Origin of the sequence: Actinospineispora acaciae DSM 45401 (assembly GCF_000620785.1) — a bacterium.
In the GTDB taxonomy this organism is placed as follows: Bacteria; Actinomycetota; Actinomycetes; order Mycobacteriales; family Pseudonocardiaceae; genus Pseudonocardia; species Pseudonocardia acaciae.
In genome coordinates this window covers 170,100-282,837 of record NZ_JIAI01000005.1, presented here as the reverse complement: position 1 = coordinate 282,837, position 112,738 = coordinate 170,100, and the positions used below count along the sequence as shown (strand labels likewise).

The window sequence follows — 112,738 nt, the reverse complement described above, 5'->3', positions numbered from 1 at the left end:
GAGCCCGGCCCCGGCGAGGTCCTGATCGAGGTCGCCGCGTCCGCGGTGAACCGCGCCGACCTGCTGCAACGGCAGGGCTTCTACCCGCCGCCGAAGGGGGCGTCGGAGATCCTCGGGCTGGAGTGCTCGGGGCGGATCGTGGACGTGGGCGCCGGCGTGTCGAACTGGCACCAGGGCGACGAGGTGTGCGCGCTGCTCTCCGGCGGCGGGTACGCGCAGCGGGTCGCGGTGCCGGCCGGGCAGCTGCTGCCGCTGCCGGTGGGCGTGAGCATGCTGGAGGCCGGCGGGCTGCCCGAGGTGGCCGCCACCGTGTGGTCCAACCTGGTCGGAGTCGCCGGGCTGCGGGCCGGCGAGCTGGCGCTGATCCAGGGCGGCAGCGGCGGCATCGGCACGCACGCGATCCAGGTGGCCGCCGCGCTCGGCGCCAGGGTGGCGGCCACCGCCGGCTCGCCGGAGCGGCTGGAACGCTGCCGCGAGCTGGGCGCCGAGATCGCGCTGAACTACCGGGACGACTCGGTCGCGGCCACGCTGCGGGAGGCCACCGGCGGGCGGGGCGCGGACGTCATCCTGGACAACATGGGCGCCGCCGCGCTGGCCGCCAACCTGGACCGGCTGGCCCCCGGCGGCCGGCTGGTGATCATCGGCCTGCAGGGCGGCACCCGGGCGGAGATCGACCTGAACGCGATGCTGCGCAAGCGCGCGGTGGTGGCGGCGACCAACCTGCGAGGTAGACCGACCGACGGTCTAGACGGCAAGGCGGCCATCATCGCGGAGGTCAGGGCCGGGCTGTGGCCGCTGATCGAGGACGGCCGGGTGAAGCCGGTGGTGCACGCCGAGATCCCCATGGACCGGGCGGGCGAGGCGCACCGGATGCTGGGTGAGGGCGGCGTGATCGGCAAGCTGCTGCTGGTCAACCCTGGGTACGGCGGCTGACGAAATTCGCGACTCACCCTGACAAAATCCCCGACTCGCGGGAGCGGTGTGCGGGCGGGCGCCTAGACCATCTCGTTCAGGGCGCGCGCTAGCTGGTCGATCTCGGACGTCGTCGTGTAGTGGGCCAGGCCTACGCGGATTACGCCGCCTACTTCGCCGCAGCCTAGGTGTTCCAGGACGCCGGACTCGCCCATGTCGGCCATGGCGCAGACGCCTCGGTCGGCGAGGTAGGCGGCTACGTCCTGGGCTTTGCGGCCGTCGTGGGTGAAGGCGAGGGCGGGGACGCCGCCGGTGGGGTCGCCGACGATGGACAGGCGGGGGATGAACTTCAGCTCGTAGATGAGCTTGCCGAGCAGCTCGGTCATGTACTCCTCGGCCGAGCGCATCGAGACCGCGAGCCGCTCGGGGCGCTCGCCGGTGGCCTCGTCGTCCAGGGTGGACAGGTAGTCGATGGACGCCACCAGGCCGGCCAGCAGCGGGTAGGAGTGCGGGCCGACCTCCAGGCGCTCCGGGCCCTCGGCCAGCGGGTCGAGCGAGCAGGACGGCAGCCGCTCCAGCAGGCCGGGGTCGGCGAACACCAGCGCGGCGCACTGCGGACCGCCCCACGCTCGCGGCGAGAGCACCAGCACGTCCGCGCCAAGGTCCTCCATCCGCAGCGGGCCGCAGGCCGCCGCCGCGAAGCCGTCCACCACGGTCAGGGCGCCGGCGCGGCGGGCCCGCTCGGCGATCCGGGCCACCGGCGGGCGGGTGCCCACGTGCTCCGAGCCGGCGGTCACCGCGACCACCCTGACCTGCCCGCGCAGCAGCTCCTCGTACTGCCACTCCGGCAGCTCGCAGGTCTCGATCTCGATCTCCGCCCAGCGCACGCCGATGCCGCGGGCCCCGGCCGCGCGCTGCCACGGCGCCAGGTTTGCCACGTCGTCGAGCCGGGAAAGCACGATCTGGTCGCCGAGCTGCCAGCCCTGTGCGAGCGCGTCGGCCAACCGCCCGAGCAGCACCTCACGCCCGGGCCCGAGCACCACCCCGCGCGGGTCGGCGCCGACCAGGTCGGCCACCGCCTGCCGGGCGGCGTCCTCGATGACCTCGGCGCGCTGGGACGCGGGGAACGCCTCGCCCGGCTGGGAGATGGGCGCGCGCACCGCCGTTCCCATGGTCAGCGCGACCTGCTCGGGAGCCTGGGCGCCGGCCGGGGCGTCGAGGTGGACCCAACCGTCACCGATCGCCGGGGTCAGTCCACGGATACGGGCCACATCGAAGGGCATTGATATACGGTAACGGCTCCGACAAGTTGATCGTCGGCCTATTTGCCGAGGCCCGGATTCGACCCGGCGGCGCGAACCCATCAGGATGGAGTCATGAGCGAGGCTAGCGCGAACCCGGAACGTCCGGAGAACGGCGAACAGCAGGTCGTGGTGATCGGCCCGGACGGCTCGCCGGTCGGGGTCGCCAAGGTGCCGAACGGCTCCGACGACGACCAGCAGGCCGGCGGCCTGAGCGACATGGTCGAGCAGCCCGCGAAGGTCATGCGGATCGGCACCATGATCAAGCAGTTGCTGGAGGAGGTCCGCGCCGCGCCGCTGGACGAGGCCTCCCGCAACCGGCTGCGCGAGATCCACGAGAACTCGATAAAGGAACTCGAACAGGGCCTCGCCCCCGAGCTGCGCGACGAGCTGCACCGCCTCAGCCTGCCGTTCACCGATGAGAACACCCCGTCCGACGCGGAGCTGCGGATCGCGCAGGCGCAGCTGGTCGGCTGGTTGGAGGGGTTGTTCCATGGCATCCAGACCGCGTTGTTCGCCCAACAGATGGCCGCCCGCCAGCAGTTGGAGCAGATGCGCCGGGGCCTGCCGCCCGGCATCGGCGGCCAGCAGCCGACGGAGGGCACCGGCCGGGGCACCGGTCAGTACCTGTAGCCCGCCGGGTCCGCATCCGGCTACTGATCGGCGCCGCTCGTCGCGTCCGCGAAACGCCTGACGTGCTGATCTTCCGGTCCGCCACTGGGGGGAACGGCGGCGACCAGGCCACCAAGTACGCTTTTTACCCGTGTCCACCACCGTGAGCGCCGACGCGGCGATCCCGCCCGCCCCGTCGCGGAGCTGGCAGCGCGCCGTCGACGACCTGCGCCAGGGCTGGCGCCAGCGCTCGCTGTGGGGCTACCTCGGTTGGCAGGACATCAAGCAGCGGTACCGCCGTTCGGTGCTGGGGCCGCTGTGGATCAGCATCAGCATGGGCGTGATCGCCACCGGGCTGGGCTTCCTGTACGCCGCGCTGTTCCAGATGCAGCTCGAGCAGTTCCTGCCCTACGTGGCCACCGGGCTGCTGATCTGGAACTTCGTCTCCGGCTGCATCCTGGAGGGCAGCGAGGTCTTCATCTCCAACGAAGGCCTGATCAAGTTCCTGCCCGCGCCGCTGAGCCTGCACGTCTACCGGCTGGTCTGGCGGCAGACGCTGTTCCTGCTGCACAACCTGGTGATCTGGCTGGTGCTGATCATCATCTTCCCGCAGCCGCTGAGCATGTCGCTGGTCCTGGCGCTGCCGGCGCTCGCGCTGCTGCTGGTCAACGGCGGCTGGATCGCCATCGTGGCCGGCATCATCGCCACCCGGTTCCGGGACATCCCGCCGATCATCAACAGCATGACCCAGCTGCTGTTCTACGTCACGCCGATCGTGTGGGACTACGGCCGGATGGCGCAGAACCCGGCCATCCGGGAGCGGATCCAGCTGGCCGAGCTCAACCCGATCATGCATTTCGTGGAGATCCTGCGCGAGCCGATGCTGGGCGAACAGATCGTGTGGCGGCACTGGTACGTGGCCGGCGCGATCACCGTCCTCGGCTGGGCCGCGGCCATGGTGATCCTGCGCAACTACCGTTCCCGCGTCTCGTACTGGGTGTGAAGCAGAAGTGGTCTCCATAGATATCCAGGACGCGTTCGTCGACTTCCCGATCTTCGACGCGAAGACCAGGTCGCTGAAGAAGGCGGTGCTCGGCAAGGCGGGCGGGCGGATCGGCACCGAGAGCAAGGTGCCGGTCATCGAGGCGCTGCGCGGGATCAACCTGAGCCTGCGCCAGGGCGCCAGGGTCGGGCTGGTCGGGCACAACGGCGCCGGCAAGTCCACGCTGCTGCGGCTGATGTCCGGGATCTACGAGCCGACCAGGGGGCACGCGCGGATCCAGGGCAAGGTGGCGCCGGTCTTCGACCTCGGCGTCGGGATGGACCCGGAGATCTCCGGCTACGAGAACATCATGGTGCGCGGGCTGTTCCTGGGCATGACCCGCAAGCAGATGCAGGCCCGGGTGGACGACATCGCCGAGTTCTCCGAGCTGGGCGACTACCTGTCGATGCCGCTGCGCACCTACTCCACCGGCATGCGGGTGCGGCTCGCGCTCGGCGTGGTGACCAGCATCGACCCGGAGATCCTGCTGCTCGACGAGGGCCTCGGCGCGGTGGACGCGGAGTTCCTGGCCAAGGCCCGCGACCGGCTCAACGCGCTGGTCAAGCGGTCCGGGATGCTGGTGTTCGCCAGCCACTCCGACGAGTTCCTGGTCGAGCTGTGCGACACCGCGATCTGGATGGACCACGGCGAGGTCCGCGACCAGGGGCCGCTGCGCGACGTGCTCAACCACTACAAGGGCCGTGACGTCGTCGCCGAGCTCGGCGAGCGCCTGTGAGCGCGCCACTCCCCAAGGACTCGGTGGTCGCCGTGGTGGTCACCCGGCACCGCCGCGAGCTGCTGGCCGAGTCGCTGGCCGCGCTGGCCGGGCAGACCCACCCGCTGGCCCACCTGGTGGTGGTGGACAACGGCCCCGACCAGCCCGCGCGCGAGGTCGTCGAGTCCGTGACCGCCGAGCACGGGCTGCCCACCACGTACCTGCCGTCCTGGCACAACCTGGGCGGCGCCGGCGGCTTCGCGCTGGGCATGCTGCACGCGCTGGCGCTGGGCGCGGACTGGGTCTGGCTGGCCGACGACGACGGCAGGGCCGCCGACGAGACGGTGCTGGCCACCTTGATCGACGTCGCCCGCCGCCGTGGCCTCGCGGCGGTCTCCCCCGTGGTGGCCGACCAGGCCGACCCGGACACGCTGGCGTTCCCGCTGCGGCGGGGGCTGCGCTGGCACCGGGGCAGGGACGCCCTGGGCGGCGGTACGAACGGCGCGGCGGAGCTGCTGCCCGGCATCGCCTCGTTCTTCAACGGTGCACTCTTTCGCGCCGAGACGCTGGACGTGGTGGGCGTGCCGGACCTTCGCCTGTTCGTGCGAGGCGACGAGGTGGAGATGCACCGTCGGGTGGTGCGCTCCGGCCTGAAGTTCGGCACCTGCCTCACCGCGGCGTACGTACACCCCAACGGCTCCGGCGAGTTCAAGCCGATGCTCGGCGGCCGGCTGCACGCGCAGGATCCGGAAGACCCCGTCAAGCGTTATTACACATATCGCAATCGCGGCTATCTGTTCGGCCAGCGTGGGATGCGTCTGATCGGGGCGCTGGAGCTGGTCCGCTTCGGCTGGTACTTCCTGATCGACAAGCGGGATCCTGGCGGGTTTTTCGAGTGGATCCGGCTGGTTCGATTGGGTCGTCGTGAGCGATTCTTCCGCGCGCCGGACCTTACGTCTGGTAAACACGGCCGGCGCAGCCCATGACCGAGAATCCACCACACGGGTGAGGTGCCGATGACCCGTAGCGACGTATTTGGACCGTCAGGGTGGACGGTTGCATCGGCCAAACAGGGTGCTACTTTCGAGCAGCCCGGCAGGGCCGCTTTCGTCACACGAACCCAGGCCAGCCAGTGACGGCGGACTGACCACGGACTGAAGCCTGACAACCGCAGCCGACCACGATTGGGCAGCAGTGAACGAGCCTCGTGTCACAGCCGGCACAGCGCGGCCGACCGGCCACCCTCGGGGCGTGCGATGAACGCCATCATCGACACGATCTCGGACCGTTGGGACATGTTCATCCCGGTCGGGATCATCGGAGCCCTCTCCTGGGGCATCTGGGTGTTCCGGAAGTTGATGTCGCTGTTCTACCGGCCGATCATCAACGACTACCGCACCACCACCTCGCTGGTGGTGCCCTCTTTTCGTGAGGACCCCGACATCCTGCTCGAGTGCCTGCAGACCTGGCTGGCACAGAACCCTACCGAGATCATCATCGTCCTCGACCTGGAGGACACCGAGGCCCAGCGCCGGCTGCTCGCGCTGAACAACCCCCGGCTCAACGTGATCATGTTCGCGCACGAGGGCAAGCGCTCCGCGCTGGGCGTGGGCATCAAGCAGGCGAAGCACAACATCCTGGTGCTCACCGACTCCGACACCCGCTGGCAGCCCGGGCTGCTCGCCGCCGTGCAGATGCCCTTCGTGGACCCCACGGTCGGCGGGGTGGGGACCCGGCAGAACGTCTACCTGCCGTACTCCAGCGTGTGGCGCCGGGTGGCGGACTGGATCATCGACCTGCGGTACATGGACTACGTGCCGGCCACCAGCCGCAAGGGCGGCGTGGTCTGCCTGTCCGGCCGGACCGCCGCGTACCGCCGCGCGGCGGTGATCCCGGTACTGGAGAACCTGGAGTACGAGTACTTCTTCAACAAGAAGTGCATCGCAGGCGACGACGGCAGGCTGACCTGGCTGGTGCTGGCCCAGGGCTACAAGACCGTGCACCAGGACACCGCGCGGGCGCTGTCGATGTTCCCGACCAACTTCAAGTCGTTCGTCAAGCAGCGGATCCGGTGGAGCCGCAACTCCTACCGCTGCTACCTGACCTGCATCTACAAGGGCTGGCTCTGGCGAGTGCCCTTCATCTCCCAGCTCACCGTCTTCCAGATCCTGTTCACCCCGGTGACCATGTTCGCGGCCGTCTACTACGTGGCCAGCTCGTGGTTCAGCCCGCAGCGCTACGTGGCGCTGACGCTCGGCCTGAGCTGGATGTTCCTCGGCCGCGCCATCCGCAGCATCTCGCACCTGCGCTCGCGCCCGGCGGACCTGCTGCTGCTGCCGCTGGTCACGCTGGTGATCGCGTTCGTGGCGCTGCCGATCAAGACGATCGCCTTCTTCACCATGAACAAGCAGGGATGGATGACCAGGCGCAAGGACATCATCGGCGGAGAAGGTCAAGACAATGCCAGCCTGAAATCGGGAGCTAGCGGTGGCGCAGCGGCTTAGGCAACCGGGAGGCCGATGGTGACCCAGCGCGAGTCGCACGGCCTGAGCTACGCACTGGCCGCCCTCGGCATCCTGACCAGCCTCAGCCTGGGCATCGCCACCCTGATGTACGGGGTCAGCGCGCCCTCGGACCCCGATGTCCAGGGGCCGTCGGTGAGCCTGGAGGAGGCCGAGCCCACCAAGGGCTCCGACACCCCCAACGACGCCCAGCAGCCGTTCGACCCCCGACAGGCCCAACTGGTGTCCGCGCTGGACGAGCGACTGTACGCCACGGTGGGGCAGATCGAGCCGGGCACCTCCCCGCACGACGTGACGGTCCCCGGCGGCTTCCCCACGGTGGTGCTGCCCGCGCGTCCGTCGCCCTACGACCTGTCCACGCTGACCAGCACCGGCGCGGTCACCAAGCAGTCGGACGGCACCCTGCTGATGCAGAAGAGCGTGCTGGTCGGCGCCGGTGCCCAGCTGCAGCTGTCCGCTCCGGGCAGCACGCTGCGGATGACCAGCGGGCCGCAGGGCTTCGCCACCCTGATCGCCTTCAAGGGCTCGATGGTGCTGCAGGGCAACGAGGGCTCGCCGCTGTCGATCACGAGCTGGGACCCGACCAAGAGCGCCGCGGACGCCGAGCCCTCGGACGGCCGGGCGTTCATCCGCACGGTCGGCGGTCGGATGGACCTGCGCGCGGTGAACGCCACCAACCTGGGGTTCTGGAGCGGCCGGACCGGCGGGATCGCCTGGACCGGCAGCGCCGCCGAGGCGGCCACCGGCTCCGCCAGGGGGGTCAACGTCACCGGCAACCACTACGGGTTCTTCTCCGACCGCACCAAGGGCCTGCTGATCAACGGCGGGGACGTCAAGCAGTCCGTGATGGACGGCATCGCGGTGAACCGGGACTCGACGGGCACCGAGCTGTGGAAGGTGAGCAGCTCGCAGAACGGCCGCAACGGGATCGCGGTGGCCAGGGGTGCGCACAGCATCTCGATCCGCGAGGTCGTCACCAGCGGAAACTCCCGCAACGGCGTCTTCCTGGACGGCACCCCGCCGGCCCAGGGCCCGAACGCGGGCGGCGGCACCACCGCGCACGCGGCCGGCTTCACGGTGGACAGCAGCAAGGTGCAGGGCAACGCCGAGCACGGCATCCTGATCAACGGCGCGGACAAGGCCGAGCTGATCCGCAACATCGTGTCGGCGAACAAGGACGGCGTGATCGTGCGCGGCGTCACCCAGGGCACCTCGCTGCGGGAGAACCGGATCAGCTCGCCCGGCGGGTTCGCGGTGGCGATCAGGGAAGGCTCCAAGGACGCCCTGGTCGACAAGAACATCATCTCCGACGCGCTGACCGCCGTGCAGGTGGAGAACGCGATAACCAAGATCTCCGGCAACGAGATCAGCGGCATGACCATGCACGCGGTGTCCATCATCGGCAACTGCAACGGGTCGTCGGTGGTGGACAACCGCTGGGTCGGCCGGGGCCCGAGCGATATCGACATGACCCGCATCGGCGGCGGCTCGCTGGTGGAGGACGCCGGCAACGACAAGGCCGGCTGGGTGGTCGACAAGGACAACGCCAAGTACCTGGCCAGCTTCATCCGCAACCACCCGCTGGTGCTGCTGTGGTTCCTCATCCTGGTGCTCCCGCTGGCCGGTCGGCTCTACATCAAGCGCGGCCGCCCCGGGGTCGGCCAGCACCCGTACCGGCCGGTCGCGGCCGTGGCGGCCGCCGGAGGGGCGTCCTCGGCGCCGGCCTCGGCGTCCGCGACGCCCCGCACGCCCGGCGGCGGGGTCCGGCCGGCGCGCTCGGCGGCCAGGCCCCCGACGAGCGGGTCGAGCGGCCCGGCCCGCCGCGCCACTCCGGGGACGGCGCCGTCGCGCGACGGCCGGCCCGGTAGGGACGCGATGCCGGTGCGCCAGCCCCAGCGTTCGCGCCCCGGTGGGAAGCCGACCGTGCCGCCGGCCTCGCGCAACGGCGCCGCCGGGCGGTCCGGGTCCGAACCGCCGGCCGGCAAGAAGCCGGGGCCGCCGGTCAAGCCCGTCTCCTGGTCGGGGCAGGGCCCCCGGCAGCCCGGCGAGCCGTCCCGCCCGGCCCAACGCGGCGGCGCTGCGCCCCGGCAGTCCAGGCCGTCGTCCACGCCCGGCGCTCCCGGCAAGTCCGGCACTCCCGGGAAACCCGCCGGCCCCGGCAAGCCCGCCGGCCCCGCCAAACCCGGCACGCCGGCCAAGCCCGGCGCGGCCCCCGGCGGCCAGGCCCCGCAGCGCTCCGGCAAGCCGCAACGGCCCGGCAACCCGGAGCCGCCCGGGAAGCAGGGCGGCCCCGGCCCGCGCCAGCCCAACGGCCAACAGGGCGGTCCGGCCAACCCGAGCGGGCGCGGCAAGCCGGGCGGCCCGGGCCAGCAGCAGCCGGGCTCCGGGCAGCCCGGTTCCGGCCAGCAGCCCGGGCCAGGTCAACGTCCGGGCGGGCAGAATCAACAGGGTCCGAACAACAAGCGCCCGCCGCAGGGCGGAGCCCGAACGACGGTGGTGTCACCCAAATGACCACGCGGACTAACCCCAGGTTCCGGCGGACCGCGTTGGCGGCGCCGGTCGTCGGCGTGCTCGCCGCGCTGCTCGCGCTGAGCGGCTGCGGCGGTGGGGAGCCCTCCGGCCAGGGTGGCGGCCCCCAGGCGGCGCCCCCGGCGGAGGGGACCCCGCTGGGCCCCGGCTGCCCCAAGCCCGGCACCGTCCAGGTACGCAACTCCGAAGAGCTGAGCTCCGCGCTGGCCAACCCCAAGCCGGGGGCGGTCATCCAGATGGCGTCCGGCACGTACAAGGGCGACTTCGCCGCCAGGACCTCGGGCAGCCAGGCGCAGCCGATCACCCTCTGCGGTGACCACAACGCGGTGATCGAGGGCGGCAACAAGAACTACGCCATGTACCTGGAGAACGCCTCGTACTGGCAGCTCGTCGGCTTCACCGTGCGCGGCGGCCAGAAGGGCGTGATGGTCGACAACGGCCAGCACAACCTGATCGACAGCCTGGTCGTCGAGAACATCCAGGACGAGGGCCTGCACCTGCGCAAGAACTCCAGCGACAACATCGTGCGCGGCAACACCGTCCGCAACACCGGCCAGAAGCAGGCCAAGTTCGGCGAGGGCATCTACGTCGGCAGCGCCGAGAGCAACTGGAAGAAGTACACCGGCGGCGAGCCCGACCGCAGCGATCGCAACATCATCGAGGGCAACACCGTCTCGGCGACCACCTCGGAGTCGGTGGACATCAAGGAAGGCACCACCGGCGGGGTGCTGCGCAACAACAAGTTCACCGGCCCCAGCGAGGAAGCCGAGTCCTGGGTGAATGTCAAGGGCAACGGCTGGCAGATCATCGGCAACACCGGCCACGGCTCCTCGAAGGACGGCTTCTCGGTGCACCAGATCCTGGACGGCTGGGGCATCAACAACACCTTCGACAACAACACAGCGGTCGTGGACGGCCCCGGCTACGGGATCAACGTCACGAAGAACAAGGAAAGCAACCGCGTGACCTGCGGCAACAAGGCCGAAGGCGCCGGCAAGGGTCTCACCAACATCGACTGCAGCTGACGCCGCGACTCCCCGGCCGGCGCTCCCCACAGCTCCACCTCGCGCGGCCAGCGGCTCCCAGTGAGCGCCCCCCATCCCCCCTAAGGAGAACGATGTTCGTTCGTCGGATCGCCGTTATCGGCACCGGTTATGTGGGTCTCACCACCGGTGCGTGTTTGGCTTCCCTCGGTCACGACGTGGTCTGCGCCGACGTGGACGAGCAGAAGATCGCCAAGTTGCGCCGGGGGGAGGTGCCGATCCTGGAGCCCGGGCTGGCCGAACTGGTCACCGAGGGCATGGCCGCCGGCCGGCTGAAGTTCGTGGTCGGGGCGCGCAACGCGATTGCCCCGCAGGGCGACTCCGACGACCCGATCGAGGTCGTGTTCCTCTGCGTGCCGACCCCGATGGGCGAGGGCGGCGCCGCCGACCTCGCCGCGGTGGAGGCCGTCGCGCACGAGGTCCGCGACCTGCTCCCGCGCGGCTGCGTGGTGGTGAACAAGTCCACCGTGCCGGTGGGCACCGCCGCGCGCACCAAGCAGCTGCTGGGCCGCCGCGACGTCGCGGTGGTGAGCAACCCGGAGTTCCTGCGCGAGGGCTCCGCCGTGCACGACTTCCTCAACCCGGACCGGATCGTGGTCGGCTGCGACCAGCAGGACGCCGCCGAGCGGGTGGCCGCGCTGTACTCCCGGCTCGGCGCGCCGACGCTGCTCACCGACGCGGCCAGCTCCGAGATGGTCAAGTACGCCGCGAACTGCTTCCTGGCCATGAAGCTGTCCTACGTCAACGCCATGGCCGAGCTGTGCGAGCGCCTCGGCGCGGACGTCCACGAGGTCACCGAGGGCATGGGCTACGACCGGCGGATCGGCCAGGCCTTCCTCAAGCCAGGCCCGGGCTGGGGCGGCTCCTGCCTGCCGAAGGACACCCACGCGCTGATGCAGATCTCGGAGGCGGCCGGGTTCGACTTCGCGCTGCTCACCGCCTCGCTGGAGACCAACGAGCGGCAGAGCGGGCGGATGGTGGACAAGGTCCGCGCGGCCGTCGGTGGCTCGCTGGCCAACAAGCGCATCGGGCTGCTCGGCCTGACGTTCAAGGCCGGCACCGACGACCTGCGCGACTCGCCCGCGCTGACCGTCGCCGCCGCCCTGCGCGCCGAGGGCGCCGAGCTGTCCGCCTACGACCCCGGCTGTTCGGGCGAGGTCCCCGGCATGACCGACGGCATCACCGTCGCCGACGAGGTCACCGCCATCGCCAAGGACGCCGACGCCATCGTCGTCCTCACCGAATGGCCCGAGTTCCGCGCCCTGGACTGGCCAGCCCTCGCCAAGGTCGCCGCCAACCGCACGGTCGTCGACACCCGCAACCTGCTCGACCCCGACGTCCTGCGCCGCGCCGGCTTCTCCTGGGTAGGCGTCGGCTGCCGCTGACCCCCACCTTTCCGCGAGTCGGGCGTCTGAGCACACCGAGTCGCGCGTTTCAGCACATACGTCGATGTGCTGAGGCGCGCGACTCACTGTGCTGAGGTGCCCGACTCGCGGAAACTTCGGCGGGAGCGTCAGCGGCGGAAGACGACCGTGCGCAGGACCAGGAAGTTGATGGTGGTCGCGGTGCCCTGGGCGAGCAGCCAGCAGATCGTGACCCGCATCGGCGTGCCCTCGGCTATGATCTTGAGGGCGAGGCCGTTCACGCCGACGTTGACGAAGAACGTGAGGCCGTAGAGGAGCAGGAAGCCGGTGAAACGGCCGGCGCCGCCGGTGTCGCCGGTGAAGGTGAAGCGGCGGTTGAGCAGGTACGCGGTGGTGGTGCCGCAGATGAAGCTGATCGCCTTGGCGCCGTGCACCCACACGTCCAGGTGCAGTAACGCCTGGTACAGCCCGTAGTCGACCAGCGCGGATAATCCGCCGACCAGCACGAACCTACTGAGCTGGCCGAGCAGACCGGCGCGCGGCTCCGGGCGAGCGGCTGTCATCGGGGCTCCTGCCACGCCGAACAGGGTAGCGAGCCGGATTCGCCTGCCGCCCCCGGCCCGTTACCAGGCTATCCCGCCGAGCTGAGTAGCCTGGTTGCGATGTCCTCGCCCCGCAGCGCGCCAGCCCGGCAGCAGACCCTGACCGGGTTCGGCCGGACCGCCCCGAGCACCGCCTGGGTGGCGCCGATCGACACCGACGCCGACGTCCTCGCCGCCCTGCGCGACGCGGGCCCCCGGGGGGTCACCGCGCGCGGCCTCGGCAGCTCCTACGGCGACCCGGCGCAGAACGCGGGCGGGCTGGTGCTGGACATGACCGGGCTGAACCGGATCCACAGCATCGACGCGGAGTCAGGGCTGGCCACGGTGGACGCGGGCGTCAGCCTGGACGCGCTGATGCGCGCCGCGCTGCCGTTCGGGCTGTGGGTGCCGGTGCTGCCGGGCACCCGCCAGGTCACCGTCGGCGGCGCGATCGCGGCCGACGTGCACGGCAAGAACCACCACAGCGCCGGCAGCTTCGGCAATCACGTGCGCTCGATGGACCTCGCGCTGGCCGACGGCTCGGTGCGCACGCTCACCCCCGACGGCCCGGAGGCCGAGCTGTTCTGGGCCACCCTGGGCGGCATGGGGCTGACCGGCGTGGTCCTGCGGGCGACCATCGCGTTGCACCCCTGCGAGTCCGCCTACTTCGTGGTGGACACCGACCGCACGGACAACCTCGACGAGCTGATGGCGCTGCTCACCGACGGGTCGGACGACAACTACGACTACTCGGCGGCCTGGTTCGACACCGCGTCCACCGGCGCGTCGCTCGGGCGGGCGGTGCTCACCAGGGGCTCACTGGCCCGCCGCGACGAGCTGCCCGCCAGGCTGCGCCGCAACCCGCTGCGCTTCGACGCCCCGCAGCTGCTGCGCTTCCCCGACGTGTTCCCCAGCGGCCTGGCGAACCCGAGGACGCTGCGCGCGTTCAGCGAGCTGTGGTGGCGCAAGGCGCCCCGCCGGCAGCGCGACGCCGTGCAGAACCTCACCGGCTTCTACCAGACGCTCGACGTGTTCGCGGACTGGAACCGGGTGTACGGCAAGCGCGGTTTCCTGCAGTACCAGTTCGTGGTGCCGATGGGCGCGGAGGACGCGTTCCGCCGGATCGTGGAGGAGATCGCCGCGTCCGGCCACGTGTCGGGGCTGAACGTGCTCAAGCGCTTCGGGGCCGGCAACGCGGCGCCGCTGTCGTTCCCGACGGCGGGCTGGACGATCACCGTGGACTTCCCGATCGCGGCCGGGCTGCACGAGCTGTGCGAGAGGCTCGACGAGCTGGTGCTCGACGCCGGCGGGCGGCACTACCTGGCCAAGGAGTCGCGCACGTCGCCGGCGGCGATCCGGCGCGGCTACCCCCGTCTCGACGAGTGGCGCAAGACGCGCGCCGCCGTGGATCCGGACGGGGTCTTCACATCCGACCTGGCACGACGGCTGGAGCTGGTCTGAAATGATCGACGCGGTGGGAGTTCCGAACTCCATCCTGCTGCTCGGCGGCACGTCCGAGATCGGGCTGGCCATCGTGCGGCGGCTGGCCGGCGGTAGGTCCGTGCGGGTAGTGCTCGCCGCGAGACAGACCGACCGTCGGTCTAGAGCCGCCGAGGAGCTCACGGCCGCCGGCTGCACGGTGGAGACGCTGGACTTCGACGCCCACGACACCGACGGCCACGCCGAGCTGATGCACAAGGCGTTCGCGGGCGGCGACATCGACGTGGCGGTCGTGGCGTTCGGCATCCTCGGCGACGCGGAGACCGCGTGGCAGTGCCTGGACGCCGCCGTCGAGATGGCCACCGTGAACTACACGGCCGCCGTGTCCACCGGCGTCGCGCTCGCGCAGCGGTTCCGCCAGCAGGGGCACGGGGCGATCGTGGCGCTGTCCTCGGTGGCCGCCGAGCGGGTGCGGCGGTCCAACTTCATGTACGGCTCCAGCAAGGCCGGCATGGACGCGTTCTACACCGGGCTGACCGAGGCGCTGCGCCCGTCCGGCGTGCGGGTCACGGTGGTCCGCCCGGGCTTCGTCAAGACCAAGATGACCGACGGCATGGCGCCCACGCCGCTGTCCTCGACCGCCGAGCAGGTGGCCGACGTGGTCGCCGACGCGGTCCGCAACCGCCGCGAACTGGTCTGGGTGCCGGCACCGTGGCGGATCGTGATGTCCGTACTCCGCCACCTCCCCCGCCCGATCTTCCGCCGCCTGCCGATCTAGCCCTTAACAGGCAAGATCAGGGGCATGACGACTCTCCCCTTGAGCCCTGACGAACTGCTCACCACCACGCGCTCGGTACGCAAGCGGCTGGACCTGGACCGGCCGGTGCCGCTGGAGCTGGTCAGGGAGTGCCTACAGCTCGCGCTGCAGGCACCGAGCGGCTCCAACCGGCAGAACTGGCACTTCGTGGTGGTCACCGACGCCGAGCAGCGGGCGACGATCGGCGAGTACTACCTCCGCTCGTACACCGACTACTCCGCCGCCCGCCCGTCCGCCGCCGACGAGTACCCGGACGACGGCCGCCGCGCCGCCACCCAGGTGCGGGTCATCGACAGCGCCACCTACCTGGCCGAGCGGATGGGCCAGGTCCCGGTGCTCGTGATCGCCTGCATCGACGCCGGCACCGCCGACCTGCCGGCCTCGAACCAGGCCGGCCTGTGGGGCTCGCTGCTGCCGGCGGCCTGGAACTACATGCTGGCCGCCCGCGCCCGAGGCCTTGGCACCGCCTGGACCACCCTGCACCTCGCCTACGAGCGCCAGATCGCCGAGCTGTTGGGCATCCCGGACACCGTGCACCAGGGCGTCCTGCTGCCCACCGCCTACTACACCGGCGAGACGTTCAAGCCCGCGCACCGCCAGCCGCTGCACGAGATCGTGCACATCAACGGTTGGTGACCGCGCCGGTGTGCTCAAACCCCCGACTCACTGTGCCAGAATCCCCGACTCGCGCGCTTATCTGCGGCGGAGCGCTCGGCGGGCGGGCTCCTCGACGAGCTTGTAGAGGGCGTGAGCCAGCGCGAACGTTGCTATGAACGCGACAGGGGTGAGGACTGTCGCCAGCGGGGTGTCCGGCTGGAGCACCTCGGTGCGGTGCATGAACGTCCAGAGCACCTCGAACAGCGGGACGTGAACCAGGTACAGGCTGTAGGAGATCCGGCCGCCGTGCACCGACCACCGGGTGGACAGCACCCGCGCCGGGCCGCGGTCGGCCAGTGCGAGGGCGCCGACCAGCAGCGGGAACAGCAGCAACACGATGCCGCCGCGCTCGGTGCCGGCCGGGCCGGGGTTCACCGAGTCGCCCCACCACAGGCCGGCGAGCACGGCGGCCAACACCAGCCAGCTCACCCAGCTCGCCACGCGCCGGACCCGGGCCGTGCGCGGGATCTCCCGCACCACCAGGTACACCAGCACGCCGGCGGCGAACCCGGCGAGCACCCTGGCCATCCAGCTGAACGGGAAGTACGGGCTGCCGCTCACCAGGCACAGCGTCGCGACGGGCGCCATCAGCAGCACGGCGGCCGGCCCGAGCAGCCAGCGCGGTGCCTTGCGCAACCGGTAGAACAGCAGCGCCGTCACCGGGAACAGCACGTACGCCAGCCACTCCGCGCTGATCGACCACGCCGGGCCGACCCAGGACATCCCGTCGTGCCACGGGTGCGGCCACATCTGCACCATCGCCAGCTGGTTCAGCCAGGAGCCGACGGTCAATGCGGGCTGCACGTCCTGGTAGGCCGGCGCGGTGTCGCCCAGGCGGATCAGCTTGAACAGCAGGAACGCCCCGAACGCCGTGGTGACCAGGGCGTACACCGGCCAGATCCGGCACACCCTGGCCCACAGGAACCGGCCGGCGGTCCGTACCCGCAGCCGAGGCCCGAGCTTGCCCAGGTAGGTGAACGCGATGACGAACCCGCTCAGCACGTAGAACAGGTCGACACCCATCGCCCCGGTGTTGACCAGCGGGAACACCGGGTCGAGCACCCGTGCGAGCAGCTCGCCCCCGGTGAACTGGAAGTGGAACACCACCACCCAGGCGGCGGCGAACAGGCGCAGTCCGGTCAGCGGCCGGACTTCGCGCGGGTCCGAGGCAAGGGTGGTCGCGGGCGCGAACTCCGGCTGCGAGCCGTTGCGGGAACCGTCCGCCTCAGAAGTAGACCGACGGTCGGTCTGTTGTGAGGCGGACGGTTCTGCCACGGACGTTGCGGGTGGTTCGGTCACGGACCGCTGCGCTCCCCCAGCCGGCGGTTCGGAAACGGGCGGCACTCAGCTGTGGTAGATCCGGGTCCAGTTCTCCGGACCGGTGAGCTCGGACATCGCCTTGCGGTACGTGCGCCGCAGCCGGGGGAACTCCCTGGCCAGCCGCACGTGGTTGGCCACCGCCGTGCTCAGCAGCGTCCAGAACACCCTCGGGTCACGCTTGCGGTACGCCACGCCGCGCCCGTCCGCCGTGCCCACGGTGGCCCCGTCCAACCGGGCCAGCAGGAACCAGCGGGCGTCCTGCGCGGCCACGTTGAGCTGCGGGCGCTCGTGGTGGCGCGGCTGCGCCGGCATGATGTTGCGGATCAGGCCGCTGACCAGCGTGGCGCCGATGGTGATCGGGTTCGTCGGCGGCTTGAGGAACCGCGATGCCCGCACCCGGTCCATGGACGGCAGCGGCAGCTCCTTGGCCGAGGCGAGCACCCGGCCGTCGTCGAACTCCCCTCGCCGCTTCCGCACCGAGCCCAGCGCCGCCGGCAGCAGGTCGAACAGTCCGTGCGGGCCGTTCGCGAAGTCGTGCATGGCCAGCTCCTGCAGCGCCACCGTGGAGTACTCCAGCGACATCAGGTGCTTGAGCGTGTTCTTCATGCTGTCCCGGAACAGCGCGCCGCCGTAGCGGTACGGGCTGTGCAGCGCGGCCACGATGAGCCGGTTGCGCAGGTGGAAGTAGGCCTGCCAGTCGGTCGCGTCGTCCTTGTCCGACCAGGGCATGTGCCAGATCGCCACGCCGGGCAGCGTCGCGGTCGGGAACCCGTTGCGCTGGGCGCGCAGCCCGTACTCGGTGTCGTCCCACTTGATGAACAGCGGCAGCGGCAGGCCCAGCTTCTCCGCGACCGGGCGCGGGATCAGGCACATCCACCAGCCGTTGTAGTCCACGTCGATGCGCCGGTGCAGGTCGCGGGACTCGTCCGGGTCGCGCAGCGGGTACTTGGCGAAGTCGTGGTCGTGCTCGACGTGCGGAGCCGGCCCCCACTTGAACTTGTGCCGGTCCACCACCTCGCCCATGGTGTGCAGGTGGCTGCGGGCCTGCAGGTTGAGCATCTGGCCGCCCACGAGCATCGGCTTCTCGGCGAACCGGGAGAACGCCAACGCGCGCAGGATCGAGTCCGGCTCGATCACGATGTCGTCGTCCATGAGCAGGATCTGGTCGCAGTCCGTGGTGGTCAGCGCCTCGTGCATGCCTCGCGAGAAGCCACCGGAGCCGCCCAGGTTGGGCTGGTCGTGGATGTGCAGCCGGTCACCGAGCACCTCGGCGGCCTCGGCGAACCCGTCCGCGTCCTTGACCTTGTTGTTGCCCTGGTCGGCGACGAACACCGCGCCGATCGCGTCGAGCACCAGCGGGTCCTCGCCGATCGCGGCCAGCGCGCCCGCGCAGTCGGTCGGCCGGTTGAACGTGGTCATGCCGATCGCCACGTTCGCCCGCCCCGGCGCGTCCAGCGGCGAGTACCAGCTGGCTTCCAGCATGGTGACCGGGTCGTCGGCGGTGGTCAGGTCGAACCAGTACCAGCCGCCGTCCTCGAACGGCTGCAGGTCGAGCAGGAACCTGGCCTGCTGCACGCCCGGCTCGTCCAGCACGGTGCCGCGCACGTGGATCTGGGTGCCGTCCGCCTTGGACCGGTAGACGTCGACGCGGCACTCGCCCTCCACGGCCAGCCGCAGCTCGACGCTCTCCAGCGTGGTCCAGCGGCGCCAGTAGCTGGCCGGGAAGGCGTTGAAGTAGGTGGCGAAGCTGGTCTCGGAGTGCGCCGGCAGCCGCAGCCTGGTGCGGGTGTCGACGGAGACGCGCTTGCGGTTGGTCTCGTCCTCGTCCAGGTACAGCGCGCGGACGTCCAGCGGGTCGCCGGCGCGCGGCAGGATGACCCGCTGCAGCAGGCTGCCCGGTCCGTCCCAGCTGACCTCGCCGGTGGCCGGCGTGGGCTCGCTCTTGGTGGGGGTACGCCGCTTGCGACTGGTGCCGTTACCGGGTGCGGTGTGCTCGGCCAGGTCGGTCATCTCGGTATTCAGTCCTTCAGCGAGTGTGCCGGCTTCATGATGAACGCAAGGTCAAAGGGCGCAAGGTCAACGGTTGACGCGCACGCCTGGCCAGGGTAGTGGCCGGCTCCGTACCGTCGGCCGCCGCCCCCATCCGCGACATGCCGGTCGCCGAGTTCATCACCAGTCGCTCTCATCGCATGATCAAGAACGACTAGCGATGAATTCGACAGAACGGACGCTAGGCCTGGTCGGGGTCCTCGGCGAACGGGACGCCGTCGGTGAAGTAGGGCGCGAGCCGGTTGTCGAACATGGTCAGCGCCGACCCGATCGCCATGTGCATGTCCAGGTACTTGTACGTGCCGAGCCGGCCGCCGAAGAGCACCTTGCGGTTGGCCGTCTCCTTGCGGGCCAGCTCGCGGTAGCGCTCGAGCTTGGTGCGGTTCTCCGGGGTGTTGATCGGGTAGTACGGCTCGTCGCCGGACTCCGCGAACCGGGAGAACTCGCGCACGATGACCGTCTTGTCGCTCGGGTAGTCCCGCTCCGGGTGGAAGTGCCGGAACTCGTGGATGCGGGTGAACGGCACGTCCGCGTCGTTGTAGTTCATCACCGAGGTGCCCTGGAAGTCCCCGGTGCCGTGCAGGACCTCCTGCTCGAAGTCCAGGGTGCGCCAGCCCAGCTCGCCCTCGGAGTAGTCGAAGTACCTGTCCAGCGGGCCGGTGTAGACCACGGGGACGTCCGGCAGCTCGTCGCGGACCTCGAAGTAGTCGGTGTCGGCGTGCACGACGATGCCCGGGGTGGCCGCCATCCGCTCCAGCCACGCGGTGTAGCCGTCCACCGGCAGGCCCTCGAACGAGTCGTTGAAGTACCTGTTGTTGAACGTGTAGCGGACCGGCAGGCGGGTGATGATCGACGGGTCCAGCTCGGCCGGGTCGGTCTGCCACTGCTTGGCGGTGTAGCCCTTGATGAACGCCTCGTACAGCGGGCGCCCGATCAGCGAGATCGCCTTCTCCTCGAGGTTGCGCGCGGCGGCGGTGTCGACCTCGCTGGCCTGCTCGGCGATCAGCGCGCGGGCCTCGTCGGGGGTGTACGAACGGCCGAAGAACTGGTTGATCAGCGCCAGGTTCATCGGGAACGCGTAGACCTGGTCGCTGTGCCGGGCGAACACCCGGTGCTGGTAGTTGGTGAACGAGGTGAACCTGTTGACGTAGTCCCAGACCCGCTTGTTGGAGGTGTGGAACAGGTGCGCGCCGTAGCGGTGCACCTCGATGCCGGTCTCCGGTTCGGGCTCGGAGTAGGCGTTGCCACCGATGTGGTTGCGCCGCTCCACCACCAGCACGCGCTTGCCCAGCTCGGAGGCGGCGCGTTCGGCCACCGTCAGCCCGAAGAACCCGGAGCCGACAACAACAAGATCAAAGTCAGAGGCGCCCACACGCGCGAGGGTAGTGGCGCGGTGTCAGGCGTTGTCGTCCAGGTGGCGGATCTCGTCGAGGTCCACCTTGTAGATGTGCACCGGGCCGCTGACGTGGGCGAGGATCAGCCCGGGGGTGTCGTCGAGACCGTCCAGCCCGGGCACCGTGGTCATCAGGCCGCCGCCGGTCCAGTCGTCGGGCGCGCCGTCCGCGCCGATGATCGGCGCCCTCGGGTCGACGTACACCCAGGCGATGTTCAGGTCCAGGACCAGGCGACGGATGTCCGGGTCGATGTCCAGGTACCTGAAGCCCTTCATCAGCTTGTAGGTGTACGGGAAGTTGGGCACGCCGAGCGTGCTGACCTCCACGATCGGCAGGCCGTGCGCCACGTAGAGGAAGGTGGAGCCGTCGTTCGGGTTGTTCATGATCCGCTGGCCGGGCTTGACCCTGGCCTTGAGCCACTCCGCCGCCGCCACGTCGGCCGCGTCCACCCGGTACAGCTGCGGGTGCGACCAGCGTTGGGACAGCGCCTCGCTGGTCGTCGCCAGGTACCCGACGCTGGGGCCGGCCACGTAGCCGTACCCGAACGCCACCAGCGCGAACACGCCGAACGCGGCGACCAGCCGGGGCCGCAGCCTGGCCAGCGGTTCCCAGCGGCCCGCCTTCGGGTTCGCCCCATCGCCGGAGCCGGTCGAGACGGACATCGACCCGATCCGGTACGGGGCGGCACGGGTGCCGGGGCCGGCCAGCGCGCCCTGGTCATCGAACCAACGCCGCCGCCATGCCGCCTGCCAGTCGCCCATCCAGGGCGGCAACCGGATCCCGCCCACGGCCGCCAACAGCGCGCTGAGCAGCCCGAACGTGCCCAGCGCCGCCAGCGCGGGCGCGAACAGGGCGGTGTGGCTGCGGACCCGGCCGGCGCTGTTGTAGAAGAAGCCGAGGATGGGCTCGGTGATCCCGGTGGGGTTGCGGTAGGCCAGCAGGACGATGACCACCCAGACCACCCAGGCCACCACCAGCGGCACCGCGCGGCGCATCACCAGCGCGGTGATCAGGCCGGCGATGAGCAGCACCGTCGGCCAGGTCTGGACCAGGGCCTTGTCGTCGAACATCCCGCCGTACATCAGCGGCACGACCTGGCCCAGCGAGCGGGTGAGCGGCATGTTCGCCGTGTCCGGCGGGAACGCGCCGATCCGCTCGCTGACCGCCAGCGCGCCGCGCAGCACCGGCGCGCCCGCCGCGGCCGCCACCACCACCGTCAGCACCAGCACCGACCACTGGGCGCGCAGCATGGCCCTGCCGTCGCGGGCGAACAGCAGCGCGATCCAGAACAGGAGCACGGTCAGCCCGACCGACAGCCCGGAGCTGGGGTGCACGGCCACGATCCCGGCGCAGGCCACCCCGATGCCGACGGCGGTGGCCCACGCCCTGGGCCTGATCAGCAGGATGGCGGCCACCACGCCGGGCACCAGCACCAGCGCGGCGGCGTTCGGCAGCAGCCCGTTGTCCCTGGCCAACTGCACGCCGGGGCGGTAGAGCCCGGCCGCGACCAGCGACGCCACGCCGCCGGCCAGCGTCATCCAGCCGGCGTCGTCGCGCAGCCAGCGCACCGCCAGCGCGGCCAGCGCCGCCGCCGACGTGCACCAGGCTGCGCCAATGATCATCGCGGCGGCGGCGTTCATGCCCACGACCGGGTCGCCGAACACCGCGCCGATGGTGGCCGCGATCAGGTGGAAGCCGTCCGGGTAGTACACCGTCGGGGTGCCGACCACCACGTCCGCCGGCATGATCTCCCACGGCGCGCCCCGGCCGCTGCGCTGGATGAACGTGGTGAGCACGGCGTGCAGGATCGGGTCGTGGTCCTGGTTGTAGGTGCCCAGCCCGTCGTCCCAGCCGCCGAACCCGTCGATCCAGGACCGCAGCGCCAGCCCGGCGCCGGTGAACAGGAACACCAGCCCGGCGAGCTGGGCGAGCAGCGCGGGCATCCCGGACAGCCGGGGCAGCAGCGGCTTGGCCGCGGGCGGTGGCAGCGCGGCCGGTGGACCCAGGAACCGGCGCAGCCCCCGGCCAAGGCCGATGCCGGCCCCGGCCAGCAGCACCGAGCCGACCACCAGCGTCCACGGCCCGTACCGGACGCCGAGCAGCGCGGCGCCGCTGGCGGTGAGTATCGCGACGCCGACCGAGGCCGCCGGCGCGGCGCCGAGCAGCAACACCCGCTGCCGCACCCCGAGCGCGACCAGCAACGCCAGCCCGGGCCCGAACACCGTGGCGGCGGCGACGGTTAGTACCCCTAGGCCGCTGACGTCCCTCGCCTCCTGTTAGTCGAGACCCGTCAGTCCTCGCCGATGCGGGTCAGGCTGAGGGTGAAGCTGACGATGATCATCTGGAAGCCGGTCACGATGAGCACCATGCCGATGATCGGTACCCGCATGGTGTCGGCAACGTTCAGCGCACCGAAGCCTTTTTCGCCCCACGAGGTGACGGCCGCGACGAAACAGCCCACGCCGACCAGCGAGAGCAGCCCGCCCAGCACCAGCCCGCGCTCCAGCGAGAACCGCTCCAGCAGCCGGATCAACCGGGGCGACGGCGACAACAGCCCGAGATGGCCGGCGTACGAGCGGGCCACCAGCGCCAGCCCGAGCCCCTGCACGCCGAGCACGAACATGGTGGCGCAGGCCAGCATGCTCTGCAGGCCGAACCCGATCCGGCCGATCACGTGCGGCCCGACCGCCAGCCAGGCCAGCCCGGCCAGCCCGATCACCTGCAGCGCCAGCGACGGGTAGTAGAGCAGCCAGCGCGGGCTGAACGCGAGCAGGAACCGCAGGTGGCGCCAGCCGTCGCGCCAGGTGCGCAGGTGCGGCGAGCGGCTGCGGCCGTCCGGGCGCAGGGTGGTCGGCACCTCCCGGATGCGCAGCCGAGCGAGCGACGCCCGCACCACCATCTCGCTGGCGAACTCCATGCCGGAGGTGCGCAGGCCCAGTTCGAGGACCCGGTCGCGGCGGAACGCCCGGATCCCGCAGTGGAAGTCGCGCACCGGGATGCGGAAGAACAGCCGGCCCAGCCGGGACAGCACCGGGTTGCCCAGGTAGCGGTGCAGGAACGGCATGGCGCCGGCCTGGATGCCACCGTCGAACCTGTTGCCCATCACCAGGTCCGCGCCGCCGCGCAGCTCGGAGACGAAGCCGTCGAGGGCGTCCAGGGCGTAGCTGTCGTCGGCGTCGGCCATGAGTACGAACTCGCCCCTGGCCGCCGTGATCCCGGCCATCAGGGCGGCGCCGTAGCCACGCCTGGGCACGTCCACCACCCTGGCGCCGTTCGCGCGGGCGATCTCCTGGGAGCCGTCGACCGAGCCGTTGTCGGCCACCACCACCTCGCCCTTGACGTCCAGGCGGCGCAGCGACTCGCGCGCCTTGCGCACGCAGGTGGCCAGCGTCTCCGCCTCGTTCAGGCAGGGCAGCACGATGGACAGCTCGAGCGTGTCGGTGCCGGCGGTGTCCTCGGGCGCCGGTGCCTCCCCAGCGACGGGGGCGGTGCTCGCGGGCGAGGTCATCGACGGGCTCCTTCGCGTTCGCGCGGGCGGGCTCGCGGCGCCGTGAGCTTGGTCAGCGCGTGCAGCCGGGAGGTCAGGTGCCAGCGCGCCGCCCTGGCCGCGCGCGGCCACCCCTCGGCGGCGAGCTCGGCGGCCACCTCGTCGAAGAACGCGCGCTCCTCGGCGAACCGCGAGCCGTCGGTGGCTCCGGTCGACGACAGGCTGCCCGGGTGCCTGCGGTACTCGATGCCCGGCTCGCGCAGCAGCACGGCGTGCCCGCCCGCGCGCAGTATCCGCAGGTAGAGGTCCAGGTCGAGGACGATGTCGTAGCCGGCGCGGAAACCGTGCGCGACCAGCGGATCCCGGCGGAACGCCACGCTCGGGAAGTACATCCAGTTGCCCCGCAGCAGCGACGCGGCCAGCCGCTCGCCGCCGACGGCCTCGCTGGTACCGGCCGGCCGGATCGAGGTGGCCCGCTTGACCCGGTCCACCAGCGGCATGATCGCCCGCCCGGCGCCGTCGATGATCCGCGCGCCGGTGTGCAGGAACGCCGCGTCCGGGTGCCGCTCGGCCTCCCGGCGCACCCGGCCGACGAAGTCCGGCAGCAGCCTGTCGTCCGCGCCGAGCAGCACCACCAGCTCGGCCTCGCTGAGGTCCACGCAGCGCTGGAAGTTGCGGTTGATGCCCAGCCGTACCGGGTTGGCGTGGTAGCTGACCCGTTCGTCGCCCAGCCCGCGCACCCAGTCGCCGAGCCCGGTGCCGTCGTCGACGACCGTCAGTCGCCAGCCCGGGTCGTGCTGACCGAGCACGCTCGCCACCGTCTCGCGTACCAGCGCGTCATCGCCGTACGCGGGAATCATGACGTCGACCAGCACGCCCGCAGACTAGTCACCCGTCCCGTCCCCACCATCCACACCCCTACGAGCCGGCACACCCGCCACCGCGAGTCCCGCGTACCGGCACACCGAGTCCCGCGTTCTGGCACACCCGGGGCGGATTCCCGTCCGTCCCTCGTCCAAACGGCGGGCGTACTGTCTGATCGCGTGGTGACCAGCGCGCTGACCCGGACGGCCGTCCTTCGCGGCCGGCTGGCGGCCATGACCACGGCGGCCGCCCCGGTCGGCGGCGGGCTGGCGCTGGTCGGACTGTCCGCGTACGCCGTGCTCGGGCTGGCCGGCCACACCCTGGCGCCCCGCGACTACGCCGCGCTGGGCTCGCTGTACCTGCTCACCACGATCCTGGGCCCCGGCGTGTTCGTGGCCGTCGAGCAGCAGGCCAACCGCGAGGTCAGCGGCCGGCTGGCGGCGGGGGTCGGTACGGCGGGCACGGTGCGCGCGGCGGCCATGGTGTCCGGCGGGCTGGCGGTCGCCGTGTCGGTGCTGGTGCTGGCCTGCGGCGGGCTGCTGGTGCCCGAGGTGTTCGCGGACTCCTGGGCGCTGCTGGCCGCGACGGTGCTGGCGGTGCTTGGCGCGGCGGCGGTGTACCTGCTGCGCGGGGTGTTCGCCGGGCAGCGCCGCTACGGCTGGTACGGCGCGAGCCTGGCCGCCGAGGGGCTGGCCCGGCTGCTGCCGTGCGTGGCGCTGGTGCTGCTCGGCGCGGCGAACCTGACCAGGTTCGGGTTCGCGTTCGCGGCCGGCTGCGGGCTGGCCGCGGCGCTCACCCTGTACGGGCTGCGCCGCTCGCCGACCGGTGACCGCCCGGACCGCCGCCCGACGGGGGTGGCCGGGATGGCCGGCGCTGTGGTGCTGCTGGCGTTCGCGTCCGGGCTGTCGCTGCTGGTGGCCAACCTGGGCCCGGTGGTGCTGACCTCCCGCGTCGGCCCGCACCCGGAGGACGCCGAGCTGGCGGCCAGCTTCGTCTCACTGTTCGTGCTGGTCAGGATCCCGGTGTTCCTGTTCGCGCCGGTGCAGGCGTTCCTGCTGCCCGGGCTCACGGCGGCCGCGGAGCGCGGCGACGCCCCCTCGGTGCGGACCCGGGTGCGCGCGGCGCTGCTCGCGGTCGCGGCGGTGGGCGGCGCCGGGGTGGTCGGCGCCTGGCTGCTCGGGCCGTGGGCGGCGCGGGTGTTCTTCGGCGCGCCGCTGCCGCTGCCCCGGCTGGTCGCGGCGCTGCTCGGGGTGAGCACGGTGGCCATGATGGCCGCGCAGATCCTGCAGCCCGCGCTGGTCGCGCTCGGCCGGCACCGGGCTGCCACCGGGGCCTGGCTGGTGTCCGCCGCGCTGTTCGTGGGGCTGCTGTTCGCCCCGGTCGACCCGCTGGCGGCGGCGGTGGCCGCGCAGTTGGTGGCGCCGGTGCTGGTCACCGTGCTGATGGGGCTGTCGCTGCGGGCCGGCATCCGCCGGCTGCCCACGCGCGGTTAGGAGAACGACGCGACGGTGACGAACTCGTTGTAGGTGAACGCCTTCCCGGCCCACCGGCCGAACGGGAACGACGCCCGCGAGCGGACGGTCAGGCCCAACGCGCCGCACAGCTCGGCGACCTCGTCGAACCCGCAGAACCGCACGTGCGTCTCGTCGCTGTCGTAGCCGCGCTCCTGCGGCGTGATCACCACGACCACGGCGCCCGGCCGCAGGCTCGGCAGGTACGAGCCGAGGACCTCCAGCGCGGCCGCCCGATCCATGTGCTCGACCAGGTGCGCGGCCAGCAGCCCGTCGAACGAGCCGGGCGCGCCGTGCTCCGAGGCGAAGAACTCGTCAACGGTGTACGCCGTCAGCCCGCGCTCGCGGCAATGTGACACCGAGTGCTCGTTGTGGTCCACGCCGACGCTGCCCGGCCCCAGGTTCGCCAGGTTGCGCCCGATGCCGCAGCCCACGTCCAGCACGGCCCGGTCGCCGACCAGCCTCCGCAGGTTCCACCGGTAGGGCGCCTGCACGTCCAGCAGCCGCTTCCAGCGCGCGCCCTCCAGTCGGGCCAGCCGTTCGGTGTAGGAGTCGTCGGCCGTGCTCATGGCACGTACACGGCCACGACCAGCGCGCACAGCCAGGCCGCCGCGAGCACCTGCAGCACCCGGTCGCCGAGCGCGATCTCCTCGGGCTCGCCGCCGTTGCCGCCGTCCACGTCCACCGCGTAGCGCAGCACGGCCACCACGAACGGAATGATCGAGATCGCGGTCCACACCGAGTTGTGGTGCGCGGCGCGGATCTCGAACGCCCACAGCCCGTACGTCATGATCAACACAGTGGCCGAGGTGGTCCAGACGAACCGCAGGTAGGACCCGGAGTACCGCTCCAGCGACTTGCGGATCTTGGCGCCGGTGCGCTCGGCCAGCACGAACTCGGCGTAGCGCTTGCCGGCCACCATGAACAGCGAGCCGAACCCGGTGCAGAGCAGGAACCACTGCGAGGGCGGGATGTTCGCCGCCGCCCCGCCGGCCACCGCGCGGATCAGGAACCCGGACGCCACGATGCAGATGTCGATCACGGGCTGGTGCTTGAGCCCGAAGCAGTAGCCGAGCTGGACCGCGAGGTACACCGCGATCACGATGACCAGCTGCGGCGAGGCCAGCGCGGCCACCGCCAGCGAGGCCAGCGACAGCGCCACGGCCACGCCCACCGCGAGCGGGACCGGCACCAGGCCGGCCGCGATCGGGCGGTTGCGCTTGACCGGGTGCGCGCGGTCCTCCGCCACGTCCACCACGTCGTTGACCAGGTAGACCGCCGAGGCGACCAGGCAGAACGCCGCGAACGCCAGCCCGATCTTGGTCCAGATCTCGCTGTAGACCAGGTCGGCGCTGGCCAGCGGCACGGCCAGCACAAGCGAGTTCTTCACCCACTGCCGGGGCCGGACCGCCCTGAGCAGGCCGACCAGGGCGGACCCGGGGCGGGCGGGCGGCGCGGGTGCCACCGGCGAGGTGGTCGTCACCGCTGCTCCAACCGTCGCTTGGAGACCCGCCGTGACACCAGGGCCACCGCCGCGCCCAGTGCGGAGCCGGCCAGCACGTCGCTCGGGAAGTGCACGCCCAGCACCAGCCGGGACAGCAGCATCGGCGGCACCAGCACCCCGACCAGCCGCTTGCGCGTCAGCTTCGGCCCGAGCAGGCCGCCGAACAGCACCGCCGCCGCCGTGGTGGAGCTGGCGTGCGAGGACGGGAAGCTCAGCCGGCTCGGCGTGGTGGCCAGCACCTCCACCGACGGGTCGTCCGGGCGCGGCCGGCGGACCACGCGCTTGACCGCGATCGATGCCCCGTGCGCCACGGCCACCCCACCCGCCGCGTACAGCCACTCGCGCCTTCGTGACCGATTCAGCGCCGCGCCCAGCACCCCCACGGCGAGCCAGCCGGCGGCGTGCTCGCCGAAGTGGGACAGCCCTCGGGCCGCCTTCACCACCGTGGGTTGCCGCAGGTTGCGCTGCACCGCGCCGAGCATCCTGGTCTCGGTGGCGCGCTGCGCCCGGAACGGGTCGCGTTCGGACCCGGAATCGAGCAGAGTGGTCGCCGCCAGTGGATCAGCCACTGAAGGACGCCTCCAGGGGGTGTCGTAGAGACAAAACGGGCGGTGCCTGATGGTACGCCTGAGCACGGATCGGCCTCACACCGGTAACGTTTCGGCTCGCTAACTAGCCGGAGAACCAGCGCTCCAGCACCAGCGCCACGCCGTCGGCCAGGTTCGTGGCCGTGACCTCGTCGGCGACCGCCAGCACCTCGGGGTGCCCGTTGGCCATCGCGACCCCGTGCCCGACCCAGGACAGCATCGGGATGTCGTTGGGCATGTCCCCGAACGCGATCGCGTCGCCCGCCGCGAGCCCCGCCTCGGCGGCCACGGTGGCCAGGCCGGTCGCCTTCGACACCCCGGCCGGCGCGATCTCGACCAGGCCGGCCGGGTTGGAGAACGTCAGCTCGACGCCGCTGTCGCCGCCGAGCACCGGGGCCAGAGCGGCCGCCATGGCGTCGCTGGACATCTCCGGGTGCCGGGCCAGCAGCTTGATCGCGGGCCTGGTGAACACCTCGTCGCGGGGCACTATGCGGTGGTCGTTGCTGGGCCAGGCGTGCCGGTAGCCCGGCTCGCACACGAACGACGGCGCGTCGCCGTCGAACGCGCTGCGCCCGACCCGCTCCACCGCGATCCGCACCCCCGGCAGCGCGCGGGCGCACGCCTCGGCCACCGTCGCCAGCCGCTCGGGCGCCAGCGTCACCGCGCTGAGCACCCGGTCGGCCGCGATGTCGTACAACACCGCCCCGTTCGCGCACACCGCCACCGCGACGCCGGGCAGGTGCTCGGCCACCCTCGGGATCCACCTCGGCGGCCGGCCGGTGACCAGCACGAACGGCGTGCCGCTCGCCAGCACGTTGGCCACCGAGGCGCGGGTGCGCGCGCTGGGCAGCTCATCGGGCCCGAGCAGCGTGCCGTCCACATCGGAGGCGACGAGTCGGGGCTGCTGCACGTTTCCAGCCTACGGACCCGGCCCGGCCCCGCCGCTGAGTTACTCGTCTCAGCCGGTCAGCCGGTCAGCCGGTCAGCCCGCCGCCGCCTCGCCGAGCCGGATGTCCTCCAGCCGCGTCTTGTGCTCCCGGCCCCAGGCGCCGAGCGGTGCGAGCGCGGTGTTGAGCTGCCGTCCGATCTCGGTCAGCGAGTACTCCACCTTGGGCGGCACCGCGTGATGCACCTCCCGATGCACCACGCCGTCGCGCTCCAGCTCGCGCAGGTGCTGGATGAGCATCTTCTCGCTCACGCCGGGCAGTCCGCGCTTCAGCTCGCCGAACCGCCGCGCGCCGTGGTCCAGCTCCCAGAGGATGAGCACCTTCCACTTGCCGCCGACCACGTCGATCGCCGCGTCGATGCCGCACACGTACGGCGCGCACTTCTGTACCTTCATCTACTCACCTTTCGGTAAGTACCCCACTAATTAGTCAGTACTTGTCCGACAGTAGTGCACGGCCGCACGATCGCACCCATGGCGAACGACAAGATTTCGGTGAGCGTGCTCGGACTGGGCGTCATGGGCGCGGCGCTGGCCCGCGCGTTCCTGGCCAACGGCCACCCCACCACGGTGTGGAACCGCACGAGCTCGCGGGCGGACGAGCTGGTCGCGGCCGGCGCGGCCCGCGCGGAGACCGCCGCCTCGGCGGTTGCCGGGGGCGACCTGGTCATCCTCTGCGTGGTGAACAACGCGGCGGTCCGCGACGTCCTCGAACCAGTGGCCGGTGAGCTGTCCGGCCGGACCCTGGTGAACCTGACCAACGGCAGCCCTAGGCAGGCCCGCGAGCTGGCGGAATGGACGGCAGGGCACGGTGCGCGCTACCTGGACGGCGGGATCATGGCCATCCCACCGATGATCGGCCAGCCCGGGTCGACGGTGTTCTACAGCGGCGACGCCGCGACCTTCGAGGAGCACCGGGCCACCCTGGAGGTGCTCGGCGAGGCGCGCTTCCTCGGCACCGACGCCGGCAGGGCCGCGCTGTACGACATCGCGCTGCTGACCGGCATGTACGGGGTGTTCTCCGGGTTCCTGCAGGCGGTCAGCATGGTCCGCGCCGACGGCATCCCGGCCGCCGAGCTGTTGCCGCTGCTGATGCCGTGGCTCCGCGAGATGCTGCCGGCGCTGGAGCACGCCGCCGGGCAGATCGACAGCGGCGACTACGGCGGCGACGTGACCTCCCCGCTGGCGATGCAGGCGGCGGCCTTCGAGAACTTCATCGAGACCTCCCGCGACCAGGGCGTCAAGCCCGACCTGCTGGTCCCGCTGCGGCGGTTCATGGACGCCGCGGTCGCGGCCGGCCACGGCGAGCACGACATCGCCAGCCTGGTGGAGGTGATGAAGCTTTAGCGGAGGTCAAGTCCGCGGCAACGGCCGTCACGAATGCCTAAGCTGGTCAAAGTGATCGATGACGTCGCCGCCACGGGTGCCACCACCGCCGAGCTGATCGTCGCCTGCCTGGAGGCCGAAGGCGTGGAGTACGTCTTCGGCATCCCCGGCGAGGAGAACATCCAGCTGGTCGACGCGCTGAACCGGTCGAAGATCCGATATCTGCTCACCCGGCACGAGCAGGCCGCCTCGTTCATGGCCGAGATCTACGGGCGGCTCACCGGCCGGGCCGGGGTGTGCTCGGCCACCCTGGGCCCCGGCGCGATCAACCTGCAGCTCGGCGTGGCCGACGCCACCACCAACTCCACACCGCTGGTGGCGCTGTCCGCGCAGGTCGGGCTGGACCGGATCTACAAGGAGTCGCACCAGGTGGTGGACCTGGTCGGACTGTTCCGCCCGATCACCAAGTGGTCCGAACTGGTCCCGACCCCCGCCGCCGTGCCGGAGATGGTCCGCCGCGCCTTCAAGACCGCCCAGACCGAGCGCCCCGGCGCCACCTACCTCGCGGTGCCGCAGGACGTAGAGAGCGCAGTGGCCGCGCCCGACAGCGCGCCGCTGCCCATCAACAGGGTCCGTCCCGAGGAGCCGTCCCCTGCCCAGCTGCGCCGGGCGGCCGAGATTCTCGCGGCCGCGCGCTCGCCGATCGTGCTGGCCGGCCACGGCGCGGCCCGTGACGACGCGGGCGCCGCGCTGGTCGCGCTCGCCGAGCGGTGGGACGTGCCGGTGGCCACCACGTTCCACGGCAAGGGCGTGTTCCCCGACGACCACGCCAACGCGCTCGGCGCCGTCGGCTTCATGCGCCACGACTACGCCAACTTCGGCTTCGACGCGGCCGACGTGATCGTGGCGGTGGGCTACGAGCTGCAGGAGTTCGACCCCGAGAAGATCAACCCCAAGCGGGACAAGAAGATCATCCACGTGCACCGGTTCGCCGCCGAGGTGGACGACCACTACCCGGTGGCGGTGGGCATCGAGGGCGACATCTCCCGTTCGCTGGCCGCGCTGGGCGAGGCCGCGCCCGGTCCGTTCCATGTCGGCACCGGGGTGAGCAAGATCCGCGCGCTGCTCGCCGACGAGCTGGCCCGGGGCGCCGGCGACGACTCGTTCCCGCTGGTCCCGCAGCGGGTGGTGGCGGACACCCGCGCCGCGCTGGGCCGCGAGGACATCGTGCTGGCCGACACCGGCGCGGTGAAGATGTGGATGGCCCGGCTGTACCCGACCTACGCGGCGAACACCTGCCTGCTCTCCAACGGGCTGTCCACCATGGGCTTCGCGCTGCCCGGCGCGCTGGCCGCGTCGCTGGTGTACCCGGACCGCCGCGTGCTGGCGTCGGTCGGTGACGGCGCGTTCCTGATGCACTCCCAGGAGATCGAGACCGCCGTGCGGGAGAACATCCCGCTCACCGTGCTGGTCTGGGTGGACGACTCGTACGGACTGATCGAGTGGAAGATGAACCTGGAGATGGGCCGGCACAGCCACGTCCGCTTCTCCAACCCGGACCTGGTGCGTTACGCGGAGAGCTTCGGCGCGCGCGGGTACGCGGTGCGGGCCGCCGGCGACCTCGCCCCCGCGCTGGCCGAGGCGCTGTCCTCGGACGGCGTGTCCGTGATCGCCTGCCCGGTGGACTACTCGGAGAACCTGCGGCTGACCGACCGCCTCGGCGAGCTGACCGGCCCGTTCTGATTGGGCGGGCGCGCACCGGGTAGTCGGGGCGCATGTCCGAACGCGACACGATGAAGACGCTGCTGGCCGAGGCCGGCCGTACCTACGCCGCCCAGGCCGGCATCAAGCTCGACGACAAGCCGGCGCCGCTGTACCGGCTGCTGGTGTTGTCCATCCTGCTGTCCACCCGGATCAAGGCGGACATCGCGGTGGACGCCGCCCGCGAGCTGGCATCGGCCGGGATGGGCACGCCGAAGGGGATGACCGACGCGTCCTGGCAGGACCGGGTGGACGCGCTGGGCCGCGCGCACTACAAGCGCTACGACGAGCAGACCGCCACCGCGCTCGGCGACGGCGCCCGGCTGCTGCTCGACGAGTACGGCGGTGACCTGCGCAAGCTCCGCGCGAAAGCGGACGGCTCGGCTCGCAAGGTCCGCGAGCTGCTGACCGCGTTCCCCCGCCTCGGCCCGACCGGCGCGAACATCTTCGCCCGCGAGGCCCAGGCGGTGTGGCCCGAGCTGCGCCCCGCCCTGGACGGCAAGGCCCTCGACGGCGCCCGCCGGGTCGGCCTGCCCACGTCCGCGCCCAAGCTCGCCGCCCTGACCACCGACGACCACCTGGCCGAGCTGGCCGCCGCCCTGGTCCGCGTAGCCCTCGACAGGTCCGTGGCCGACAAGGTGACCCAACCCGTGAGTGGTTAGCGTTGCTATGACAACGCTAACCACTCACGGGGTCAGCACGTCACGACCGAGCAGCGGGCGGAGCTGTTCGGGGACGGTCACCGAGCCGTCGGCGCGCTGGTGGTTCTCCAGGATGGCGACGATCCAGCGGGTGGTGGCCAGGGTGCCGTTCAGGGTGGCGGCGACCTGGGTGCGGCCGTCGTCGTCCCGGTAGCGGACGTTGAGCCGGCGGGCCTGGAACGTGGTGCAGTTCGACGTCGAGGTCAGCTCGCGGTACCTGTTCTGCGACGGCAGCCAGCCCTCGCAGTCGTACTTGCGCGCGGCGCTGGAGCCCAGGTCGCCGGCGGCCACGTCGATCACCCGGTACGGCACCTCGATGGCGGCCAGCATGTCCCGCTCCCAGCCGAGCAGCCGCTGGTGCTCGGCCTGCGAGTCCTCCGGGCGGCAGTAGCTGAACATCTCGATCTTGTCGAACTGGTGCACCCGGATGATCCCCCGGGTGTCCTTGCCGTAGCTGCCGGCCTCCCTGCGGAAACACGACGACCAACCGGCGTACCTGCGCGCGCCGCTGGACAGGTCGATGATCTCCCCGGCGTGGTAGCCGGCCAGCGGCACCTCGCTGGTGCCGACCAGGTAGAGGTCGTCGTCGCGCAGCCGGTACACCTCGGCGGCGTGCGCGCCGAGGAACCCGGTGCCCTCCATGATCTCCGGCTTGACCAGCACCGGCGGGACCACCATGGTGAACCCGTTCGCGATGGCGCGCTGCATGGCCAGGTTGAGCAGCGCGAGCTGGAGCTGCGCGCCGACCCCGGTGAGGAAGAAGAACCGCGCGCCGGACACCTTGGCCCCGCGCTCCATGTCCACAGCGCCGAGGCCCTCGGCCAGCTCCAGGTGGTCGCGCACGTCGAAGTCGAACTCGCGCGGCGTGCCGACGTGCTCGAGCACGACGTAGTCGTCCTCGCCGCCCTCCGGCACCCCGTCGATGACCAGGTTGGACAGGGACCGCTGGGCGTCGACGAGCGCCTGGTCGGCCTCGGTCTGGGCGGACTCGGCGTCCTTGACCTCGGCGGCCAGCTCCTTGCCCCGCTCCAGCAGCGCCGCGCGCTCGTCACCGCTGGCGCGGCCGATCTTCTTGCCCAGCTGGCGCTGCTCGGCGCGCAGCGTGTCGGCCCGCCCGACGGCCTCCCGCCGGCGCTCGTCCGCGACCAGCAGGGCATCCACCGCCGCCGGGTCTTCCCCGCGAGCCCGCTGCGAGCGGCGCAGCGCCTCCGGGTCGTCCCGCAGCAACTTGAGGTCAATCACCCGTAGCAGCCTATCGACGCCGCTTCGGCGCCCGCACTCGCGTTACCCACGCCCAGGGCCGCGCTGCAGCAGGACGGGGAGCAACGAGTCGCGCAGCTCGGCGGTGGTCCTGCTGATCCGGTCGTGAAGAACGATCTTCGCGTCCAAGGATCCGAGAACCTCGGCCATGGCTTTCTGTATCTCTCGCGACGGTAACACGACCGGCAGCGCGGACAACGTCTTCATATTCATGCTCGGGATGGCCGACCCGGTGGCATTACGGACGACCCAGTCCCGGACGGCGGGGTGACCGAGATAGTAGGTGAGGAACGCTGCATCGACCGAACCGTGCACTCGCAGCCGAAAGCACGCCGAACCGATCAGCCAGCCTTCCTCTTTCTCGCCAACGAGCGCCTGGCGGCCCAGATCCCCGGTGCGCGAACACACGATGTCGCCCGGACGCAGCCGATATCCCGCCAGCTCGTCCGCCACCTCCCGAGGCACCGCGGACCCATCGTCCTCGTCGATCCGGTTATGCCGTAGCTCCCGTGGGGCGACAACCGGAACGTTCGATGCGGTACGCGGTTCGAGGGGCAGTCGCGCACCGGCGGGCCCGGCCAGAAGGTCGCCAACGTCGCCGAGTCCGCAGGCGGTCCAGCCGTCCGGGACGTCGCCGATCAAGGAATCCATTCCCGGACCCTCGCCAACTGGCTCGCCGCATGCGCGTCCACGTCGACCGCTCGACGGCCCAAGGCATCAAGCTCGTCGTTGAGTCGATGAATCTTGGCGACCGAGTCGTCGTCGCTGAACGTCTTGGCAACGTAGACGCTCGCGGAGAGACGGAAGTCGTGCGCCCGCATGTCGTCGAGACCCGCGACCGCGACGAGATCACCGTTCGACGACAACACTTCGTCACCAAGCTCGCCGGCGTGCCAAATCCGCAGGATCTCAATGATCCGGTCGACCTCAGCGGACGAAAGTTCCCGCTTTCGGCCGGCCACGTGGCCAAAATGGCGAGCGTCCACGAACAGAACCCGATCGTCGTCGGTGACGCCTGCCGGAGCTCTCAAGATCCATACCGCCACCGGGATAGAGGTCGCGTCGAAAAGTCCGAGTGGCAACCCAATAATGGCATCGACGACCCCGTCCTCCACCATGCGTTGCCGAATGGCCCGCTCACTGGGATGCACCGAACTTGATGCACCGTTTGGCATCAGGACCGCCGCCCGACCCCTGTCCGACAAGACATTGATGACATGCTGGAGCCACGCGAAGTTGGCGTTCGTCCTCGGCGGTGCGCCGTAACGCCAAGGACGATCGAACCGGTAGTCGCCTTCCCTCAACTTCATGTTGAAGGGCGGGTTGGTCAGTACAATATCGAACCGTCGGCCTCGGTGCGGGTCATCGACCAGTGTCATCGCCGGACGCACACCTACATCCGCGGCGACACCGTGGAGCTCGCAGTTCATCCTGGTCAGCCACCAGGATCGCTGGTTGGGCGTCGCCCCCGCGACGGTCATGGCAGACGCGTCGTGGCCGAGCCGCTTCACATGGTCCACCAGGCCCACCAACAGGCCACCCGCGCCGCACCAGGGGTCCAGCACGCTGTCTCCTGGGCTCGGCGCGAGCGCTTCCACCACGAGCCGCACGACTTCGGGTGGTACCAGGTACTCGGCCCCTCGACGGCCTTCCGACACGGCGAAGCGCGCGAGCAGCTGGTCGAAGATCCAGCCCTCGGAGGCGCCCGAAGCCTCGACATCTCGCCACGCCAGATCTATCGCCTGCACCAAGGCATGGAGCTGAGACGTACCGTGGGCATCCCAGCGGGGCAACAAGACGGCACGGCTCAGGTAATCCATCGGAAGATTCCGCTCACCTACGAAGCGAACGGCGGCGTACTTGATCTCTGAGCCTACTCTCGATGGCTCAGAACTTGTGATACGAGCCCAGGTTTCTGGATCCCGGAACCGCAGGTAATGAAGACCAAGAACAAGGTCAGCCTGCACGGCGGGGCTCAGTGTTCCCTGATTGCGCTCGATCTGACGCCAGAGGCCCCGCATCGTGGTTTCAGGCAGTTGCATCGGAAGCCGGAGGTTCCTTCGAAACCTGATGCCGTACGTCGTGTCGGGCAGCTCGCCGGGCGCGAGATCGTTCCTGGCTATCTTGCGTCCGTCCAGCCATTGGGCTATGTCTTCACCCCTGAACAGATCCTGGCCTTGGCGGCGGCTCGACTCGGGAAACGAGTCCTTGTGCCGCCGCCTCCAGTTGCTGACCGCTGGGAGCTTGACCTGAGCCAGGCGAGCGATGTCAGCCATCGTCAGCAGCTCATCAGCCACCTTGCCTCACCTCAACTCCAATGCTTTGGCCTGTGGAGGACGGCCCCCGTACCGCCACGGACCTCGTTCGGAAGCTGAGATCGACGAATCTTGTCCGCGCCGATATGGAGGTAGCCGTCGACGAGACGCTTCAGATCGGCCGAGTGCCGCCGTGGCGGGAATGCAACGATCACCCTTCGGGCCGGGTCAATACGCTTCATGGCCGCAATGGCCGGGCAGAGGTCGCTGTCCGCCGAGATGAGCAAGGCCATATCGCAACGATCCGCCACCGCGTCCTCCAGCAGCGTGACGGCGATGTTGACGTCCGTTTCCTTCTCCTCGTATGCGGTCCACGTCGCCGCACAGCCTCGGCAGCTTCTCGGCTTCTCCTGGAATCGTCCGTTGACAAGCGTGACCAACGGGCGGTGACTGGTCAGTGCGTCGAGGTAATCGGACTGACGTCGCTCACCGGCTGGATCGTTCCGAACGCGCGCCGTGAAATAGGTGAGCTTCTGCAGCCGCTGACCCGGGCGTAAGAGCCGGGTGGACAGGCTCTGCAGGTCAAGCCAGAGATACCGTCGGCCGTAGCCGGCTTTCAGCCCGTAGTACAGGTTGAAGCCGTCGACGTACACCGCGACCCGAACCACGGGACACCTCACCTGCGATCGCCATGAAACCTGGGTATACTCAAGTTGCACCACGCCAAGGTGAGCAGCCTTGGCCCGACGGCCCCGGCGACGGGGCCGTCTCTTTTTTGGTGCCTACTTCCGGCAGCCCACGCTTTCGAGCCGAGCTCGAGAGTAGCGCGGACCACACCAGATCTCAAGCGCATTCCAGTGCGCCTCAATCTGTTAACCGCAGCCGTCTCCGCCGTCGCCCGCCGGGCCGCTGCTACAGGATGGCGACCGCGACGACCAGGCCGAGCGCGACGTGCGCGGCGCTGACCACGTACGCCTGCGGGCGCGGCTCCTCGGCGGCCAGCAGCTCGCCGATGTCGATCCTGGTCACCCACTCCAGGATGCGCACCGCCACGGCCTGCGCCACGATCCCGACCACGCCGAAGATCAGCGACGCGAGCAGCCCCTCGGCCAGCCGCCCCGACGAGCCGTACACCGCGACCACCACGATGAACGCCATGCTGACCATGCCGGCGCCGGTCACCCGGACCGCGTTCGGCCGGCCTTCGCGCACGAGCTGGTTCAGCTTCCCCGGCGTGGTCAGGTCGATCGCGTAGAAGCCGATCAGCATCAGCAGCAGCCCGACCAGCGCGTACAGCACGATGGCGCCGATGCCACCGCCGATCACACCGAAGAACCCCGGCTCCAACGCCAGCACCGTCGTGGTCACCCGTGCCCCCTTTTCCGGAACTGAGCGGCCACCCTACTGGAGCAACGCCTCAGACGCCGATGACCTCCAGGCCACCAATCCCCTCGACGGCGGCGAAGTCATCGTCCTGGGTGACCACCGGCGGTGGCCAGTACTCCGGCATGAAGCTCAGCGAGCGTGACCACCGAGATGATGCCGATGTCCAGCGAAACCCGGGCGAAGTCGACGGAACGGCGGCTCACGATCCCGACAAGACGCGCTCGCGTCCATCACCGCGGACGGCTCACCGGATCGAGATGTCGTCGGTGGTGTCACCGGCCAATGACTCGAGATCCTTGCGCAAGCCAGGATCGGCCTGAGAATGCCGGAGTATCTCGGCAAGTTCGTCCAGCTTGACGGGGCGACGCTCGGTCCGTTGCAGCGGGACGAGCCGGGCGACCGGCCTGCCGTTCACGGTGATGGTGACGGGCTCGCCGTGTTGCACACGCCGGAGCACGCCAGCGGTGTCGTTGCTCAGCTCGCGCGATGCCACCTCGGACATGCGACGACTGTGGCGCCCCTGTAGGCCACAACGTTGGCGTTCAGGTTTGCGGGATCCGGTGTGGGACGAAGGCGGCGCCGTCGTCGGTGACCAGGCCGGCGGTCTCCCTGATGCCCAGCCCGGCGGAGGTGTCGCCGACGATCCAGGCGCCCAGCGCGGGCCGGAACCCGTCGAACTCGGGCAGCGGGTCGAACAGCTGGTAGACGAAGCCCTCCTCGCCGTACACGCCGCCGGTCTCTACCTCGTGGCCGGGCGCCACGATGGAGATGTTGGCGCCCTCGCGGCCCAGGCGGGGCTTGCGGACGTACTCGGTGAGGATCCCGGGCTGGTCCAGGTACGCCGGCAGCAGGTTGGGGTGCCCGGGGTACATCTCCCAGAGCACCGCCAGCAGCGCCTTGTTGGACAGCACCGACTTCCACAGCGGCTCGATCCACAGCGTCTCGGGCAGGCTGCGCAGCGCGTGCTTGCCGAACTCGTCGGTGAGCACCCACTCCCAGGGGTAGAGCTTCACCAGCGCGGCGATCGACGACTCCTCCAGGTCCACGAACCTGTCCAGCGCCACGTCCCAGCCGATGTCCTCGATGGCCAGCCCGACGGTGTCCAGGCCGGCCTCGGCGGCGGTCTCCTGCAGGTAGGCGGTGGTCACGTGGTCCTCGCCGGTGGCGTCACCGCCGGACCAGGAGAAGTGCACCTCGGCGCCGGGCAGCTTGGACTTGATCTCCTCCCAGCGGGCGACCAGCTGCTCGTGCAGCGAGTTCCACTGGTCGTCGTCGGGGTGGGTGTCCTTGAGCCAGTGCCACTGCAGGATGGACGCCTCCAGCAGCGTGGTCGGGGTGTCCGCGTTGTACTCCAGCAGCTTGGCCGGGCCGGAGCCGTCGTAGCGCAGGTCGAAGCGGCCGTAGACGTGCGGGTCGGAGCGCTTCCAGGACGCGGCCACCGCCTCCCAGGACCACTCCGGCAGCGCGAAGTCCTTGAACCGCTCGGTGGTCACCACGTGGTCGACGGCCTTCAGGCACATCGAGTGCAGCAGCTCGACGTCCGCCTCCAGGGACAGCACCTCGTCCATGTCGAAGACGTAGTGCACCGACTCGTCCCAGTAGGGCCGCTGCGCCCCGCCGTGTCCCCGGCCGGGCGTGTCGAAGCACATGCCCTGCTCGGCGATCTTCTGTTGCCAGTCCGGCCGCACCGGACCCGTTTCCCTGCGCATCGATCCTCAGTCAGCTACCGCCGGACCCGCCGGCCTTGCCGCCCGAGCCACCGCCCGAGCCGCCCGATTTGCTCACTCCGAACCCGCCGCGCTGGATGGTCCGCCCGGACTGGGTCTTCACGGTGGCGTCCTTCGGGGCCGCCGTGGTGCCGCCGGTGGCGACCTGGCCGATGTTGCCCGAACCGCCGTAGTTGTAGTGGTACTGACGGCCACCGCCGCCGATGAAGATGGGGAACGGCACGAACCCGCCGCCGTGGTACCCGCCGGTGGCGGTGGTCGACGAGGCGGCCGGCTGCACGCAGTTGTTGTCGTCCACCACCACGTTGTTGTCGTCCACGCAGCGGGCCTCGACCTCGTCCGGCTGGGACGCGGAGTAGCCGATCGCCACCAGCGCCGCCACGCCGACGGTGACCCCGCCGCCGATCAGCACCCGCTTGCGGATCTTCTTGCGGCGGGCCTCGTCGGCGAGCCGGGCCTCCTCTTCCTCCTGCTCGCGCCGGGCCGCCTGCTCGCGGGCGCGCCGCTCGGCCAGGGTGGGCTCGCGCGGGACCGTCGTCTCCGGGTCCTGTGAGCGGATCCGGCCCTTGGGGCGGGTCTCGGCGTCCTCCGCGGCCGCCTCCTCCGCCGGCGCCTTGGACTCGGCCTTGGGCTCATCGGGGGTCGGCGGGTCCGCGTACGGCGCCGGCTCGGGGGGATCGGCGGGGATGTTGATCGGTTCGGGCGCGGTCGGCTCGCTCCGCGCTCCGCTCGACTCCGGGCGTGGCTTCTCGCCGTCCGTGCTCATTTCCTCTCACCCCCTGCTCGCGGCACCGTACCGGCCGCTCGTCCATGCAACCACGTCTGGCCTACTCCGGGCATCCGCAAGCGCGTTTCGCAGCACATCAGTGACCGTTGGCCGCCCCGAAACGGGTTTTCCGGGATCGGAAACGGCATGATGGCCTCCGAGATGGAGTCCACCACGACCACCACACGCGTCACTCATGACACAGGCGCGCCCGCCGAGCCGCCGTCGGACCAGACCCCCGGCGGCCCGCTCGCGCGCGTCGGCGGCCTGCGCCCGCACCATGTGGTCGCCGTCGTCGGGCTGCTGGCGGGCGCGGCGGCCATGCTGCTGGTGGCCGCGCTGAACGACGTGGCGGGCACCAAGGTGCCGGTGCTGAGCACGCTGGCCTCCGCGCCGGTCCCCGACAACCAGCGCCCGCTGGCCGACCGGACCCCGCCGCCCGCGACCCCCGGCACCTGCCTGACCTGGAAGCGGGCCGACGCCGCCGACGCCTTCGCCGTGGACTGCGGCCGCCAGCACCTGTTCGAGCAGGCCGGCCCCGCCCAACTGGCCGACTTCGCGCCCGGCTCGGCGATGCCGAACAACCAGCGCTTCCGCGCGCTGGTCAACGAGCGCTGCACGCCGATGGTGATCAAGTACCTGGACGGCAAGTACGACCCGGACGGCGCGTTCCGGGCCGGCGCGCTCAAGCCGTCCCAGAAGAGCTGGAACGACGGCGACCGGACGCTGCGCTGCGGGATCCAGCGGTTCTCCCGGTCCGGCGCGCTGTACCCGATCCTCGGCAAGGTGGGCGCCCAGGACCAGGCGGACATCCGGCCGGCCGGTACCTGCCTGGGCATCGACGGCCGGTTCATCGGCGACCCGGTGGACTGCGCGCTGCCGCACTCCATCGAGTCGGTCGGCTCGGTCGACCTCGGCCAGAAGTTCTCCGGCAAGTACCCCTCGGTCGGCGACCAGGACGGGTTCCTCCAGCCGGCGTGCAGCAAGCTGGCCTCGGGCTACGCCGGCGGGGACAACGTGCTCAGCACCAAGAAGCTGGCCGTGATGTGGGACAACCTGACCGCCGAGTCGTGGGCGGCCGGGACCAGGAAGGTGGCCTGCAACCTGGCCGCGCAGCTGCCCGACCGCAGCGGCTTCGCGCCGATCACCGGCAGCGTCAAGGGTCCGGTACAGGTCGGCAACCAGCCGGCCGCGCCGGTCGAGGCCCCGGTGCCGCCGGGCGCGCCCGCGCCGGGCAGCGGCCCGGAGGAGTCGGACGAGGACGACTCCTCGGCCGCCGCGAAGAAGAAGGACGACGACCTCCCGGAGATCCTCAAGGACGCCCCGGAGCTGCCCAAGCCGTCGCCGGTGCCGCTGCCCGGCGGCGACGAGCTGTCCAAGGACCACGACTTCCCGCGCAACCCGCTCGGCGAGCTGACCAAGCCGGGCAACGGCGGGCCGCAGCTGCCCAAGCCGCCAGGGAGCTCCGACGGAGGGTGACGCCAGCCCCGACCGGCCGCTCCAGCTGACCCGGCAACGGTTCGAGGAGTTGGTCTCCGACGCGCTGGACCAGATCCCGGACGGGCTGGCCAGGCAGATGCGCAACGTGGCGGTGCTTGCCGCCGACCGGCACCCGGACGAGCCCGACCTGCTCGGGCTCTACGAGGGCATCGCGCTCACCGAGCGGGACAGCACGTACTCGTTCGTGCTCCCGGACCGGATCACCATCTACCGGGACGCCATCCTGGACGTGTGCGCCGACGAGGACGAGGTGGTGCACGAGGTGCTGGTCACCGTGGTGCACGAGGTCGCCCACCACTTCGGTCTGGACGACCAGGAACTGCACGAGCTGGGCTGGGGCTGACCGGCTGACGGCAGGGTCAGTCGTCGGCGCCGCCGGTGGCGTCACCGGGCGAGGGCTCGCCCTCCTCCCAGAACTTGAGCAGCCAGCCGCCCTCGCCGGGGGCCGACCCGGGCACCGGCGCGAGCATCACCCGCCCGGCGTTGGGCACGTACCGGGTATCGGCGTTCTCCCCGATCAGCGCGCCGGCCGCGAGCCGGATCGCGGCGCCGTGGCTGACCACCACGATCATGCCGGCATGCCGGCGCCACAGCCGGGCCACCACCGGCAGGAACCGCTCGCGCAGCTGGCGCGCGGACTCGCCGCCGGGCAGGTGCCGGTCCAGCTCGCCGTCCACCCAGGAGGCGTAGACGTCGTCGAACGCGTCGCGGGCGGCCGGGTCGGAGCGGCCCTCCAGGTCACCGCAGAACACCTCGTGCACGCCCTCGACCACGGCGACGTCCAGGCCGTGGCGGGCGGCGATGGGGGCGGCGGTCTGCTGGGCGCGGACCGCCGTGGACGCGTACACCGCCGTGATCGGCTCGGCGGCGAGCACGCCCGCGGTCGACTCGGCCTGCGCGCGGCCCTCGGTGTTGAGCGGCGGGCCGGGCGGACGGCTGTCCAGCGCCTTGATCACGTTCGAGTCGGTCTGGCCGTGCCGTACCAGGACCAGCATCGGCCCCGTCACGCCAGCGTCCCGGCGCGCACGCCGTCCAGCCAGGCGGCCGCCGCCGCGAACCGGTCCTCGCCGTTGCCGTTCACCGGCTCCGCGCCGCCGGACGCGCCCGCTACGACGCCTCCACCCTCCGGGTCGCGCCCGTAGGAGCCGAGGTAGCGGACCCGCAGGCAGCGCCGGTGCAGCGCGGCCAGCGCCTCGCCCATGGCCGGCTGCGCCACGTGCCCCCGGCAGTCCAGGTGGAACCAGTACTCGTCGCGCTGGTCCTTGATCGGCCGCGACTCGATCCGGGTCAGGTCGATGCCGCGCACGGCCAGCTCGGTGAGCACGCCGAGCAGCGCGCCGGGGCGGTTCTCCGTGGTCGCGGCCAGCGTGGTGCGGTCCGCCCCGGTCGGTGGCGGCGGCGGGCACGGCGGGCGGACCAGCACGAACCGGGTGACCGCGGCGGCGGTGTCGGCGATGTCGTCGGACAGGATCTCCAGCCCGTGGGTGGCGGCCGCGATCGGCGCGGCCACCGCCGCGTCCACCTCGCCCCTGGCCACCTGGGCTGCCGCCTCGGCGGTGGAGCTGGACATCAGCACGGCGGCCTTGGGCAGGTTCGCGGCCAGCCAGTGCCGGGTCTGCGCCTCGCCGTGCGGGTGCGAGGCCACCGTGCGGATCTCGTCCGCCGCCGCGCCCGGCCGGGCCATCAGCGCGAACCGCACCGCCAGCAGCACCTCGCGCACGATGACCAGCGGCGGGTCGGCGACCAGCGCGTCCAGCACGGCGGGCACGCCGCCCTCCACGCTGTTCTCGAACGGCACGCAGGCCGCGTCCGCCTCGCCGGCGCGCACGGCGGCCAGCGCGGCGGTGGTGGTCGTGCTGGGCACCAGCTCGGCGCCTTCGGACTCCGGCAGGCGGCGCACGGCCTGCTCGGTGAACGTGGCACGGGGGCCGAGGAACGCCAGACGAGACATCACCGGCGAGCCTAGCCGGCCGCCTACCCTGGCCGGATGCGCGAGGTACCCGAACTGGTGCTGGTGGCGGTGGACGAGCCGATGGCCTCGGCCTGGGACACGGTCGCGGCGGAGCGGCCCTGGGTGCGGGTGCACCGGGGCTCGGTGACCGATCTCGAGGTGGACGCGGTGGTCAGCCCGGCGAACTCGTACGGCTACATGCGCGGCGGGATCGACGGGGTGTACGCGCGCTGGCTGCCCGGGATCGAGCAGCGGGTGCGCGCGGCGATCGCGGCCGAGCACGGCGGCGAGCTGCCGGTGGGTGCCGCGATGGTCGTGCCCACCGGCGCGCCGCCGCCGCTGCCGGCCTGGCTCATCAGCGCGCCGACCATGCGCCGGCCCGGCGAGCGGCTCGGCCCGGACGGGGACGCGGCCGGGCGGGCGGCGCGGGCCGTCGTGAGCGTCTGGCGGGACGGCGTCCTCCCGGACGGACGCGCGGCGCGGGACGTGATCGGCTCGCTGGCGCTGCCCGGGCTCGGCACCGGCGTCGGCGGGCTGGCGCCGCACGTCTGCGCCGCCCGCGTCTCCGAGGCCATCACAGCCCTCGACTAGGCGGTCAGAGCAGGCCGAGGCCGGTCAGCTCGTCGGCGCGGGCCGAGGCGGGTCCGTTGCCGCAGCGGGCCAGCAGGCCGCGCACGGCGGTGCCGGCCGCCTCGGACAGCCGGCCGACCTCCTGGGCCAGCGCGGCGGCGTCGGTCTCCTTCAGCGCGCTGCGCACGTCGCCGTTGACCAGCGCCCTGGCCACCGCCACGATCACGTTCAGCAGGCCGTGCTCGATCCGGCCGGTCGCCTCGTCGAGCTGGCGCACGGCGTGCGGCAACCCGAGGCTGGTGGTGAACCCGGCGGGCGCGCCGTCGGCGGCGGCCACGAAGTCGGCCACCTGGTCCACCGTCGGCACGTCGGACGCGCGCTGGCCGCCCAGGCGCAGCTTCGGGGTGCAGCCGTGCTCGGCGACCCGGCGCACGGCGGCCAGCCACTGCGCGGTGTCGCCCTCCAGCGGCCGGCGCGGCTCGACCACCGAGCGCACGTCCTCCGGCACGAACTCCGACACCCGCTCCAGCCACGTCGAGTCCAGGTCCGGCGGGGCGGCGGTCTCCACGGTGCGCGGCGTGAGCAGCGTCTCCCTGGACATCACCAGCGACAGCGCCTTGGGCACCGCGCCCAACCCGGTGTCCACCACCAGCGAGACGTCCACCGGCTCCGCCGGTCCTCGCTTGGCCAGCTCGCTGACCAGCTCAGGCAGCCGCGACACCGGGCACACAAGCTGCCCGGACAGCCCGCCGTAGCGGCCTTCCCGGGAGGTCAGGTACCGCGCGACCACATCGGCCATCGGCGGAACCTGCTGCTTGGGCGCCAACAACGTGGTGTCGTCGACAAGATGGGCGAACAACGCCGGAATCGGGGTGGGAGGTTCGCCGGGCTCACCCTCGCGCACGGTCGACACGGCCCGAACCTAACCGCTCGGTGCGGGGATATCCAAAACGGGCTGCCTGTGGCGGGTCGCGGCCCGCCCTCCCATCGGGGGTCTCGCCAGTCAGGCGACCCTAAGTTAGGCTCCCCTAAGAACCTGGAGGTGAGCCCGTGGGCAGTACCCGACTCCGCCGGCCGCACGCGCCGTCCAACGCCGAGCGCGCCCGGAGCATCGCGAGCCGAGGCGGCCAGGCCGCCGTGGTCGGCCTGGACCAGAACCAGCGCGTGGTGCCACAGCTGCACCACGTGGACCCGGACGGCGCCGTGACCCTGCTGCTCCCCAGCGACCACGACCTGCTCGACTGCGTGCGCGAGGGCCCGCGCAGCGGCCTGCCCGCCATGCTGGAGATCGCCGACACCGCCCCGGTGGTGCTGCGCGAGCCGGTGCGCGGACTGCTCTGGATCAGCGGCTGGCTGGTCGCCCCCGGGCCGAGCTACGCGCGCCGGCTGGCGCTGGACGTCGCCGAGCAGCGCCCGCACCCCGGCCTGCTCGACCTGGGGCACGGCGCGAGCCTGCTGCGGCTGCGGCCCGGTTCCGCCGTGATCGCCGACGCCGAGGGCACCGGCCCGCTGGCGCCCGCCGAGCTGGCCGCCGCCGCGCCGGACCCGTTCTGCATGCTGGAGAACGGCTGGCTGCGGCACCTAGAGGACGCGCACCCCGACGTGTTCACCTCGCTGGCCCGCCACCTGCCCGACCCGCTGCGGCACAAGCCCGGCTTCCGGATCCGCCCGCTCGGCGTGGACCGGCTGGGTATCCGGCTGCGCGTCGAGGCGGACGACGGCGACCACGACGTGCGGCTGGCCTTCGAGTCGTCGGCGTGGACCGCCGAGCAGCTACGCGTGCAGGTCGGGCTGCTCGTCGGATGCCCGTTTCGCGCCTCCGGCCGTGCGGCTGACTGAACCACGAACCAGCTGGGTGACCTTGCGCTCGGCGACGAAGGACAGGAACGGGATGGTGCCGGCCAGCGCGACCAGCACGGCGCGCACCGGCCGCCACCGGCACCGCTCGGCCAGCACCAGGGAGCAGACCACGTACGCCATGTAGAAGAACCCGTGCAGCGCCCCGACCACCGCGACCGGCTGGCGGATGTCGGCGAAGTACTTCAACGGCATCGCGACGAACACCAGGATGATCAAGCCCGTGCCGGTGATGTACGCCATCACGCGGTATATGTTCAGCACAATTGTGCGACTGTCCATTTCCGTCTCCGCTTCAACGACCCGGGCCTCGTCGACGAGTCTACGCGGACGAATTACGGTGCAGTGGCAACGCCCGTACGCAGCCACGTCCACCGTTCGGACTCACATCGAATTTACGCCTCGGCACAATTTCCGAGTTATTCGACTCGCGCTTCCAGTTCGTCGATATAAGCGGTCCAGTCCGGATCGGAGAGCCCGAGCGTGGCGCCCTCGTCGGCGATGACCCCGGCCGCCATGGTGGCCAGCCACGCGGCGGTCCGGAGCAGTGACGCGGCGTAGCGGCGCTGGGAACGGACGGCGGCGGGGGTGAACTCCAGCTTCGACAGCGCCGCCGCCGAGGTGTCCAGCAGCCTGGCCGCGACGTCGTGGGCGTGCGCGGCGGCGGTGGTCCGGGTCAGCGCGGCGAACCGGGGCCGCGCGGCGTCGACCAGCTCGGGCTCCAGCAGCGCCCGCTCGCGCGCCCAGCCGGCGTCCATCTTCTCGGCCAGCCAGCCGGCGCTGCGCGCCCAGCCCCGGGACAGGTCGGTGAACCGCCGCCGGATGTGCGCCAGCTCGGGCGGCTCCCCCTCACCCTCCATGAACAGGATGCCCACGGAGGTGACGGCGGAGGCGTCGCTGAGATCGGTGCAGCCCATGGCCGCGAAGCCGGCACCACCCGGCGGCGTCGTCGTTGGCGGCGCGTCGTCTCGCAGCCGGTCCGCGACCGCCTGCAGGGAGTTCGCGTCCCGACGCAGCGCCACCGCGTCCTCCAGGCTGAGCAGGGAGTGATAGCGCTCGTGCGCGCGGTGGTACCGGGCCACGTTCAGCATCGCGGGCAGGCGATCGTCGGCTCCCATGTTCAGAATATAATCATAACTACGAATTAACGCCACGCCGTCGGCGCGAGAGGCCCGTACGCTGCGCTGCGTGCCAGCCCTCACCCGCCGCGAACAGCGCGACAGGACCCGCCAGCACCTGCTCGAGACCACCGTGACCTGCCTGGTCGAGCACGGGTACGCGGGCACCACCACCCAGCGCATCCAACGGCTCGCCGGGGTGTCACGGGGCGCGCTGCTGCACCACTTCCGGTCCAAGGCCGACCTGCTCGCGGCGGCGGTCGGTCACATCGCCGAGCTCCAGCTGGCCGACATCCGGGCCGCCACGCCGAACACCCGGCAGGCCCGGCTGGCCGCGGTCCGCTCGGCCATGTCCGGGCCGGTGTTCCAGGCCGGCCTCGAGCTGTGGATGGCCGCGCGCACGGACGAGGCACTGCGCACGGCGTTGCTGCCGTCCCAGCGGGAGATCGGCCGCGCGGTCCGCGAGCTGCTCGCCGCCGAGTTCGCCGGCCACGACCCCCGTACCGCGCGGACCGCCCACGAGTCGCTGCTGATGCTCCTGCGCGGCCTGGCGCTCACGTCCGTACTCCGCGACGAGCCCGAGCTCGCCGACGCCGTCCTCGCGCTCTGGCTGGACCGCGTTCTGCCCCCACCCTGAGGTCAGACGGGGCCGCCACCGTCCGGGATCCACCGCCCGGAGTCGCGCCAGTGCACCGCCTCGGCGAAGCCGCGCTCGGCGGCGAGCCGCTGGAACCAGCGGCCCTCCGGGGAGTGCCGTGCGATGCCGTCGAACAGGGTGGCCAGCAGTTGGGTGCCCTGCAGGCCCATGTTGTCGTAGGCCTGGTTGATCATCAGCTTCTGCATGGCCAGCTGGTTGACCGGCACCCCGGCGATCCGGTCGGCCAGGCCCTCGACGGCGGCCTCCAACTCGTCGGCCGGCACGGACTGGAGCACCAGGCCCCAGTCCGCGGCGGTGGTGCCGTCGATGGTGTCGCCGGTGAAGAGCATCCGCTTGGCCCGCTCGGCGCCGATCCGGTACACCCACATCGCGGTGGTCGGGCAGCCCCAGACCCGTCCCGGCGGGTAGCCGATCCGGGCGTCCTCGGCCATCACGACCAGGTCGCAGCACAGCGCGATGTCGCTGCCGCCGGCGACCGCGTGGCCGTGCACCGAGGCGATGGTCGGCTTGAGCGAGCGCCACAGGCTCACGAAGTCGTCGGTGCCGCGCCGCATCGCCTGGTAGTCCTTGATCGGGTCCCAGACCGGCGGCTGCACCTGCTCGCCGCGCTCGGCGTAGCGCTTCAGGTCGTAGCCGGCGCAGAACGCCCGCCCCTCGCCGCGCAGGATGATCACGTGCACGGCCGGGTCCTGGTTGGCCAGGTCCACGGCGGCGGCCAGCTCGCGAGCCATCTCGGAGGTGATGGCGTTGAGCCGCTCGGGCCGGTTCAACGTCAGGTACGCCTTGCGGTCCGCGACCCGGTAGCGCAGCGTCTCGAAGTCCTCGTCGCCCATGTCTCATGGTTTCACAGTCAGGTCGGACTGTGAAACGGGCGCCGGGAGATCAGGCGCGGTGCGCTCCGCCCTTCCGCCCGGACGGCTTGCTCGACTCCGAGGAACCGGACGTGGCCGCCTCGGCCTCCGAGGACGTCGAGGACGCCGACACCTCCGAAGACTCCGGGGACTCCGAAGACTCCGGAGCCTCTTCGGCCTCGTCCGGTTCGGGCGAACCCGAGGACTCCGACGGCTCGGACGACGACCTGGACGAACCCGACGACCGAGAGGACCCCGACGACGAACCGGACGAGGCGGTCGCGAACGTCATCGCCAGCCCGAGCACGCCGAGGGCGGTCAGCCCCCACGCGGCGTACCGGCGCGGCCCGACGGCCTCGCCACAGTGCGTGTCGTAGGCGGCCTTGGGCAGGTAGACGGCGTGTTCGCCCGGGATCTCGACCAGGTCACCGGGATGCACCGGCAGGCTGGAGCCCAGGTAGCCGTTGCCGCAGGACACCGACATCTGGCGCAGGACGGGACTGATCTGCGTCATGGTGGCCTTGACCGGCAGCAGCCCCAGCCACCCGCCCGCCAGCAGCGCGAGGACGGACACGGCAATGACCGCGACGCGGGAGAGCTTCATGCCAGAACTATCGCGCGAGCCCCTCCGATAGGTACCGGCACCCCCCAATAGAGTGAACGTCGGAGATGGCCGGGGCCGGGTGTCGAACCCCGGCACGCCTGTTCGACGCGTCCGTGCGAGGGCGGATCAAGACCCACGAAGGAGAGAACACATGCGGTTCATTGCGATGGTCAAGGGGAACGACCAGACCGAGGGCGGCGTGATGCCGACCGAGCAGGAACTGGCCGAGATGGGCGCGTTCAACGAGGAGCTGGTCAAGGCCGGCATCCTGCTCGCCGGCGAGGGCCTGCACCCCAGCTCGCACAACGCCGCCCGGGTGGTGCACACCGCCGAGGGCACCTCGGTCATCGACGGCCCGTTCGCCGAGACCAAGGAGCTCGTCGCCGGCTTCTGGCTGCTGCAGGCCAAGTCGTACGAGGAGGCCCTGGAGTGGCTCAAGCGGGCGCCGAGGCCGAAGGAGGGCGAGTTCGTCATCGAGCTGCGCCAGGTGTTCGAGGCCGAGGACTTCGGCGAGGCGTTCACCCCCGAGCTGCGCGAGCAGGAGGACCGGATCCGGGCCCAGGCGGAGAAGAACGCCTGACGAACAACTTGCCAGCACGGGTGATGACCTGCTGTCATCCACCCCGTGACCCGGGCGCCAACAGAAGCTGCATCTTCGCCTCACTCGCCGGCGGGGCTTGATGAGCGCTCTTCACCGGCTCGCTCTGGCGACGGTGCGGGTCGCGCTGCACACCGCGCCATAGAAGCGGTGTGGCGCATCGAGGCGGCCAGGCTGATCGCCGGGCTGGCCAGGATGATGCGCGACGTCGGCGTGGCCGAGGAGCTGGCGCAGGACGCCCTGGTCGCGGCGCTGGAGCAATGGCCTCGGTCGGGCGTGCCGGACAACCCGGGCGCCTGGCTGATGGCCATTGCCAAGCGCCGCGCGGTGGACCAGATCCGGCGCCGGGAGCGGTTCGAGCGCAAGCGCGACGAGATCGGCCGTGACCTGGAGACCCGCCGCGACACCAGCCAGGACGAGTACGACGCGGTGGACGAGGCGGCCACCGAGGGCAACATCGGCGACGACATGCTGCGCCTGGTGTTCACCGCCTGCCACCCGGTGCTGTCCACCGACGCCAGGGTGGCGCTCACGCTGCGGGTGCTGGGCGGGCTGACCACCACCGAGATCGCCAGGGCGTTCCTGGTCCCCGAGGCGACGGTCGGCCAGCGGATCGTCAGGGCCAAGAAGACGCTGGCCAAGAAGGGCGTGACGTTCGAAGCGCCCACCGCCGAGGAGCTGTCCACCCGGCTGCCGGCCGTGCTCGAGGTCATCTACCTGGTGTTCAACGAGGGCTACTCGGCGACCGCCGGGGACGACTGGATGCGCCCCGCGCTGTGCGAGGACGCCATGCGGCTGGGCCGGGTGCTGGCCGCGCTGATGCCCGACGAGCCCGAGGTGCACGGGCTGGTCTCGCTGATGGAGATCCAGGCGTCCCGGACGCGAGCGCGCACGGACGCGAGCGGCGAGCCGATCCTGCTGCTCGACCAGGACCGGGCGCGGTGGGACCGGCTGCTGATCACCCGGGGGCTGGCCGCGCTCGACCGCGCGGTCCGGCTGTCCGAGGGACGCACCCAGGGACCGTACACCCTGCAGGCCGCGATCGCCGCCTGCCACGCGCGCGCCCACACCGCCGGCGAGACGGACTGGTCGAAGATCGCCGCGCTGTACACCGCGCTGGCCCACGTGGTGCCGTCCCCGGTGATCGAGCTGAACCGGGCCGTCGCGATCTCCATGGCGTACGGGCCGGCGGCCGGCCTGGCACTGGTGGACCAGCTGACGTCCGCGCCCGCCCTGAAGTCGTACCACCTGTTGCCCAGCGTGCGCGGTGACCTGCTGGTCAAGCTGGGCCGCCGTGACGAGGCACGGGCCGAGTTCGAGCGCGCGGCCGCGCTCACCGCGAACGAGAGGGAGCGCGCGCTGCTCACCCAGCGCGCCGCCGAGTGCGCCGAGGTCGGCGCCAACCGCTGATCTTGGCGGCCATTCTCCCAGCTCGCCCCGGCTCGCGGCCAACCGATTTCGGCTAGCTCACATCTCCCCACCAGGTGGAACAACGCCGCGCCCGAATCCCTTGATACCCCTCGGAGCCGATCGCCCCTGACGGTTCGGCTCCGTTTGGGGCCTGGAGCACATCGACGTCTGCGGCCTGAGAAGTCCTGGCAAACCAGACGGGAGATTTCTGTGACCATCGCTGACGACCAGCTGGACACGGCGCCAGTGCGCGTGGCGGACCCGGCGCGCACCGCCGAGCCCGGCCAGCCGTCCACCCCGGACGGCGGCAACGCACCGCCGGGCGGACAGCTGAAGCTCGTGCTCGTGCTGGGCGCGCTCATCGCGCTCGGCCCGCTGTCCATCGACATGTACCTTCCGGCGCTGCCCAAGATCGCCGCCGACCTGATGACCACCGAGTCGACCATCCAGCTCACGCTGAGCGGCACCGTGCTCGGCCTCGGGCTGGGCCAGCTGCTGGTCGGGCCGCTGTCCGACGCGATCGGGCGGCGCATCCCGCTGATCACCGGCACGCTCGTGCACGTCGTCGCGTCGCTGCTGTGCCTGTTCGCACCGACCGTGGAGCTGCTCACCGCGGCCCGGGTGCTGCAGGGCCTCGGCGCGTCCACCGGCATGGTGCTGGCCCTGGCCATGGTCCGCGACCTGTACACCGACCGGGCGGCGGCAACCCTGCTGTCCCGGCTGATCCTGGTCATGGGCGTGTCGCCGGTGCTCGCGCCGACGCTGGGCAGCGCGCTGCTGAGCTGGACCCAGTGGCGCGGCGTGTTCGTCGCGCTGGCGGTGCTCGGGGCGGTCATCGCGGTGGCGGCCGTGGTGGCGCTGCCGGAGACGCTGCCGAGCTCGCGGCGGGTGCCGCTGCGGTTCAAGGAGACCGTCCGTACCTACGGCGGCCTGCTCACCGACCGCACGTTCATCGGCCTGATCCTGGTGGCCGGGCTGGCGATGGCCGGGCTGTTCGCGTTCGTCAGCGGCGGCTCGTTCGTGTTCCAGCACCAGTACGGGCTCGACCAGGGGCAGTTCGGCCTGATGTTCGGCGCCAGCGCGGTGTGGCTGATCGCGGCCACCCAGCTCAACGCACGGCTGATGCGCCGCTACGAGCCGCACCAGGTGCTGGTGGCGGCGAGCGTGGCCGCCAGCGTCGCCGGTGCCGCGCTGTTCGCGGCGGCCGCGACCGGCGCGGGCGGCATGTTCGGCGTCGCGGTGCTGGTGTGGGCGGTGCTGTTCTTCGCCGGGCTGATCCTGCCGAACGCGCCCGCGGTGGCGCTCAACGCGCACGGCGAGACGGCCGGCACGGCGGCCTCGCTGCTCGGCGCCGTCCAGTTCGGCGTCGGCGCGGCGATCTCACCGCTGGTCGGCGTGCTCGGCAACAACGCGCTGGCGATGGGCACCGTGATGTTCGGCGGGCTCACGCTGGCGGCGGCGGTGCTGGTGCTGGTGGCCCGGCCGTGGCGGGTGGTCCCGGTCGGCGACGGCGTCGTCGCGGTGGCCGTCCACTAGCGGGGGGATCTCACGAAGGCGTCCAGGCGCGGCTATCCGGCCCGCCTGGGCGCCTTCGTCATGTCCGGGATGTCCTTGGGTCCTCCCGTGACGGCCTGCGGCGAGGTGACCGCTCCCGACCCCGACGGCGGCGCCACGTCGGGCCACACCCGGCGTGCCAGGTCGACGAGCACGGGCTCCACCTGTGCGTCCGGCACGACGCCCTTGGCCAGGGTCAGCGTGATGTCGAACTTGTCGTAGGCGAGCATCAGCACGTACCGGTTGGGCTGGGTGAGCAGCGTGGCCCTCGCCCGCCCGAGCGGCACGTCGCGGGTGGCCCTGGTGTCACCGCGCTCGTCGGCGATGTTGCGGTCGCGCTGGTCGGCCGCCGCGTTCGGGTCGGTGAAGGCGGCGAGCCAGAGCACCAGCAGCGGCTCCTGCTGGTTCGCCCGCCGATACGTGCAGGTCAGCCGCTCGACCATGCCCACGGACGGGGAGCCCACGCCGACGATGGTGCGCGAGTCGAGGCTGCCGACCGGCTGGGCCAGCAGCGCCGCCGCGTCCACCGGCCCGGACAGGACGTCCGCGCAGTCGATGGGCAGCAGGGTGCCGCGGCGGGCGAGCTTGGCGGCGCCCTGATCCGTCCCGGGGGCGTTCTCGGAGAAGCTGGGCACCGGCAGTGCCGGGCTGGCCGGCGCGACGGGCGTCTGCGCCCAGCCCAGCGCCGACCCCACCACTATCAAAGCCCCGAGAACGAAAACGACAGCCGCGCGAACCCCCACGCACTCTAGTCATACACGGCTCCGAGCCCTCGATATATCAATTACACCAGACCGTGACAGCACCGCTATAGAACCGACTCGATGGAGTGGTTCACTCAACCCTTGCCGATCGGGCGGGACCGCCGACGCGCCCACACCAGCACCCCGCGCTTGGTCACGCTCATCGGGGTGTCCAGCCGGGCGGCGCGCCGGTGCGCCTCGCGCTCGGACATCCCGCGCCCGCGCAGGAACAGCTCGGCGGCCTCCCGGTCGGGCAGCGTGACGAACGGCTGGTCCCAGGAGATCACCTGCGTGACGTGGAACGCCTGGCTGATGACCTCGACGGCCTCCTCGGCGTCGAACGTGGTGCGGCGCCCCCAGTCCGGCAGCACGCCGGCCAGCTCCGGGTCGTTGGTCCGGCTGGACGTGCAGGCCACGAACGTGCCGCCGGGCCGGAGCACCCGATGGGCCTCGCGCAGCGCCCGCCCGGGGCGCTCGAGGTGGTAGAGCATCCACAGCGCGGCCACCGCGTCGAAGGAACCGTCCGCGAACGGCAGCCGGCCGGCGTCGCCGAGCACCCGGGGCGGCGGCGCCTGGCTCACGTGCCGGGCGGCGTCCACCACCACCGTCCAGATCTGCCGCTCGCCGAGCAGCCGGGCCAGCCGGCCGGTGCCGCCGCCGAGGTCGAGCACGCCGCCCGGCCCGAGCGTGGCCAGCTGCTCGGCCACCAGCGGGTGCAGGTCGCCGACCCTGGAGAACTCGTCGGTGGCGCGGACGTTGGCGTCGAACCGTCCGGGGTCGGTGTCGTAGTCCGGAGGCAGTGCCCGCCCGTACCCCGACGCACCGACGTCACTCATCGAGCGAACGTTTCTGGCTGTAAATGGTCTCGCCCCGCCCGAGCATCGCGACGAACTCACCCAGCCGGCGGGCCCTGGTCTCCGGCCGTTTCGCGTCGCCCAGCCGGTGCAGGATGGCGTACCGGTTCTGGCTGGTCAGGATGTCGAACATGGCGCTGGCCCGAGGGTTGGCGGCGAGCGCGGCGGCCAGGTCGTCGGGCACCGTGCTGTCCTTGGGCCCGGCGTAGGCGGCGTCCCACCGGCCGTCCTGGCGCGCCCGCTCGACCTCGGCCACGCCGGCCGGGTGCATCCGGCCCTCGGCGGTCAGCCGGGCTATCAGGTCCACGTTGCGCGCCGACCAGCGGCTGCGGGAGCGGCGCGGGGTGAACCGCTGCCGGTAGGTGGTCTCGTCCCGGCGCCGGGTCTGGCCGTCGATCCAGCCGTGGCACAGCGCCTCGTCCAGCGCCTGGTCGTAGCTCAGGCTGGTCGGGTCCGTGGTGCCCTTCTTGGCCAGGATCAACCAGACGCCGGTGGTGTCGGCGTGGTTCTCGGCCAGCCAGTCCCGCCAGGCGGCGGCATCGGCGACGGTCAGCTCCGGGGGTTCGTCGGCCACGATCGTCCAGCCTGGCAGACCAACCGCCCGTCGCCCAGCACCAAATGCCCGTGATCGACGACGCCGCTCTCAGCCGGTCAGGGCTCCAGGCTCAGCCGGGCGATGTGCTCGGCGCGCTCCAGCCGGTGCAGCGTGGCCTCCCGCACCCGCTCGGGGTCGCGGGTGCGGAACGCCGCGATCAGCTCGCGGGACACCTTCTCGGCGCTGTCCACGTCGCCGGGCCGCACCCGGTGCTCGCCCATCCGGACGTACCGCTCGAACGCCCGCCACAGCCGTTCGATGATGCGCAGGTCCCAGGTGGTGGCGGCGGGACGGACCATGTCGATGTGCAGCGCGTGGTACCGCTCGTGCCGCACGTCGGGGTGGTTCCCTGGGTCCTCGCACAGCTCGACGAACGCCTCCAGCCGATCCAGCTCGGCCGTCGGGATCTTCTCAGCGGCCTGGATGTTCAGGTCGGGCTCGATGAGGCGGCGCAACCGGCAGATGGCGCCCAGTTCCTCGGCGTCCAGCGGCGCCACCACGGCGCTTCGACCCCTGCGGGTCACCAACAGCCCCTCGGCCTCCAGGCTGCGCAGCGCCTCACGCACCGGGATGAAGCTGACCCCGAGCTGGGCGGCGATCTGACGCAGCGAGAACTCCTGGCCGGGCTCCATCCGGCCGGCAACGATCGAACGGCGGATCTCGTGCGTGACCCGCTCGACGACCGAGGCCGCCTCGACCGGTCGGACGAACGCGGCGCTAGTCATCACGACTCCGTAAAGTATCGAACTCTGGTTTGAAGTTTGCCTTGACAACAGTAGGTAGCGCTAACCATCTAACCGCACCGACCCGCCGAAACGAAAGGTCGTCTCCGGGGGGAGTGTGATACGACTCACTCGGTGCTGCCATGTTACGCACGGTAGGTCCGGTTCGGAACGCCGCTAGCTGCGAATCTGCCGCCATTGTGGCGGCACCTTACCGGGATTCACCGGCACCAAATCCTAGCGATCGGCTAACGCTCGCGGCACCACCGGCACCGGGTTCCCGGCACGCCGCAAGGAAACCCGGCCCGCTCGGTACCGGCCCGGTGCCTACCCGGGGATACCCCGCCCCGTGCGCCGGCCCCGGATCCGGAGCCCGACGACCAGGCAGCCGATGGCGATGATGAGCGCGTCCGCGGCCCAGATCACCAGGGTTCCGCGCGCCGGGCCTTCTTCGGCGAGGCTCGCGCAGGCCGCCAGCACGGCGCCGGCGCCGGCGCCGGTGTATGCCGGCCCCAGCCAACGCGGGTGCACACCGTTGAGCCGACGCAGCAGCGGCGCGTACCAGCACCTCGTCCAGGTGCCTACCCCCGCCAGCAGGAGCACGCCGCCCACCACCAACAACCCCGTCACGCCGACCGGCCAGCCCGGCACTCGTCCACCCCTATCCGAAACCGTCTCGCCCTCGCCCTCCGGCGCCCACCGCGCGCCGAGGAGCGACCCCACTCGGGTTTCCAAGGCCGCCGCGCCGCGATCTATTCCCACCGGCATCTCCCCCGAGCCATGGCAACGTTCCGTAACCACCGAGCACCCGCCAGTACGGTCCGGGCCGCCCGCCGAGACCACCTGACCAATTCGGCCCGGGCCGCCGATTGCCACCCGCGAAACCGCCCGTTGATAACGCTGGTTGCGCGCCCGAATATCGGCGCGAGCGGTGGACTTCGCGGCCGGCCAATACCCCCGACTTCGACGCGATCCGGACGTTCGAATAACGAAAGAGAAGAGCTCACACTCGTGGGCCGGCACCCGCCCATCGCGTCGCCCGGCGGCCTGACCGGGGGCTCGTCGCTCACAACTCGACCCGCACCGGCCACTCGGATCACGAACACACGCTTCTCGGCGACCCTGGAAACAGGTTGCGGCCATTGTTTCCAGAAGCACACCCGAACCGGAAATAGGCCCATGGACATTCGCCGATGAGCACCCGGACATACACCCCACACCGAACCCCGAAACGTCCCGCATATCGGATCTTGGTCCCCGGTGTCCAGGGCCACAAGGCGTCGAGATGACCGGCGACGCCCGTTACCGAACGCGACCTTTCTGATACCTGCCGCACGTATCTCGGGCCCCGGCCGAGGCATCGACCTGTGGGGGTCACCGTGACCACCGGACGAAACGAGGTCGGGAGAAACGGACATGGAAAGGCCAATTGATCACTCAACGCTCGCCGCCCGCGCGAGCATGGCGGCCGAGGGCCGCGCCACGAGCCAGGAAGCCAGCGTCCTCGAGGTGGCACTGGACGAGAAGGCCAAGCCGAGGCTGGTCCGCGAGAACGGCCGGGTACGGCTCGTCGCCGACGTCGGCGTCAACGGGCTCGACGTGGCGCACCCGTACCCGGACATGAAGTACACCGCTGTCGGCCGGGAGCGCGCGGCGGAGCACCTGGAGGTCACCGAGCTCGACGGCTACCGCCCGGCCGCCGTGGCGACCACCTTCCAGCCCCAGCGGGCGCCCGAGACGCACCGCCTGCGCACGCTCGCGGAGCAGGCCGCCGGCCCGGAGCCGACCATCTTCGGCACCGACGACCGGGTGGTGTTCCACGACACCAACTACCCGTGGCGGACGGTCGGCAAGGTACGCACGGCCGGCGGCTACGGCACCGGTGCCGTGGTCGGCCCCCGGCACGTGCTGACCGCCAGCCACGTCATCAACTGGAGCGGCGGCAGCGCGGGGTGGTCCACCTTCACCCCGGGCTACTACGACGGTCGCGGCCCGTGGGGCGAGATCGGCGTCTCGGAGGTCATCTTCTGGGAGCAGGTCTCCGGGCCGCTCTCGGACCAGCAGACGGCCTTCGACTACGTCATCCTGATCACCAACCAGCGCATCGGCGACACTGTCGGGTTCATCGGAAGCCGGACCTACGACGCCGCCTGGAACGGCAGCGCCGTCTGGCAGTACGCCGGCTACGCGGCCGACCTGGCCAGCGGTGAACGCCCCGCGTACCAGGGCGCCGGGGTGGTGTCCAGCAAGCAGGACTTCACCCTGAACGGCAACTCGGGCTGCGTGCTCGGCCACTTCAACGACTTCACGCCCGGCCAGTCGGGCGGGTCGGCGTGGGGCTGGTGGGGCACGGAAACCTTCCCGAGGGTCATCGGCGTCGGCAGCACCATCGGCAGCACCGCCGTCGAGCAGCCGGGCGGAGGCACCTCCCGCGACAACGAGTACGGCGGCGGACCGGCGCTGACCTCGATCATCTCCTGGGCGCGGACCAACCGTCCGTAACCCGAACCCGGCCGCGTGGCGCCGACTCCACAACGGGCGTCACGCGGCCTGCCGGGGTGTCGCCGGGTCAGGGGACGAGCACGAGCTTGCCGGGGGCGTGCCCGGCGATGCCGACCTCGGCGCGCCGTGAGGAGCCGGCGATCGAGGCGATCCGCCCCCGGTCGGCCATCAGCTCCAGCGACACGTCGAGCGCCTCGTCGGCGCACTGCATCGTTGGTAAGGAGTACCTGCACGAGACGCAAGGGTCTGAACTGGGAGTTCGTTGCGCGCTCGGCAGGATTCGAACCTGCAACCTCTTGATCCGTAGTCAAGTGCTCTATCCGTTGAGCTACGAGCGCATGTTCACTTGTCGCACGGCCGAAACCGGGCGTCACGCGGAGGCTCCGGGATTTGAACCCGGGAGGGGGCGTGACCCCCAACCGCATTAGCAGTGCGGCGCCATAGACCAGACTAGGCGAAGCCTCCCGGGGCCTGCTCGGCCGCCAGGAGGACAGGTTACACAGCCCGCCTCGCCCGGATCAAAGCGGTACCCCAACCGTGCCCACTGGGACCGACGACGCAGGTCACGGCGCGATGGTTCGGCCGGCGGCGAACGGTCCGGGTTCTAGGTTGGCGCCATGGTCACGATCGGTCGTCCGGACCAGGTGCGCGCGGTACTCGAGGATCCGGGGTTCATCGTTCCGCCCGCCCAGGCCGGTGGCGAGAACGTCGACGTCGGGTGGGTGCGCGCGCGGGTCAGCCGGTTCGCCAACGGGGAGGAGCATCGGCAGCGGCGCGCGCTGGTCACGGAGTTGCTGGCGGGTGTGCCGGCGCGGGCGTTGCGGGACGACGCGTTCGACCGGACGCGCCGGCGGGCGTCGGATGTGATTTTCGACCTAGCTCGCACCGTGCCCACGGACGTGCTGGCGGCCGCGCTGGGCGTGGAGGTGTCGGCGGCGGACGTCGGCGCCGTGGCCCGCGTCTACCACCCGCACGTCGAGGCCGACCGGGCCGGCGACGAGGCGGCGGCGCGCCTGGTGGAGGCCTGCGGCGGGCCTGCGGACGAGCGGGCGGCCGCCCGGGTCGCGCTGTTCGTCCAGGCCCGTGACGCCACCGCGAGCTTGATCGAGAACGCGGCGGGCGTGATGTTGCGCACGTCGCCGAGGCCGGACCCGGCGGCCGTCATCGACCGGGTGTTGCTCGACGAACCGCCGGTGCGCGCGACCCGCCGCCTGGACGGCACCGCCGTCCTGGTGCTCGACCTCGCCCGCGCGCAGCGGGAGTCCGGTCAGCTGTTCACGTTCGGCGCCGGCCACCGGGCCTGCCCCGGCCAGCCGCACGCGCGCGCCATCGCGCACGGCGTGCTCGACGCCCTCCGCCAGCGCTGACGAAAACCCCGACTCACCCTGACAAAAGTCCCGACTCGCGGGCGGTGAGGAACGGGTCCAGGGCGGACGGGTTGGCCAGGGCGCCTCGGCTCACGGCGCGGTCCACGGGGACGCCGGCGAGGATCTTCTTGACCGGTACCTCGCACTTCTTGCCGTTCAGGGTGCGGGGGATCTCGGCGACGGTGATGAACCTGTCCGGCACGTGCCGGGGGGACAGCTCGGTGCGCAGGGTCCGGCGCAGCGACGGCTCTACGTCGTCGAGGGAGACGCCGGGCGCGAGGACCAGGAAGCACAGCAGCGCGCCGTCGTCGGCGCCCAGGGCCGAGGTGTCGATCACGAGCGAGTCCTGGACCTGGTCGGAGCCCTCCACCACGGCGTAGAAGTCGGCGGTGCCCATCCGCACCCCGCCCCGGTTCAGGGTGGAGTCGCTGCGGCCGTAGATGACCGACGAGCCGCGCGGTGTGATCTTGATCCAGTCGCCGTGGCGCCACACCCCGGGGTAGTCCTCGAAGTACGCCGCGCGCAGCCGGGAGCCGTCCGGGTCGTTCCAGAAGCTGACCGGCATGGACGGCATCGGCTCGGTGATCACCAGCTCGCCGACCTCGTCGACCAGCTCCTTGCCGGCCTCGTCGAAGGCCTTGGCCGAGGCACCCAGCTGTGCGCAGGACAGCTCGCCCAGCCACACCGGGACGGTCGGAGCCGCGCCAAGGAACGCCGTGCACAGGTCGGTGCCGCCGGAGACGCTGGCGATCTGCATCCGCTCGCTGACCGCGTCGGCCAGCCACCGGAAGCCCTCCACGGACAGCGGCGCGCCCGTCGAGCCGAACGCCCGGACCGAGCTGAGGTCATAGGCGTCGCGCGGGCGAAGCCCGGCCTTGAGGCAGGACTGCACGTACGGCGCGGACGACCCGAGCAAGGTGATCCGGTGCCGCTGCGCCAGCGCCCACAGCACGCCCAGGTCGGGGTGCGCGGGGCTGCCGTCGTAGAGCACCACCGTGGTCCCCACCAGCAGCCCGGAGACGAGGAAGTTCCACATCATCCAGCCGGTGGTGGTGTACCAGAACAGCCGGTCGCCGGGGCCCTGGTCCATCTGCAGCCGGATCATCTTGATGTGCTCCAGCACGATCCCGCCGTGCCCGTGCACGATGCCCTTGGGCAGCCCGGTGGTGCCCGAGGAGTAGAGCACCCACAGCGGGTGGTCGAACGGCACCGGCTCGAACTCCAGCTCCGTGTGCGAACCGGCGAGCAGGTCCGCCCAGGCCACGGTTCCCTCGACGACCGCGGCGGGGTCGAGGTACGGGACGAGCACCGTGGCGCTCAGCGTGGGCAGCTGGCCGCGCAGCGCGTCCACCGTGGCCCGGATGTCGTACCCCTTGCCGCCGTACCGATACCCGTCCACCGCAACCAGCACCGTCGGCTCGATCTGGGCGAACCTGTCGACCACCGCGCGGGTGCCGAAGTCCGGCGAACACGACGACCAGGTCGCCCCCAGCGACGCCGCCGCCAGGAACGCCACCAGCGTCTCCACGCAGTTCGGCGCCAGCGCCACGACCCGGTCGCCCCGCCCGACCCCCAGCGCGCGCAACCCCGCCCGCGCCCTGGCCACCTCGTCGCGCAGCTCGCCGTAGCTGACCGTCCGCTCGACACCGTCCTCCCTGGCGAAGACCACCGCGATGTCGTCGTCGGCGCGCCCGTCGCCGGGGGCCAGTGCGTGCTCGGCGTAGTTCAGCGTGGCGCCCGGGAACCACTTGGTGCCAGGCATCTCCCGGCGGCCCAGCACCGCGCGCGCCCGGTCGTGGAAGCGCACCCCGGCGAACTCGGCCAGCGCCGACCAGAACCCGTCCAGGTCACGCACCGACCAGTCGTGCAGCTCGGCGTAGTCGGCGGTGGCGACACCTCGGTGCTCGGCGACCCAGCGGGCGAACTCGGCCAGCGCGCTCGCATCGGCCGTCGACGGCTCCGGGGTCCAGATCTGTTCGGCGGTCATGCCGCCCATCATGCGCTATCGCAGGTGCGAGTCGAACCAGTTGAGGGTGCGCTGCCAGGCGTCGGCGGTAGCGCGCTGGTCGAAGTCGAAGCGGTGGTCCACCTCCGGGTAGACCACCACGTCGCTGGCCACCTCGGCGCTGGACGCGGCGGCGCGCAGCTTCTCCACCTCGTGCACGGTCGGGTCCTGGGAGCGCTCGCCGAACAGCCCCAGCCACGGGCAGGTCAGCTCCGGCACGGCGGCCAGCGGCGCCGGCAGGTCGTCCGAGAGCGGCTCGGTGACGCGGTTGCCGGCCACCGTGACCGCCGCGCCCAGCGACCGCTGGGTGGCCACCACCAGCGCCACCGAGCCGCCGAGGTCGAAGCCGATCACGCCCATCCGGTCGGCCGTCACGCCGCGCTCGGCCAGCCAGCCGAACGCGGTGTCGGTGTCTGCCATCACGCTCGCCCCGGTCAGCCTGTTGACCTGGTCGCGCACCTGCTCGTCGGTGTCCTCGGCGCCCAGCTCGTCGGCCCCGTCGCGGTGGTAGAGGTGCGGCGCGACGACCTGGAAGCCCTCCATGGCCAGGCTGTGCACCAGCCAGCGCACGCCGTCGGTGACCCCGCGCGACTCGTGCAGCACCACGATGCCGCCGCGCGCCGAACCGTCCGGCTCGGCGACGGTCAGCCGCAGCTCGCTGCCATCGTCGAGCGGCACGGTTTCGGTGCGCAGATCCGTCATGACCACAGCCTTTCATGCCGTCCGGGATCACGCGCAAACGCGCGCGCCACACCGCGACCGGGCCGACTAACGTGCGTCTCATGGACCCCACGATCCGGGCGGACCTCGACGCGCTGCCCGCGTACATCCCTGGCCGGACGATCCCCGGCGCGATCAAGCTGGCCAGCAACGAGGTCGCGCTGCCACCGCCGCGCCCGGTGCTCGACGCGATCGCCGAGGCGGCGGCCGCCGGCAACAGGTACCCGGACATGGCGGTGACCAGCCTCACCGCGCGGCTGGCCGAACGGCATGGCGTGTCAGCCGACCAGGTGGCGACCGGCTGTGGCTCGGTGAGCCTGTGCCAGCAGCTGGTGCAGATCACCTGCGGCTCGCCCGACGACGAGGTGCTGATGGCCTGGCGCTCGTTCGAGGCGTATCCGATCGTGACCAGGGTGGGCAACGCGCGGCCGGTGCAGGTGCCGCTGGACGCCGCGTTCCGGCACGACCCGGCGGCGATGGCCGCCGCGATCACGCCGAACACCCGGCTGGTGTTCGTGTGCAACCCGAACAACCCCACCGGCACCGTGCTGCGCCGTGACGAGCTGCTCGCGTTCCTGGACGAGGTGCCGGCGCACGTGGTGGTCGCGCTGGACGAGGCCTACCGCGAGTTCGTCACCGACCCGGAGGTGCCCGACGGGCTCACCCTGCTGGCCGACCGGCCGAACCTGGTGGTGCTGCGGACGTTCTCCAAGGCGTACCGGCTGGCCGGGCTGCGGGTGGGGTACGCGGTGGCCTCGCCGACGCTGGTGGCCGCGCTGCGCAGGGTGGCCCCCGCGTTCGGCGTGAACTCGCTGGCGCAGGCGGCGGCGTGCGCGGCACTGGACTGCCTGCCCGAGCTGCTGGACAGCTGCTCGGCGGTGGTGGCGGAGCGGGCCCGGGTGCGGGCCGAGCTGGTCGCGGCCGGCTACCAGGTGCCGGAGACCGAGGCGAACTTCGTCTGGCTGCCGCTGCGCGAGCGCGCGGCGGAATTCGCCGCGCACTGCGAGCAGCAGAAGGTGATTGTCCGCCCGTTCGCCGGCGACGGTGTTCGGGTCACCGTCGCCGACGCGGGCGAGAATGATGCATTCCTGGCCGCCGCCAGGTCATTCCCTGGTCAGGGCGCTAGCTCTTGACGCCCTTCTTCCCGAATGCGCCCGCCACGATCCCGATGCCAATCACCGCGAGCACTACCTGAATGATGTGGCGGATCCAGTCGATCCCGGGCGTCTCGCGCACGCCGAGCAGCACTGCCAGCCAGTTCCCGACGTAGGCCGCGACGATGCCGACCACGATCGTCAACCAGATCGGGATGTTCTGCTTGCCGGGGAGGATGATCCGGGCAAGCACGCCGAGCACCAGGCCAATGATGATCGACGAGACGATGGTTCCGATCACAGCTACCTCCACGAAGCTCGACGAGCCGCCCTGCCACAGCTCGTTATATAAGTGGCTAGCACATGATCGAAACAGAGTCACCAGTTGAGACCGGAATACAGGACAAAGAGTTACCCCCGGTTCGCCGGCCGCTCACCTGACCGTCGAAACCGGTCGTCCGGCCGTCGGCCCTGATGGCGACGCCGGCCGCTGTCAGGGCGACCGGCGCGGCGACCGCGGCGACCGCGGCGGCGGTCCTGGCCAGCCGGATTTCGCCGTTTCGGCCCGGAGGGCGGTGCCGGCCTTCTACCCTCGGTCCGATCCTCCAGCCGGAGGTCGTTCGGCCGCGCCGAGGGGGCCAGATGGGTGATGAGCGACCGGCGGGCGCCAACGCGGCGTCGGCCGATGGGGGATGGCCTGCCACCGGGGTCGGGCCGATGCCCCCACCCAGCGCCTCGGAGTACCTGATCCAGTGCCGGTACTGCGGTTCCGTCCCGGCGGCCAGCGTCACCTACCGGGCGCACCGGGGCATGATTCTGATCATGCAGTTCCGCCGGATCGAGGGGCCGTTCTGCCGGAGTTGCGGGCTGGAGGCGTTCCGCCGGATGACCTCGGACACGATGCTGCAGGGATGGTGGGGCGCGATCTCCTTCTGGATCACGCCGGTCATCCTGTTGATGAACGTGGCGCTCCGGCACCGGGTAGCCGGCCTGGCACCCCCCGGACCGTCGCCGCACGGCGACAGCCGCCCGTCCGACGGACCGGGAGCGCCGCTGTTCGCGCGGCCGGCCGCCATCGCGGCGATGGTGATCTTCGTCCTGCTCGTCGTGCTGGCGACGACGAGGTAACCGGCGGAAGCGGAGGGATTCGAACCCCCGGTCGGTCTCCCGACGCTCGCTTTCAAGGCGAGTGCATTCGGCCGCTCTGCCACGCTTCCGTCGCCCAGCCTAGCGACCGACGGACGCTCGACCGGTGCAGGTGGTTGTGGTGGGATCTCGATGTGGACATCAACCCCGACGCCGAGCTGGACACGTCGCAGGTCGAGGACATCCGGGGCTCCGGTGGGGGCGTCGGCGGCCGGGTGGCGATCGGTGGCGGCGGGGTGGGCCTGGTCGGGCTGTTGATCTACTTCCTGGTCGCGCAGCTCGGCGGCGCCGGCGTCGTGCCGCAAGGGCTGCCGCAGGCCGGGGACCTCGGCGGGGTGCGGTCCGGCCAGCAGGTCGACAGCGACGGGATTCGGGGCGAGTGCCGGACCGGGCGGGACACCGCGGCGCTGGACTGCGAGGCGGTCGCGGTGATCAACTCGATCCAGTCCTTCTGGAGCACGCAGTTCGCCAGGTCCGGCTCCAAGTACGTGCCGGCGAACACCCGGTTCTTCAACGGCTCGGTGTCCACCGCGTGCGGGCCGGCCACCTCGGACACCGGGCCGTTCTACTGCCCGGGCGACCGCAAGATCTACATCGACCTGAGCTTCTACCGCGAGCTGCAGACCCGGTTCGGCGCCCAGGGCGGCCTGTTCGCCCGGTCGTACGTGCTGGCGCACGAGTACGGCCACCACATACAGAACCTGATCGGCACCTCGTCGCGGGTGCGGGGCAACGCCGCCGGCCCGACGTCCGGATCGGTGCGCCTGGAGCTGCAGGCGGACTGCTACGCGGGCGTGTGGGCCAACCACGCCACCCAGACCAAGTCCGCGTCCGGCAAGCCCATCATCGAGAACATCAGCCGGCAGGACGTCGAGGCCGGGCTGGACACGGCCGGTCGGATCGGGGACGACTTCATCCAGTCGCAGATCGCGGGCCAGCAGGTCAACCAGAGCCGGTTCACCCACGGCAGCTCGGCGCAGCGACGGAAGTGGCTGACCGCCGGGCTCAGCACCGGCGACACCAAGCAGTGCAACACCTTCGCGCCCGGCGTGGACCTCGGCTGAACGAGGCCGGCCTGTGACGCAAGCCTCAAGCGAGTGAGGCCGTACATCGATATGGAACTGGTGGTGACCGGGGTCGGGCGGGGGCTCCCATTCCACGCCGACCCCGGTCACTCTGCAGTGGTAACGAGACAGCAGCGTTTTCGGTGCGCCGCTGTGACCTTGCCACCGCCGTTCCGAGTGACATTCGCGCCCGGTGGATGAACTTCCGGAGGTCTCCGACCAGCGCGACCGGCCGTCTCAGCGCGCCGAATTGCCGATCGCGAGCGAAAAAGCATCGGGTGGCGAGGGTCATATACCCGCTCGGCCCACGCACAAGACGGCTGGCTGATCTCCAGGGTGAACCGCGCCGGGCCGGTCACCGCCCCGACACGCTCGGCGACGGCCAGCGTCCACCCAACGCGTTGCCGGGTCACCAGCGCGGCCGGCGAGCGGTAAAGAGTGACCCGAACCGCGCGGTCACCGGCCCCAGACACACGAACACGCCGCCCGGAGGGTCTCCGAACGGCGTGCTCGCGGTGAAAGGTCAGGCCGAGCCGGACTGGTAGCCGGCCACGGCGTCGCGCTGGGCCATCGACTGCCCCTGCGCCGGCGCGGGTTCCTGCACCCACGGCTCGCCGTACGGGGCCGGGGTCGCGGCCCCGCTGGCCATCGGGTCGTCGGACGGCGCCCCGGAGCTCAGCCCGCTCGGCGCCGTGTTCGGCGACGACTGGGTGGCCTGCGGCGAGCTCGACTGTCCGGACAGGCCCTGCCCCTCGGACGGGCTGTTGGCGCCCGGGGTGCGGTTCGAGCCGTTCTGCGGCTGGGTGGACGGCTTGGTGCTGGGGTGGTTGCCCTCCGACGGCTGGTCGTCCTCCGAGCTGGGCGGGGGCTTGACCGTCGAGGTGTGGTTGTTCGTGCTCGGCGGGGGCGCCTTGGGCGTCGACTTCGGGGTCGACTTGGCGCCGCCGCCAGAGCCGCCGCTGTTGCCCTTGGTCGGCGCGGCCTTCTCGGTCGCCGGCGCGGAGTTGGACGGCGTCAGGTCGGTGGAGTTGCCGGCGCCGGCCGGGTCGTTCGCCTTGGACGGCCACAGGAACACCGCCGCCAGGATCGCGCCGATGGCGACCACGCCGCCGACGCCGATGAGCATGCTCTTCTGGTTGCGCTTGGCCGGCTCGGCGAGGTGGCCGTCGTCGAACTCGCCGCCCTCGAACGCGGCAGGCGCCACGTCCGGCCGGGGCGGCTCGGCGCCCATCGGCGGGCGCGGCGGACCACCAGGGCCACCGGGACCGCCCGGACCGCCGTGACCCGGCGGGGGCGGGGGCTGCTGCGCCGCGTACGCCGCACCGGCACCGGCGGCCGCACCAGCGGCACCGGCCGCCATCCCCGGCCCGACGCCCCTGACCGGCGGCATCCCGCCGGTGCCCTGAGGACCGGGCGGAGGCGCCTGGGCCGGGGCCGGCTGCGGCGAGATGGCCAGCGCGGCACCCATCGCGATCGCCGTCTTCGGGTCGGCGTCCACCGCGACCGGCCGGCCCAGCTCGTCGGAGACCATCTGGGACACCAGCGGGATCCGGGACGACCCGCCGACCAGCAGCACCGCGTTCAGGTCCGGCGGGGACAGCCCGGCCGAGCCGACCGCGCGGCGCAGCGCCACGATCGTCTCCTCCAGCGCCGGACGGATCATCGCCTCGAACTCGCCCCGCGTGATCCGGGCCTGGGTGCGCAGGTCGGGCAGCAGCACCGGGATGGTCGCCTCGGTGTCGCTGGACAGCGCCTCCTTGGCCTCCACGCACTCGCGGCGCAGCCTGGCCACCGCGGAGAGCACGTCCGGGTCCTCCGGGTCGAGGGAGTCGAGCTGCCCGCCCAGGCTGTCCCGGACGAAGCCGAACACCACCTCGTCGAAGTCCACGCCGCCCAGGCGCTCGATGCCCTCCGGCTGGCCGAGCAGCTCGAACCCGCCGTTGGGGGTCTTGCGGACCACGGCCGCATCGAACGTGCCGCCGCCCAGGTCGTACACGGCGACGGTGCTGCCAGGGTCGACCCGCTCGGCGGAGGCGTAGCTCACGGCGGCGGCCTGCGGCTCCGCCAGGAAGGTGACGGCCACGCCGATGTCGCGCAGCGCGCTGCCGAGCAGGTCCTTCTTGTGCGGACCCCAGCTGGCCGGGTGGGTGACGGCGATCCGCCGGGGCGGGCCGCCCTCCCGCTCGCTGACCTGGTCGACCACCCAGCGGACCATCCGCGCGCCGAGCTGGTGGGCCTGGAACTGCCGGCCGCCGATCATCAGCGGGACGTCGTCACCGATCCGGCGCTTGAACTCGCGGACCACCCGGTCCGGGTCGGTCAGCGCGCGGCGCTCGGCGGCCTCGCCCACCAAGACCGAGCCGTCGTCGGCCATGTACATCACCGAGGCGACGGTTGCCGACCTGGCGCCCAGGGTGACCACGTCGACACCGGCGGGCGCCCGCTCGGTGGCCCGACTGATCGCTGCCGCGGTGTACGTGGTTCCCAGGTCGATTCCGAGCTGGTAGCTCATCGCGCGTTCCCCTTACCCCGCGGACCGCGGGAGTTGGTCACGACCCGCCCCCCGGGGGCTGGCCGGAGGTCCGTCCGGGGAGTGGGCCCCGACGGCCTCCGAAGCTGCTGCCGGTCGCGCAACATGGTGATCAACTCTCGTCTCGAATGAAGCACAGTGCACTGATTTACCCCTCGTGGGTTGGGAGCCGATCCCCCAATCCCCCAACGGGCAGACTCCCATACCCCGTACCTCGGCCTACCAACAACCCTGTCCGATCCCCGATGGCGGAACGCCTCCGGATGCATAACTTGGCGTCAGTCTCGGACCACCCTGGGCGACGAGCAGCGCTATAGCACGCGACGTCGTCTCGGCCGAGATCACTACCAGCGCGCCCAGGGCGCCCCGTCACAGAGAGTTGACCACCATGTCCTCGACGTCACTGCTCGACTGGATCTTGAGCCTGCTGCGCGATCCGGACGCGCGCGCCGACTTCCAGCACGACCCGGACGGCTACGCGGCGCACCACGGTTTCGAGGGACTGTCCGGCGCGGACATCCACGACGCGCTCATGCTGATCGCGGACAGCGGCTCGGCCAGCTACGACCACAAGTTCCACGACAACGGGGTGCACTACCCGCCGCCGCACCACTACCCCTCGGGCGAGAGCGCTCCGCATTACCTGAACAACTACATCACCAACAATTACAAAATCATCGACGACCACTCGACGAACATCGACAACTCGGTCCACCAGAACGTCGACACCCATGGCGGGGACTTCGACCAGGTCATCGACAACGATCCGGTGGTCGCGTCCGGGGACCACTCGGTGGCGGCCGGCGAGGACATCGAGGACAGCGACCTGACCACCGGCGACCACAACGTGGTCGGGGACGACAACGAGGTGGTCACGGGGGACCACAACACGACGGCGTTCGGCTCGGGCGATGCCACCGACGTGAGCTTCGACCACGCCAACGTCAGCGACGGCGGCGCGCTCTCGGTCGGCGGGAACGCCCACGGGCACGCCGAGAGCAACGACACGACGACGTCGGTGCACAACTCCGGCTCCGGGGACACCTCGGTCAACGCCGCCGGCGACCACGGCTACGCCGACCAGACCGCCGACCAGAGCCACCACGACAACAGCGGCTTCGCCAACTACGAGGACCACTCCCAGACCGACAGCCACGACGACATCAACTCGCACAACACCACGCACGCCGCCGACAGCCACGACGTGGACGTCCACCACGTCTAGTCGACCCCAGGTGTCACCCGGCCGGTGCCGCGACCTCCCCCCAGGGTCGCGGCACCGGCCTTTTGTACAGGGGATAAATCCATGGCCGCGACCGTTCTTCCTGATAACGTGGCCACGCTCTCCCCATCGTGGCAACGAGCCCGGCGCCCCCAACCCCCCAACGGGCGCCGTGCCCCGGCCCGCAACACAGGCCCATCGGAACCCTGTGCGTTCCCCGATGGCCCAGGCGCGCGGCGGTCATAGCTTTGTGACCAACGCCGGAGCACCCGTCCGGCAGCACAACATCACAGACGCACTAGATGACTCAGGAGAACACCGATGGCTGTTGACACCTCGCTGCTGGACTGGCTGCTGAGCCTCCTCCGGGACCCGCACGCCAGGGCCGCGTTCATGGACGACCCCGAGGGCTACCTCAACGAGTGCGGTTTCCACGACGTGTCGGCCGGCGACATCCACGATGCGCTGACGCTGATCTCGGACAACGACCACTCGTCGCACCACGACCACGGCGTGCACTACCCGCCGCCCCGGCACTACGACCACCACGAGGACGGCGCGACGTACCTGAAGAGCTACGTCACGAACAACTACACGGTGATCGAGGACCACTCGACGAACATCGACAACTCGATCCACCAGAACATCGACACCCACGGCGGCGACTTCAACCAGGTCATCGACAACGACCCGGTGGTGGCCTCCGGTGACGGTGCGGTGGCGGCCGGCGGGGACATCCGCGACAGCAACCTGACCACCGGCGACGGCAACGTGGTCGGCGACGGGAACACCGCGGTCACGGGCGACCACAACACCACGGCGTTCGGATCCGGCGACGCCACCAACGCCAGCTTCGACCACACCAACGTCAGCGACGGCGGTGCGCTGTCGGTCGGTGGCAGCGCCTACGGGCACTCCGAGGACAACGACACGACGACCTCGGTGCACAACTCCGGCTCCGGCGACACCTCGGTCAACGCCGCCGGCGACCACGGCTACGCCGACCAGACCGCCGACCAGAGCGCCACCGACAGCAGCAGCTACAGCAACTACGAGGACCACTCCCGTAGTGACAGCCACGACGACGTGGGCTCGCACAACAGCTCCAGCTACGACGACAGCCACAACGTGGACGTGCACCACGCGTGACACGCCGTCGACGGGGGGCGATAGCCTGACCGCCAGACCCGAAGTGGCCGGCTCCATACCCTTGCCTGGGTCGTGGGGCCGGCCCTTTGGCGTGACACCCAGTCCGGTTCTTTAGGGTCGTACCGGCGACAACAGGGAGGGGTGAGCGGCGTGGCGGTACCAGAGGCGGTCTCGCTGGTGGACCTCGCGCTCAAGGCGACCACCGCGTACGACCGGCCTGACCTGGCCCGGCGGCTGCACCAGACCCGGCAGCGGCTGGTCGACCCGAACGTGCGGGTGCTGATCGTCGGCGAGTTCAAGCAGGGCAAGAGCCAGCTGCTCAACGCGCTGGTCAACGCCCCGGTGTGCCCGGTGGACGACGACATCGCCACCTCGCTGCCCACCGTGGTCAAGCACTCCGAGACCGCGTCGGTCACCCTGGTGCAGGAGAGCGAGTCGGAGTCCGGCGAACCGCTGCCGGCCAAGCGCAGCGAGGTGCCCGTCGAGCAGCTCGCGCAGTACGTCTCCGAGGCCGGCAACCCGAACAACCGCCGCCAGCTGTCCTACGCCGAGGTGGGCATCCCCCGGCGACTGCTCGCCGGCGGACTGGTCCTGGTGGACACCCCGGGCGTGGGCGGGCTGGGCTCGCAGCACGGCGCGGCCACCATGGGCGCGCTGCCCAAGGCGGACGCGGTGCTGCTGGTCTCCGACGCGGCCCAGGAGTACACCGCGCCCGAGCTGGACTTCCTGGAGTCCGCCCGCCAGCTCTGCCCGAACGTGGCCTGCGTGATCACCAAGACCGACCTGTACCCCCAGTGGCGGCGGATCGTAGAGATCAACATCGGCCACCTGTCCAGGGCCGGGGTGCACGCCAAGATCTTCCCGGTGTCCTCCACGCTGCGGCTGCACGCGCTGCGCACCGAGGACAAGTCGCTGATGGACGAGTCCGGGTTCGTCGAGCTGATCGGCTACCTGCAGCGCGAGGTGCTGGCCCGCGCCGACGAGCTGGACCGCAAGTCCACCAGCCAGGACGTGGTCACCGTCTCCGAGCAGCTGGCCACCAACATGCAGTCCGAGCTGATGACCCTCGAAGACCCGGAGAAGGCCGGCGCGCTGATCGCCCAGCTCAACCAGGCCAAGCAGCAGGCCGACGACCTGCGCCAGCGCTCGGCCCGCTGGCAGCAGACGCTCAGCGACGGGGTGACCGACCTCAACTCCGACATCGAGTACGACCTGCGGGACCGGCTGCGCGCGATCAGCCGGGAGGCCGAGAACATCGTCGAGCAGAGCGACCCGAAGGACACCTGGGACCAGCTGGTGAGCTGGGTCGAGCAGCAGGTGTCCCAGGCGGCATCGCAGAACTTCGTGTGGGCCATCCAGCGTGCGCAGTTCCTGGCCGGCCAGGTCGCCGACCACTTCAGCTCGAACGGCTCCAGCCTGCTGCCCAACCTGCGGGTGGGCCAGCAGGACTTCATCTCCGGCGACCTGCGGGCGATGGAACGCCCCGAGATGGAGAAGTACGGCGTCGGCGCGAAGCTGTTCTCCGGGCTTCGCGGCGGGTACGGCGGCCTGGTGATGGTCGGCATGGCCACCGGCATGGCCGGCCTGTCGCTGCTCAACCCGTTCTCCGCCGCCGCCGGCCTGCTGTTCGGTGGCAAGACGGTGGCCGACGAGATGAAGCGCAACAAGCAGCGCCGGCAGGCCGACGCCAAGATGGCGGTGCGCCGGCACATCGACGACGTGACCTTCCAGGTGGGCAAGGAAACCCGGGACATGCTGCGCCAGGTGCAGCGGAACCTGCGCGACCACTTCACCGCGATCGCCGAGGAGATGCACACCTCGCTCACCGAGGCCGTCCAGTCCGCGTCGAAGGCCGTCAAAATCGACGAGTCGGGACGGGTGCAGCGCATCCGCGACCTGAAGGCCGAGCTGGAACGGATCGAGAACATGGCGCAACGGGCCCGAGCGTTGGACAACGCGGTGCCGGCGGCGGTGGGCCGGTGAGCGCGCCGGGGGCGATGAACCTCGGCAACGCGGTGCGCGGGCTGCTGCGCCAGGCGATCGAGGTCTACTCCGACAGCCCGCAGGCCAACGGCTGGCTGCGGATGCACCTGTCCCGGTTCGACGAGCCGCTGCGGGTCGCCATCGCCGGCAAGGTCAAGGCCGGCAAGTCCACGCTGCTCAATGCGCTGGTCGGCGAGGAGATCGCGCCCACTGACGCCGGCGAGTGCACCCGGGTGGTGACCTGGTACCAGGACGGCAACGCCCCGAGGGTGATGCTGCATCCGAGGGGCGGTCAGCCGCACCAGCTGCGCATCCACCGCGAGGACGGGGCGCTGTCGATCGACCTGGCCGGCACGCCGGCGAACCAGGTCGACCGGCTGGTCGTGGACTGGCCGTCGCAGAGCCTGCGCGGCACCACGCTGATCGACACCCCGGGCATCGACTCGCTGTCCACCGACGTGTCCGCGCGCAGCCACCAGTTCCTGGCCCCGGAGGACGCCCCCACCCAGGCCGACGCGGTGGTGTACCTGATGCGCCACCTGCACTCCGGTGACGTGCGGTTCCTGGAGTCGTTCCACGACCAGGGGGTGGCACGGGCCACCGCCGTGAACACCATCGCCGTGCTGTCGCGGGCCGACGAGATCGGGGTCGGCCGGCTGGACGCGCTGATGTCCGCCAAGCGGATCGCCAGCCGCTACCGCTCGGACGACAAGCTGCGCGACCTGTGCCAGACGGTGGTCGCGGTGGCCGGCCTGCTCGCCCAGACCGGGCGCACCATGCGCCAGGCCGAGTTCGCCGCGCTCACCGAGCTGTCCACCCTCGAACGCGAGGAGATGGACGGGCTGCTGCTGTCCGCCGACCGGTTCGTCAAGGCGGACACCAACGCGAACCTCAACTCCGAGGCGCGCGCGGCGCTGCTCGGTCGATTCGGCCTGTTCGGGGTGCGGCTCGGGGTCACGCTGATCCGCCAGGGCGTGAACGACCCGTCCAAGCTGTCCGCCGAGCTGGTCCGCCGCTCCGGGCTGGACGACCTGCGCGAGGTGCTGAACATCCAGTTCAGCGAGCGCCGCGACCTGCTCAAGGCGCGGTCCGCGCTGCTCGCGCTGGACCTGGTGCTGCACCGCGAGCCCCGACCGCACGCCCAGCAGCTCTCCATCGAGCTGGAGCGCATCATGTCCGGCGCGCACGAGTTCAACGAGCTGCGCCTGCTCACCGCGGTCCGCTCCGGCGCCGTCAAGATGCCCGACGACGTCCGCACCGAGGCCGAACGCCTCCTCGGTGGCGACGGCGGCGCCACAGCTGCCCGCCTCGGCCTGGACCCGAACGCCGACCCCCGCGAGACCCAGGCCGCCGCCCTCGAAGCGCTCAGCCGCTGGCGCCGCCGCGCGGAGAACCCCCTCTCCTCCCGCGCCCAGACCGACGCCGCCCGAGTCGTCATGCGCTCCTGCGAAGGCATCCTGGCCACCATCCCCCGCTAACCCCACGTCCGTACCCCGTATCCGCGAGTCGGGGATTTTGTCAGGGTGAGTCGGGGATTTCGTCAGGCCACGGCTCGCCTGACAGAATCCGCGACTCACCCTGACGTTTTCCCCGACTCGCGGTGGGGTTTACGGGCGGGGGTGGACGATGAGGCGGAGTTGGGCGATGAGTTCGCCACGGTTGGGGGAGCCCAGGCGTTGGCGCATGCGGGCTACGTGGTGTTCGACGGTCTTTGCGGAGATGAACAGGCGCTCGCCTATCTGTTTGTAGGTGAGGCCGTCCAGGACCAGTTCGGCTACCTCGCGTTCGCGGTCGCTCAGGGCGCCGGCGGGTTCGGTGGCCGGGGGGCTCGGCGGTTTGGGGGCGGAGCCGTTGGTGGGTGTGGTGACCGGGGTCTGCGGCGGAGTGGGGGTGGGCGGCGTCGGGGCGGGGGGTGTTTCGGCGCCGGAGTTTTGTAGGCCGCGGGCGCAGGCGAGCAGGGCGGACATGGCCTTGCGGTCGGTGGTACGGATGGCCGCCTGGCCGGCGAGCTTGCCCCCGTCCCAGGACAGGCCCACGGCGTGCAGCCCGCGTGCGGCCGTCTCCACCGCCTGCTGGTCCACCTTGCCGTGCAGCACGGCCAGCCAGCTCCGCGCGGCCAGCGCCATCGCGGCGGCGTACCGGCCACCGCCGGACGGGTGCTGTGCGGCGGCGTCCAACAGCTCGGCCTGCCGGCGCGCCTCGTCCCACTGCTCGGCGGCCAGCGCGGCGTGCAGCTCCGACCAGTACACCGACACCGACCACAGCACCGGGTTGCCCAGCCGGTCCAGCAGCGCGTGCGCCTCGTCCAGGTGCGGGCGCACCCAGGCCTGCTCGCGCAGCCGGGCCGAGGCCACGATCAGCTCGCCCAGCGGCTGCAGCACGTACAGGTCCACCGGGTGGCGCACGATGGCCTCGCGCGCCCGCCCCCAGGCCGGCATCAGCGCGGCCAGGTCGCCGGCGCGCCGCGCCAGCCCGACCTCCAGCGCGGCGGCCACCAGCTCGTCGCGCGGCTCCAGCCGTCCGGTCGCGTCCACCTCGGTGAGCAGCGCGCGGGCGGCCGCCGTGGCGCCCCGGGACATCGCCGTCCAGGCCTGCAGCAGCCGGTGCCGCGCCGCCGCCGAGCGCCCGCCGAGGCCGGCCGCGACCGCCCGGTCCAGCACCGACTGCGCCACGTCCAGCTCGCCGCAGTGCGCCGCGACCAGCGCGCCGAGCGCCGCCGGGGTGTCCGGCAGCAGCACGCTCGCCCCGGACGGCTCCAACAGCGCGGCGGCCCTGGCCAGCTGGGACAGCGCGGCGGTCGGCGAACCGGCGATCGTGTCGTAGACGCCGCGAGCCATCAGCGACTCCGCGCCGGCCAGCAGCGTGGGCGGCCGGCCGCCGGCGGACGGCGGTTCGAGCAGCGCCCGGGCCTCCTCCAGCGCCCCGGTGCCGAGCAGCGCGGGCACCGCTACGACGGCGTCCGCGCCCATCGCCTGCGCGCCCAGCCAGCGGTACAGCTCCGCGCTGCGGGCCAGCAGCCCGCGCTGGGCCAGCGCGGTGGCGGCCGCGGTGACGGCGCGCGCCCTGTCCGCCTCGCCGAAGCCGTCCGGGTCGGCCAGGACCTGGTCGGACAGCTCCAGCGCGCGGTCCAGGTCGCCGGCGCGGGCGGCCGCCTCGGCACCCCTGGCGGCGAGCTTGGGCGCCGGGGCGCCGGCCGCGATCGCGGCGTCCAGCAGCCGGCCGGCCAGCGGCGAGCAGGTCCGCAGCGCCTCGTCGGCGGCGGTCTCGAACACGGCGGCGACCCTCGACCCGGTGGCCCCGGTGTCCAGCAGGTCGCGGGCGGCGGCGAGCACTGACCCGCCCCGGTCCAGCTGGATCTCGGCCAGCCGCCGGCGCCTGGCCAGCCGCCGCACCGCCGGCACCCGCCGCAGCACGGCGTGCGCCAGGATCGGGCGCAGCGAGCCGCCGTCGGTCAGCAGGCCGGCCGCGCGGGCCTGCTCGGTCAGGTCGGCGACGTCTTCGGCGGGCACGTCGAGCAGCGGCGCAAGCACCTCGGCGTCCATCGGCGCACCGACCGCGAGCGCCAGCACCAGCTCGCGCGGCGCCGCCGGCAGTCGGTCAAGCTCGAGGTACAGCTGCTCGACCAGGCCGGCGGGCGGCTCGGTGGCCACGTCGGCGGTGTCCAGCTGGCCGGCGTCGGCGAGCGCGTCGAGCAGCCGGCCGACCAGGGACGGCAGCCCGCCGGTCTGCTCGGCCACCAGGTCCACCAGCGAGCCCGGCGGGCGGCCCTCGGTCAGCAGCGCGGCGCGCCCGGCCATCCCGGCGCGGTCCAGGTTGCCCAGCACCAGCGGGGCGCGGTCGGCGGCCAGCGCGGCGCCCAGCCCGGCCAGCCCGGGCGTGCGGGGCCACGGCCGGTGCGCCACCACCATGCGGCGCCCGCCCGCCTGCGCCACCCGGCACAGCCCGTCCAGCACCGGCTGGGGGAGCAGGTGCGCGTCGTCGACCAGCAGCGCGGTGTCCGGATCGGCGGCGTCCCGGGGATCCCGGCTGACCCGGACGCCCGCCTCGGCGTAACAGTCCGCCAGCGCGTCCAGCAGCACCGACTTGCCGGCGCCGGCCATGCCGACGACATTGAGCAACACCGGGGCCCGCGGCGCGGCCGCGATCTCCCGGTACAGCCGGCGCGCGGCGGGGGCGCCGGTCAGGGCCGTGTCACCGGCCGGTCGCACCTGCTGACGGGTGCCGTTATGCACGAACGCCTCCCCTCAGCTCACGGTGGTGATCACCACGGTGCGTCGACCACCGAGTGTCGCCTCGCGGGCCGGTGGTCCACCCGATCGTGACAAGCCCGCCGAGAATACTGCCGCCGAACTTCACGCCTTGCGGCCGTCCGCTATAACGCTGTCGCCCGGCTGAACCTACGCCCCCAGTCGCGCAGGTGGTCGACCAGCTCGGGCGGGGAGTGCACGGTGAAGTCCGCGCCCACCGCGCCCAGCGCCATCGCCGGCCAGTCCAGCGAGTCCGTCCGCATCCGTACCAGGCAGCGATCCTCCCCGGCCGGCTCCAGCTCCGCCCACCGGCCGATCACCGCGCGCACCGCCGGCTCCGGGGCGTGCACCATGACCTCGACGACGTGCGGCGCGGCCTGCGCCGAGCCGATGCCGGCGCGGACGAACGCGGCGGCGTCCTCGGCGGGCAGCTCCCTGGGCCGGAACCGCACCCCGGTGTTGCGCGGACGGCCCAGCCGGTCGAGCCGGAAGCTGCGCCAGGCATGCCTGGTCAGGTCGTATCCGACCAGGTACCAGCGGCGGCCGAGGGCGACCAGCCGCAGCGGCTCGACGTGCCGGGCGGTCCGCTCCCCGTTCGCGGCGGTGTACTCGAACTCGACGCGCTCGGCGTCCCGGCAGGCCTGCGCCACCGCGACCAGCGTGTCCGGCTCGGCGGCCGGGCCCGTGCCCCACCCGCTGGACACCGTCATCGCGCGCAGCGCCTCCACCCGCCGGCGCAGCCTCGGCGGCATCACCTGCACCACCTTGGCCAGCGCGCGCACCGACGACTCCGCGATCCCGGCCACCGCTCCCTGGGTGGCCGCCTGCAGCCCGACGGCCAGCGCGACCGCCTCCTCGTCGTCCAGCACCAACGGCGGCAGCGCGGCGCCCGGCGCGAGCTGGTAGCCGCCGTCCACCCCCCGCTGGGCCTGCACCGGATACCCCAGCTCACGCAGCCTGTCGACGTCGCGGCGCAGCGTCCGGATGGACACCCCCAGCCGCCCGGCCAGCTCCTCGCCCGGCCAGTACCGGTGGGTCTGCAGCAACGACAACAGCCGCAGCGTCCGTGAGCTCGTGTTCGCCATGTTTTCCAGCTTCTTCGCCATTCAGGACAGAAACTGGCACTTATGGTCCCTACCTTGGGTTTCAACGGCAAGACAGAACCAACGACAAGGCGGGACGATGACCACCATGGCGACCACCACCACCGGCGAGCGGGCCGACCTGCTGAAGGCCCTGGCGACCCAGCGCCACTTCCTGCGCTTCACCACCCGCGACATCACCGACGAGCAGGCCGGCCTGCGCACCACCGTCAGCGCGCTCTGCCTGGGCGGCCTGATCAAGCACGTGACGTCGACCGAGCGTGGCTGGGTGGACTTCATCCTGGGCGGGCCGTCGAGCATGGGTAAGTCCTTCGACGAGATGACCGAGGCGGACTTCGCCGCGCGCGAGGCCGAGTTCCAGATGCAGCCGGGCGAGACCCTGGCCGGCGTGCTGGAGCGCTACGAGGAGGTCGCCAGGCGCACCGACGAGGTGATCGCCTCGCTCCCCGACCTGGACGCCTCGCACCCGCTGCCGGAGGCGCCCTGGTACGAGCCGGGCGCGCGCTGGTCCGCCCGGCTGGTGCTGATGCACATCATCGCCGAGACCGCCCAGCACTCCGGCCACGCCGACATCATCCGCGAGGCCCTGGACGGCGCCAAGACCATGGGCTGACGCACCCGTGAGTGGCTAGGGTCGCTATGACGGCCCTAGCCACTCACGGGTTCACGACGCCAACAGCCGCTGCCAGTCCTCCTTGCGCACGACCGGGGGCGCGGTGACGGCCTCGGCGCCCTGGCGGGCGAGCAGCGCCTGCACCGCCGCCTCGGCCTCGCCGCCCTGGCCGGCCCGCACCTCCACCGCGAGCAGCGGCCACGAACCGCCCGCGATCATGCCGGTCAGCTCCAGCCCGTGCGCCTGCTGGAACGTCCGCACCCCGTCGGAGGTGGCCTGGCCGAACATGCCGTCGGCGGGCACCGTGGACACGCCGGCGTTGCGCAGCAGGTGCTGGGCGGCCAACACCACCGGACCCTGGTCGGCGGGACGGACCAGCGGCCAGGTGGCCAGCGTGGCCGCCCGCCACTCCGTTCCCCTGCCCATCATCCGACCGACCTGGTTGCGCAGCCACGGCAGCAGCGCGTACAGCTTGTCGCCGGGGCAGTCGGTGTCGCGGTAGTCGCGGTGCCCGTAGAGCTGCTCGGGGTCGATGCCGTACTGCAGGCAGGCGTACGCGCACAGCGCGCGCAGCCCGGAGAGCATCCCGCCGGGCGGGTCCGCCTTGGTGTACAGGCCCTGGTTCTCGATGCCGATCGCGGTGTCGTTCTGGTCAGGGCAGTGCGCGCCCTCGATGAACTTCTGCCCGCCGAGCAGCGACTCCAGGCTCTTGTGCCGGCCCTCGGCGATCAGCCCGGCCCTGTTGACCAGGAAGTGGTGCCCGGAGTCGATCCAGCCGTTGCGGTCCATGTGGAAGTCCTGGATCGACTTGGCCAGCGTGGCGAGCTGGGACTCGGTGTCGTCGTTGCGGTTCTCCGTGGCGGTGTGGTGCACCAGGATCCGGACCGGCCGGTTCTGCAGCACCTTGACCGGGGACGACGGCTCCCTGGCCTGCCACTGGTCGCAGCCGACGATGGTGGGCTGGCTGACGGCGGGCAACGGCTGGGCGTCGGCCACGGCGCGCACCCGGTGACCGGAGAGCAGCCCGGCCACCGCGTCGGTGACCGAGGCGCCGCCGACGGTCAGCCCGCCGACCAGCGCCATCAACCCGCGCCGGGTCAACCCCGACCCGCGTGCCTCGTCACCGGGGGATGCGTTGCAACTCCGACACATCGCGTATCCCCCTTATCAGTGATCACACCAATCTCGGAAACGGTCGCCCACCGTCACGCCGAACCTCGGCATCCACCCCCCTTTGAGTGATCTCTCGGGCGTGTCGTTCGCCCGGCTTCGGACCACTCGGCGCCGAGTGTGACGTCATTCGCTTGCCTTAGTTACTCGTCAGTAATATCCTGGTATTACCAGCGAGTAGGGAGCGGATGATGGGTCACTACAGGCCGAATGTCCGGGACCTGGAGTTCAACCTCTTCGAGGTGTTCCGCGTACAGGACCGGATGACCACCAGCGAGGGCGCCGACGAGGAGACCGCCAGGGGCGTGCTGCACGAGCTCGCGGCGCTCGCCGAGGGTCCGCTCAGCGACTCCTGGGTGGACGCGGACCGCAACCCGCCGGTGTTCGACCCGGCCACCCACTCCGTGTTCGTCCCGGAGTCGGTGAAGAAGTCGTACCGGACGCTGTGGGACGGCGAGTGGTGGCGGCTGAGCGTGCCACCGGAGCTGGGCGGCTACGGCATCCCGCCGAGCGTGCAGTGGTCCGCCGGCGAGATCATCCTGGGCTCCAACCCGGCGGTGTTCATGTACATGGCCGGCCCGAGCTTCGCCGCCGTGGTCCACCGCAACGGCACCGAGCAGCAGAAGCACTGGGCCCAGCTGATGATCGACAGAGGCTGGGGCGCCACCATGGTGCTCACCGAGCCGGACGCGGGCTCGGACGTCGGCGCCGGGCGCACCAAGGCGCTCGCCCAGCCGGACGGGACCTGGCACATCGACGGCGTGAAGCGTTTCATCACGTCCGGCGACCAGGACATCACCGAGAACATCATGCACCTGGTGCTGGCCCGCGCGGAGGGACCGGGGCTGGAGCCGCGGCCGGGCACCAAGGGGCTGAGCCTGTTCCTGGTGCCGAAGTTCCACTTCGACCCGGAGACCGGCGAGCCGGGCGAGCGCAACGGCGTGTTCGTGACGAACCTCGAGCACAAGATGGGACTCAAGACGTCGGCCACCACCGAGCTGAGCTTCGGCCAGCACGGCACGCCGGCGGTGGGCTGGCTGCTCGGCGAGGTGCACGACGGCATCGCGCAGATGTTCGAGGTCATCGAGCACGCCCGGATGCTGGTCGGCACCAAGGCCATCGGCACGCTGTCCACCGGGTACCTGAACGCGCTGGAGTACGCCAAGAGCCGGGTCCAGGGCGCCGACCTGCCCAAGATGATGGACAAGTCCGCGCCCCGGGTGACCATCACCCACCACCCGGACGTGCGCCGGATGCTGATGGCGCAGAAGGCCTACGCCGAGGGTCTGCGCGCGGTGTACATGTACACCGCCACGTTCCAGGACGAGGTTCGTGCCGGGCGGGCGTCCGGGGCGGACACCTCGATGGCCGAGCGGGTCAACGACCTGCTGCTGCCGATCGTCAAGGGCGTCGGCTCGGAGCGGGCGTACGAGATGCTCACCCTGTCGCTGCAGACCCTGGGCGGCTCCGGCTACCTGCAGGACTACCCGATCGAGCAGTACATCAGGGACGCCAAGATCGACAGCCTGTACGAGGGCACCACCGCCATCCAGTCCATGGACTTCTTCTTCCGGAAGATCGTCAGGGACCAGGGCCAGGCGGTCGCGCACGTGGCCGGCGAGATCCAGCGGTTCCTGGACGACGAGTCGGGCAACGGCCGGTTCAAGGAGGAGCGGGCGCTGCTGCGTACCGCTCTGGAAGACGCCCAGGGCATGCTCGGCGCGCTGACCGGCTACCTGACCTCGGCGATGGAGGACCCGTCCTCGGTGTACAAGGTCGGCCAGCACAGCGTGCGGCTGCTGATGAGCATGGGCGACCTGCTGATCGGCTGGCTGCTGCTGCGCCAGGCCGAGGTCGCGCAGCGCGCGCTGGACGAGGGCGCCTCGGACCGCGACCGGCCGTTCTACCAGGGCAAGGTCGGCGTGGCCCGGTTCTTCGCGGCCACCGTGCTGCCCGAGCTGTCCGCCCGCCGCACCATCGTGGAGAACGCCGACAACGCCCTCATGGAGCTGGACGAGGCCGCGTTCTGAGGCCTTAGCCGGCGCCCACGAGCACGAGGGCCGGCACGGCGAGCGCGAGGCCGACTCGTTGGAGTGGGCCGATGCGCTCGCCGTGCAGGAGCCTGGCGAGCAGGACGGTGGATGCGGGGTAGAGCGCCACGATGGCCCCGACCACGGCGAGCTGGCCGCGCTGGGCGGCCAGTAGGTAGAGCGCGTTCGCGCCGGCGTCCAGCACGCCGCAGAGTACGGCCAGCCGCCAGCCCGTCCCGCTCCAGCGCGGACCGCCCTCGCGCAGGGCCGCGACCAGGACCACGGCGGCCACCAGGGTGCCGGTTAGCCTGGCCACCGTGACCGGCCACAACCCCGCGCCCGCCGGCGCCTGCGCGAGCAGGGTGAAGAAGCCGCCGAAGCATGCGCCGGCGAGCAGTGCCAGCGCCGCGCCCCGCACTGTCCCGCGCACGCCCGCACTGGGCTCCCGGGAGCCGGGCGTCGCCGCGCCCACCACCGTGCCGGCAATCACGGCGAGCGCGATGCCCACCCAGGCCAGCGCGGACGGCCGGTCCCCGAGCAGGGTCCCGACCAGCACCGGCACCACCGCGGAGGTCAGCGCGGCCAGCGGGGCCACCACGTTCATCGGGCCGGCGGCGAGCGCCTTGTACAGCATCGGCACGCCGATGCCCCCGGCCGTGCCGGCCAGCGCGCCCCAGACCAGCGCGGCGGTCAGCGGCGTCGCGGGCAGCACGACCAGCACCACCGCAAGCAGCATCACCAGCCCGGCCACCTGGGCGAGCGTGGCGACCACCGCCGAGGACACCCGGCGCGCGGCCGTGCCGCCCAGGAAGTCGGCCACGCCGAAGGTCGCCGCCGCCACGCCGGCCAGCAGAATGGGCACCTCGGAAATCCCCTCGTCACGAACCAGAGTCGGTACAGTTCGTTGCTATAGACAGTTCATCATAACGACCGAACCGGGCCGACCGTGACCGAAAATCAAGCCGGTGCCGAGGTGAGCAGGGCGGTGGCGGCGAACCTGCGCGCGCTGCGGGCACGCCGCGCCTGGAGCCTCGACGCCCTTGCGCACCGCTCCGGGGTGAGCAAGGGCGTGCTAGTGGCGCTGGAGGCCGACCGGGGCAACCCGAGCCTGAACACGCTGTGCCGGCTGGCGGACGCGTTCTCTGTGTCGCTGACCCAACTCGTCGACGCGGACCGCCCGCCGGTGCTACGCGGCGCCCCGGTCGCCGAGGCCAGCGCCTTGTGGCACGGGCCGTCCGGCGGGTACGGGCGGCTGGTGCTCTCGACCGACCCGCCGAACCCGGTCGAGCTGTGGTGGTGGCGGCTGGAACCGGGCGAGGCGCGGCACAGCGAGGCGCACGCGGCCGGCACCAGGGAGGCGGTCATGGTGATCGCCGGCGAGGCCGTGATCGAGGCCGACGGCCAGCGCACCACCGTGCCGAAGGGCCACGCCGCGACCTGGCCCGGCGACCGCCCGCACGTCTACCGCAACGACGGCGCCGCCCCGGCCGACCTAGTCATGATCGTCACCGTGCCGGGCTAGGAGCCGGCGGCCAGGTACGAGTGCAGGTGCGCCCGCTCCTCCTCCAGCTCGCCGATCCGGGCCTTGACCATGTCGCCGATGCTGACGATGCCGACCAGCGCGCCGTCCACCACGACCGGCAGGTGACGGATGCGGCGCTCGGTCATGGTCCGCATCAGGTTGTCCACCTCGTCCTCGGGCAGGCAGGTGACCACGTCGGTGGTCATGATGTCCGAGACCGGTGTGGCCAGCAGCTGCCCGCCGCGCCCGTAGACGCAGTGCACCACGTCCCGCTCGCTCACGATGCCGACCACCGCGTCGCCCGAGGTCACCACGGCGGCACCGATGTTCCGCCCGACCAGCAGCGCGAGAAGTTCGGACACCTGCGTGTCGGGACTGACGGTGACGACCTCGGAACCCTTGTTGCGCAACACGTCGGAAATCCGGCTCATCAGCCACCTCGCTCAGCGTGAGTCGACCTCTTCTCCGCAGCGTAGGTGACCGAAGCCACAAAATTGAAGAGCTACGGCGCGTCCATTGCGCGAACGCGTGATATCAGTTGCGCGGAGGCGGCGTACCTGCACAGACGACCTTGGGGGACGGCTTGTAGCGGACGGTGTGCGTGCTGGTCTTGGTCTGGCCGGTGGTCAGGTCGCGCATCGTCCGGGTGTCCGTCGCGGTGAAGCCCTCGCCGCCCGCGCTGGGGCTGCACTTCTCCCCCGGCGGGATGCTCACCGTCTGCGGCGGTGTGGGGTTGCTCTTCGGCGAGGTGGCCGAGGTGACCTCGTAGCGCTTGGTGCCCCAGAACCTGACGGTGATGTCGGCGGGCGTCCAGATGGTCTGGATGAGCACGCCGGTCGGCAGGTCGTTGCGGAACTTCAGGTCGATGGCGCCCTCGAACACGGTCGCCTCCCTGGCCACCGGGTAGCGGCTGATGTAGTAGCTGTGCTCGCGGTGCCCGACGTCGGTCATGCCGGCGAAGTAGGAGGCGTTGTAGAGCGTGGTGGCCAGCTGGGACACGCCGCCGCCGATGCCCTGGGCCGGGCGGTCGTGCTCGATGATCCCGGCCGGGACGTAGCCCTGCGGTGCGTCGCGCGGGCCGGTGGCGTTGTTCAGGCTGAACGTCTCGCCAGGCTTGAGGATCTTGCCGTTGATCGTCTCGGCGGCCCTGCGGATGTTCACCCCGGAGTCCGCCGCGAACCCGCCGGTCTTGAACGTGCTGATCACGCCCTTGATGCCGAGCTGGCTGACCTGCTCGGTGGTGAGCTTGGCCGGCTGCTCGCCGTACACGGCCTTGATCTCGCGGTTGTCCGCGCGGGGCAGCACCTCGGGCAGCGCGGCGAAGGTGGCCTTGTAGTCCACGCCGTGGCCGTCTACCGAGGGCGTGACCACCGGGCGGTCGCCGGCCAGGGTCACGCCGGCGTCCTTGGCCGGCTTCTCGGTGGCGGCCAGCTGCGGCTTGAGCGTCTCGGACAGCTTGGGGACGTCCACCACCGGCTTGAGGCCGCCGAAGCCGTCCGGGCCGAACGTCACGGCGGCGGCGATGGCGGCGGGCGCCAGGTTGCCGTCGCGGCCCTCGCCGAGCACCTTCACCGGCGCGGCCACGGCCTGGCGGGCCACCTCGGTGACCGTTCGTTGGATCGCGGCGTCGCTGACGTGGCCGGGCGGCTGGACGGAGAGGACCGGGAGCTCCACGGTCCGGCCGCTGGTCCAGGACCGCTTGATCTCCTCGGCGGCGGCCGGAACGTCCAGGTCGGCGCCGTTGGCGGGCTGCACGGCGATCGGGATCAGGCCGTCGTAGCGCACGGCGCCGTCCACGGGGTCGCGGTGGACCTGGGTGTTGATGCCGTCCAGGCCCTCGGTGAGCGCGGTGTCGTCGGCGTTGGTCACGACGTCGCGGTCCTCGGTGGTGAACAGCGAGGTGACGCGCTTGATCGGGTTCAGCGGCTGGTCGCCGGTGGCGGCCACGGTACCGGCCCAGTCCACCGCCAGGCCGGCGCTGGCCGGGGACAGGGAGGTGTGCACGGCGCCTGCCCGGATCGGGATGTCGCGGTGCAGGCCAGGCTGGATGGTGTCGCGCAGCGTCTGTTCGGCGTCCGCCCTGGTCATGCCGCCGATCTCGATCCCGGACACGATGACGCCTCGGGGTACCTGGTCTCGGCTGGTCAGCAGGTCGATGCCGTACGCGAGCGCGACGGCGGCGAGCACGGCGGCCGGGACCAGCCAGCGGAGTTTCGAACCTCGGCCGGGTGGGGTGGGTTCGGCGTGGGGCTGTGGTTCGGGCTCGGCGGACGCCGGGGGTGGGGGTGGCGGCGGGCCGGCCAGGCGCTGTGTCTGGTCGGCGGCGTCGAGCGGCGGGTCCTCGGGACGGTGCTCCGCGTCGTCAGGACGGCGGTGTGGGTCGTCGGGACGCTGTTGTACGTCCTCGGGGCGTCGCGGCGGGCCGGCCGGGCGCGGGGGAGCGCCGACCGGGGGTTGAGGTGGGCCGGGGGGTCGTGGCGGGCCGGCCGGGCGTTGGGACTGGCCGGCCGGACGTGGCGGCGCGCTCGTCGGGCGTTGCGGTGGCGCAGCGGGGCGCCGGGGTGGCTCCCCCGGGCGCTGTGGCGCCGCTGCCGGCCGCTGTCGCTGGTCACCCGGCCGTTGCCGCTGGTCACCCGGCCGTTGCGGCGGGGTACCGGTGCCCTGCGACGGACCCGGGCCCCTCGGCGGATCGGCCGGTCGTCGCGGCGGACCGGCCGGAGGCCGACGCGCACCGGCGGGAGGTTGGGGCGCACCGGTCGGTCGCCGAGGCGGCTGAGCCTGGTCGGGCGCCGACGGCTGCCGGTCCCCCGAGCGTTCCGGCCGCGACTCCTGGCGCTCCGGCCGGGCCTGCCGTCGGTCGTCCGCCCCCCGCGTCCTGTCGTTCGGCCGTTGTCGCTGGTCGGAAGCCTGTGGAACGGCCGCCGTCGCGGACGTCTGGGCGCCGGTGCGCTCCGGCGGGCGACCGGGTGCTCGCGGCGGGCGGGCGGCTTGCTCCTGCCGGGCCGGCGGATCCGGCTGCGCGGGTGCGCGCGAACCGGTGTCGGCGGCCGCGTCGGTGTCCTGCCCCTCCCGGTCGCGTTCGTTCCGCCGCTCCGGCACTGGCGCCTCTTCCCTTCCCGCTACGCGTCGAAGACCGCCGCCGGTTCCCGGCGCGGCCAGGTTCGCTACAGGTACAGACCGGTGCCGTCCTCGGTGGGCTCGGACGCCACCGCGTGCAGGTCACGCTCCCGCATGACCAGGTACGTCTGGCCCTGCACCTCGACCTCGAGCTGGTCGTCGGCGTTGAACAGCACCCGGTCCCCCACCTTGACCTGCCGCACGTGGTTGCCCACGCCGTACACCTCGCCCCAGACCAGCCGCTTCGCCATCTGGGCCGTCGCCGGGATGACGATCCCCGCGCTGCTGCGTCGCTCGCCGGCGCCCTGCGCGACCTGCACCATCACGCGGTCGTGCAGCATCTGGATCTCGAGCTTCGGGTCGGACACCCAAAAGATGCTACGGATCGGGTGAACCTGGTGCCTGCGCGGCCCGGCCATGTTTAAAACGTGCCCAGACACGAAGGCGCCCCGCGGGGCCGCCAGGTCGGGGGTCCGACAGCGCCGCGGGGCTAACCCTGTTGTCGACGGCGACGTGGGCGCCGTTACATCTCTTGCCAAGTCTCGCCGGATTCACCCATTCGGGGTACAACTACGGCATTCGGCCCAGTCGAACCGCTCAGTCCTGGGCCAGTAGATACCTGCCGAAGTGCGGCACGGTGAACGCGATGTGCCCGCGCTGCGCGGAGAACACCAGGCCCTTCTTCAACAGGCTGTCCCGAGCCGGGGACAGCGAGGACGGCTTGCGCGCCAGGTGCTCGGCCACGTTCGCGGTGCCCACCGGCTCGTCGCGGCCGCTGACCAGCTCGGCCATCGCCCGCAGGTACTCCCGCTCGCCCGGCGTGGCCCGCTCGTAGCGCGACCCGAAGAACCCCACCGCCAGCTCGGCCTCCGCCTCCGGGGCGGCCACCGTGACGTCGGTCGAGGTGATCGGGCTGGTCGGCGCCGCGTCCCAGGCCGCCTTGCCGTAGGCCTGCACGAAGTACGGATACCCGCCGGAGGCGACGTACAGCTCCTCCAGCGCCTCGTCGTCGAACTTGGCGCCCTCGTCCCCGGCGGGCACCATCAGCGCGCGGTCCGCCTCGGTCCGTTCCAGCCGGTCGATGCGCAGGTAGCGGAACAGGCGCTCGGAGTAGGACTTGGACGCGGACAGCACCGACGGCAGGTGCGGCAGCCCGGCGCCGACCACCACCAGCGGCGCGCGCGACTGGGACAGCTCGTGGCAGGCGGCGCACAGCGCGGAGACGTCGTCGGGCAGCAGGTCCTGCATCTCGTCGATGAGCACCGCGACGCCGGCGCCCACGTCCTGCGCCAGCTCGGCGACCTCGGAGAACAGCTCGACCAGGTCGATCTCCATGTCCCCGGAGTCGGCGCGGCCGGTGACCGTCGGCGCGTCGATGCCCGGCTGCCAGCGGTCCCGCAGCTTGGCGTCCGAGGGCGCGGCGCGCAGCGCGAACGCCTTGAGCACGCCGAGCACGTGCTCCACCCGGTCCGGGGCGCGGTGCCGCACGGCCAGGTCGCGCACGGCCCGGTGCAGCGCGGCGGACAGCGGCCGGCGCAGCGCGGCGTCCGGGCGGGCCTCCACCTTGCCCGAACCCCACCCGTGCCGCATCGCCATCGAGCGCAGCTCGCCGAGCAGCACCGTCTTGCCGACCCCGCGCAGCCCGGTCAGCACCAGCGAGCGCTCCGGGCGCCCGCGCGCGACCCGCTCCAGCACCACCTCGAACGCGTCCAGCTCGCGGTCGCGCCCGGCGAGCTCGGGCGGGCGCTGGCCGGCTCCGGGGGCGAACGGATTGCGTACCGGGTCCACGCTCGGACTGTATTCCGGACTCTTGCGTTGATCTTAGATTTGGCTATCGAACGCTCGACGTGTCGCCAGAACCCCGTGAGTGGTTAGCGTTGTCATAGCAACGCTAACCACTCACGGGTTGAAGGCCGGACCGTCGAACCTGTCCACGGAGGTGAAGTCCTCCACCGGCGCGCGGCGCAGCTTGGTGACGGTCTTCAGCGGGCGGCCGAGGGCGAGCAGGCCGGCGATCGCGTGCCCTTCCGGGATGTCCAGCAGCTCACGGACCGCCGGCTCCTGGCGGGCCAGCACCGAGGTCAGCACCCCGCCGAGGCCCTCGTTGCGGGCGGCCAGCAGCAGGTTGTGCCCGAACGGGTAGATCGAGCCGCCGCCGATGAACGCCTGCCGGTCCAGGCCGTTGTCCAGGCAGGCCAGCGCGCCCAGGTCGGCGACCAGCAGCAACAGCACCGGCGCGCGTTCGAGGTTGTCCGCGAACTCGTTCGGCGCCGGCGTCTCGCGGGCGGCGGCCAGGTCGACGGCGGGTCCGGGCCAGCGGCCGTGCTCGCGGGGCGCGAACGGCACCAGGCCGACGCGGATGTGCGCGGTGTACTCCCGCCAGCCGAGCTGGTACAGCTCACGGATCCGCCTCCGGACCGCCGGGTCCTTGAGGACGATGACCCGCCAGCCCTGCCGGTTGCCCCCGCTGGGCGCGAACCGGGCGTGGTCCAGCATTCGGTACAGCACCGCGTCGTCGATCGGTTCGTCGGCGAACGCCCTGGTCGCGGGCGTGGTGCGCATCGCGTCGTAGAGCTCCACGGTGACGATCGTCCCGCCGTGGTCGGGCTAGGCGTCTCTCGGGTCGTCTAGCCCGAGCGCTAGATCGCCGTAGAGCACTTTATGTCGGGGGTCGGCGCGATGCTGCCGGCAAGCACTCGGACAGGAGGACCCCATGTGCTGGATGTGCGACAACCCGGGCATGACCAAGCTCGAGGCGCTGGACCGGATGCGGCGGCTGATCACCGCGCACGGCTGGGCGGTCCAGTCCGTCGAGGCCGGCGGCCCCCGGCCGGACTGGGCGTACACGGTCGGGCTCACCCCGCTCGGCGCGCCCGAGCTCCTGATCACCGGCAAGAAACCGCAGGAGGCATGCCGGATACTCAACGGTTTCGCCGAGCACGTGCTGCACGCCGAGCCGCCCGAGCCCGGCGACCAGAGACCGCTGGTGGGCGGGCCGCTGGTGGAGATCGTCAAGGTGCAGCGGCCGGACGCGCACCTGCTCACCGCGATCACGTTCTACGGCTCCGAACAGGTGCGCGCGCTGCAGCTGGCCTGGGCGGACGACCGGGGCCACTGGCCATGGGACGTCGGCTTCCGAAGCCGTCGAGGCGGCCAGCCGGTGCTCGGGCCGAGGGCGGCGACCCAGCGCCGGGTGGCCGGCTAGACGCGTATTCGGCCGTCTAGTCGATCGGCTAGACGGCCCGATACGGCGCTCGACGCGGCCGGCTCAGCCCTCCACCGCGCGACGAGGCTCCGGCGGGCGCGGGTCGGCCGGACCGGGCCGGGGCACCACCTCGCCGTCGACCACCGTGTGTCCGTCCCTGATCCGGTGGGTCCGCAGCCCCGGCGCCCGCCGCTCCGCCGACCGCACGATCCACCGCCGCACCAGCGCCCGGCTCGGCGGCAGCACCAGCAGCAGCCCGAGCACGTCGCTGACCACCCCGGGCACCAGGATCAACAGCCCGGCCAGCCCGATCAGCGTGCCGTCGGTCAGCTCGGCGTGCGCCACCCGGCCGCCGCGCATCGCGTCGGCCATCGCCAGCGCCGCCCGCGCGCCCTCCCTGCGGACCAGCCACATTCCGACCAGCGCACCGGCCATCAGCAGCAACAACGTCCAGGCCAGGCCCACCCAGGAGACCACCGCGACCAGGGCGGCCACCTCGATCACGACGTACAGCACGAACAGGCGCATCCCGGCCTCCCAGCGACTCACGACCACCCGTCGGCATACCGCGCACCGACGGGTTCACCCATTTCAACGCACGAAGGGCCGATCGTGCTCCCGAACCCCCCATACTGACGGTATGGCGCCGACGACTCAGGTCTCCAGGGGCGAGCTGGCCTTCAACGTCACCGAGGCCGGGCCGGCCGACGGCGAGCCGGTGCTGCTGCTGCACGGGTTCCCGCAGCATTCGGACAGCTGGGACGCGCTGGTCCCGTCGCTCACCGCCGCCGGGTACCGCACGATCGCCATGGACCAACGCGGCTACTCGCCGGGCGCGCGGCCGGTCGGGCGGCGGGCCTACCGGATGCCCGAGCTGGTCGCGGACGCCGCTGCCGTGATCAACCAGCGCGCCGGCGGGTCCGCGCACGTGGTCGGCCACGACTGGGGCGCGGCGGTGGCCTGGGCGCTCACCGCCGCCGAGCCCGGCCGGGTGCGCAGCCTGACCGCGCTGTCGGTGCCGCACCCCGGCGCGTTCCTGCGGGCCATGGCGACCAGCACGCAGGGGCTCAAGTCCTGGTACATGTACTTCTTCCAGCTGCCGTGGCTGCCCGAACTGGCGCTGCGCGGACGGATGGTGGAGCTGCTGGTGCGCTCCGGCCAGTCCGCCGGGCACGCCAAACGGGACGCGGCCGGGTTCACCGGACCCGGCGCGGTGACCGCCGCGCTGAACTGGTACCGCGCCATGTTCCTGGTCGACCCGCGAAGCGCCAGCGGTCCGGTACGCCGCCCGACCCTGTTCGTCTGGAGCGACGGTGACATCGCGATCGGCCGCAGGGGCGTCGACCTGACCCCGAGGTACGTCCAGGCGCCGTACCAGTTCGAGGCGCTGCACGGGGTCAGCCACTGGATCCCGGACGAGGCCCCGGACGAGCTGGCCAAGCTGCTCGTCCCGCACCTCAACCGCTGGTCGGGCACGCGGGCCGCCGACTGACCTCGACCCGCTCGGCCGTGCCGGTACGCAGCAGTCCGATCGCCCCGGCGACCAGTGCGGCGGCGGTGAGCCCGTGGACGCCCAACGCGACGGCCGGCGAGCCGCCGTTGGTGAGCACCACGATCGCGTCGCCGGCGGGGATCACGCTGGTGGCCAGCATCCCCCAGCCGAGCGCGCGGCGCTGCCCGGTGGCAACCAGGGTGAGGGCGATGAGCCCGGAGCCGATGTCCCGCACGCCCTTCACCCGCAGGAACGGGTCGTCCGCCGGCGGCGGGTTCGGAACCCCGAAGCTGCCGGCGATCGCCCCCGGGTCCACCAGGTACCGGGCGCCGATCCAGATGATCCCGACACCGGCCACGACCGCCACCGCGTAACCGAACTTCCTCACGTCGTCCTCCTATCACTGCTAGCTGTCATAGCAACGATAGAACGGTGTCCGCATGTGTGTCTAGCACTGCTAGCGGTTCAAGCGTAGCTATCCAGGAGGTACGCGGCGGCTCGCCCTGTTCGTGGCCCAGCCGAGGCCTAGTACGTGAGCGCCAGCCCGGGGTCGGCGAGCAGCGCGCCCACGTCGGCCAGGAACCTCGAACCCTGCTCGCCGTCGACCAGCCGGTGGTCGAAGGACAGCGACAGCTGGCAGACCGTCCGCACCGCCAGCTCGCCGTCCACCACCCACGGCGCCTGCTTGATCGCGCCGATGGCCAGGATCGCCGTCTCGCCGGGGTTGAGGATCGGCGTGCCGGTGTCCACCCCGAACACCCCGACGTTGCTGATGGTCACGGTCCCGCCGACCATGTCCGACGGCGGCGTCTTGCCGGCACGGGCGGTCTCGGTGAGCTGGCCGATCGCGGCGGCCAGCTCACGCAGCGACATGGCGTGCGCGTCCCGGATCTTGGGCACGATCAGCCCGCGCGGGGTGGCCGCCGCGATGCCCAGGTGCACGTGGTCGTAGTAGACGATCTCGCCCTCGTCCTCGCGCCAGCTCGCGTTCACCTCCGGCGTGCGGCGGGCGGCCAGGCAGACGGCCTTCGCCGCGAACGCCAGCGGCGTCAGCTTGACCTCGGCGAACTCCCTGGACGCACGCAGCCGGTCACGCAGTTCGAGCATCGGCGTGACGTCCACGGTGAGGAAGACGGTGACGTGCGGGGCGGTGAACGCGCTGCTCACCACGGCCTGCGCGGTGGCCTTGCGGACGCCGCGGATGGGCTCGCGCCGCTCCCCGCCCCGGCGCGCGGGCACGGGCACCGGGGTGTGACCGTCTTGAAGGTCCTCGCGGGTGATCACCCCGCCGGGACCGCTGCCGCGCACGGCGGCCAGGTCGACGCCCAGCTCGCGGGCCAGCTTGCGCACCGGCGGCTTGGCCAGCGGCACCGTGCGGGGTGCTGCGGGCTCCACCGGCTCGGCGGTGTGCTGAACGTCCCGACTCGGTGTGCCAGGAGCCCCGACTCGCGGGGGTTTGCGCGGGCGGCGGGTGGACGAGCCTGGTTTGGGGCCGTAGCCGACGAGGGTGGGGACGCGGGCGTCGGGTTCGGGGTCGGCGTTTTCGGTGGGTTCTTGTGCGGGCGGAGCCGGTTCCTCGGCGCCGTCGGCGATTGCGATGATCGGGGCGCCGACCTCGACGGTGGCGCCGGGCTCGGCGAGCAGTTCGACGACGGTTCCGGCGTAGGGGGACGGCAGCTCCACGGCGGCCTTGGCCGTCTCGACCTCCACGATGACCTGGTTCACCTCGACGGTGTCGCCGACCGCGACCCGCCAGGTCAGGATCTCCGCCTCGGTCAGGCCCTCGCCCGCGTCGGGCAGCGTGAACACCTTGCGCATGGGCGCGCTCACCAGGCCAGCGAGCGGTCGACGGCGTCGAGCACCCGGTCCAGGTCGGGCAGGTAGTCGTCCTCACACTTGGACGGCGGGTACGGGGTGTCGAACCCGGTCACCCGCAGCACCGGCGCCTCCAGCGAGTAGAAGCAGTCCTGCTGCACCCGGGCGGCCACCTCGGAGGTCACCGACGCCTCGGACGGCGCCTCGGAGACCACCACCAGCCGCCCGGTCCGCCGCACCGAGTCGTACACCGGGTCCAGGTCCAGCGGGGACAGCGTGCGCAGGTCGATCACCTCGAGCTCGTGCCCGTCGGCGGCCGCCGCGTCCGCCGCCTCCAGGCAGACCCGCACCATCGGCCCGTACCCGGCCAGGGTCACGTCGCCGCCCGCCCGCAGCACCCGCGAGGTGAACAGCGGCGGCGGCTGCGCGGAGACGTCCAGCTCCGCCTTCTCCCAGTACCGGCGCTTGGGCTCGAAGAACAGCACCGGGTCGTCGCACTCGATGGCCTGCTGGATCATCCAGTAGGCGTCCACCGGGTTGCCGCAGGCCACCACCTTCAGCCCGGCCACGTGCGCGAACAGCGACTCCGGCGACTCGGAGTGGTGCTCCACCGCGCCGATCCCGCCGCCGAACGGGATGCGCACCACCACCGGCATCGGCACCCGGCCCTGCGAGCGGAACCGCAGCTTGGCCAGCTGCGAGACGATCTGGTCGAACCCGGGGAACACGAACCCGTCGAACTGGATCTCACACACCGGCCGGAAGCCGCGAATGGCCAGCCCGACCGCCGTGCCGATGATCCCGGACTCGGCCAGCGGGGTGTCCAGCACGCGCTGCTCGCCGAAGTCCTTCTGCAGCCCGTCGGTGATCCGGAAGACGCCGCCCAGCTTGCCCACGTCCTCGCCCATCACCAGCACCTTCGGGTCGGCCTCCATCGCCGCCCGCAGCCCGTTGTTGAGGGCCTTGGCCATCGTCACCTTCGCCATCACGCACCGTCCGTGTCGATGCTCGAACCCGCAAGCGGTTCTTCGGCGAAAGAGGCGTGGTACTCCAGGAACGCATCGCGTTGCGCGTCCAGCGGTCGTGACGCTTCGGCGTACACCTCGGAGAAGATCCGTTCCGGCCCTGGCTGCGGCATGGCGAGGCAGAACTCGCGCAGCCGCGCGGCCAGCCGGTCGGACTCGGCGGCCACCTCGTCGAAGAAGTCCTGCTCCACCTGGTGCTCGCGGACCAGGTTCACCCGCACCCGCTCGATCGGGTCCTTGAGCTTCCACAGCTCCAGCTCGTCGGCCAGCCGATACCGGGACGGGTCGTCGGACGTGGTGTGTGCGTCCATCCGGTAGGTGAACGCCTCGATCAGCACCGGCCCGTTGCCGGTGCGGCACTCCTCCAGCGCCCAGCGCGTCACCGCCAGCGTGGCCAGCACGTCGTTGCCGTCCACCCGGATACCCGGGAAGCCGTAGCCCTGCGCCCGCCGGTACAGCGGCACCCTGGTCTGGCGCTCCAGCGGCTCGGAGATGGCCCACTGGTTGTTCTGGCAGAAGAACACCACCGGCGCGTCGTACACCGCCGACCAGACGAAACCCTCGTGCACGTCGCCCTGCGAGGTGGCACCGTCGCCGAAGAAGCAGATCGTCGCCTCGCCGGTCTCGCCGTCGCCGACCTTGCCCTCGAACTTCTGCCCCATCGCGTAACCGGTGGCGTTCAGGCACTGGTTGCCGATGACGATCGTGTACAGGTGGAACTTGTACTCGGCCGGGTCCCAGCTGCCGTTGTCGGTGCCCCGGAAGATGCCCAGCAGGTCGGTCGGGTCGATGCCCCGGCACCAGGCCACGCCGTGCTCGCGGTAGCTCGGGAACGCCATGTCCTGCGGGGCCAGCGCGCGCCCGGCGCCGATCTGCGCGGCCTCCTGGCCGAGCAGCGGCACCCAGATGCCGAGTTGGCCCTGCCGCTGCAGCGAGTTGGACTCCCGGTCCACCCTGCGGACCAGCACCATGTCCCGGTAGAGGCCACGCAGCGCGGCGGAGTCGACGTCTCCGAGGTACTTGTCGAACCGGGGCTCGGCGACCCGTACCCCCTCCGGGGTGAGCATCTGGACCAGGTCGTCGCCGCCTTCGACGGTGGCGTGCAGGCCTGCGATGACCTGCTGCGGGGTGGGATCTGGCTCTGCGAAACCGGGCCACGACATGGTGACTCCTCGTACTCGGGGTGCCCCGGGCCGCTTGTGGCCGCCCGAGGTACGTCGGTAGCGATACCGGCGTAGGGACCCGGGTGAGGGCTACGCCGCCCGCCGGCGCGGCGGTTCGCTACCGGACATCGTGACACGACTGGCGGCCGTTGGCAGCGGTCGCCGGGCTGGTTCGAATGTGATCAGCTCCGGTGCTCGGGTCCGGGCTGGTTCGGCCCGTGGCCCTGGCCACCGAAGCCGCCGGCGTCGGCGATCTTGTTGCGCGCGGACTCGATCTGCCCGTGGTACTTGCCCTTGGTCTGCTGGTCCGCGAACCGGGCGGCCTTCTCGGTCAGCTCGCGGGCCTTCTCCGGGTTCTTCCTGGCGTAGCGGCGCGCGAACTCGGCGGCCGCGCCCAGCACGGCCAGCTTCCGGAACAGCGACATGGCGGTTCCCCTTCCCATCGACGTTGGCCTGTCAACGTACGGAAGGAATGCCCGGTTCCGCCGGTCGTCATCCGTATCGCAACCTACTCGCCGGTTAACACGTAGTGCTTTCCGCCGACCGAACTGGCACGATGCGGTGAGCTTCATCGGCGCTACGAGGGGGTAGTCCCGTGTCCGGTAGGACCTGTTCACGCTTAGTCCCAATGCTCGGGCTCGCGACCGCGGTCGTGCTGCTCGCCGGTTGTGGTGCCGGCGGCAGCGGTGCCCCGAGCGGCCCCGCTCCGGGGACCGCTGGCGGCGCCGGCCAGTTGCCGACGGTCAGCAAGGACGAGAACCTGGCCAAGCTGGTGCCGGCCGACATCGCGGCCGACGGCAAGATCATGATTGGTACCGACGCGTCGTACCCGCCCAACGAGTACTTCGACGCCGACGGCAAGACCTTCATCGGCATGGACGTAGACATGGCCAAGGCGGTTGCCGCGAAGCTGGGCCTACAGACGGAGTTCCAGAACGCCGCGTTCGGGGCCATCCTGCTCGGCATCAGCTCCGACAAGTACGAGATGGGCATCTCCTCGTTCACCATCAACGCCGAGCGGACCAAGTCGGTCGACATGGTCAGCTACTTCAACGTGGGCACCAAGGCGGCAGTGGCGGCGGGCAACCCGGAGAAGATCAACCTCGACGACCTGTGCGGCAAGGCGGTGGGCGTGCAGAACGACACCACCCAGGTCGAGGACCTCGATGCCCGCAACAAGAAGTGCCAGGCGGAGGGCAAGCCGCCGATCGCTGTCACCTCGCTGCAGGCGCAGACCGACGTGACCCTGGCGCTGACCGCCAAGCGCATCGTGGCGATGCTGGCCGACGCGCCGGTGGTCACCTACGCGATCGGCCAGACCGGCGGCCAGCTCGAGGCCCTGGGCAACCAGTACCTCGCCGCGCCCTACGGCATCGCCGTCAAGAAGGGCCGGGGTGAGTTCGCCAAGGCCGTGCAGGGCGCCGTCCAGGCACTGATCAACGACGGCACCTACGCCAAGATCGTGGAGAAGTACAAGGGCACCGAGGGCGCCGTCGCCAAGTCCGAGATCAACCCCTCGACGGGGCAATGAGCACGTCGTTGACCCCGGGCGCCACATCACCCAGCGGCCCCGACAGCACCACCGCGGAGACGATCAGGGCCGTCCCCGTGCGGCACCCCGGCCGCTGGGTGGGTGTGGCTGTCATGCTGGTCCTGGCGGCGATGTTGGTGAATGCAATGTTCACCAACCCCCGCTTCAACTGGCCGGTGGTCGGTGAGTACCTGTTCTCCGACGTCGTGCTGCGCGGCCTGCAGAACACCCTGATCCTGACCGCGTTGGCGATGGGGATCGCCATCGTCATCGGGTTGTTGCTCGCGGTCATGCGGCTGTCGCCGAACCCGGTGCTGAGCAGCGCGGCCGCCACCTACATCTGGTTCTTCCGGGGCACCCCCGTGGTGACCCAGCTGGTGTTCTGGTACTTCCTGGCCAGCCTGTTCCCGGTGCTCGGAATCGGCATCCCGTTCGGGCCGACGTTCGTCCAGGCCAGCACGAACGTGCTGATCACACAGTTCACCGCGTGCCTGCTCGGGCTCGGGCTGAACGAGGCCGCGTACATGGCCGAGATCGTCCGCGCCGGCATCAACTCGGTGGACGACGGTCAGACCGAGGCGGCCGGCGCGCTGGGCATGACCCGGGCACAGGCGCTGCGTCGGATCGTGCTGCCGCAGGCCATGCGCGTGATCATCCCGCCGACCGGCAACGAGACCATCTCGATGCTCAAGACGACGGCGCTGGTGGTCGTGATCGGCTACTTCGAGCTGCAGACGGCTGTGCAGTCGATCTACTCCCGCAACTTCCAGTCGATCCCGCTGCTCATCGTCGCCGCACTGTGGTACCTGGTGCTGACCTCGGTGTTGTCGGTGGGCCAGTCCTACCTGGAGCGGTACTACGGACGGGGCAGTAGCCGTCCAGACGGGGAAACCGGCCTGCGCGCGCGACTGTTCGCCGCTGGCCGGACACGAGGGGACGCACAATGAGCACTGAGCAACCAGCAGGTACCGAACTGCCCATGGTCAAGGCCGAGCAGGTGTGCAAGAGCTTCGGTCGCCACCAGGTGCTGCGCGGGATCAACCTGGAGGTCATGCCGCGCGAGGTGATGTGCATCATCGGGCCGTCCGGGTCGGGTAAGTCCACCTTCCTGCGCTGCATCAACCACCTGGACAAGGTCAGCGCCGGGCGGCTGTGGGTGGACGGCGACCTGGTCGGGTACCGCGAGCACGGCGGCAAGCTGCACGAGCTGCGCGAGTCCGAGGTGGCGCGGCGGCGCCGTGACATCGGCATGGTGTTCCAGCGGTTCAACCTGTTCCCGCACCGCACGGCCGCCGAGAACGTCATGGAAGCGCCCATGACGGTGCGCCGCGACTCCCGATCGGACGCCCGTGAGCAGGCCGGCGAGCTGCTCGAACGAGTCGGGCTCGGCGACAAGCTGGACCACTACCCGGCCGAGCTGTCCGGCGGGCAGCAACAGCGGGTGGCGATCGCCCGCGCGCTGGCCATGCGGCCCAAGCTCATGCTCTTCGACGAGCCGACCTCCGCTCTCGACCCCGAACTGGTCGGCGACGTGCTCGCGGTCATGCGCCAGCTCGCCGAGGACGGCATGACGATGATCGTCGTCACCCACGAGATGGGCTTCGCCCGCGAGGCCGGCGACTCACTGGTGTTCATGGACGACGGCGTCGTGGTGGAGACCGGCAAGCCCCGCGACGTGATCACCGCACCGCGCCACGAACGCACCCAGACCTTCCTGTCCAAGGTGCTCTGACCGGCAGGCTCAGGACTCAGGTTGTGGCCCCTTGGCAGACGTTCGAGTGTTCAAGGTTGTTCGTGGCGGTTCCGCGTTTCCAGACAAGCCGCTGTTGGCACACTGGTAACCCCTGTTGCTCGTATCCACGAACTTGCCCGACCAGCGTAGCTTGAACGGATAGGGCTTGTCGCTGACCGGACTCTCCACGGTGAACTCTTCAGCATCGTCGAGAGTCCCGTTACAGCTGGTCGGAACGCATCGCGCTCGAACTCCCGCTTTGATCGTCCCACGCGAGAGAGCGACCTGCGGATCGGCGCGAGACCAGACGGCTACGTACTTCTCGACGGCGACCCCCGACTCAAAATGCGTGTAGTACTGCGTCAGACATGCCGACAGGCCGTACGACGCGCCCGCCCTGCAACCGCCGGCCGTCTCAGCCGCGAGTGCGACTGCTTGCGAGCCCGGGATGCGCACCCCAAGCGTGATGGTGCGAGCGAACTTAGCCGGTGAGGTGCCCGGGACGAGTTCGTCACGCACGCCGACGATGTCAACGGAGTATCCCCTCCCATGCTGATCCTGAGCTTGAACGGTTCCTCCGCCGTCGACGAAAGACAACGCGAGGTTGCCCGAGTTGTCCGGAGGCGACGACTGGTTCCAGAACAAGGCCGTGCTGACGAGAGCCGCTGCGAGGAACGTCCACCCCTTCATCGGCCTGGTACGGAGTCTCAGGTTGTCGCCCTGGGGACGCGGCCCATGAGGTGGAACTCGGGGTTGGGGCGTAGGGCGGTCAGGTGGGCTAGGCGGTTGGACATGGCGAACAGGGCGGTGATGGCGCCTACGTCCCAGATCTCGTCGTCGGTCAGGCCGGCCTCGCGGGCGGCGTCCAGGTCTTCTTCGCGGAGTGTGGCCGAGTCGGTGGCGATCTGGAGCGCGAGGTCGACGATGGCGCGGTGGCGTTCGGACAGGGTGGCGCCCCAGGGGTTGGCGGCCACCGAGTCGGCCAGTTCGGGGTCCTTGGTGCGGACGCGCAGGATCGCGCCGTGCGCCACGATGCAGTACGTGCAGTGGTTGGCGCCGGAGGTGGCGACCACGACCAGCTCGCGCTCGGCCGCCGAGAGCGTGGGCGCCCCGGAGTCGTCGGGGGTCATGAGCGCGTCGTGGTAGTCGAGGAACGCGCGCAGTTCTGCCGGCCGGCGGCCCAGCGCGCGGAACACGTTGGGCACGAACCCGGACTTCTCGGCGATCTTCTCGATCCGGGCGCGCAGGTCGTCGGGGAGGTCGGCGGGCTCCACCACGCCGAACCTGCTGACCGGGGCCTCGGTGGTCTCTGGCGCGTTCATGTCACCGAACGTAGGCCACCGGCGCCGGATCGGCACTGATGGTCGCTCGCTTTCCGCCCAGGGTTCGGGGGATCATGGCCGGGTGCCGGTCCCGAAGGAGTATCAGAGCCTGTTCAGCCGTTGGTGCGCCGAGCGCGTGCCCGGACGTGCACGGGCCAGCCTTCAGGTGGGGTACAGCATCCGCGGCGACCAGGTGACCATCGTCAGGCGGCGGCCGCCGAGGTTCCCCGAGCTGAACGAGGTGTGGTCGTCCACCCCGATCGCCCAGCTCCGGCACAACGACCCGGAGCAGGGGATGTGGCGGATCTATCGGCGGGTCGACGACAGGTGGGAGCGCTACGACCATCCGCCGGCCACCATGCCCGAGCCGTTGCTCGCCGAGATCGCGGGCGACCCCGGCGCGGTGTTCTGGACCTGAGCCGGCTAGCGCGAGGCCGTCCTCGGGGCCGGCACGCTGAAGCCCGACGCCTTCTCGCCGTTCTTGTTCTGCTTCGACGACTCGCCCGATGACCCCGATGACGCGGCGGGCGCCACCACCGGCACGCCGGCCTGGCGCAGCGCGCTGAGCACGGTCTCCGACCCGGCCTTCTTCGAAGAACCCGAGGAGGACACCGCGAGCAGCCTCGGCGCGGCGGCCGCGACCAGCATGTTCTCCGTGCCCAACGAGCCGGCGTCGAGCAGCAGCACCAGGTCGGCGTGGTCGGGCTCGGGCAGCGCGCCGAGCAGCTCGTCCAGCGGTACGAACCGGACGGTGCCGGGGGTGGCCTGGCCGGTACGGACGTCGGCCCAGGTCTCGGCCAGGTCCGGCGCGCCTTCCCGCAGCCGGCTGAGCAGCTCGACCAGTCGCTTCTGGTCGGCCTTCTCCCGGCTGGCGGCGGCCAGCGGGGCCAGCGCGTCCAGGTAGGCGTTCAGGTTCATCGCGCGCAGCGCCCTGACCAGCTCGCCGACCTCCGGCGCGGCCCGCGATGCGGGGACGGCCCCGGCCAGCGCGTCGGCCAGCTCCATCAGCCGCCGGCGAGCCCTGGCCATGTTGTCGGCGCCGCCGGAGTCCACGATGGTCCGCGCCACGCGCTCCACGCTGGCCAGGTCCGGGACCGTGAGCGGGCTGCGCGGGTTGATGAACAGCACCTCGTGCCGCAGGCCTTCGGCGGCGCGCGCGGCGCCCTGCACCCGTTCGAGCTGGCGGTTCAGCTCCTCGACCGCGGGGACGTCCGCCGGGCGGGGCACGCCGAGCCGGTCACACCGCGAGCCCAGCTCCTCCATCGCGCGCACCAGCTCGACGAACGCCAGCGCCTGCCGCAGCAGCCTGGAGTCCTTCAGCGGGGCCCCGCCGATGCGCAGCTGGCGCAGCACCGGCTCGACCGCGCGCTGCTGCGGCGAGCGGAAGTAGGACCGGGCGCGCCCGCCCCCGTCCAGGTAGTCGGCGTACTCGCGCAGCTGCGCGACGGCCGCGCGGGGCAGCGTGCCCAGCACGGCCATGTGGTCGCCGACGTCGTCCAGCTCCTCGCTGGAACGCACGATCTCCGAGGTCCGGCGGACCAGCGCGTCCAGCTCCGGGCGGGCGGTGCCGAACAGCACCCGCTCCAGCAGCGCCCTGCTGTAGGGCGGGTCGCCGTCTCCGTCTTCCAGGTCGGCCAGGGCCGTCTGCGCGCGACGGGCGGCGGCCAGCACACCTGATAATCGCTCGGGGTCGAGCTGGCCGAGCAGCTCCCTGATCAGGTCCGCGCCGTCGCGCGCCGGGTAGGCCTGCCGGCCCGCCGTGCGGCACAGCTGTGCGACCTGGTCAGCGGACGGCACCAGGCTCGGGTCCGGCAGGACCTGGTCGAGCCGGGTCCGCTGCTCGGGGGTGGCGGTGGCCAGCAGGGTGCGCAGCTCGCGCAGCTCGGCGTCGGACAGCGGCAACGGGCCGTCCAGGCACAGCCCGGACAGCGAGGTCGGCAGCGCCGCGCGCACGGCTATCAGCTCCGCGGTGTCGCCACCGCTGACCAGCACCCGCTTGCCGTCCGCGAGCACGGCGGCCAGGCTGCGCGCCACCTCCGGCGCGTCACCGGCCTCCAGCACCGCGCACGGATACCGACGGACCACCTCGACGACCGCCTCCGAGTCACCGGCCGGCTGGCGGGGCGCCGGCGTCGACGCGGGCACCGCGAGCGCCTCGGAGAGCCGGTACAGCCCGATCGGCGTCTCCCCGGCCTGCTGCCGACGACGGATCTCCGCCGCGGCGCGTGCCGGAGCGCCATCCTCGACGGCACGGGAGCTCAGGGCGCCTACCAGTTCCTCGGCTGGGTCATCGGTGGGATCGGTTTTCTCCGCCGCTCCCAGATCCAACACGTAACGTCACCTCCGTCGGCCCTGTCGGGGCTCGGGCCGAGGGTCACATCATGTATGGATCTGCCGCCCTGGGCGTTCCGCCATTCGGCCTAACCTTTCTTGAACGGTCACGCTTTGGAGTCAATTTCCTGCTCACAGGCCCTTCGGACGGAGCAGTCCCGCCAGAGTGTGACGAGATTCGCCTGATCAGGCGACCTTGTCGAGGCGCGGGATCGGCCGTCACTCGCCGATCCCGTCACCCCAACGGCAGTCAGCAGCGCGCGCTGGCGGCTGACAAATATCCCGACTCACCCTGATAAAAGTCCCGACTCGCGGGCCTTGGGTCAGGCGTCGAGGCGGTGGCGCAGGGCGGCCAGCTCGTCGCGGAGTGAGCTGGGGAGCTGGTCGCCGATCTGGGCGAACCACTCCTCGATCAGAGGCAGCTCGCGCTTCCACTCCTCGGTGTCGACCACCAGGGAGGCGGCGACGTCGTCGGCGTTGGTGTCCAGGCCGGCCAGGTCGATCTGGTCGGGGGTGGGGACGTAGCCGATGGGGGTCTCCACGGCGGCGGCCTTGCCCTCGATGCGCTCGACCATCCACTTCAGCACCCGGCTGTTCTCGCCGAAGCCTGGCCACAGGAAGCGGCGGTCCTCGCCGCGGCGGAACCAGTTGACGCAGAAGATGCGCGGCAGCTTGCTGGCGTCCGCGCCCTTGCCGACGTCGATCCAGTGCTGGAAGTAGTCGCCGGCGGCGTAGCCGAGGAACGGCAGCATGGCCATCGGGTCACGGCGCACCACGCCGACCTTGCCGGCGGCGGCCGCCGTCTTCTCGCTGGACAGCGTGGCGCCGACGAACACGCCGTGCTGCCAGTCCCGCGACTCCGCGACCAGCGGCACGGTGTCCGCGCGGCGGCCACCGAACACGATCGCCGAGATCGGCACGCCGTTCGGGTCGTCCCACTCCGGGGCCACCACCGGGCACTGCGCGATCGGGGTGGTGTACCGGGAGTTGGGGTGCGCGGCGTTGAAGTCCGAGTCCGGCGTCCAGCGCTGGCCGGTCCACGCGGTGAGCTCTTGCGGGTCGCCCTCCAGGCCCTCCCACCAGACGTCCCCGTCGTCGGTCAGCGCGACGTTGGTGAACAGGGAGTTGCCCTGCTCGATGGTGCGCATCGCGTTCGGGTTGGTCTTCCAGTTGGTGCCCGGCGCGACGCCGAAGAAGCCGAACTCCGGGTTCACCGCGTAGAGCCGGCCGTCCTTGCCGAACCGCATCCAGGCGATGTCGTCGCCGATGGTCTCCGCGGTCCAGCCCGGGACGGTGGGCTGGAGCATGGCCAGGTTGGTCTTGCCGCAGGCGGACGGGAACGCGGCGGCGATGTAGTAGTTCTTCTGCTCGGGGCTGGTCAGCTTGAGGATCAGCATGTGCTCGGCCAGCCAGCCCTCGTCGTGGGCGATGGCCGAGGCGATCCGCAGCGCGTAGCACTTCTTGCCGAGCAGGGCGTTACCGCCGTACCCGGAGCCGAAGCTCCAGATCTCCCTGGTCTCCGGGAAGTGGCTGATGTACTTGGTCTCGTTGCACGGCCAGGCCACGTCCTTCTCGCCCGGCTCCAGGGGCGCGCCCACCGAGTGCAGGCAGGGTACGAAGTTGTCGCCGGCCGGGCCGTCGAACAGCGGCAGCACCGAGGCGCCCATCCTGGTCATGATCCGCATGGACACCACGACGTACTCGGAGTCGGTGATCTCGACGCCGAGCTTGGACCGCTCGCCGTCCAGCGGACCCATGCAGAACGGCACCACGTACATCGTCCGGCCGCGCATCGAGCCCCGGAACAGGCCGGTCAGGATCCCCTTCATCTCCTTGGGGTCCATCCAGTTGTTCGTCGGCCCGGCGCCCGCCTCGGTCTCCGAGCAGATGAACGTGCGCTCCTCGACCCGCGCCACGTCCTGCGGGTCCGACGCGCACCAATACGAGTTCGGCTTCTTCTCCTCGTTGAGCTTTGTGAAAGTGCCCGCCTCGACCAGCCTCGCGGTCATCCGCTCCCACTCCTCCTGGGACCCGTCGCACCACACGACGCGGTCGGGAGTGGTGAGCTCGGCGACCTGGCGCACCCAGCCCAGCAGGCGCGTGTTGGTAGTCGGCGCCGCATCGATCCCGGGAACTGTGGCAGCGGTCATGTCGAGTCTCCTTGGTGGCAGCCGGCTCACGGAATGACTCCATCGCCCGTCAAACCGACGACGTGGCGACGGGCGTTCCGTGACAAGGGGTGGACGTCGAAGATTAGTGGTGCGACGGCGTTTGCACAGCGGTCCGCGACTGTCGGATCACTCACAGGAACGATTGAGGAAACGATTCAGAAGGGTACCGAAGCCCAGTTGACCCGGATTTTCGACATTCGACCGCGCCGAGTGTGTGCTTTCCCACTCTAGTCGATCACGCCACGCCCGGGTGAACGAGCCCCGTCCGACCGTCGGACGAGCCTCCGAAGTCGTTACATCGACGTAACAAACGCCCGAGCTGGACACCGATTTCCCGAGATCAAACCGTCACCCTCGGCGGTGTGAAGTTTCAGTAATGTACGCGCATGGACACACTCACCACCGAGTTCTTCCGTAATCGGATGACCGGCGGCCGGGCATTCATTGCAACAGCGTTTCGTGTGCTGGCCGGCCTGACATTCGTCGCTACCGGATTCATGAAGCTATCCGGCCCCGCCTTCTTCGCCGAGGCATTCGGCTCCATGGGGATCCCCAGCTCGTTTGTGACGATATTGCTGCTCGGGCTTCTGGAGTTCGTCGGCGGGCTGATGCTGCTCGCCGGCCTCGGCACCCGGCTGGCCGCGCTGGGGCTGAGCATCGTGATGATCGGCGCCAGCATCGTCAACGCGCTGTTGTTCCTGGTCGCGTTGCCCGTCACGATCGTGCTGTTCGGGTTCATGGTCTACCTGCTGTGGGCAGGCCCCGGCGCGTTCGCGGTGGACAACCGGCTGGCCGGGCGGTTCACCCGGGCCGCTCATCAGGCCGGCTAGCTCGCCTGGCTGACCGAGGACATGTTGAAGTCCGGCACCCGTACCGGCGGCATCACGGTGCGGGTGAACCAGTCTTTGAACTCCCTCGGCAGGGTGCGCTCGGCCGCCCCGACCTCGCCGGCGCGGCGCAGCAGGTCCAGCGGCGACTCGTTGAACCGGAAGTTGTTGACCTCGCCGACCACCTCGCCGCCCTCGACCAGGTAGACGCCGTCCCTGGTCAGGCCGGTGAGGAGCAGGGTGGCCGGGTCGACCATCCGGATGTACCACAGGCAGGTCAGCAGCAGGCCTCGGTCGGTGCCCGCGACGAGTGCGGACTGGCTCGCGGTGCCCCGGTCGCCGGCGGTGAGCAGGAGGTTGTCGCCGGGCGCGGCGAACTCGGTGCCGAACTCGGCGGCGGCCGCGCGCGGGTAGGCCAGCGCGTTGATGACGCCGTCCGCGATCCAGTCCACCCGGGCGAGCGCGGCGCCGTTGTCGAACACCGAGACCTCGTCGCCGGAGTGCGCGGTGGCCAGGAACGGGGCGGTGGCCAGGCCGTCGCCGGCGTTCGGGTCGCTGGTCAGGGCCAGCGGGAGCGGGCTGAGGCGCTCGCCGACCCGGGTCGGGCGGTCCGAGCCGGCGGGGGCGGAGAACGCGCTGCGGCCCTCCTGCGCGGGGCGGCCCGCCATGTCCCAGCACATGTACGTCATCAGGTCGGCGATCGCGGACGGCGACAGGATCGTCTCGTAGCGCCCGGCCGGGAGGTCGATCCGGCGGCGGCCCCAGGCCAGGCGGGTGGCGAGGTCGGCGTCCATCGCGAGCAGGTCGAGCTCGGCGTAGTCGGCGGTGGTGGGCACCGAGCGGCCGGCCCAGGCGGACCGGGACAGGTCGGCGGTCTTGGCGTTCAGCTCGACGGAACCGGTCGGCTGGGTCCAGCGGCGGCGGACCCCGGTGGACGTGCCCAGCCAGGTGGTGGCCACCTCGTGCTCGGCGAACCCGTAGAGGATCCGCTTGTCGTCGTTGGTCGCGCCCCGGCCGCGCGCGAAGGCCTCGGCGAGCTGTTCGGCCAGCCGTTTGTACACGCCGATGGAGGTCTCGCCGGCCGGGTCGTCCCAGCCCGTGTCCCCGGCCGTTGAATGGGGCTCGGGCAGGTCCGCCACGTCCCTGGCGGGGCCGGCCTGGACGGCGGCGGCCTCGCTGGCGCGAACCATCTGCTCGATCTCGTCCACGCCGCCGACCTGGGCGGACGAGCTGACCACGCCGGCCGCCGTGCCACCGTCCAGCCTGACCAGGGAGATCACCGACCAGCCCAGCGCGGTGCTGTGCCCGTTCGTGGTCATCGTGCTGTTCGCCCAGCGCAGCACGGCCGAGCTGTACTCGGTGACCAGGACCACCCGGCCGACGACGTCCTTGCCCGGTGAACCGACCGCGAGCGCCCGCTCGACCAGTTCTTGCGCCCTCATGAGCGACCAGCCTCCCGCGCCGTGTTCAGCACGTTGACCTGCTCGAACAACCCCGGCGGGCAGCCGTGGCTGACGGCGGCGATCTGTCCGGGCTGGGCCTTGCCGCAGTTCAGCGCGCCGTTGAGCAGCCAGCTGGAGCGGCCGCCGACCGCGCGCAGCGAGCGCCAGAAGTCGGTGGTGGTGGCCTGGTAGGCCACGTCGCGCAGCTGGCCGGCGAGCTTGCCGTTCTCGATGCGGAAGAACCGCTGGCCGGTGAACTGGAAGTTGTAGCGCTGCATGTCGATCGACCAGGACTTGTCGCCGGCGATGTAGATGCCCCGCTCGACGCCGCCGATCAGCTCGTCCAGGGTGGTGTCCCGGTTCGGGTCGGGTTGGAGCGAGACGTTGGCCATCCGCTGGATCGGCACGTGGTGCGGTGAGTCGGCGAACGCGCAGCCGTTGGAGCGGTCCAGGCCGAGGCGGGGCGCGAACGTGCGGTCCAGCTGGTAGCCGACCAGCACGCCGTCCTTGACGAGGTCCCACTGGGTGGTGGCGACGCCGTCGTCGTCGTAGCCGATCGTGGCCAGGCCGTGCGGGACCGTGCGGTCGCCGGTGACGTGCATGTGCTCGGAGCCGTAGCGCAGGGTTCCGAGCTGGTCGGGGGTGGCGAAGCTGGTGCCGGCGTAGGCGGCCTCGTAGCCGATCGCGCGGTCGTACTCGGTGGCGTGGCCGACGGACTCGTGGATGACCAGCCACAGGTTCGTGGGGTCGATGACCAGGTCGTAGCGGCCGGGGTCCACGGACGGGGCCTTCATCTTCTCGGCCAGCAGCTCGGGCACCAGCGCGAGTTCGGCGTCGAAGTCCCAGCCGGTGCCCAGCGCGTACTCCCAGCCTCGTCCCGCCGGTGGGGCGAGCGTGCGCATGGTCTCGAACTGGCCGGCGGCGCGGTCCACGGCGGTCGCGGTGAATCGCGGCTCCAGGCGGATGCGCTGCTGCAGGGTGCGGGTGCCGGCCAGGTCGGCGTAGAACTTGTTCTCCTTGACCTGCGGGCAGGAGGCGTCCACGTGGTCGACACCGTCGGCGGCGAGCAGGCGCTCGGACCAGTCGGCGAGCACCGCGATCTTGTCCTTGCCGGGCACGGTGAACGGGTCGATCTCGTACTCGGAGACCCAGCTCACGTCGGCGTGGACCGGTTCGTCGGCGCGCGCCACCGGCTCGGTGTTCACCGCGCGCAGGGTGCGGGCGACGTCCACGGCGCGGGCGGCGGTGGCGGCGGCCGCTTCGGGGGTCAGCTCGACGGTGGAGGCGAAGCCCCAGGTGCCGTCCACGATGACCCGGACCGCGAGCCCCAGCGTCACGGCGTCCTGGGCGGAGGAGACCCTGCCGTCGCGCAGCGCCAGGCGTTGGCTGAGGATGCGCTCCACCCGCAGGTCGGCGTGGCTCACGCCCAGCTCGGCGGCCCTGCCCAGCGCGGCGTCGGCCAGCGTGTCCAAGGGTAGGGCTCTGAACTCGGGGTCGATCCGGTCGTCAACCACGGTTTCCGAACCTACCTGCTGGCGTCTGGGCAGCCAGCCGGCGGGCTACAAGTTGATGTTCGCACAGGGCCGCGTCCAGCTCGGCCTGGCGCGCGCGCAGCTCGCGGTTCAGGCGGCCTTCCGCTTCCAGCAGCCGTTCGGAGAGGGTCGCCTCGAAGCCGGCGCGAAGGTCGGCGAGCGTCTCGGAGGCCCACCGGCGCAGCCGGGTTCGCTCGGCGACCGCCCGGCGGGTGCGGGCCAGCCACCCGGCCGCCGCGACGCCGACGCCCACGGCGAGGGATACCGCGATGATCCCGCCGTCTCCTGGCATCAGCGCCAGCAGCAGGCGGCCGAGACCGATCCCGCCGGACGCGCCTACCAGCAGCGTCAGCCTGTCCTCCACGGTGGCGCGGCGGCCACTGTTGATCACGAGCGGGCGAACCGTCCGGATCCGGTCGGGGCCGGGAAGTCCGAGGTCGGTCAGCCTGGCGCGTAGTCGGACGGTCAGCTCGATGGTCGCGGCGGTGAACAGCTCGGGGAACACGGCCCTGGCCGGGCGGTCCGCCGCGTCCAGGTAGGCCGTGGCGTCGTCACGCAGCCGGCGCAGGGCGTCTGCCGTTTCGGTCGAGACGGTTAGTCGGAGCCGCGCCAGGTCGGTGCGCGCCCGGGACGGTTCGGCGCGCAGTTCTTCCCGGCGAGCTTTGAGTTCGTCGCTGTGCCGGCGCATGGCCGCCGCTACGGCCTGCCGGTGCCGCCGCGCCACGTCGTTGGGGGGCATGGCGGACATGATCGGCGAGGCGTAGCGGCGGCGGGGCGGGTTCGGGTTTTGTTGTTCACTGTTGCGAACGTGCGACCAGCCGGGCGTAGTGGCTGCCGGCCGCGAGGATCAGCAGCCCGGCGCCCACGAAGGCGGCCACCCTGGCCAGGCCGTCCAGCGCGACCAGGTCGAACAGCAGCAGCTTGGCCACCGAGACGGCCATCAGCACCAGGCCGGCGACCCGAAGCGCGCGCCGCTCGATGCCCCTGGCCAGAAGTATCAGCGCGACCAGCGTCCAGGAGATCGTGACCAGGGCGTGCCCGGCGACGAACCCGGGCTGGGCGGGCACCACCAGGAGCGCGGCGGTGACCACAGTGCCGGTCGCGCCGTACAGGCCGATCGCGCCGACCGGCGCCCACAGCCATGCCGACTCTGCGTCCGCCGTGGCCAGCCGCAGTCGCGCGGCGGCGAGCATCGTTGCGGTGGCCAGCGCCAGGACCAGTACGGACAGCGCGAGCCCGGTCAGCAGGGCGCGGTGGTCGGGCTCGCCTCGGTGCAGGTACGGCTCGGCGGGGAACAGCGCGAGTGCGCGCACCGGGGCGTCCTGGAACGCCGCCAGCCCGAGCCCGACCAGGCCGTAGCCGGCGCCGGCGAGCAGCGGGCCGCGCCGGCCGGTGGCGGCGGCAACCACGACCAGCACCAGCGCCTGGCCGAGCAGCACGCCGGTCAGCGCCGCGCCGCCGAGCGCGAGCACGGTGGCCTCGAAGATCGCCACGCCGGCGGCGGCGCCCGCGCTCACGCGTACCGCCGGGTGCACGCCGGTCAGCCAGCCCGGGCCGTCGAGTCGTTCGGCCAGCACGGGGACGAACGCCACCGCCAGCGCCACCGCGCCGACCAGGCCGGCCAGCAGCGCGCCCCGCCAGCCGCCGTAGTCGGTGGCCATGGCCAGCGCCGGGACCGGGGCGGCGACGAAGCGTACGGCGCGACCCGCACCGGGACTGACGCAACCCCGCGAAGAGCGCTCATCCAGCCCCGCCGGCGCGTGAGGCGAGAACACGGCGGCGGTGGCGGATCGGCTCGGCACCGCGAGGACCGCGCCCACCACGAACACGGCGATCACCGCCGCCAGGGTGGGCCCGCGGTCGGCGGACTCGGACAGGGCCACGGCGAACACCGCGACCGCCCCGTACAGCACCGGGAACAACGCCGCGACCACGGCCAGCGCGCTCCAGCCCCGGCGCCACACAACCGGGGCGGCGGCCAGCTGCGGGGCGAGCACCAGCGCCACCAGCAGCGGCCAGTCGCCTTCGGTGAGCACGGGCATCAGCGCACCCACGCCGATCACCGCACCGGCGGCCAGCGGTTGCGCCCGCCACCGGTCGGCCAGCGCGAGCCCGGCCGCGGCGATCACCAGCCCCACCGCGAGCCCCGCCGGGTTGGGCAGGTAGTGGTAGCGGGCGGTGGCGGTACCCACGTCCAGGTACAGCGCGGCGATGCCGGTGGCGGCCAGCGCGAGCGCGCCGGTCCGCCCGCCCGGACGGCGGTACAGCCACAGCCCGACCCCGACCAGCGCGAGCCCGAGCACCCCGCCGGCCACCAGCCGCGCCGGGACGCCGAACCAGCCCCGGCTGGCCGCCAGCGCCAGGAACATCACCACCCCGAGCAATGTGATCGACCCGCCGACCCAGGCGATCAGCCGGCCGCCGCGAGCCTGCGCGTCTGCGGGCGGTGTCAACCCGGCAGGCGGCACGTACGCCGGATAGACCGGCGCCGGCGGTGGTGGTGGGGCCAGGACGGGAGGAGTTGGAGGAGGGGGAGGGGGCTGGGCGATCGGCAGCGACAGCAGCTCGTGCCGCGCCCAGTCCAGCCGACGGCCCAGCTCGGCCAGCTCGGCCGCCAGCCGGGCAACACGCTCGGGCTCGCTACTGGTCATGTCCTCGAGGGTGGCGCGCCAGCGGGCGGGACGGATCCGTAGAACTACCCGAACGCGGCGGTAAGGTGCCGGTCCGTGATCCAGGCGAGCGGTGTGGTCAGCTTCGTCCACCGGGGCGGGCGGATGACCGAGGGGCAGCGGCACGCCTGGGAACGCTGGTGGCCGGAGTACGGGCTGGACCTGATGAGCCCCGACGCGCCCGGGCCGCTGGACCTGGACGGCTGGTTCGGGCGGACGGCCCCGGTCGTGCTGGAGATCGGCCCCGGCACCGGCGAGTCCACCGCCGCGATGGCCGCCGCCGCGCCCGAGACCAACCACCTGGCCGTCGAGGTGTACCGCCCCGGCCTGGCCCAGCTGCTGATGCGCATCGCCGAGTTCGGGCTGACCAACCTTCGGCTGCTGCGCGCCGACGTCGTCCCGGTGCTGCGCGATCGGATCGGGCCGGACACGCTGGCCGGGATCCGGGTGTACTTCCCCGACCCCTGGCCGAAGCGCCGGCACCACAAGCGGCGGCTGATCCAACCTGAGTTCGTGGCGCTGGCCGCCTCCCGACTCGCGCCGGACGGCGTCCTGCACCTGGCCACCGACTGGACGCACTACGCCGACCAGATGCGCGCGGTGTGCGACGCCGAGCCGACGCTGCGGGGCGGCACGGTGCCCCGGCCGGACTGGCGGCCGCTCACCAAGTTCGAGCGACGCGCCCGCGCCGAGGGCCGCGAGGTCCGCGACCTGCTCTATCGAAGGGTTTAGACCCCGGGCGGCTGAGGCATGGACGGCACCTCGCGGCTGTGCCCCCGGAACTCCGCGACCACGGCGTCCCCCACCCGGATCGTGACGTCGTAGACCCCGGTCCGGCCGGCCGCCGCGCGCACCCGCGCCTCGGCCCGCAGCTCGTCGCCCAGCTTGCCCGGACGCAGGAACGTGATCTCCGCGCCGGCCGCGACCGTCGGGGTGCCGTAGCTGTTGCAGGCGTAGGCGAACGCCGCGTCCGCGAGCAGGAACAGGTACCCACCGTGGCACAGCCCGTGCCCGTTGACGTGCCTGCGCTCCACCACCAGCCGGGCCAGCGCCCGCCCCGGGCCGACCTCCACCAGCTCCACTCCGGCCCCGGTGGTCGCCGCGTCCGCTCCGCGCATCGCATCGGCCACTCGACGGGCCAGCGACTCCGCTTCCAGATCCGCCGTCATGTCGCACAGTCTGCCGTCCACTCGTGCAACTAAGGTCAGGTCATGACCGACCTCGAGGCCCCGGCGCCGAAGGCGGGCCGAGCCCTGCTGGTCTGGGACGCGCCGAACATGGACATGAGCCTCGGCTCGCTGCTCGGCGCGCGGCCCACGTCGGCGTTCCGCCCTCGGTTCGACGCGGTCGGCCGCTGGCTGCTCAACCTGGCCGGCGACGGCGAGGCCGAGGCGTGCGTGTTCACCAACGTCACGCCGGGCAGCACCGAGGTGGTCAGGCCCTGGGTGGAGGCGCTGCGCAACGTCGGGTTCGCGGTGTTCGCCAAGCCGAAGATCACCGAGGACAGCGACATCGACGCGGACATGCTCGAACACATCGAGCTGCGCCGCCGCGAGGGCGAGCTGACCAGGGTGGTGGTCGCGTCCGGCGACGGGCGGGCGTTCCGGCTGCCGCTGGAGGCCCTGGTGCGCGGCGGCATCGGCGTCACCGTGATCGGCTTCCGGGAGTACGCCTCGTTCGCGCAGGAGTCGGACGTGATCGACTTCTGCGACCTGGAGGACATCGACGGCGTGTTCCGCGAGCCGCTGCCCCGGATGACCCTCGACTCGCTGCCCGACAAGGGCGCCTGGCTGCCGCCGTTCCGCTCGCTGCGCTCGCTGCTGGAGAAGCGTTGACGGTTGTCACCCGGTTGACGGCGCCGCTGCTGCTGCCGTGCGACCCGGGCTGTTCGGTGCTGCGCGACGGCGTGCTGGACATCGACGGCGACGGGCGT

General features: G+C 71.6%; 109 protein-coding genes and 3 tRNA genes (2 of these 112 only partly in view). 46 read left to right on the top strand and 66 right to left on the bottom strand.

The window, feature by feature from the left end:
- Positions 1–933: the 3' portion of an NAD(P)H-quinone oxidoreductase gene (locus N912_RS0124360; protein ID WP_028924439.1), read on the top strand. It extends 69 nt beyond the left edge of the window; the window shows 933 of its 1,002 coding nt (coding positions 70–1,002); its start codon lies off the left edge, out of view; it ends in the stop codon at positions 931–933.
- Between the two features lie 62 nt (positions 934–995).
- Here the strand turns inward: N912_RS0124360 and N912_RS0124355 are convergent, their stop codons facing one another.
- Positions 996–2,195, bottom strand: a complete 1,200-nt coding sequence (locus N912_RS0124355; RefSeq protein ID WP_028924438.1) for an aminotransferase class V-fold PLP-dependent enzyme — start codon at positions 2,193–2,195, stop codon at positions 996–998.
- Between the two features lie 93 nt (positions 2,196–2,288).
- On the opposite strand from N912_RS0124355, the gene N912_RS0124350 reads away from it, so the two are divergent.
- From N912_RS0124350 to N912_RS0124315, 8 genes are all read left to right on the top strand, one after another.
- Positions 2,289–2,846, top strand: coding sequence for a bacterial proteasome activator family protein (locus N912_RS0124350; protein WP_028924437.1), 558 nt, complete (start codon positions 2,289–2,291; stop codon positions 2,844–2,846).
- 130 nt (positions 2,847–2,976) lie between these two features.
- A complete protein-coding gene (wzm, locus tag N912_RS0124345; RefSeq protein WP_028924436.1) occupies positions 2,977–3,828 on the top strand; it encodes a galactan export ABC transporter permease subunit Wzm/RfbD in 852 nt (283 codons plus the stop codon).
- Between the two features lie 7 nt (positions 3,829–3,835).
- Positions 3,836–4,603, top strand: coding sequence for a galactan export ABC transporter ATP-binding subunit Wzt/RfbE (gene wzt / locus N912_RS54340; RefSeq protein ID WP_037066265.1), 768 nt, complete (start codon positions 3,836–3,838; stop codon positions 4,601–4,603).
- Positions 4,600–5,568 carry a galactofuranosyltransferase GlfT1 gene (gene glfT1 / locus N912_RS54335; RefSeq protein ID WP_051580711.1) on the top strand — a complete coding sequence of 323 codons (969 nt, stop codon included), beginning with the start codon at positions 4,600–4,602 and terminating at the stop codon, positions 5,566–5,568. The genes wzt and glfT1 overlap by 4 nt, the downstream gene beginning before the upstream one ends.
- A 270-nt stretch (positions 5,569–5,838) precedes the next feature.
- Positions 5,839–7,086 carry a glycosyltransferase gene (locus tag N912_RS0124330; protein ID WP_051580710.1) on the top strand — a complete coding sequence of 416 codons (1,248 nt, stop codon included), beginning with the start codon at positions 5,839–5,841 and terminating at the stop codon, positions 7,084–7,086.
- A gap of 15 nt (positions 7,087–7,101) precedes the next feature.
- Positions 7,102–9,615: a right-handed parallel beta-helix repeat-containing protein gene (locus N912_RS0124325; protein WP_028924434.1), complete on the top strand. Its 2,514-nt coding sequence runs from the start codon at positions 7,102–7,104 to the stop codon at positions 9,613–9,615.
- Positions 9,612–10,658 carry a right-handed parallel beta-helix repeat-containing protein gene (locus tag N912_RS0124320; protein ID WP_051580709.1) on the top strand — a complete coding sequence of 349 codons (1,047 nt, stop codon included), beginning with the start codon at positions 9,612–9,614 and terminating at the stop codon, positions 10,656–10,658. Before N912_RS0124325 ends, N912_RS0124320 begins: the two co-directional genes overlap by 4 nt.
- A gap of 92 nt (positions 10,659–10,750) precedes the next feature.
- The gene (locus tag N912_RS0124315) at positions 10,751–12,061 is read left to right on the top strand and encodes a UDP-glucose dehydrogenase family protein (protein WP_028924432.1); all 1,311 of its coding nucleotides are present in this window, start codon (positions 10,751–10,753) and stop codon (positions 12,059–12,061) included.
- A 128-nt stretch (positions 12,062–12,189) separates the two neighbouring features.
- Here N912_RS0124315 and N912_RS0124310 read toward each other — a convergent pair whose 3' ends face one another.
- Positions 12,190–12,603: a GtrA family protein gene (locus tag N912_RS0124310; RefSeq protein ID WP_028924431.1), complete on the bottom strand. Its 414-nt coding sequence runs from the start codon at positions 12,601–12,603 to the stop codon at positions 12,190–12,192.
- A 99-nt stretch (positions 12,604–12,702) separates the two neighbouring features.
- Here N912_RS0124310 and dprE1 point away from each other — a divergent pair, with 99 nt between their 5' ends.
- The 3 genes from dprE1 to N912_RS0124295 are packed head-to-tail and all read left to right on the top strand — an operon-like array spanning position 12,703 to position 15,514.
- Entirely contained in the window at positions 12,703–14,082 is a 1,380-nt protein-coding gene (gene dprE1, locus N912_RS0124305; protein ID WP_028924430.1) for a decaprenylphosphoryl-beta-D-ribose oxidase, read from the top strand.
- Position 14,083: 1 nt separating this feature from the next.
- Positions 14,084–14,839, top strand: coding sequence for a decaprenylphospho-beta-D-erythro-pentofuranosid-2-ulose 2-reductase (gene dprE2, locus N912_RS0124300; protein ID WP_028924429.1), 756 nt, complete (start codon positions 14,084–14,086; stop codon positions 14,837–14,839).
- Positions 14,840–14,863: 24 nt separating this feature from the next.
- Positions 14,864–15,514 (top strand): nitroreductase family protein, encoded by a 651-nt coding sequence (locus N912_RS0124295; RefSeq protein WP_156993950.1) that lies wholly within the window; start codon positions 14,864–14,866, stop codon positions 15,512–15,514.
- Positions 15,515–15,571: 57 nt separating this feature from the next.
- On the opposite strand, the gene N912_RS54330 is transcribed toward N912_RS0124295, so the two are convergent.
- From N912_RS54330 to N912_RS0124260, 6 genes are all read right to left on the bottom strand, one after another.
- Positions 15,572–16,810 carry an acyltransferase family protein gene (locus N912_RS54330; RefSeq protein ID WP_051580708.1) on the bottom strand — a complete coding sequence of 413 codons (1,239 nt, stop codon included), beginning with the start codon at positions 16,808–16,810 and terminating at the stop codon, positions 15,572–15,574.
- Positions 16,811–16,879: 69 nt separating this feature from the next.
- Positions 16,880–18,865 carry a glycosyltransferase gene (locus N912_RS0124285; protein WP_084211151.1) on the bottom strand — a complete coding sequence of 662 codons (1,986 nt, stop codon included), beginning with the start codon at positions 18,863–18,865 and terminating at the stop codon, positions 16,880–16,882.
- Between the two features lie 220 nt (positions 18,866–19,085).
- Positions 19,086–20,276, bottom strand: coding sequence for a UDP-galactopyranose mutase (gene glf / locus N912_RS54325; protein ID WP_037066262.1), 1,191 nt, complete (start codon positions 20,274–20,276; stop codon positions 19,086–19,088).
- Between the two features lie 24 nt (positions 20,277–20,300).
- Positions 20,301–22,520, bottom strand: coding sequence for a DUF6541 family protein (locus N912_RS0124270; RefSeq protein ID WP_028924426.1), 2,220 nt, complete (start codon positions 22,518–22,520; stop codon positions 20,301–20,303).
- A 68-nt stretch (positions 22,521–22,588) separates the two neighbouring features.
- Positions 22,589–23,806 (bottom strand): glycosyltransferase family 2 protein, encoded by a 1,218-nt coding sequence (locus N912_RS0124265; RefSeq protein ID WP_084211150.1) that lies wholly within the window; start codon positions 23,804–23,806, stop codon positions 22,589–22,591.
- The gene (locus tag N912_RS0124260) at positions 23,803–24,660 is read right to left on the bottom strand and encodes a glycosyltransferase family 2 protein (RefSeq protein WP_028924424.1); all 858 of its coding nucleotides are present in this window, start codon (positions 24,658–24,660) and stop codon (positions 23,803–23,805) included. The genes N912_RS0124265 and N912_RS0124260 overlap by 4 nt, the downstream gene beginning before the upstream one ends.
- Positions 24,661–24,831: 171 nt before the next feature.
- Here N912_RS0124260 and N912_RS0124255 point away from each other — a divergent pair, with 171 nt between their 5' ends.
- On the top strand, positions 24,832–26,142 hold the full coding sequence (locus N912_RS0124255; RefSeq protein ID WP_156993948.1) for a lipopolysaccharide biosynthesis protein: 1,311 nt from the start codon (positions 24,832–24,834) through the stop codon (positions 26,140–26,142).
- Here the strand turns inward: N912_RS0124255 and N912_RS0124250 are convergent.
- The 5 genes from N912_RS0124250 to N912_RS0124230 form a co-directional block, all read right to left on the bottom strand.
- On the bottom strand, positions 26,139–26,729 hold the full coding sequence (locus N912_RS0124250) for a class I SAM-dependent methyltransferase (RefSeq protein ID WP_028924422.1): 591 nt from the start codon (positions 26,727–26,729) through the stop codon (positions 26,139–26,141). The genes N912_RS0124255 and N912_RS0124250 overlap by 4 nt on opposite strands.
- On the bottom strand, positions 26,726–27,643 hold the full coding sequence (locus N912_RS54320) for a decaprenyl-phosphate phosphoribosyltransferase (protein ID WP_211261368.1): 918 nt from the start codon (positions 27,641–27,643) through the stop codon (positions 26,726–26,728). The genes N912_RS0124250 and N912_RS54320 overlap by 4 nt, the downstream gene beginning before the upstream one ends.
- Positions 27,640–28,146, bottom strand: a complete 507-nt coding sequence (locus tag N912_RS0124240) for a phosphatase PAP2 family protein (protein WP_051580762.1) — start codon at positions 28,144–28,146, stop codon at positions 27,640–27,642. The genes N912_RS54320 and N912_RS0124240 overlap by 4 nt, the downstream gene beginning before the upstream one ends.
- A 190-nt stretch (positions 28,147–28,336) precedes the next feature.
- Entirely contained in the window at positions 28,337–29,161 is an 825-nt protein-coding gene (locus tag N912_RS0124235; RefSeq protein WP_028924420.1) for an HAD family hydrolase, read from the bottom strand.
- A 72-nt stretch (positions 29,162–29,233) separates the two neighbouring features.
- A complete protein-coding gene (locus tag N912_RS0124230; protein WP_028924419.1) occupies positions 29,234–29,593 on the bottom strand; it encodes a winged helix-turn-helix transcriptional regulator in 360 nt (119 codons plus the stop codon).
- Positions 29,594–29,671: 78 nt separating this feature from the next.
- Between N912_RS0124230 and N912_RS0124225 the strand changes: the two genes are divergently transcribed.
- From N912_RS0124225 to N912_RS0124215, 3 genes are read left to right on the top strand one after another with little or no spacing between them, the layout of a single operon-like run.
- On the top strand, positions 29,672–30,544 hold the full coding sequence (locus tag N912_RS0124225; protein ID WP_028924418.1) for an NAD(P)-dependent oxidoreductase: 873 nt from the start codon (positions 29,672–29,674) through the stop codon (positions 30,542–30,544).
- A 51-nt stretch (positions 30,545–30,595) separates the two neighbouring features.
- Complete coding sequence (locus N912_RS0124220; RefSeq protein ID WP_245645402.1) at positions 30,596–32,266, top strand: acetolactate synthase large subunit; 1,671 nt, start codon at positions 30,596–30,598, stop codon at positions 32,264–32,266.
- Between the two features lie 32 nt (positions 32,267–32,298).
- Positions 32,299–32,946 carry an HhH-GDP family DNA glycosylase gene (locus tag N912_RS0124215; RefSeq protein WP_028924416.1) on the top strand — a complete coding sequence of 216 codons (648 nt, stop codon included), beginning with the start codon at positions 32,299–32,301 and terminating at the stop codon, positions 32,944–32,946.
- A gap of 24 nt (positions 32,947–32,970) precedes the next feature.
- Here N912_RS0124215 and serS read toward each other — a convergent pair whose 3' ends face one another.
- The 8 genes from serS to N912_RS54310 all read right to left on the bottom strand — a co-directional run bounded on the left by serS (position 32,971) and on the right by N912_RS54310 (position 40,379).
- Positions 32,971–34,227 carry a serine--tRNA ligase gene (gene serS, locus N912_RS0124210; RefSeq protein ID WP_028924415.1) on the bottom strand — a complete coding sequence of 419 codons (1,257 nt, stop codon included), beginning with the start codon at positions 34,225–34,227 and terminating at the stop codon, positions 32,971–32,973.
- A 42-nt stretch (positions 34,228–34,269) separates the two neighbouring features.
- Positions 34,270–34,896 (bottom strand): restriction endonuclease subunit S, encoded by a 627-nt coding sequence (locus N912_RS0124205; RefSeq protein ID WP_028924414.1) that lies wholly within the window; start codon positions 34,894–34,896, stop codon positions 34,270–34,272.
- Positions 34,884–36,542 (bottom strand): N-6 DNA methylase, encoded by a 1,659-nt coding sequence (locus tag N912_RS54315; RefSeq protein WP_084211149.1) that lies wholly within the window; start codon positions 36,540–36,542, stop codon positions 34,884–34,886. Before N912_RS54315 ends, N912_RS0124205 begins: the two co-directional genes overlap by 13 nt.
- 11 nt (positions 36,543–36,553) lie before the next feature.
- Positions 36,554–37,168: an NYN domain-containing protein gene (locus tag N912_RS0124195; protein ID WP_028924413.1), complete on the bottom strand. Its 615-nt coding sequence runs from the start codon at positions 37,166–37,168 to the stop codon at positions 36,554–36,556.
- Between the two features lie 244 nt (positions 37,169–37,412).
- The gene (locus tag N912_RS0124190) at positions 37,413–37,868 is read right to left on the bottom strand and encodes a DUF350 domain-containing protein (RefSeq protein WP_028924412.1); all 456 of its coding nucleotides are present in this window, start codon (positions 37,866–37,868) and stop codon (positions 37,413–37,415) included.
- Between the two features lie 262 nt (positions 37,869–38,130).
- Positions 38,131–38,388, bottom strand: a complete 258-nt coding sequence (locus tag N912_RS0124180; protein WP_028924411.1) for a type II toxin-antitoxin system Phd/YefM family antitoxin — start codon at positions 38,386–38,388, stop codon at positions 38,131–38,133.
- A gap of 40 nt (positions 38,389–38,428) precedes the next feature.
- A complete protein-coding gene (locus tag N912_RS0124175) occupies positions 38,429–39,595 on the bottom strand; it encodes a glutathionylspermidine synthase family protein (protein WP_028924410.1) in 1,167 nt (388 codons plus the stop codon).
- A 10-nt stretch (positions 39,596–39,605) separates the two neighbouring features.
- Positions 39,606–40,379, bottom strand: a complete 774-nt coding sequence (locus N912_RS54310) for a hypothetical protein (RefSeq protein WP_084211148.1) — start codon at positions 40,377–40,379, stop codon at positions 39,606–39,608.
- A gap of 162 nt (positions 40,380–40,541) precedes the next feature.
- On the opposite strand from N912_RS54310, the gene N912_RS54305 reads away from it, so the two are divergent.
- Together N912_RS54305 and N912_RS0124160 are read left to right on the top strand one after the other, a co-directional pair.
- A complete protein-coding gene (locus tag N912_RS54305; RefSeq protein ID WP_169747942.1) occupies positions 40,542–41,858 on the top strand; it encodes a septum formation family protein in 1,317 nt (438 codons plus the stop codon).
- Positions 41,859–41,907: 49 nt separating this feature from the next.
- Entirely contained in the window at positions 41,908–42,222 is a 315-nt protein-coding gene (locus N912_RS0124160) for a metallopeptidase family protein (RefSeq protein WP_245645401.1), read from the top strand.
- 16 nt (positions 42,223–42,238) lie between these two features.
- Here the strand turns inward: N912_RS0124160 and N912_RS54300 are convergent, their stop codons facing one another.
- Together N912_RS54300 and pheA are read right to left on the bottom strand one after the other, a co-directional pair.
- Entirely contained in the window at positions 42,239–42,886 is a 648-nt protein-coding gene (locus N912_RS54300) for a histidine phosphatase family protein (protein WP_245645400.1), read from the bottom strand.
- Positions 42,883–43,830 carry a prephenate dehydratase gene (gene pheA / locus N912_RS0124150; protein WP_028924408.1) on the bottom strand — a complete coding sequence of 316 codons (948 nt, stop codon included), beginning with the start codon at positions 43,828–43,830 and terminating at the stop codon, positions 42,883–42,885. The genes N912_RS54300 and pheA overlap by 4 nt, the downstream gene beginning before the upstream one ends.
- 36 nt (positions 43,831–43,866) lie before the next feature.
- Here pheA and N912_RS54295 point away from each other — a divergent pair, with 36 nt between their 5' ends.
- Positions 43,867–44,421, top strand: a complete 555-nt coding sequence (locus N912_RS54295; RefSeq protein ID WP_037066259.1) for a macro domain-containing protein — start codon at positions 43,867–43,869, stop codon at positions 44,419–44,421.
- Positions 44,422–44,425: 4 nt separating this feature from the next.
- On the opposite strand, the gene N912_RS0124140 is transcribed toward N912_RS54295, so the two are convergent.
- Positions 44,426–45,313, bottom strand: a complete 888-nt coding sequence (locus tag N912_RS0124140; RefSeq protein ID WP_028924407.1) for a hypothetical protein — start codon at positions 45,311–45,313, stop codon at positions 44,426–44,428.
- Positions 45,314–45,450: 137 nt separating this feature from the next.
- On the opposite strand from N912_RS0124140, the gene N912_RS0124135 reads away from it, so the two are divergent.
- Positions 45,451–46,239 (top strand): DUF2470 domain-containing protein, encoded by a 789-nt coding sequence (locus N912_RS0124135; protein WP_028924406.1) that lies wholly within the window; start codon positions 45,451–45,453, stop codon positions 46,237–46,239.
- Here N912_RS0124135 and N912_RS54290 read toward each other — a convergent pair.
- Entirely contained in the window at positions 46,174–46,539 is a 366-nt protein-coding gene (locus tag N912_RS54290; protein ID WP_051580703.1) for a DUF3817 domain-containing protein, read from the bottom strand. The genes N912_RS0124135 and N912_RS54290 overlap by 66 nt on opposite strands.
- 137 nt (positions 46,540–46,676) lie before the next feature.
- Complete coding sequence (locus N912_RS0124125) at positions 46,677–47,375, bottom strand: hypothetical protein (RefSeq protein WP_037066257.1); 699 nt, start codon at positions 47,373–47,375, stop codon at positions 46,677–46,679.
- Positions 47,376–47,445: 70 nt separating this feature from the next.
- Between N912_RS0124125 and N912_RS0124120 the strand changes: the two genes are divergently transcribed.
- Positions 47,446–48,012, top strand: a complete 567-nt coding sequence (locus N912_RS0124120) for a TetR/AcrR family transcriptional regulator (RefSeq protein ID WP_028924404.1) — start codon at positions 47,446–47,448, stop codon at positions 48,010–48,012.
- A 2-nt stretch (positions 48,013–48,014) separates the two neighbouring features.
- Here N912_RS0124120 and N912_RS0124115 read toward each other — a convergent pair whose 3' ends face one another.
- On the bottom strand, positions 48,015–48,866 hold the full coding sequence (locus N912_RS0124115) for a crotonase/enoyl-CoA hydratase family protein (RefSeq protein WP_037066255.1): 852 nt from the start codon (positions 48,864–48,866) through the stop codon (positions 48,015–48,017).
- A 49-nt stretch (positions 48,867–48,915) separates the two neighbouring features.
- Complete coding sequence (locus tag N912_RS0124110) at positions 48,916–49,488, bottom strand: hypothetical protein (protein WP_028924402.1); 573 nt, start codon at positions 49,486–49,488, stop codon at positions 48,916–48,918.
- Between the two features lie 151 nt (positions 49,489–49,639).
- Between N912_RS0124110 and N912_RS0124105 the strand changes: the two genes are divergently transcribed.
- The 3 genes from N912_RS0124105 (at position 49,640) to N912_RS54285 (ending at position 53,032) form a co-directional block, all read left to right on the top strand.
- Positions 49,640–50,068 carry a YciI family protein gene (locus N912_RS0124105; protein WP_028924401.1) on the top strand — a complete coding sequence of 143 codons (429 nt, stop codon included), beginning with the start codon at positions 49,640–49,642 and terminating at the stop codon, positions 50,066–50,068.
- Between the two features lie 213 nt (positions 50,069–50,281).
- A complete protein-coding gene (locus N912_RS0124100) occupies positions 50,282–51,496 on the top strand; it encodes an RNA polymerase sigma factor (RefSeq protein ID WP_156993995.1) in 1,215 nt (404 codons plus the stop codon).
- 210 nt (positions 51,497–51,706) lie between these two features.
- The gene (locus tag N912_RS54285) at positions 51,707–53,032 is read left to right on the top strand and encodes a multidrug effflux MFS transporter (RefSeq protein WP_245645399.1); all 1,326 of its coding nucleotides are present in this window, start codon (positions 51,707–51,709) and stop codon (positions 53,030–53,032) included.
- Positions 53,033–53,064: 32 nt separating this feature from the next.
- Here the strand turns inward: N912_RS54285 and N912_RS0124090 are convergent, their stop codons facing one another.
- The 5 genes from N912_RS0124090 to N912_RS0124065 all read right to left on the bottom strand — a co-directional run bounded on the left by N912_RS0124090 (position 53,065) and on the right by N912_RS0124065 (position 56,615).
- Positions 53,065–53,745 (bottom strand): hypothetical protein, encoded by a 681-nt coding sequence (locus N912_RS0124090; RefSeq protein WP_028924399.1) that lies wholly within the window; start codon positions 53,743–53,745, stop codon positions 53,065–53,067.
- A 143-nt stretch (positions 53,746–53,888) separates the two neighbouring features.
- Entirely contained in the window at positions 53,889–54,629 is a 741-nt protein-coding gene (locus N912_RS62280; protein ID WP_051580702.1) for a class I SAM-dependent methyltransferase, read from the bottom strand.
- Positions 54,622–55,221, bottom strand: a complete 600-nt coding sequence (locus N912_RS0124075; protein WP_028924398.1) for a YdeI/OmpD-associated family protein — start codon at positions 55,219–55,221, stop codon at positions 54,622–54,624. Before N912_RS0124075 ends, N912_RS62280 begins: the two co-directional genes overlap by 8 nt.
- A gap of 77 nt (positions 55,222–55,298) precedes the next feature.
- On the bottom strand, positions 55,299–55,967 hold the full coding sequence (locus N912_RS0124070; protein WP_028924397.1) for a GntR family transcriptional regulator: 669 nt from the start codon (positions 55,965–55,967) through the stop codon (positions 55,299–55,301).
- A gap of 324 nt (positions 55,968–56,291) precedes the next feature.
- Positions 56,292–56,615 (bottom strand): hypothetical protein, encoded by a 324-nt coding sequence (locus tag N912_RS0124065; protein WP_028924396.1) that lies wholly within the window; start codon positions 56,613–56,615, stop codon positions 56,292–56,294.
- Between the two features lie 765 nt (positions 56,616–57,380).
- On the opposite strand from N912_RS0124065, the gene N912_RS0124060 reads away from it, so the two are divergent.
- Complete coding sequence (locus tag N912_RS0124060) at positions 57,381–58,466, top strand: trypsin-like serine peptidase (protein WP_156993945.1); 1,086 nt, start codon at positions 57,381–57,383, stop codon at positions 58,464–58,466.
- A 67-nt stretch (positions 58,467–58,533) separates the two neighbouring features.
- Here N912_RS0124060 and N912_RS63690 read toward each other — a convergent pair whose 3' ends face one another.
- The 3 genes from N912_RS63690 to N912_RS0124045 form a co-directional block, all read right to left on the bottom strand.
- On the bottom strand, positions 58,534–58,677 hold the full coding sequence (locus tag N912_RS63690) for a hypothetical protein (RefSeq protein WP_211261367.1): 144 nt from the start codon (positions 58,675–58,677) through the stop codon (positions 58,534–58,536).
- Between the two features lie 54 nt (positions 58,678–58,731).
- A tRNA-Arg gene (locus N912_RS0124050) sits at positions 58,732–58,804 on the bottom strand.
- A 37-nt stretch (positions 58,805–58,841) separates the two neighbouring features.
- Positions 58,842–58,931 (bottom strand) — tRNA-Ser (locus tag N912_RS0124045).
- 152 nt (positions 58,932–59,083) lie between these two features.
- On the opposite strand from N912_RS0124045, the gene N912_RS0124040 reads away from it, so the two are divergent.
- Complete coding sequence (locus N912_RS0124040) at positions 59,084–59,833, top strand: cytochrome P450 family protein (RefSeq protein ID WP_028924394.1); 750 nt, start codon at positions 59,084–59,086, stop codon at positions 59,831–59,833.
- Between the two features lie 13 nt (positions 59,834–59,846).
- Here N912_RS0124040 and N912_RS0124035 read toward each other — a convergent pair whose 3' ends face one another.
- Positions 59,847–61,829 carry an acetoacetate--CoA ligase gene (locus N912_RS0124035; protein ID WP_028924393.1) on the bottom strand — a complete coding sequence of 661 codons (1,983 nt, stop codon included), beginning with the start codon at positions 61,827–61,829 and terminating at the stop codon, positions 59,847–59,849.
- A gap of 6 nt (positions 61,830–61,835) precedes the next feature.
- Positions 61,836–62,540, bottom strand: coding sequence for a dienelactone hydrolase family protein (locus N912_RS0124030; RefSeq protein ID WP_028924392.1), 705 nt, complete (start codon positions 62,538–62,540; stop codon positions 61,836–61,838).
- 80 nt (positions 62,541–62,620) lie between these two features.
- On the opposite strand from N912_RS0124030, the gene N912_RS0124025 reads away from it, so the two are divergent.
- Positions 62,621–63,691: a histidinol-phosphate transaminase gene (locus tag N912_RS0124025; protein ID WP_028924391.1), complete on the top strand. Its 1,071-nt coding sequence runs from the start codon at positions 62,621–62,623 to the stop codon at positions 63,689–63,691.
- Here the strand turns inward: N912_RS0124025 and N912_RS0124020 are convergent.
- A complete protein-coding gene (locus N912_RS0124020) occupies positions 63,681–63,953 on the bottom strand; it encodes a GlsB/YeaQ/YmgE family stress response membrane protein (RefSeq protein WP_028924390.1) in 273 nt (90 codons plus the stop codon). The two genes, N912_RS0124025 and N912_RS0124020, sit on opposite strands and share 11 nt — an antisense overlap.
- Positions 63,954–64,294: 341 nt before the next feature.
- On the opposite strand from N912_RS0124020, the gene N912_RS54275 reads away from it, so the two are divergent.
- Positions 64,295–64,780 (top strand): hypothetical protein, encoded by a 486-nt coding sequence (locus tag N912_RS54275; RefSeq protein WP_169747941.1) that lies wholly within the window; start codon positions 64,295–64,297, stop codon positions 64,778–64,780.
- Positions 64,781–64,784: 4 nt separating this feature from the next.
- Here N912_RS54275 and N912_RS0124010 read toward each other — a convergent pair.
- Positions 64,785–64,869: transfer RNA gene (locus N912_RS0124010), tRNA-Ser, on the bottom strand.
- Positions 64,870–64,932: 63 nt separating this feature from the next.
- Between N912_RS0124010 and ypfJ the strand changes: the two genes are divergently transcribed.
- Positions 64,933–65,862, top strand: coding sequence for a KPN_02809 family neutral zinc metallopeptidase (gene ypfJ, locus N912_RS0124005; RefSeq protein ID WP_028924389.1), 930 nt, complete (start codon positions 64,933–64,935; stop codon positions 65,860–65,862).
- Positions 65,863–66,385: 523 nt separating this feature from the next.
- Here ypfJ and N912_RS54270 read toward each other — a convergent pair.
- Complete coding sequence (locus tag N912_RS54270) at positions 66,386–68,374, bottom strand: Hsp70 family protein (RefSeq protein WP_051580700.1); 1,989 nt, start codon at positions 68,372–68,374, stop codon at positions 66,386–66,388.
- A 406-nt stretch (positions 68,375–68,780) separates the two neighbouring features.
- On the opposite strand from N912_RS54270, the gene N912_RS0123995 reads away from it, so the two are divergent.
- The 4 genes from N912_RS0123995 (at position 68,781) to N912_RS0123980 (ending at position 74,224) form a co-directional block, all read left to right on the top strand.
- Positions 68,781–69,617 (top strand): IniB N-terminal domain-containing protein, encoded by an 837-nt coding sequence (locus N912_RS0123995; protein WP_028924388.1) that lies wholly within the window; start codon positions 68,781–68,783, stop codon positions 69,615–69,617.
- A 318-nt stretch (positions 69,618–69,935) separates the two neighbouring features.
- On the top strand, positions 69,936–70,763 hold the full coding sequence (locus tag N912_RS0123990; RefSeq protein WP_028924387.1) for an IniB N-terminal domain-containing protein: 828 nt from the start codon (positions 69,936–69,938) through the stop codon (positions 70,761–70,763).
- Between the two features lie 150 nt (positions 70,764–70,913).
- On the top strand, positions 70,914–72,746 hold the full coding sequence (locus N912_RS0123985; RefSeq protein WP_028924386.1) for a dynamin family protein: 1,833 nt from the start codon (positions 70,914–70,916) through the stop codon (positions 72,744–72,746).
- A complete protein-coding gene (locus N912_RS0123980) occupies positions 72,743–74,224 on the top strand; it encodes a dynamin family protein (RefSeq protein ID WP_028924385.1) in 1,482 nt (493 codons plus the stop codon). The genes N912_RS0123985 and N912_RS0123980 overlap by 4 nt, the downstream gene beginning before the upstream one ends.
- Before the next feature lie 129 nt (positions 74,225–74,353).
- Here N912_RS0123980 and N912_RS0123975 read toward each other — a convergent pair whose 3' ends face one another.
- Together N912_RS0123975 and N912_RS0123970 are read right to left on the bottom strand one after the other, a co-directional pair.
- A complete protein-coding gene (locus N912_RS0123975; RefSeq protein ID WP_245645398.1) occupies positions 74,354–76,978 on the bottom strand; it encodes a helix-turn-helix transcriptional regulator in 2,625 nt (874 codons plus the stop codon).
- A gap of 140 nt (positions 76,979–77,118) precedes the next feature.
- Positions 77,119–78,078 carry a helix-turn-helix transcriptional regulator gene (locus N912_RS0123970; RefSeq protein ID WP_028924383.1) on the bottom strand — a complete coding sequence of 320 codons (960 nt, stop codon included), beginning with the start codon at positions 78,076–78,078 and terminating at the stop codon, positions 77,119–77,121.
- Positions 78,079–78,175: 97 nt separating this feature from the next.
- Between N912_RS0123970 and N912_RS0123965 the strand changes: the two genes are divergently transcribed.
- Entirely contained in the window at positions 78,176–78,709 is a 534-nt protein-coding gene (locus tag N912_RS0123965; RefSeq protein WP_028924382.1) for a DinB family protein, read from the top strand.
- Between the two features lie 51 nt (positions 78,710–78,760).
- Here the strand turns inward: N912_RS0123965 and N912_RS54265 are convergent, their stop codons facing one another.
- On the bottom strand, positions 78,761–79,810 hold the full coding sequence (locus tag N912_RS54265; RefSeq protein ID WP_169747940.1) for a peptidoglycan recognition protein family protein: 1,050 nt from the start codon (positions 79,808–79,810) through the stop codon (positions 78,761–78,763).
- Positions 79,811–80,070: 260 nt separating this feature from the next.
- Between N912_RS54265 and N912_RS0123955 the strand changes: the two genes are divergently transcribed.
- The gene (locus tag N912_RS0123955) at positions 80,071–81,909 is read left to right on the top strand and encodes an acyl-CoA dehydrogenase (protein ID WP_028924381.1); all 1,839 of its coding nucleotides are present in this window, start codon (positions 80,071–80,073) and stop codon (positions 81,907–81,909) included.
- A gap of 4 nt (positions 81,910–81,913) precedes the next feature.
- On the opposite strand, the gene N912_RS0123950 is transcribed toward N912_RS0123955, so the two are convergent.
- Entirely contained in the window at positions 81,914–82,771 is an 858-nt protein-coding gene (locus N912_RS0123950; RefSeq protein ID WP_028924380.1) for an EamA family transporter, read from the bottom strand.
- A gap of 111 nt (positions 82,772–82,882) precedes the next feature.
- Here N912_RS0123950 and N912_RS0123945 point away from each other — a divergent pair, with 111 nt between their 5' ends.
- Positions 82,883–83,431 (top strand): helix-turn-helix domain-containing protein, encoded by a 549-nt coding sequence (locus tag N912_RS0123945; protein WP_211261366.1) that lies wholly within the window; start codon positions 82,883–82,885, stop codon positions 83,429–83,431.
- Here the strand turns inward: N912_RS0123945 and N912_RS0123940 are convergent.
- The 6 genes from N912_RS0123940 to N912_RS0123920 form a co-directional block, all read right to left on the bottom strand.
- Positions 83,428–83,862, bottom strand: a complete 435-nt coding sequence (locus tag N912_RS0123940) for a CBS domain-containing protein (protein ID WP_037066247.1) — start codon at positions 83,860–83,862, stop codon at positions 83,428–83,430. The genes N912_RS0123945 and N912_RS0123940 overlap by 4 nt on opposite strands.
- A gap of 103 nt (positions 83,863–83,965) precedes the next feature.
- On the bottom strand, positions 83,966–85,618 hold the full coding sequence (locus N912_RS54260; protein ID WP_051580698.1) for a VanW family protein: 1,653 nt from the start codon (positions 85,616–85,618) through the stop codon (positions 83,966–83,968).
- Positions 85,576–86,163, bottom strand: coding sequence for a hypothetical protein (locus tag N912_RS65830; RefSeq protein WP_245645421.1), 588 nt, complete (start codon positions 86,161–86,163; stop codon positions 85,576–85,578). The genes N912_RS54260 and N912_RS65830 overlap by 43 nt, the downstream gene beginning before the upstream one ends.
- A gap of 432 nt (positions 86,164–86,595) precedes the next feature.
- Positions 86,596–86,916, bottom strand: a complete 321-nt coding sequence (locus N912_RS0123930) for a GroES family chaperonin (RefSeq protein WP_028924377.1) — start codon at positions 86,914–86,916, stop codon at positions 86,596–86,598.
- Positions 86,917–87,145: 229 nt separating this feature from the next.
- Positions 87,146–88,336 carry an ATP-binding protein gene (locus N912_RS0123925; protein WP_028924376.1) on the bottom strand — a complete coding sequence of 397 codons (1,191 nt, stop codon included), beginning with the start codon at positions 88,334–88,336 and terminating at the stop codon, positions 87,146–87,148.
- Positions 88,337–88,447: 111 nt separating this feature from the next.
- Positions 88,448–89,128, bottom strand: a complete 681-nt coding sequence (locus N912_RS0123920) for a nitroreductase family protein (protein WP_028924375.1) — start codon at positions 89,126–89,128, stop codon at positions 88,448–88,450.
- 160 nt (positions 89,129–89,288) lie between these two features.
- On the opposite strand from N912_RS0123920, the gene N912_RS0123915 reads away from it, so the two are divergent.
- Entirely contained in the window at positions 89,289–89,753 is a 465-nt protein-coding gene (locus N912_RS0123915; RefSeq protein ID WP_245645397.1) for a DUF4262 domain-containing protein, read from the top strand.
- 63 nt (positions 89,754–89,816) lie between these two features.
- On the opposite strand, the gene N912_RS0123910 is transcribed toward N912_RS0123915, so the two are convergent.
- Entirely contained in the window at positions 89,817–90,302 is a 486-nt protein-coding gene (locus N912_RS0123910) for an FxsA family protein (RefSeq protein WP_245645396.1), read from the bottom strand.
- A gap of 91 nt (positions 90,303–90,393) precedes the next feature.
- Between N912_RS0123910 and N912_RS0123905 the strand changes: the two genes are divergently transcribed.
- Positions 90,394–91,245 (top strand): alpha/beta fold hydrolase, encoded by an 852-nt coding sequence (locus N912_RS0123905; protein ID WP_028924372.1) that lies wholly within the window; start codon positions 90,394–90,396, stop codon positions 91,243–91,245.
- Here N912_RS0123905 and N912_RS54255 read toward each other — a convergent pair.
- The 5 genes from N912_RS54255 to N912_RS54245 all read right to left on the bottom strand — a co-directional run bounded on the left by N912_RS54255 (position 91,211) and on the right by N912_RS54245 (position 95,673).
- Complete coding sequence (locus N912_RS54255; RefSeq protein ID WP_051580697.1) at positions 91,211–91,633, bottom strand: DUF4267 domain-containing protein; 423 nt, start codon at positions 91,631–91,633, stop codon at positions 91,211–91,213. The genes N912_RS0123905 and N912_RS54255 overlap by 35 nt on opposite strands.
- Positions 91,634–91,770: 137 nt before the next feature.
- Positions 91,771–93,063 (bottom strand): dihydrolipoamide acetyltransferase family protein, encoded by a 1,293-nt coding sequence (locus N912_RS0123895; protein WP_037066244.1) that lies wholly within the window; start codon positions 93,061–93,063, stop codon positions 91,771–91,773.
- Positions 93,064–93,071: 8 nt separating this feature from the next.
- Complete coding sequence (locus tag N912_RS0123890) at positions 93,072–94,046, bottom strand: alpha-ketoacid dehydrogenase subunit beta (protein ID WP_028924370.1); 975 nt, start codon at positions 94,044–94,046, stop codon at positions 93,072–93,074.
- Positions 94,046–95,248 carry a thiamine pyrophosphate-dependent dehydrogenase E1 component subunit alpha gene (locus tag N912_RS54250; protein WP_051580696.1) on the bottom strand — a complete coding sequence of 401 codons (1,203 nt, stop codon included), beginning with the start codon at positions 95,246–95,248 and terminating at the stop codon, positions 94,046–94,048. The genes N912_RS0123890 and N912_RS54250 overlap by 1 nt, the downstream gene beginning before the upstream one ends.
- Before the next feature lie 182 nt (positions 95,249–95,430).
- On the bottom strand, positions 95,431–95,673 hold the full coding sequence (locus tag N912_RS54245) for an antitoxin (RefSeq protein WP_037066242.1): 243 nt from the start codon (positions 95,671–95,673) through the stop codon (positions 95,431–95,433).
- 203 nt (positions 95,674–95,876) lie between these two features.
- On the opposite strand from N912_RS54245, the gene N912_RS0123875 reads away from it, so the two are divergent.
- Genes N912_RS0123875 through N912_RS0123865 form a run of 3 tightly spaced genes read left to right on the top strand, consistent with a single transcriptional unit; the run spans position 95,877 to position 98,511 of the window.
- On the top strand, positions 95,877–96,779 hold the full coding sequence (locus N912_RS0123875) for an ABC transporter substrate-binding protein (protein WP_028924369.1): 903 nt from the start codon (positions 95,877–95,879) through the stop codon (positions 96,777–96,779).
- Positions 96,776–97,726, top strand: coding sequence for an amino acid ABC transporter permease (locus tag N912_RS0123870; protein ID WP_028924368.1), 951 nt, complete (start codon positions 96,776–96,778; stop codon positions 97,724–97,726). The genes N912_RS0123875 and N912_RS0123870 overlap by 4 nt, the downstream gene beginning before the upstream one ends.
- Complete coding sequence (locus N912_RS0123865; protein ID WP_084211144.1) at positions 97,723–98,511, top strand: amino acid ABC transporter ATP-binding protein; 789 nt, start codon at positions 97,723–97,725, stop codon at positions 98,509–98,511. The genes N912_RS0123870 and N912_RS0123865 overlap by 4 nt, the downstream gene beginning before the upstream one ends.
- Before the next feature lie 9 nt (positions 98,512–98,520).
- On the opposite strand, the gene N912_RS63685 is transcribed toward N912_RS0123865, so the two are convergent.
- Positions 98,521–99,201: a hypothetical protein gene (locus N912_RS63685; protein WP_156993943.1), complete on the bottom strand. Its 681-nt coding sequence runs from the start codon at positions 99,199–99,201 to the stop codon at positions 98,521–98,523.
- Positions 99,202–99,218: 17 nt separating this feature from the next.
- Positions 99,219–99,833 carry a peroxidase-related enzyme gene (locus N912_RS0123860; RefSeq protein ID WP_028924366.1) on the bottom strand — a complete coding sequence of 205 codons (615 nt, stop codon included), beginning with the start codon at positions 99,831–99,833 and terminating at the stop codon, positions 99,219–99,221.
- Here N912_RS0123860 and N912_RS67210 point away from each other — a divergent pair.
- Positions 99,832–100,251 carry a DUF3024 domain-containing protein gene (locus N912_RS67210; protein WP_084211143.1) on the top strand — a complete coding sequence of 140 codons (420 nt, stop codon included), beginning with the start codon at positions 99,832–99,834 and terminating at the stop codon, positions 100,249–100,251. The genes N912_RS0123860 and N912_RS67210 overlap by 2 nt on opposite strands.
- 5 nt (positions 100,252–100,256) lie before the next feature.
- Here N912_RS67210 and N912_RS0123850 read toward each other — a convergent pair whose 3' ends face one another.
- Together N912_RS0123850 and N912_RS0123845 are read right to left on the bottom strand one after the other, a co-directional pair.
- Positions 100,257–102,164, bottom strand: a complete 1,908-nt coding sequence (locus N912_RS0123850) for a hypothetical protein (RefSeq protein ID WP_156993941.1) — start codon at positions 102,162–102,164, stop codon at positions 100,257–100,259.
- 323 nt (positions 102,165–102,487) lie between these two features.
- Positions 102,488–104,314 (bottom strand): phosphoenolpyruvate carboxykinase (GTP), encoded by a 1,827-nt coding sequence (locus tag N912_RS0123845; RefSeq protein ID WP_028924363.1) that lies wholly within the window; start codon positions 104,312–104,314, stop codon positions 102,488–102,490.
- 443 nt (positions 104,315–104,757) lie between these two features.
- Here N912_RS0123845 and N912_RS0123840 point away from each other — a divergent pair, with 443 nt between their 5' ends.
- The gene (locus tag N912_RS0123840) at positions 104,758–105,165 is read left to right on the top strand and encodes a DoxX family protein (protein WP_169747939.1); all 408 of its coding nucleotides are present in this window, start codon (positions 104,758–104,760) and stop codon (positions 105,163–105,165) included.
- Here the strand turns inward: N912_RS0123840 and N912_RS0123835 are convergent.
- The 4 genes from N912_RS0123835 to N912_RS0123820 are packed head-to-tail and all read right to left on the bottom strand — an operon-like array spanning position 105,162 to position 110,787.
- Positions 105,162–106,604, bottom strand: a complete 1,443-nt coding sequence (locus N912_RS0123835) for a metallopeptidase TldD-related protein (RefSeq protein ID WP_028924361.1) — start codon at positions 106,602–106,604, stop codon at positions 105,162–105,164. The genes N912_RS0123840 and N912_RS0123835 overlap by 4 nt on opposite strands.
- On the bottom strand, positions 106,601–108,118 hold the full coding sequence (locus tag N912_RS0123830) for a TldD/PmbA family protein (RefSeq protein ID WP_028924360.1): 1,518 nt from the start codon (positions 108,116–108,118) through the stop codon (positions 106,601–106,603). Before N912_RS0123830 ends, N912_RS0123835 begins: the two co-directional genes overlap by 4 nt.
- A complete protein-coding gene (locus tag N912_RS0123825; RefSeq protein ID WP_028924359.1) occupies positions 108,111–108,875 on the bottom strand; it encodes a hypothetical protein in 765 nt (254 codons plus the stop codon). The genes N912_RS0123830 and N912_RS0123825 overlap by 8 nt, the downstream gene beginning before the upstream one ends.
- A gap of 55 nt (positions 108,876–108,930) precedes the next feature.
- Entirely contained in the window at positions 108,931–110,787 is a 1,857-nt protein-coding gene (locus N912_RS0123820) for a DUF2339 domain-containing protein (protein ID WP_028924358.1), read from the bottom strand.
- Between the two features lie 123 nt (positions 110,788–110,910).
- On the opposite strand from N912_RS0123820, the gene trmB reads away from it, so the two are divergent.
- Complete coding sequence (trmB, locus tag N912_RS0123815) at positions 110,911–111,537, top strand: tRNA (guanosine(46)-N7)-methyltransferase TrmB (RefSeq protein WP_245645417.1); 627 nt, start codon at positions 110,911–110,913, stop codon at positions 111,535–111,537.
- Here the strand turns inward: trmB and paaI are convergent.
- On the bottom strand, positions 111,534–111,974 hold the full coding sequence (gene paaI / locus N912_RS0123810; protein ID WP_028924356.1) for a hydroxyphenylacetyl-CoA thioesterase PaaI: 441 nt from the start codon (positions 111,972–111,974) through the stop codon (positions 111,534–111,536). The genes trmB and paaI overlap by 4 nt on opposite strands.
- Positions 111,975–112,016: 42 nt before the next feature.
- On the opposite strand from paaI, the gene N912_RS0123805 reads away from it, so the two are divergent.
- Both N912_RS0123805 and N912_RS0123800 read left to right on the top strand, forming a co-directional pair.
- Positions 112,017–112,640 carry an NYN domain-containing protein gene (locus N912_RS0123805; RefSeq protein ID WP_028924355.1) on the top strand — a complete coding sequence of 208 codons (624 nt, stop codon included), beginning with the start codon at positions 112,017–112,019 and terminating at the stop codon, positions 112,638–112,640.
- A protein-coding gene (locus N912_RS0123800) for an amidohydrolase family protein (protein WP_028924354.1) crosses the window boundary here: on the top strand, positions 112,637–112,738 show its start. Its footprint extends 1,230 nt past the window's final position; 102 of the gene's 1,332 nt are visible here — the first part of the coding sequence; the start codon lies at positions 112,637–112,639; its stop codon lies beyond the right edge, outside the window. Before N912_RS0123805 ends, N912_RS0123800 begins: the two co-directional genes overlap by 4 nt.

What these genes read in the sequence shown, in the direction of transcription:
- N912_RS0124240 (WP_051580762.1), bottom strand. Translation starts at nt 28,146, where the DNA reads ATGCTCGGCGCGGTGCAGCGCAACCTGCGGCAACCCACGGTGGTGAAG.
- pheA (WP_028924408.1), bottom strand. Translation starts at nt 43,830, where the DNA reads ATGTCTCGTCTGGCGTTCCTCGGCCCCCGTGCCACGTTCACCGAGCAG.
- dprE1 (WP_028924430.1), top strand. Translation starts at nt 12,703, where the DNA reads ATGTCCTCGCCCCGCAGCGCGCCAGCCCGGCAGCAGACCCTGACCGGG.
- N912_RS0123955 (WP_028924381.1), top strand. Translation starts at nt 80,071, where the DNA reads ATGGGTCACTACAGGCCGAATGTCCGGGACCTGGAGTTCAACCTCTTC.
- N912_RS0124325 (WP_028924434.1), top strand. Translation starts at nt 7,102, where the DNA reads ATGGTGACCCAGCGCGAGTCGCACGGCCTGAGCTACGCACTGGCCGCC.
- N912_RS54245 (WP_037066242.1), bottom strand. Translation starts at nt 95,673, where the DNA reads ATGTCGCTGTTCCGGAAGCTGGCCGTGCTGGGCGCGGCCGCCGAGTTC.
- N912_RS54305 (WP_169747942.1), top strand. Translation starts at nt 40,542, where the DNA reads ATGGAGTCCACCACGACCACCACACGCGTCACTCATGACACAGGCGCG.
- N912_RS0124180 (WP_028924411.1), bottom strand. Translation starts at nt 38,388, where the DNA reads ATGTCCGAGGTGGCATCGCGCGAGCTGAGCAACGACACCGCTGGCGTG.
- N912_RS0124175 (WP_028924410.1), bottom strand. Translation starts at nt 39,595, where the DNA reads ATGCGCAGGGAAACGGGTCCGGTGCGGCCGGACTGGCAACAGAAGATC.
- N912_RS0124115 (WP_037066255.1), bottom strand. Translation starts at nt 48,866, where the DNA reads ATGGGCGACGAGGACTTCGAGACGCTGCGCTACCGGGTCGCGGACCGC.
- N912_RS54275 (WP_169747941.1), top strand. Translation starts at nt 64,295, where the DNA reads ATGGGTGATGAGCGACCGGCGGGCGCCAACGCGGCGTCGGCCGATGGG.
- N912_RS0124105 (WP_028924401.1), top strand. Translation starts at nt 49,640, where the DNA reads ATGCGGTTCATTGCGATGGTCAAGGGGAACGACCAGACCGAGGGCGGC.
- N912_RS0124125 (WP_037066257.1), bottom strand. Translation starts at nt 47,375, where the DNA reads ATGGGAGCCGACGATCGCCTGCCCGCGATGCTGAACGTGGCCCGGTAC.
- N912_RS67210 (WP_084211143.1), top strand. Translation starts at nt 99,832, where the DNA reads ATGTCACCGAACGTAGGCCACCGGCGCCGGATCGGCACTGATGGTCGC.
- N912_RS54295 (WP_037066259.1), top strand. Translation starts at nt 43,867, where the DNA reads ATGCGCGAGGTACCCGAACTGGTGCTGGTGGCGGTGGACGAGCCGATG.
- N912_RS0123825 (WP_028924359.1), bottom strand. Translation starts at nt 108,875, where the DNA reads ATGCCCCCCAACGACGTGGCGCGGCGGCACCGGCAGGCCGTAGCGGCG.
- N912_RS0124070 (WP_028924397.1), bottom strand. Translation starts at nt 55,967, where the DNA reads ATGACTAGCGCCGCGTTCGTCCGACCGGTCGAGGCGGCCTCGGTCGTC.
- N912_RS0123845 (WP_028924363.1), bottom strand. Translation starts at nt 104,314, where the DNA reads ATGACCGCTGCCACAGTTCCCGGGATCGATGCGGCGCCGACTACCAAC.
- N912_RS54290 (WP_051580703.1), bottom strand. Translation starts at nt 46,539, where the DNA reads ATGGACAGTCGCACAATTGTGCTGAACATATACCGCGTGATGGCGTAC.
- N912_RS0123840 (WP_169747939.1), top strand. Translation starts at nt 104,758, where the DNA reads ATGACCGGCGGCCGGGCATTCATTGCAACAGCGTTTCGTGTGCTGGCC.
- trmB (WP_245645417.1), top strand. Translation starts at nt 110,911, where the DNA reads ATGACCGAGGGGCAGCGGCACGCCTGGGAACGCTGGTGGCCGGAGTAC.
- N912_RS54270 (WP_051580700.1), bottom strand. Translation starts at nt 68,374, where the DNA reads ATGAGCTACCAGCTCGGAATCGACCTGGGAACCACGTACACCGCGGCA.
- N912_RS0123870 (WP_028924368.1), top strand. Translation starts at nt 96,776, where the DNA reads ATGAGCACGTCGTTGACCCCGGGCGCCACATCACCCAGCGGCCCCGAC.
- N912_RS0124040 (WP_028924394.1), top strand. Translation starts at nt 59,084, where the DNA reads ATGGTCACGATCGGTCGTCCGGACCAGGTGCGCGCGGTACTCGAGGAT.
- N912_RS0124265 (WP_084211150.1), bottom strand. Translation starts at nt 23,806, where the DNA reads ATGACCTCGCCCGCGAGCACCGCCCCCGTCGCTGGGGAGGCACCGGCG.
- N912_RS0124285 (WP_084211151.1), bottom strand. Translation starts at nt 18,865, where the DNA reads ATGACCGACCTGGCCGAGCACACCGCACCCGGTAACGGCACCAGTCGC.
- N912_RS0123820 (WP_028924358.1), bottom strand. Translation starts at nt 110,787, where the DNA reads ATGACCAGTAGCGAGCCCGAGCGTGTTGCCCGGCTGGCGGCCGAGCTG.
- paaI (WP_028924356.1), bottom strand. Translation starts at nt 111,974, where the DNA reads ATGACGGCGGATCTGGAAGCGGAGTCGCTGGCCCGTCGAGTGGCCGAT.
- N912_RS0124230 (WP_028924419.1), bottom strand. Translation starts at nt 29,593, where the DNA reads ATGAAGGTACAGAAGTGCGCGCCGTACGTGTGCGGCATCGACGCGGCG.
- N912_RS62280 (WP_051580702.1), bottom strand. Translation starts at nt 54,629, where the DNA reads ATGAGTGACGTCGGTGCGTCGGGGTACGGGCGGGCACTGCCTCCGGAC.
- N912_RS0123860 (WP_028924366.1), bottom strand. Translation starts at nt 99,833, where the DNA reads ATGAACGCGCCAGAGACCACCGAGGCCCCGGTCAGCAGGTTCGGCGTG.
- N912_RS0124060 (WP_156993945.1), top strand. Translation starts at nt 57,381, where the DNA reads ATGGAAAGGCCAATTGATCACTCAACGCTCGCCGCCCGCGCGAGCATG.
- N912_RS0124100 (WP_156993995.1), top strand. Translation starts at nt 50,282, where the DNA reads ATGATGCGCGACGTCGGCGTGGCCGAGGAGCTGGCGCAGGACGCCCTG.
- N912_RS0123990 (WP_028924387.1), top strand. Translation starts at nt 69,936, where the DNA reads ATGGCTGTTGACACCTCGCTGCTGGACTGGCTGCTGAGCCTCCTCCGG.
- N912_RS0123905 (WP_028924372.1), top strand. Translation starts at nt 90,394, where the DNA reads ATGGCGCCGACGACTCAGGTCTCCAGGGGCGAGCTGGCCTTCAACGTC.
- N912_RS0124355 (WP_028924438.1), bottom strand. Translation starts at nt 2,195, where the DNA reads ATGCCCTTCGATGTGGCCCGTATCCGTGGACTGACCCCGGCGATCGGT.
- N912_RS0124225 (WP_028924418.1), top strand. Translation starts at nt 29,672, where the DNA reads ATGGCGAACGACAAGATTTCGGTGAGCGTGCTCGGACTGGGCGTCATG.
- dprE2 (WP_028924429.1), top strand. Translation starts at nt 14,084, where the DNA reads ATGATCGACGCGGTGGGAGTTCCGAACTCCATCCTGCTGCTCGGCGGC.
- N912_RS0123895 (WP_037066244.1), bottom strand. Translation starts at nt 93,063, where the DNA reads ATGCGCAAGGTGTTCACGCTGCCCGACGCGGGCGAGGGCCTGACCGAG.
- N912_RS0123995 (WP_028924388.1), top strand. Translation starts at nt 68,781, where the DNA reads ATGTCCTCGACGTCACTGCTCGACTGGATCTTGAGCCTGCTGCGCGAT.
- N912_RS0124215 (WP_028924416.1), top strand. Translation starts at nt 32,299, where the DNA reads ATGTCCGAACGCGACACGATGAAGACGCTGCTGGCCGAGGCCGGCCGT.
- N912_RS0124025 (WP_028924391.1), top strand. Translation starts at nt 62,621, where the DNA reads ATGGACCCCACGATCCGGGCGGACCTCGACGCGCTGCCCGCGTACATC.
- N912_RS0124320 (WP_051580709.1), top strand. Translation starts at nt 9,612, where the DNA reads ATGACCACGCGGACTAACCCCAGGTTCCGGCGGACCGCGTTGGCGGCG.
- N912_RS0123805 (WP_028924355.1), top strand. Translation starts at nt 112,017, where the DNA reads ATGACCGACCTCGAGGCCCCGGCGCCGAAGGCGGGCCGAGCCCTGCTG.
- N912_RS54310 (WP_084211148.1), bottom strand. Translation starts at nt 40,379, where the DNA reads ATGAGCACGGACGGCGAGAAGCCACGCCCGGAGTCGAGCGGAGCGCGG.
- N912_RS0124315 (WP_028924432.1), top strand. Translation starts at nt 10,751, where the DNA reads ATGTTCGTTCGTCGGATCGCCGTTATCGGCACCGGTTATGTGGGTCTC.
- N912_RS0123965 (WP_028924382.1), top strand. Translation starts at nt 78,176, where the DNA reads ATGACCACCATGGCGACCACCACCACCGGCGAGCGGGCCGACCTGCTG.
- N912_RS0123875 (WP_028924369.1), top strand. Translation starts at nt 95,877, where the DNA reads ATGCTCGGGCTCGCGACCGCGGTCGTGCTGCTCGCCGGTTGTGGTGCC.
- N912_RS0123865 (WP_084211144.1), top strand. Translation starts at nt 97,723, where the DNA reads ATGAGCACTGAGCAACCAGCAGGTACCGAACTGCCCATGGTCAAGGCC.
- N912_RS0124250 (WP_028924422.1), bottom strand. Translation starts at nt 26,729, where the DNA reads ATGAGCACGGCCGACGACTCCTACACCGAACGGCTGGCCCGACTGGAG.
- N912_RS0124310 (WP_028924431.1), bottom strand. Translation starts at nt 12,603, where the DNA reads ATGACAGCCGCTCGCCCGGAGCCGCGCGCCGGTCTGCTCGGCCAGCTC.
- N912_RS0123915 (WP_245645397.1), top strand. Translation starts at nt 89,289, where the DNA reads ATGACCAAGCTCGAGGCGCTGGACCGGATGCGGCGGCTGATCACCGCG.
- N912_RS0123970 (WP_028924383.1), bottom strand. Translation starts at nt 78,078, where the DNA reads ATGGCGAACACGAGCTCACGGACGCTGCGGCTGTTGTCGTTGCTGCAG.
- N912_RS0124110 (WP_028924402.1), bottom strand. Translation starts at nt 49,488, where the DNA reads ATGAAGCTCTCCCGCGTCGCGGTCATTGCCGTGTCCGTCCTCGCGCTG.
- N912_RS0123940 (WP_037066247.1), bottom strand. Translation starts at nt 83,862, where the DNA reads ATGAGCCGGATTTCCGACGTGTTGCGCAACAAGGGTTCCGAGGTCGTC.
- N912_RS0124030 (WP_028924392.1), bottom strand. Translation starts at nt 62,540, where the DNA reads ATGACGGATCTGCGCACCGAAACCGTGCCGCTCGACGATGGCAGCGAG.
- N912_RS0124035 (WP_028924393.1), bottom strand. Translation starts at nt 61,829, where the DNA reads ATGGGCGGCATGACCGCCGAACAGATCTGGACCCCGGAGCCGTCGACG.
- N912_RS0124330 (WP_051580710.1), top strand. Translation starts at nt 5,839, where the DNA reads ATGAACGCCATCATCGACACGATCTCGGACCGTTGGGACATGTTCATC.
- N912_RS0124295 (WP_156993950.1), top strand. Translation starts at nt 14,864, where the DNA reads ATGACGACTCTCCCCTTGAGCCCTGACGAACTGCTCACCACCACGCGC.
- N912_RS0123890 (WP_028924370.1), bottom strand. Translation starts at nt 94,046, where the DNA reads ATGGCGAAGGTGACGATGGCCAAGGCCCTCAACAACGGGCTGCGGGCG.
- N912_RS0124350 (WP_028924437.1), top strand. Translation starts at nt 2,289, where the DNA reads ATGAGCGAGGCTAGCGCGAACCCGGAACGTCCGGAGAACGGCGAACAG.
- N912_RS63690 (WP_211261367.1), bottom strand. Translation starts at nt 58,677, where the DNA reads ATGCAGTGCGCCGACGAGGCGCTCGACGTGTCGCTGGAGCTGATGGCC.
- N912_RS0123835 (WP_028924361.1), bottom strand. Translation starts at nt 106,604, where the DNA reads ATGAGGGCGCAAGAACTGGTCGAGCGGGCGCTCGCGGTCGGTTCACCG.
- N912_RS63685 (WP_156993943.1), bottom strand. Translation starts at nt 99,201, where the DNA reads ATGAAGGGGTGGACGTTCCTCGCAGCGGCTCTCGTCAGCACGGCCTTG.
- N912_RS54250 (WP_051580696.1), bottom strand. Translation starts at nt 95,248, where the DNA reads ATGTCGTGGCCCGGTTTCGCAGAGCCAGATCCCACCCCGCAGCAGGTC.
- N912_RS0124205 (WP_028924414.1), bottom strand. Translation starts at nt 34,896, where the DNA reads ATGGATTCCTTGATCGGCGACGTCCCGGACGGCTGGACCGCCTGCGGA.